At 49.7% G+C, this 115,343-nt stretch carries 101 protein-coding genes (2 of these 101 only partly in view); 55 read left to right on the top strand and 46 right to left on the bottom strand.

Going from position 1 to position 115,343, the window contains the following annotated elements; translation table 11 throughout:
• From D6M16_RS07280 to D6M16_RS07235, 10 genes are all read left to right on the top strand, one after another.
• Positions 1–499, top strand: the 3' portion of a protein-coding gene (locus D6M16_RS07280) for a LuxR C-terminal-related transcriptional regulator (protein ID WP_120511228.1). 164 nt of this gene lie to the left of the window's left edge; 499 of the gene's 663 nt are visible here — the last part of the coding sequence; its start codon lies off the left edge, out of view; it ends in the stop codon at positions 497–499.
• A complete protein-coding gene (locus tag D6M16_RS07275; RefSeq protein ID WP_240435541.1) occupies positions 496–987 on the top strand; it encodes a curli production assembly/transport protein CsgE in 492 nt (163 codons plus the stop codon). The genes D6M16_RS07280 and D6M16_RS07275 overlap by 4 nt, the downstream gene beginning before the upstream one ends.
• 11 nt (positions 988–998) lie before the next feature.
• Positions 999–1,403 (top strand): curli assembly protein CsgF, encoded by a 405-nt coding sequence (locus D6M16_RS07270; protein WP_120511227.1) that lies wholly within the window; start codon positions 999–1,001, stop codon positions 1,401–1,403.
• A 10-nt stretch (positions 1,404–1,413) separates the two neighbouring features.
• Complete coding sequence (locus D6M16_RS07265) at positions 1,414–2,250, top strand: CsgG/HfaB family protein (protein ID WP_120511226.1); 837 nt, start codon at positions 1,414–1,416, stop codon at positions 2,248–2,250.
• Positions 2,251–2,610: 360 nt separating this feature from the next.
• A complete protein-coding gene (locus D6M16_RS07260) occupies positions 2,611–3,174 on the top strand; it encodes a curlin subunit CsgB (protein WP_162940950.1) in 564 nt (187 codons plus the stop codon).
• A gap of 20 nt (positions 3,175–3,194) precedes the next feature.
• Complete coding sequence (locus D6M16_RS07255) at positions 3,195–4,049, top strand: hypothetical protein (protein ID WP_120511224.1); 855 nt, start codon at positions 3,195–3,197, stop codon at positions 4,047–4,049.
• A 22-nt stretch (positions 4,050–4,071) separates the two neighbouring features.
• Positions 4,072–4,401: a hypothetical protein gene (locus D6M16_RS07250; RefSeq protein WP_162940949.1), complete on the top strand. Its 330-nt coding sequence runs from the start codon at positions 4,072–4,074 to the stop codon at positions 4,399–4,401.
• Positions 4,402–4,851: 450 nt separating this feature from the next.
• On the top strand, positions 4,852–5,322 hold the full coding sequence (locus tag D6M16_RS07245; protein ID WP_120511222.1) for a GNAT family N-acetyltransferase: 471 nt from the start codon (positions 4,852–4,854) through the stop codon (positions 5,320–5,322).
• A 382-nt stretch (positions 5,323–5,704) separates the two neighbouring features.
• Positions 5,705–6,211: a GNAT family N-acetyltransferase gene (locus D6M16_RS07240; protein ID WP_120511221.1), complete on the top strand. Its 507-nt coding sequence runs from the start codon at positions 5,705–5,707 to the stop codon at positions 6,209–6,211.
• Between the two features lie 141 nt (positions 6,212–6,352).
• Positions 6,353–6,808: an SRPBCC domain-containing protein gene (locus tag D6M16_RS07235; protein ID WP_162940948.1), complete on the top strand. Its 456-nt coding sequence runs from the start codon at positions 6,353–6,355 to the stop codon at positions 6,806–6,808.
• A 7-nt stretch (positions 6,809–6,815) separates the two neighbouring features.
• On the opposite strand, the gene D6M16_RS07230 is transcribed toward D6M16_RS07235, so the two are convergent.
• The 3 genes from D6M16_RS07230 to cls all read right to left on the bottom strand — a co-directional run bounded on the left by D6M16_RS07230 (position 6,816) and on the right by cls (position 10,367).
• Positions 6,816–7,940 (bottom strand): GGDEF domain-containing protein, encoded by a 1,125-nt coding sequence (locus D6M16_RS07230; RefSeq protein WP_162940947.1) that lies wholly within the window; start codon positions 7,938–7,940, stop codon positions 6,816–6,818.
• Between the two features lie 52 nt (positions 7,941–7,992).
• Positions 7,993–8,508, bottom strand: coding sequence for a putative pterin-binding protein (locus D6M16_RS22170; protein ID WP_162940946.1), 516 nt, complete (start codon positions 8,506–8,508; stop codon positions 7,993–7,995).
• Positions 8,509–8,909: 401 nt separating this feature from the next.
• Positions 8,910–10,367 carry a cardiolipin synthase gene (cls, locus tag D6M16_RS07220; protein ID WP_120511217.1) on the bottom strand — a complete coding sequence of 486 codons (1,458 nt, stop codon included), beginning with the start codon at positions 10,365–10,367 and terminating at the stop codon, positions 8,910–8,912.
• A 183-nt stretch (positions 10,368–10,550) separates the two neighbouring features.
• On the opposite strand from cls, the gene D6M16_RS07215 reads away from it, so the two are divergent.
• The 3 genes from D6M16_RS07215 (at position 10,551) to D6M16_RS07205 (ending at position 13,653) form a co-directional block, all read left to right on the top strand.
• On the top strand, positions 10,551–11,882 hold the full coding sequence (locus D6M16_RS07215) for a sodium-dependent transporter (protein ID WP_120511216.1): 1,332 nt from the start codon (positions 10,551–10,553) through the stop codon (positions 11,880–11,882).
• Positions 11,883–11,960: 78 nt separating this feature from the next.
• The gene (locus D6M16_RS07210; RefSeq protein WP_120511906.1) at positions 11,961–12,665 is read left to right on the top strand and encodes a TIGR01621 family pseudouridine synthase; all 705 of its coding nucleotides are present in this window, start codon (positions 11,961–11,963) and stop codon (positions 12,663–12,665) included.
• 52 nt (positions 12,666–12,717) lie between these two features.
• Entirely contained in the window at positions 12,718–13,653 is a 936-nt protein-coding gene (locus D6M16_RS07205) for a class I SAM-dependent methyltransferase (RefSeq protein WP_120511215.1), read from the top strand.
• 60 nt (positions 13,654–13,713) lie between these two features.
• Here D6M16_RS07205 and gspS2 read toward each other — a convergent pair whose 3' ends face one another.
• From gspS2 to aroF, 11 genes are all read right to left on the bottom strand, one after another.
• On the bottom strand, positions 13,714–14,124 hold the full coding sequence (gspS2, locus tag D6M16_RS07200; RefSeq protein ID WP_120511905.1) for a type II secretion system pilot lipoprotein GspS-beta: 411 nt from the start codon (positions 14,122–14,124) through the stop codon (positions 13,714–13,716).
• A gap of 5 nt (positions 14,125–14,129) precedes the next feature.
• On the bottom strand, positions 14,130–14,432 hold the full coding sequence (locus tag D6M16_RS07195) for a YciI family protein (protein WP_027253406.1): 303 nt from the start codon (positions 14,430–14,432) through the stop codon (positions 14,130–14,132).
• 87 nt (positions 14,433–14,519) lie between these two features.
• The gene (gene yciA, locus D6M16_RS07190) at positions 14,520–14,918 is read right to left on the bottom strand and encodes an acyl-CoA thioester hydrolase YciA (RefSeq protein ID WP_120511214.1); all 399 of its coding nucleotides are present in this window, start codon (positions 14,916–14,918) and stop codon (positions 14,520–14,522) included.
• A gap of 180 nt (positions 14,919–15,098) precedes the next feature.
• The gene (locus tag D6M16_RS07185; RefSeq protein ID WP_276131387.1) at positions 15,099–16,367 is read right to left on the bottom strand and encodes a dicarboxylate/amino acid:cation symporter; all 1,269 of its coding nucleotides are present in this window, start codon (positions 16,365–16,367) and stop codon (positions 15,099–15,101) included.
• 287 nt (positions 16,368–16,654) lie between these two features.
• Positions 16,655–17,461: a tryptophan synthase subunit alpha gene (gene trpA / locus D6M16_RS07180; protein WP_120511212.1), complete on the bottom strand. Its 807-nt coding sequence runs from the start codon at positions 17,459–17,461 to the stop codon at positions 16,655–16,657.
• A complete protein-coding gene (gene trpB / locus D6M16_RS07175; RefSeq protein WP_120511211.1) occupies positions 17,461–18,651 on the bottom strand; it encodes a tryptophan synthase subunit beta in 1,191 nt (396 codons plus the stop codon). Before trpB ends, trpA begins: the two co-directional genes overlap by 1 nt.
• A gap of 66 nt (positions 18,652–18,717) precedes the next feature.
• Positions 18,718–20,088 (bottom strand): bifunctional indole-3-glycerol-phosphate synthase TrpC/phosphoribosylanthranilate isomerase TrpF, encoded by a 1,371-nt coding sequence (gene trpCF / locus D6M16_RS07170; protein WP_120511210.1) that lies wholly within the window; start codon positions 20,086–20,088, stop codon positions 18,718–18,720.
• A 2-nt stretch (positions 20,089–20,090) separates the two neighbouring features.
• Positions 20,091–21,101 (bottom strand): anthranilate phosphoribosyltransferase, encoded by a 1,011-nt coding sequence (gene trpD, locus D6M16_RS07165; protein WP_120511209.1) that lies wholly within the window; start codon positions 21,099–21,101, stop codon positions 20,091–20,093.
• 19 nt (positions 21,102–21,120) lie between these two features.
• A complete protein-coding gene (locus D6M16_RS07160; protein ID WP_120511208.1) occupies positions 21,121–21,732 on the bottom strand; it encodes an aminodeoxychorismate/anthranilate synthase component II in 612 nt (203 codons plus the stop codon).
• Positions 21,733–21,742: 10 nt separating this feature from the next.
• Positions 21,743–23,311 carry an anthranilate synthase component 1 gene (locus tag D6M16_RS07155; RefSeq protein WP_120511207.1) on the bottom strand — a complete coding sequence of 523 codons (1,569 nt, stop codon included), beginning with the start codon at positions 23,309–23,311 and terminating at the stop codon, positions 21,743–21,745.
• The gene (gene aroF, locus D6M16_RS07150; RefSeq protein WP_120511206.1) at positions 23,308–24,321 is read right to left on the bottom strand and encodes a 3-deoxy-7-phosphoheptulonate synthase; all 1,014 of its coding nucleotides are present in this window, start codon (positions 24,319–24,321) and stop codon (positions 23,308–23,310) included. Before aroF ends, D6M16_RS07155 begins: the two co-directional genes overlap by 4 nt.
• A 265-nt stretch (positions 24,322–24,586) precedes the next feature.
• On the opposite strand from aroF, the gene rnm reads away from it, so the two are divergent.
• The 3 genes from rnm (at position 24,587) to rluB (ending at position 27,338) form a co-directional block, all read left to right on the top strand.
• Entirely contained in the window at positions 24,587–25,423 is an 837-nt protein-coding gene (gene rnm / locus D6M16_RS07145) for an RNase RNM (RefSeq protein WP_120511205.1), read from the top strand.
• A gap of 46 nt (positions 25,424–25,469) precedes the next feature.
• Positions 25,470–26,090 carry an L-threonylcarbamoyladenylate synthase gene (locus D6M16_RS07140; RefSeq protein WP_120511204.1) on the top strand — a complete coding sequence of 207 codons (621 nt, stop codon included), beginning with the start codon at positions 25,470–25,472 and terminating at the stop codon, positions 26,088–26,090.
• 243 nt (positions 26,091–26,333) lie between these two features.
• Complete coding sequence (gene rluB / locus D6M16_RS07135; RefSeq protein ID WP_120511203.1) at positions 26,334–27,338, top strand: 23S rRNA pseudouridine(2605) synthase RluB; 1,005 nt, start codon at positions 26,334–26,336, stop codon at positions 27,336–27,338.
• 83 nt (positions 27,339–27,421) lie between these two features.
• Here the strand turns inward: rluB and D6M16_RS07130 are convergent, their stop codons facing one another.
• Positions 27,422–28,162: a YciK family oxidoreductase gene (locus D6M16_RS07130; protein ID WP_120511202.1), complete on the bottom strand. Its 741-nt coding sequence runs from the start codon at positions 28,160–28,162 to the stop codon at positions 27,422–27,424.
• Between the two features lie 273 nt (positions 28,163–28,435).
• Here D6M16_RS07130 and sohB point away from each other — a divergent pair, with 273 nt between their 5' ends.
• Together sohB and topA are read left to right on the top strand one after the other, a co-directional pair.
• On the top strand, positions 28,436–29,497 hold the full coding sequence (sohB, locus tag D6M16_RS07125) for a protease SohB (RefSeq protein WP_120511201.1): 1,062 nt from the start codon (positions 28,436–28,438) through the stop codon (positions 29,495–29,497).
• A gap of 512 nt (positions 29,498–30,009) precedes the next feature.
• Positions 30,010–32,646 carry a type I DNA topoisomerase gene (gene topA, locus D6M16_RS07120; protein WP_120511200.1) on the top strand — a complete coding sequence of 879 codons (2,637 nt, stop codon included), beginning with the start codon at positions 30,010–30,012 and terminating at the stop codon, positions 32,644–32,646.
• 26 nt (positions 32,647–32,672) lie between these two features.
• On the opposite strand, the gene D6M16_RS07115 is transcribed toward topA, so the two are convergent.
• Positions 32,673–33,677: a DMT family transporter gene (locus D6M16_RS07115; RefSeq protein WP_120511199.1), complete on the bottom strand. Its 1,005-nt coding sequence runs from the start codon at positions 33,675–33,677 to the stop codon at positions 32,673–32,675.
• Between the two features lie 340 nt (positions 33,678–34,017).
• Complete coding sequence (locus D6M16_RS07110; RefSeq protein WP_120511198.1) at positions 34,018–35,229, bottom strand: MFS transporter; 1,212 nt, start codon at positions 35,227–35,229, stop codon at positions 34,018–34,020.
• 92 nt (positions 35,230–35,321) lie between these two features.
• Here D6M16_RS07110 and D6M16_RS07105 point away from each other — a divergent pair, with 92 nt between their 5' ends.
• Positions 35,322–37,040 carry an SgrR family transcriptional regulator gene (locus D6M16_RS07105; protein WP_120511197.1) on the top strand — a complete coding sequence of 573 codons (1,719 nt, stop codon included), beginning with the start codon at positions 35,322–35,324 and terminating at the stop codon, positions 37,038–37,040.
• On the opposite strand, the gene miaE is transcribed toward D6M16_RS07105, so the two are convergent.
• A complete protein-coding gene (gene miaE, locus D6M16_RS07100) occupies positions 37,027–37,818 on the bottom strand; it encodes a tRNA isopentenyl-2-thiomethyl-A-37 hydroxylase MiaE (protein ID WP_120511196.1) in 792 nt (263 codons plus the stop codon). The two genes, D6M16_RS07105 and miaE, sit on opposite strands and share 14 nt — an antisense overlap.
• Positions 37,819–38,076: 258 nt before the next feature.
• On the opposite strand from miaE, the gene D6M16_RS07095 reads away from it, so the two are divergent.
• The 3 genes from D6M16_RS07095 to D6M16_RS07085 are packed head-to-tail and all read left to right on the top strand — an operon-like array spanning position 38,077 to position 41,280.
• Complete coding sequence (locus tag D6M16_RS07095; RefSeq protein ID WP_120511195.1) at positions 38,077–39,090, top strand: ABC transporter substrate-binding protein; 1,014 nt, start codon at positions 38,077–38,079, stop codon at positions 39,088–39,090.
• A 59-nt stretch (positions 39,091–39,149) separates the two neighbouring features.
• Entirely contained in the window at positions 39,150–40,049 is a 900-nt protein-coding gene (locus D6M16_RS07090; protein WP_120511904.1) for an ABC transporter permease, read from the top strand.
• A complete protein-coding gene (locus tag D6M16_RS07085; protein WP_120511194.1) occupies positions 40,042–41,280 on the top strand; it encodes a quaternary amine ABC transporter ATP-binding protein in 1,239 nt (412 codons plus the stop codon). Before D6M16_RS07090 ends, D6M16_RS07085 begins: the two co-directional genes overlap by 8 nt.
• A gap of 68 nt (positions 41,281–41,348) precedes the next feature.
• On the opposite strand, the gene D6M16_RS07080 is transcribed toward D6M16_RS07085, so the two are convergent.
• On the bottom strand, positions 41,349–42,110 hold the full coding sequence (locus tag D6M16_RS07080; RefSeq protein WP_120511193.1) for a DNA repair protein: 762 nt from the start codon (positions 42,108–42,110) through the stop codon (positions 41,349–41,351).
• Between the two features lie 325 nt (positions 42,111–42,435).
• Between D6M16_RS07080 and cysB the strand changes: the two genes are divergently transcribed.
• From cysB to D6M16_RS07065, 3 genes are all read left to right on the top strand, one after another.
• Positions 42,436–43,410: an HTH-type transcriptional regulator CysB gene (gene cysB, locus D6M16_RS07075; RefSeq protein ID WP_027253384.1), complete on the top strand. Its 975-nt coding sequence runs from the start codon at positions 42,436–42,438 to the stop codon at positions 43,408–43,410.
• Between the two features lie 134 nt (positions 43,411–43,544).
• On the top strand, positions 43,545–44,747 hold the full coding sequence (locus D6M16_RS07070; RefSeq protein ID WP_120511192.1) for a methyltransferase: 1,203 nt from the start codon (positions 43,545–43,547) through the stop codon (positions 44,745–44,747).
• Positions 44,747–45,475, top strand: a complete 729-nt coding sequence (locus D6M16_RS07065) for a sulfite exporter TauE/SafE family protein (protein WP_120511191.1) — start codon at positions 44,747–44,749, stop codon at positions 45,473–45,475. Before D6M16_RS07070 ends, D6M16_RS07065 begins: the two co-directional genes overlap by 1 nt.
• 44 nt (positions 45,476–45,519) lie before the next feature.
• On the opposite strand, the gene D6M16_RS07060 is transcribed toward D6M16_RS07065, so the two are convergent.
• Together D6M16_RS07060 and tyrP are read right to left on the bottom strand one after the other, a co-directional pair.
• Positions 45,520–47,484 carry a putative bifunctional diguanylate cyclase/phosphodiesterase gene (locus D6M16_RS07060; RefSeq protein WP_120511190.1) on the bottom strand — a complete coding sequence of 655 codons (1,965 nt, stop codon included), beginning with the start codon at positions 47,482–47,484 and terminating at the stop codon, positions 45,520–45,522.
• Positions 47,485–47,798: 314 nt separating this feature from the next.
• Entirely contained in the window at positions 47,799–49,004 is a 1,206-nt protein-coding gene (tyrP, locus tag D6M16_RS07055; RefSeq protein WP_120511189.1) for a tyrosine transporter TyrP, read from the bottom strand.
• A gap of 455 nt (positions 49,005–49,459) precedes the next feature.
• On the opposite strand from tyrP, the gene D6M16_RS07050 reads away from it, so the two are divergent.
• Positions 49,460–50,692 (top strand): CinA family nicotinamide mononucleotide deamidase-related protein, encoded by a 1,233-nt coding sequence (locus D6M16_RS07050; protein ID WP_120511188.1) that lies wholly within the window; start codon positions 49,460–49,462, stop codon positions 50,690–50,692.
• Positions 50,693–50,783: 91 nt separating this feature from the next.
• Here D6M16_RS07050 and D6M16_RS07045 read toward each other — a convergent pair whose 3' ends face one another.
• The 5 genes from D6M16_RS07045 to ubiG all read right to left on the bottom strand — a co-directional run bounded on the left by D6M16_RS07045 (position 50,784) and on the right by ubiG (position 56,472).
• The gene (locus D6M16_RS07045; protein WP_120511187.1) at positions 50,784–51,071 is read right to left on the bottom strand and encodes a 2Fe-2S iron-sulfur cluster-binding protein; all 288 of its coding nucleotides are present in this window, start codon (positions 51,069–51,071) and stop codon (positions 50,784–50,786) included.
• On the bottom strand, positions 51,068–52,201 hold the full coding sequence (nrdB, locus tag D6M16_RS07040; protein WP_120511186.1) for a class Ia ribonucleoside-diphosphate reductase subunit beta: 1,134 nt from the start codon (positions 52,199–52,201) through the stop codon (positions 51,068–51,070). The genes D6M16_RS07045 and nrdB overlap by 4 nt, the downstream gene beginning before the upstream one ends.
• A gap of 53 nt (positions 52,202–52,254) precedes the next feature.
• Positions 52,255–54,522, bottom strand: coding sequence for a class 1a ribonucleoside-diphosphate reductase subunit alpha (nrdA, locus tag D6M16_RS07035; RefSeq protein WP_120511185.1), 2,268 nt, complete (start codon positions 54,520–54,522; stop codon positions 52,255–52,257).
• A gap of 344 nt (positions 54,523–54,866) precedes the next feature.
• Positions 54,867–55,583 carry an HAD family hydrolase gene (locus tag D6M16_RS07030; RefSeq protein WP_120511184.1) on the bottom strand — a complete coding sequence of 239 codons (717 nt, stop codon included), beginning with the start codon at positions 55,581–55,583 and terminating at the stop codon, positions 54,867–54,869.
• Positions 55,584–55,761: 178 nt separating this feature from the next.
• Entirely contained in the window at positions 55,762–56,472 is a 711-nt protein-coding gene (gene ubiG, locus D6M16_RS07025; RefSeq protein WP_120511183.1) for a bifunctional 2-polyprenyl-6-hydroxyphenol methylase/3-demethylubiquinol 3-O-methyltransferase UbiG, read from the bottom strand.
• A 336-nt stretch (positions 56,473–56,808) separates the two neighbouring features.
• On the opposite strand from ubiG, the gene gyrA reads away from it, so the two are divergent.
• Complete coding sequence (gene gyrA / locus D6M16_RS07020) at positions 56,809–59,451, top strand: DNA topoisomerase (ATP-hydrolyzing) subunit A (protein ID WP_120511182.1); 2,643 nt, start codon at positions 56,809–56,811, stop codon at positions 59,449–59,451.
• A 239-nt stretch (positions 59,452–59,690) separates the two neighbouring features.
• Positions 59,691–60,773, top strand: a complete 1,083-nt coding sequence (gene serC / locus D6M16_RS07015; protein WP_120511903.1) for a 3-phosphoserine/phosphohydroxythreonine transaminase — start codon at positions 59,691–59,693, stop codon at positions 60,771–60,773.
• Positions 60,774–60,820: 47 nt separating this feature from the next.
• Here the strand turns inward: serC and D6M16_RS07010 are convergent, their stop codons facing one another.
• Positions 60,821–62,077 (bottom strand): sensor histidine kinase, encoded by a 1,257-nt coding sequence (locus D6M16_RS07010; RefSeq protein WP_120511181.1) that lies wholly within the window; start codon positions 62,075–62,077, stop codon positions 60,821–60,823.
• The gene (locus D6M16_RS07005; RefSeq protein WP_120511180.1) at positions 62,049–62,717 is read right to left on the bottom strand and encodes a response regulator transcription factor; all 669 of its coding nucleotides are present in this window, start codon (positions 62,715–62,717) and stop codon (positions 62,049–62,051) included. The genes D6M16_RS07010 and D6M16_RS07005 overlap by 29 nt, the downstream gene beginning before the upstream one ends.
• Before the next feature lie 94 nt (positions 62,718–62,811).
• Here D6M16_RS07005 and D6M16_RS07000 point away from each other — a divergent pair, with 94 nt between their 5' ends.
• From D6M16_RS07000 to D6M16_RS06960, 9 genes are all read left to right on the top strand, one after another.
• Positions 62,812–64,056: a DUF5666 domain-containing protein gene (locus D6M16_RS07000; RefSeq protein ID WP_120511179.1), complete on the top strand. Its 1,245-nt coding sequence runs from the start codon at positions 62,812–62,814 to the stop codon at positions 64,054–64,056.
• A 175-nt stretch (positions 64,057–64,231) separates the two neighbouring features.
• A complete protein-coding gene (gene aroA / locus D6M16_RS06995) occupies positions 64,232–65,515 on the top strand; it encodes a 3-phosphoshikimate 1-carboxyvinyltransferase (protein WP_120511178.1) in 1,284 nt (427 codons plus the stop codon).
• A gap of 150 nt (positions 65,516–65,665) precedes the next feature.
• Complete coding sequence (gene cmk, locus D6M16_RS06990) at positions 65,666–66,358, top strand: (d)CMP kinase (RefSeq protein ID WP_027253368.1); 693 nt, start codon at positions 65,666–65,668, stop codon at positions 66,356–66,358.
• 93 nt (positions 66,359–66,451) lie between these two features.
• A complete protein-coding gene (rpsA, locus tag D6M16_RS06985; RefSeq protein WP_046219695.1) occupies positions 66,452–68,122 on the top strand; it encodes a 30S ribosomal protein S1 in 1,671 nt (556 codons plus the stop codon).
• 74 nt (positions 68,123–68,196) lie between these two features.
• Positions 68,197–68,487, top strand: a complete 291-nt coding sequence (gene ihfB / locus D6M16_RS06980) for an integration host factor subunit beta (protein ID WP_120511177.1) — start codon at positions 68,197–68,199, stop codon at positions 68,485–68,487.
• A gap of 129 nt (positions 68,488–68,616) precedes the next feature.
• Complete coding sequence (locus D6M16_RS06975; RefSeq protein ID WP_046219696.1) at positions 68,617–68,904, top strand: LapA family protein; 288 nt, start codon at positions 68,617–68,619, stop codon at positions 68,902–68,904.
• Between the two features lie 7 nt (positions 68,905–68,911).
• A complete protein-coding gene (gene lapB / locus D6M16_RS06970) occupies positions 68,912–70,081 on the top strand; it encodes a lipopolysaccharide assembly protein LapB (protein ID WP_120511176.1) in 1,170 nt (389 codons plus the stop codon).
• Positions 70,082–70,180: 99 nt separating this feature from the next.
• Positions 70,181–70,879, top strand: coding sequence for an orotidine-5'-phosphate decarboxylase (gene pyrF, locus D6M16_RS06965; protein WP_120511175.1), 699 nt, complete (start codon positions 70,181–70,183; stop codon positions 70,877–70,879).
• 311 nt (positions 70,880–71,190) lie between these two features.
• Positions 71,191–72,456, top strand: a complete 1,266-nt coding sequence (locus tag D6M16_RS06960) for an MgtC/SapB family protein (RefSeq protein WP_120511174.1) — start codon at positions 71,191–71,193, stop codon at positions 72,454–72,456.
• Here D6M16_RS06960 and D6M16_RS06955 read toward each other — a convergent pair.
• From D6M16_RS06955 to pspF, 6 genes are all read right to left on the bottom strand, one after another.
• Complete coding sequence (locus D6M16_RS06955; RefSeq protein ID WP_120511173.1) at positions 72,453–73,277, bottom strand: peptide ABC transporter ATP-binding protein; 825 nt, start codon at positions 73,275–73,277, stop codon at positions 72,453–72,455. The genes D6M16_RS06960 and D6M16_RS06955 overlap by 4 nt on opposite strands.
• Positions 73,274–74,272: a peptide ABC transporter ATP-binding protein gene (locus tag D6M16_RS06950; RefSeq protein WP_120511172.1), complete on the bottom strand. Its 999-nt coding sequence runs from the start codon at positions 74,270–74,272 to the stop codon at positions 73,274–73,276. Before D6M16_RS06950 ends, D6M16_RS06955 begins: the two co-directional genes overlap by 4 nt.
• Positions 74,272–75,159 (bottom strand): putrescine export ABC transporter permease SapC, encoded by an 888-nt coding sequence (sapC, locus tag D6M16_RS06945; protein WP_027253359.1) that lies wholly within the window; start codon positions 75,157–75,159, stop codon positions 74,272–74,274. The genes D6M16_RS06950 and sapC overlap by 1 nt, the downstream gene beginning before the upstream one ends.
• Positions 75,146–76,108 carry an ABC transporter permease gene (locus D6M16_RS06940; protein ID WP_120511171.1) on the bottom strand — a complete coding sequence of 321 codons (963 nt, stop codon included), beginning with the start codon at positions 76,106–76,108 and terminating at the stop codon, positions 75,146–75,148. Before D6M16_RS06940 ends, sapC begins: the two co-directional genes overlap by 14 nt.
• Before the next feature lie 3 nt (positions 76,109–76,111).
• On the bottom strand, positions 76,112–77,731 hold the full coding sequence (sapA, locus tag D6M16_RS06935) for an ABC transporter substrate-binding protein SapA (RefSeq protein WP_120511170.1): 1,620 nt from the start codon (positions 77,729–77,731) through the stop codon (positions 76,112–76,114).
• Between the two features lie 122 nt (positions 77,732–77,853).
• Positions 77,854–78,882 (bottom strand): phage shock protein operon transcriptional activator, encoded by a 1,029-nt coding sequence (gene pspF, locus D6M16_RS06930; protein WP_120511169.1) that lies wholly within the window; start codon positions 78,880–78,882, stop codon positions 77,854–77,856.
• Positions 78,883–79,168: 286 nt separating this feature from the next.
• Here pspF and pspA point away from each other — a divergent pair, with 286 nt between their 5' ends.
• The 6 genes from pspA (at position 79,169) to tyrR (ending at position 84,734) form a co-directional block, all read left to right on the top strand.
• On the top strand, positions 79,169–79,834 hold the full coding sequence (gene pspA / locus D6M16_RS06925; RefSeq protein WP_120511168.1) for a phage shock protein PspA: 666 nt from the start codon (positions 79,169–79,171) through the stop codon (positions 79,832–79,834).
• Positions 79,835–79,855: 21 nt separating this feature from the next.
• Positions 79,856–80,086, top strand: a complete 231-nt coding sequence (gene pspB, locus D6M16_RS06920; protein ID WP_027253354.1) for an envelope stress response membrane protein PspB — start codon at positions 79,856–79,858, stop codon at positions 80,084–80,086.
• Positions 80,083–80,469 carry an envelope stress response membrane protein PspC gene (pspC, locus tag D6M16_RS06915; protein ID WP_027253353.1) on the top strand — a complete coding sequence of 129 codons (387 nt, stop codon included), beginning with the start codon at positions 80,083–80,085 and terminating at the stop codon, positions 80,467–80,469. The genes pspB and pspC overlap by 4 nt, the downstream gene beginning before the upstream one ends.
• Before the next feature lie 83 nt (positions 80,470–80,552).
• Positions 80,553–81,950: a YcjX family GTP-binding protein gene (locus D6M16_RS06910; protein WP_120511167.1), complete on the top strand. Its 1,398-nt coding sequence runs from the start codon at positions 80,553–80,555 to the stop codon at positions 81,948–81,950.
• A complete protein-coding gene (locus D6M16_RS06905; protein WP_120511166.1) occupies positions 81,947–82,984 on the top strand; it encodes a YcjF family protein in 1,038 nt (345 codons plus the stop codon). The genes D6M16_RS06910 and D6M16_RS06905 overlap by 4 nt, the downstream gene beginning before the upstream one ends.
• 214 nt (positions 82,985–83,198) lie before the next feature.
• Positions 83,199–84,734 (top strand): transcriptional regulator TyrR, encoded by a 1,536-nt coding sequence (tyrR, locus tag D6M16_RS06900; protein WP_120511165.1) that lies wholly within the window; start codon positions 83,199–83,201, stop codon positions 84,732–84,734.
• 40 nt (positions 84,735–84,774) lie between these two features.
• Here tyrR and D6M16_RS06895 read toward each other — a convergent pair whose 3' ends face one another.
• Complete coding sequence (locus D6M16_RS06895; protein WP_120511164.1) at positions 84,775–85,260, bottom strand: methylated-DNA--[protein]-cysteine S-methyltransferase; 486 nt, start codon at positions 85,258–85,260, stop codon at positions 84,775–84,777.
• Between the two features lie 109 nt (positions 85,261–85,369).
• Here D6M16_RS06895 and rimJ point away from each other — a divergent pair, with 109 nt between their 5' ends.
• Entirely contained in the window at positions 85,370–85,954 is a 585-nt protein-coding gene (rimJ, locus tag D6M16_RS06890; RefSeq protein ID WP_120511163.1) for a ribosomal protein S5-alanine N-acetyltransferase, read from the top strand.
• A gap of 150 nt (positions 85,955–86,104) precedes the next feature.
• On the opposite strand, the gene pyk is transcribed toward rimJ, so the two are convergent.
• Both pyk and D6M16_RS06880 read right to left on the bottom strand, forming a co-directional pair.
• Entirely contained in the window at positions 86,105–87,550 is a 1,446-nt protein-coding gene (pyk, locus tag D6M16_RS06885) for a pyruvate kinase (protein WP_120511162.1), read from the bottom strand.
• Between the two features lie 283 nt (positions 87,551–87,833).
• On the bottom strand, positions 87,834–88,688 hold the full coding sequence (locus D6M16_RS06880) for a MurR/RpiR family transcriptional regulator (RefSeq protein ID WP_046219713.1): 855 nt from the start codon (positions 88,686–88,688) through the stop codon (positions 87,834–87,836).
• Positions 88,689–89,001: 313 nt separating this feature from the next.
• On the opposite strand from D6M16_RS06880, the gene D6M16_RS06875 reads away from it, so the two are divergent.
• The 4 genes from D6M16_RS06875 (at position 89,002) to fabV (ending at position 94,920) form a co-directional block, all read left to right on the top strand.
• Positions 89,002–89,835 carry an NAD-dependent epimerase/dehydratase family protein gene (locus D6M16_RS06875; protein ID WP_120511161.1) on the top strand — a complete coding sequence of 278 codons (834 nt, stop codon included), beginning with the start codon at positions 89,002–89,004 and terminating at the stop codon, positions 89,833–89,835.
• Positions 89,836–90,414: 579 nt separating this feature from the next.
• Positions 90,415–91,086, top strand: a complete 672-nt coding sequence (psrA, locus tag D6M16_RS06870; protein ID WP_120511160.1) for a TetR family transcriptional repressor PsrA — start codon at positions 90,415–90,417, stop codon at positions 91,084–91,086.
• Positions 91,087–91,154: 68 nt separating this feature from the next.
• On the top strand, positions 91,155–93,428 hold the full coding sequence (locus D6M16_RS06865; RefSeq protein WP_120511159.1) for an acyl-CoA dehydrogenase: 2,274 nt from the start codon (positions 91,155–91,157) through the stop codon (positions 93,426–93,428).
• 289 nt (positions 93,429–93,717) lie between these two features.
• Complete coding sequence (gene fabV, locus D6M16_RS06860; RefSeq protein ID WP_120511158.1) at positions 93,718–94,920, top strand: enoyl-ACP reductase FabV; 1,203 nt, start codon at positions 93,718–93,720, stop codon at positions 94,918–94,920.
• 108 nt (positions 94,921–95,028) lie between these two features.
• On the opposite strand, the gene D6M16_RS06855 is transcribed toward fabV, so the two are convergent.
• From D6M16_RS06855 to D6M16_RS06835, 5 genes are all read right to left on the bottom strand, one after another.
• Positions 95,029–96,381 carry an ATP-binding protein gene (locus D6M16_RS06855; protein ID WP_120511157.1) on the bottom strand — a complete coding sequence of 451 codons (1,353 nt, stop codon included), beginning with the start codon at positions 96,379–96,381 and terminating at the stop codon, positions 95,029–95,031.
• Positions 96,378–97,052 carry a response regulator gene (locus D6M16_RS06850; protein ID WP_120511902.1) on the bottom strand — a complete coding sequence of 225 codons (675 nt, stop codon included), beginning with the start codon at positions 97,050–97,052 and terminating at the stop codon, positions 96,378–96,380. Before D6M16_RS06850 ends, D6M16_RS06855 begins: the two co-directional genes overlap by 4 nt.
• A gap of 177 nt (positions 97,053–97,229) precedes the next feature.
• On the bottom strand, positions 97,230–98,912 hold the full coding sequence (locus tag D6M16_RS06845; RefSeq protein ID WP_120511156.1) for an aspartate:alanine antiporter: 1,683 nt from the start codon (positions 98,910–98,912) through the stop codon (positions 97,230–97,232).
• 162 nt (positions 98,913–99,074) lie between these two features.
• On the bottom strand, positions 99,075–99,338 hold the full coding sequence (locus D6M16_RS06840) for a GrxA family glutaredoxin (RefSeq protein ID WP_027253338.1): 264 nt from the start codon (positions 99,336–99,338) through the stop codon (positions 99,075–99,077).
• Between the two features lie 199 nt (positions 99,339–99,537).
• Positions 99,538–100,518, bottom strand: a complete 981-nt coding sequence (locus D6M16_RS06835; RefSeq protein ID WP_162940944.1) for a porin — start codon at positions 100,516–100,518, stop codon at positions 99,538–99,540.
• A 285-nt stretch (positions 100,519–100,803) separates the two neighbouring features.
• Between D6M16_RS06835 and nfsA the strand changes: the two genes are divergently transcribed.
• The 3 genes from nfsA to D6M16_RS06820 all read left to right on the top strand — a co-directional run bounded on the left by nfsA (position 100,804) and on the right by D6M16_RS06820 (position 104,002).
• A complete protein-coding gene (nfsA, locus tag D6M16_RS06830; RefSeq protein WP_120511154.1) occupies positions 100,804–101,529 on the top strand; it encodes an oxygen-insensitive NADPH nitroreductase in 726 nt (241 codons plus the stop codon).
• 228 nt (positions 101,530–101,757) lie between these two features.
• Positions 101,758–102,975, top strand: coding sequence for a hypothetical protein (locus tag D6M16_RS06825; protein WP_120511153.1), 1,218 nt, complete (start codon positions 101,758–101,760; stop codon positions 102,973–102,975).
• A gap of 433 nt (positions 102,976–103,408) precedes the next feature.
• Positions 103,409–104,002: an acetate uptake transporter gene (locus tag D6M16_RS06820; protein ID WP_120511152.1), complete on the top strand. Its 594-nt coding sequence runs from the start codon at positions 103,409–103,411 to the stop codon at positions 104,000–104,002.
• A 271-nt stretch (positions 104,003–104,273) separates the two neighbouring features.
• Here the strand turns inward: D6M16_RS06820 and D6M16_RS06815 are convergent, their stop codons facing one another.
• The 4 genes from D6M16_RS06815 to pabB all read right to left on the bottom strand — a co-directional run bounded on the left by D6M16_RS06815 (position 104,274) and on the right by pabB (position 109,297).
• Complete coding sequence (locus D6M16_RS06815) at positions 104,274–105,635, bottom strand: L-serine ammonia-lyase (RefSeq protein WP_120511151.1); 1,362 nt, start codon at positions 105,633–105,635, stop codon at positions 104,274–104,276.
• 180 nt (positions 105,636–105,815) lie between these two features.
• Complete coding sequence (locus D6M16_RS06810; RefSeq protein ID WP_120511150.1) at positions 105,816–107,096, bottom strand: HAAAP family serine/threonine permease; 1,281 nt, start codon at positions 107,094–107,096, stop codon at positions 105,816–105,818.
• 168 nt (positions 107,097–107,264) lie between these two features.
• Complete coding sequence (locus D6M16_RS06805) at positions 107,265–107,873, bottom strand: CoA pyrophosphatase (RefSeq protein ID WP_120511149.1); 609 nt, start codon at positions 107,871–107,873, stop codon at positions 107,265–107,267.
• A 47-nt stretch (positions 107,874–107,920) separates the two neighbouring features.
• Complete coding sequence (gene pabB / locus D6M16_RS06800) at positions 107,921–109,297, bottom strand: aminodeoxychorismate synthase component 1 (protein ID WP_120511148.1); 1,377 nt, start codon at positions 109,295–109,297, stop codon at positions 107,921–107,923.
• A gap of 218 nt (positions 109,298–109,515) precedes the next feature.
• Here pabB and D6M16_RS06795 point away from each other — a divergent pair, with 218 nt between their 5' ends.
• From D6M16_RS06795 to D6M16_RS06780, 4 genes are all read left to right on the top strand, one after another.
• Entirely contained in the window at positions 109,516–111,030 is a 1,515-nt protein-coding gene (locus tag D6M16_RS06795; protein ID WP_120511147.1) for a fumarate hydratase, read from the top strand.
• A gap of 187 nt (positions 111,031–111,217) precedes the next feature.
• The gene (locus D6M16_RS06790) at positions 111,218–112,252 is read left to right on the top strand and encodes an efflux RND transporter periplasmic adaptor subunit (protein ID WP_120511146.1); all 1,035 of its coding nucleotides are present in this window, start codon (positions 111,218–111,220) and stop codon (positions 112,250–112,252) included.
• Between the two features lies 1 nt (position 112,253).
• The gene (locus D6M16_RS06785; RefSeq protein ID WP_120511145.1) at positions 112,254–113,342 is read left to right on the top strand and encodes an efflux RND transporter periplasmic adaptor subunit; all 1,089 of its coding nucleotides are present in this window, start codon (positions 112,254–112,256) and stop codon (positions 113,340–113,342) included.
• On the top strand, positions 113,342–115,343 hold the 5' portion of the coding sequence (locus D6M16_RS06780; RefSeq protein WP_120511144.1) for an efflux RND transporter permease subunit. Its footprint extends 1,100 nt past the window's final position; the window shows 2,002 of its 3,102 coding nt (coding positions 1–2,002); it begins with the start codon at positions 113,342–113,344; its stop codon lies beyond the right edge, outside the window. The genes D6M16_RS06785 and D6M16_RS06780 overlap by 1 nt, the downstream gene beginning before the upstream one ends.

Genomic DNA, 115,343 nt, shown 5'->3' with positions numbered 1-115,343 from the left:
CATTCTGGATTCTGCCAGCGTTACGCCAAAATCGAGTGAAAAGTATTTGAGTATCATGGCGGATAAAGAAGTTATCCCTTCTGAAATTCTGATTAATGTATGCACTGATATTAAGGTTGATGAGCTTAAGAGATGGCCTAATCTGGTAGGGGTCTTCTATACCAGTGATTCGCTTGAGCTGTTATCTGAAGGTTTGTTGAAGATACAAAATGGTGAGTTGTGGTTCAGCCGTAAACTATGCCAGGAACTGATATCTGAATATCGCAGTACGCAAGCCAATATACCTAAAATGAGCGTGGAGTTAACGACACGGGAAAAAGAAATTATGCAACTTTTGGTGTCAGGTGCATCAAATCATCAAATTGCCGAGTCCTTATTCGTGAGTGAAAATACAGTCAAAACACATCTTCATAATGTGTTTAAAAAAATTAAAGTCAAGAACCGTCTGCAGGCATTTATGTGGGCTAAGAATCATACATTTAATAGTTTGTTATCATGAAAAGGTTAAACCCTATTCTACTAATAGCCATTGTTTTATCTAATGCTTTTTTAGGGTTAGGAATGGCTTCTGATAAAGTTAAACCACTAGAAAATGGGCCTCCTCTTGAGAATAACGGTGCACTGGAGTTACAAGGCAGATTAGAGAGTCTTGATAAATTACGTGAAATAAATGGGGTCGTTGTAGACCAAACTATGACAAGGCTCGGTGAAGATTTCTATTCTTTATTTTCACAAAAATTAGAGGATGAAATTGAGGAGTTGAAAGAAAACCTGACAGTGAAAGAAAGACCCACTGCGCTTTCAGGAAGCATTATTACTATCTTTCATCGGCAAAATATAATTTTCCGAACGGCTTTGTCACCAGGCAGACAAAACGTGGAAGAAAAAACAGATCAGGCTGTCTCAGCGGTGAAAAATTATGTGTTGAGATGGCGAATTGAACGGTATTTAAAAGATACCTTTGATGTTGACTACGACGAAATTTAAGAGGTAAGCACATGAAAGGGAAAGTATGTTGTTTATTACTGCTCGGATTTTTCGGAATAAACAGCCAGGCGACAGAGCTGGTTTATACCCCAGTAAATCCGAATTTTGGTGGTAATCCGCTAAATGGTAGTTTTCTGCTGGGTGTGGCAAACGCGATCAATGATTATAAAGCGCCCAAAGAAGATTCATTGCTAGATGAGCAATCCGATCTGGAGCGGCTGGCGTCCAGTTTAGAATCCCGGTTGATTAGCCAGTTGCTTTCCGATGTAGGTAACGGGAACACCGGGCAATTAGTCACGGATGATTTTCTGCTGAATATTGTTGATAACAACGGTACCCTGATGATTCAAATTACAGATAAAGAAACAGGGGAATCATCAACTATTCAGGTTAATGGCTTAGTGCCTGATATGTAAGGAGATAGGCATGAAAGTCGTTATAATGCTGGTTTGTGCACTGGTACTGAGTGGCTGCAGTCAATCCATGAGAATTCCTGAGATAGACAGAGAGCCGACATTGATGCCCAGAGGTGCAACGTATCTGGATTTGACCTCTCTGCCTATGCCCAGAGGCCAAGTATTTGTGTCGGTCTACGATTTCAGGGATCAGACGGGTCAGTATAAACCGCAGCCAAACAGTAACTTTTCTACGGCCGTTCCTCAGGGTGGTGCTGCAATGTTGACTACCTCTTTATTAAACTCTAAATGGTTTATACCTCTTGAGCGTGAGGGCCTGCAGAATTTATTGACCGAAAGAAAAATAATTCGTGCTGCACAGAATAAGCAAGAGATCCCTAAGAACCATGGTGATCATCTTCCTTCGCTTATGGCTGCAAATATCATGATTGAGGGTGGAATCATTGCTTATGATACGAATATTCAGACAGGTGGGGCGGGCGCTCGGTATCTAGGTATAGGCATGTCTTCACAGTATCGCTCTGATCAGGTATCTGTGAATGTCAGGGCTATTGATGTACGTAGTGGTCGCGTATTGTTAAGTGTGACAACCAGTAAAACGATTTTATCGCAGGAACTGCAAACGGGTGTGTTTAAGTTCATAGACTACAAGGATTTATTGGAAGCGGAACTGGGTATTACAACAAATGAACCTGTGAATATTGCTGTAATGTCAGCGATAGATTCAGCAGTAATACAGCTCATTGTCGATGGTATCAAGACCAATATGTGGCAGTTAAACACCTCATCTGATATCAATAATCCAATTATTCAGAAATATCTGAATGTTACTCAGCCAATCATTTAACATTGAAATGAAATGAATAAACGCCCACCTGGGCGTTTTTTTTCGCTAGTAGAAAATGATCGAAAAGAGAGTATTGAAACCTGCAGCATAGGAAAACGCTACTCACAGAGTAAAGTGAAACGTATTTTTAGTTGGTAAAGATATTGTTTTTATGTGATAAATTTGCTTTAAGATGTTTTTTTATTATATGTGAAGACTGTTTTTCTATTATATTTCATGTGGTTATGTTTTGTGGGTGAAATATTTACTAATATAAAAGTGCTAGCAAAAAAAGTAATAGATTCATTAGTAAGTTTATAGAAATTGAATAAATAAATACCATAATAAATTTACAAGATGACATTGATTCAGGTTGCAGTAATGAAGTCACAAGAAATCAATAAAAGTGTTTTGTTAATCTGTGGCGCATTATTTTGTTCCAGTGTAAATGCCCTAGATTTAGCAAGAAATGAATTTGGTTATTATAACACGGAATTGGATGGCATTGATGGTAACTCATCATTAGTCGAGTTATCAAATGCAACGAACAGCACGGTTGTTATTCGTCAGAATAGTCCTCAGGGTTGGAAAGGAAATAAGGCGATAGTGCGACAGTCGGGTAATAATAACGTTGCAGTTGCTCATCAAAATGGTGTGAATAACCTGGCTTATTTAGAACAAAATGGAGATGATAATATTGCAGCTATTTATCAGAATGGTTGGAATAACAAAGGAATGATTATCCAAAACGGTAACGATAATTTTGCAGCGTTGGTACAAAAAGGTAACAACTCTCGCGAATACATCAACCAGCAGGGTGATGGCAATAAAGCTGTAGTGGTAGAAAGACCTGGAGTGAGTTACTCGGGATATAATATAAATCAGTCGGGTAACGAACAAATATTAATAGTAAACGGAATGAATAAAAATATTTCTGTCCATTAACACAATTAAAGGAAACAGTCATGAAAAAGTTAGCAGTATTAATCTCAACAATTTTAATGTCTTCTGGTGCAATGGCGGCTGATAACTACTCGTATACTGAAGCGTCTGGCGGCAGTGACAATAACATGGAAAATGTTACCCAAGTTTCAGATGGGTACTATGGTGAAAACTCCTCAGTTACAAAATTCCAGTATGACTCAGATCATAACAGTGTAAATATCTATCAAAAAGGTAAAAAATTAGAATCAACTGTTTATATTGGTGGTTCTGATTACAATGAGGTAGATGTCTCACAACATGGTTACAGAAATGATTCAGATGTCGTTATTACCTACGATTCAAATAACAATGACGTAGATGTCGCTCAATATGGTGGCCGTAACTATTCTGATGTGAATATTACTTGGGGCTCTGACCATAATGAAGCCGAAGTTAAGCAAGGCGGACATCATAATGACGCTGACATCAACATTTGGAGTTATGCTGATTACAATAAAGCAAAAATCAGTCAGCATGGCTCTTATAATGATGCTGAGATCAATATTGAATCCGGTGACTACAACAAAGTGAAAATCAGTCAACATGGCTCAGGTAATACAGGTGATGTTGATTTGATTGGTGGTGGTGTTGATTCTAACACTGTACGCATGAACCAGTATGGTGATGATAACACTGCATACGTGAACATGTGGGGCAGTGCGGAACATAACTTGGTCGATATCGATCAACTGGGCGATGATTCATTTGCTAAAGTGAACATCTCAGGTTATTCCGATTACAACACTGTTTATATTAACCAATCGACTAATGATGTTGCTATCAAAGAAATCAGTGGTAACTCTGATGGCAATACCTTTATCCTGAACCAGTTTTAATTAGCTTATGCACTCAGAAAAAATGATAAAAGCGGCGGCTTTCGCCGCTTTTACTTATCTCCCGATAACAGCCCTGGCGCAGAATGATTTACCGGTTGATTTGTCTTGTAACGTTCAGGCTCAGAACATTGCTTTACAGATTACAACGCACGCTAACCAGTCTGTTGCGATATTGCTGGAATCTGCTGGCGGCAATCGCATGAGAAGCACGGTCAGTGGCTCGAGCCGCTCTGCAATGATGTTGAGCAAGACACAATTTCCCGTCACTATCACGGTCGATGCTGCGGGCAACACCTCTGTCCTGACAGTGGCCGACGACTGCCAAGTCATACAACAGACACCTCATTCCTGAGGTGTTTCATCATCCAATAGCATCTTAGTTTTCCTTATAGTAAGGTGCGCTTCCCTGAAGTGTGCGCTGATACATGCCGGAGTTGTTTGGCATAATGTCTTCGGCATGGTGCAGGTTGAATTCGTTTATCGTTGCGCATGGCTATGTGCGAGAGTGCACAGAATGTTATCGCTTTACGCATTAAGCTCTCATTCCGATTTTAAAATTGCTATTATGTGAGGCTGATTCCGATTCTTGCCCTGCGAAGAGCGCCTTTATTGGCTAAAGAGCAGGGGAATTGGCCGTAATCTGTTTGTTGTCATACAGGCGGCAGAGGGATCGCGTCAGAAAGATCACGGGAACATAAACGCTCTGACGCTTTATGCGTCGCTGGGTTTTCGGCGCGATGAAAATTATGATCACTATTATTTGACTGTGTAGCAGTAACAACATTAATGCTTGGTTAATACTATGTATATTCAGAAAGTTATGCCTAATCGTGATGACGTCCGAGGGATCCTCAGCGCGTCCGATGCTTATATGTATAGTCTGTACCCACCTGAGACGAACAACCTGGAAAGTGAGGAATCCCTCATGAAGGACAATGTTCATCTGGTCGGCGCCTTCGTACGCGGCGCATTAGCCGGTATTGGCGCGGTGAAAATGATGGATGATGACGGGCAGTACGGCGAAATCAAGCGTATGTTTGTGCTGGATAATTACCGCGGTCTGGGGATATCCCGGCAAATTATGGAGGCATTGCATCAGTACCTTAAGCATAATGGTATCAGCATTGCCCGTCTGGAAACCGGTGTGAATCAGCCTGAATCCATTGGTTTGTATCAAACCATAGGTTATCGGGTTTGCGAGCCTTACGGTCAGTATCAGGCGCATCCGCTCAGTATTTTCATGGAGCTCGACCTGAATTCACTGGACGGTTAGTCGTTCTGATGTCGAATTATGGTCACAGCACCTGCCAATTGGGGCTGTGACCTTTTATTGCCATGTAATGATCCGGAAAAAGCCGGATACGTTTTACTCCAGCAAGCAAAAACATATTGATGCCGATGATAACCGCATTTAGTTTGCGGGTTGTGATGGGCATGAAATATCCCCAAAAGGGTACGAATCAGTCCCTCATCTGTATTTCTTCTGTGAAAAGTGAGAGTTAGTGCAATCAATCAGGCTTAGATCCTTGATCTGGTTCTCTACAACAGTAATGCTACAAAGCTGTGTGCAACTTGGCTCAGTGCATTGGTGTGTAATTGATCCTGCGAACTGTTGCACCTGTATAAACACAGTATAAATTTGTCCAAGGAAGATCATGCTTATCAAACGGCCAGGCTCCCGGTATCAGCTTAGTCCATTTACCGCACAGGACTATTCATTACTCATGGATTGGGTAACGGATGAGGAGTTTAATTTACTGTGGGGAGGGCCTGTGTATCAGTTTCCTCTGACCATAGAACAGATTGAGAAACATATTGCCCGTCCCGAAGTCCATCCCTATTTATTTCAGGTCGAAGGTCAGACAAAAGGCTATATCGAGTTATACCAGTCGGCACCCAAACATTGCCGGCTTTGTCGCGTATTAGTGGCGAATGAGTCGGACCGTGGCAAGGGCTATGGTCGGATGCTGCTGGATATGGCGGTGGAGAAAGCTGAGTTTGAGTTTGGTGCCGAGGTGATATCACTGGCAGTGTTTGAGCACAATTTTCGTGCAGTAAACTGTTATCGTGGTATGGGCTTTGAAACGTATCAGGCTGACCGGGCGACCCGCGTTTTCAATGGTGAGCCCTGGACTTTGCTGCAAATGAAGAAGTTATTGTAACTATCCGGTTCGGCTTGCAGAGACACTCAGTGCTACTCTCAATAAAGAATGACGAATACTCTTTTGGTTGCGGAGCCAAAGTGCCCAGATCGGGATATTGGCTCAGCAGCCCGCTTCGCTGCCCAACGATGAGGTATGCCCATGAGCTTGGAACAATTCAAATATGTCAGCTATATCGCGGCAAAAGATACTGACGTCTGGAATGCTTTGCTGGACCCGAAAATGACCCAGCAATACTGGGGGCATGTGAATGAGTCTGACTGGAAGGTGGGCAGCCGCTGGGCGCATATTCGGGCTGACGGATCTGAAATTGAGGATGTGACGGGAAAAGTGCTGCTTATTCATCCTCCTCACCATTTAGTGCTGAGCTGGCAGGAAACCGGAGGACACCATGGTGTGATGCATTCATCTCAGGTGAGTATTGCACTGGAAAATCTGGGTGAAGACACCCGGATAACGGTTATTCACAGTGATTTACAGTCGGGTTCGCTGAGTTATCAGGATGTCAGTGAAGGTTGGCCTGCGGTGATCAGTAATTTAAAAACCCTGCTGGAAACTGGCCATGTGATGGCCAGTGATATTTGGTCAGCCAATTAGTTTGCGGTTACTGGCGTTTGGTAAAGCCAGACGCGGCATCAGAAGCGGGGTGTTCCAGGCTGGTGATTGGGTATGGGTGCTCTGCTTTAAATTGCTGTTTCATTTCATACATTGCAAAATCAGCCTCCTGCAAAAGCTCTGACAGGCTCTTGCTGCCTGGAGTGTACACGCTCAGGCCGATACTGGCTGAAAGTGATAACTCACGATGGAGGAGCTGAATAGGGATTTTGAGTACATGATCCAGTGTATTCAACAAAAAGTTAGACACATACGCTTGATTGACCGACTGGGGAAAAACCTGGATCACAGCAAATTCATCCCCCCCCATCCGGGCCACATACATGCCATCATGTGTCAGGTTATCAAGTCGTCGCGCTATCGTTTTTAGCAACTGATCCCCGGCACCATGCCCCAGCGTATCATTCACTTCTTTGAACCCGTTCAGGTCAATCAGGAAAAACGCAAACTCTTTGCCGGATTTCTCCAGATCTTTTAATTTTCTGTTGAGCCAAAGTCGGTTATGTATGCCGGTTAAGGAGTCATACATCGCCAGTTGATGGTGTGTTTTCGACTCTTTCATCAGCAAATAGATCATCATGATGCCGATCAGCAGGGTGGAGAACAGGGAGGCGTGAATTAACCAGCGCAGAGAAATAAACCTGTCCAGTTTTGAGCGTAATACATTGTTGGTGAACAGAAATGTTTTCAACGCATAGCTCATCAATTGATCGTAATTATCTTTGAACGTCACGGTCAGTTCAGCCACATTCTGTTTGGAGAGCTGTTGCAGCGAAGCTTCGTAGCCTTTAACGATTTGATAATGATGGTTGAAAGACTGCAATGAACCAAAGGTGCTGTGAAGGCGGTTCACCTGGCTGTTCACCTGAATGGAATTAAACCGGCTTAACAGTATCTCATACTGAAGCAGCACATCCTGATTATCAGCCCGCCCGGCTTCATAACTCTGCAGCTGGTATATTAGCTCACTGTATTCATCGCTCAGTTGCATCATGAACCAGCTGGCCAGATTCTGGTCTTTACTGACAGACTCAGCATTGGACTCTAAAGAGCTGACCGACACGAAAGTAAACACAATAAGCAGGGGGGCCGCAAAAAAAAGCAGCTTTTTCATCAAGGGCATCCCGGCTAAGTGAAAAACTTTTAATGATTTCAAGGATATCACGTCATGGCACCACATTAATTTCGTTTATCTGCCAGACCATTTTTTCTAAAAAGCCCTTATCAATCAGGTTCGGGTACGTATCCAGTGAAAAAATAAGCCAGAAGGGGTCGTAATCACGTACTCTCATCCATTCATCATTGTGACGTACCGCCAGTACAGGTTGATATGTTTCCATATCTTGCCAGTTCAATTCGGCGGTAAATTTATTCAGGGCTGTTAAATGTATGGTGCCGGGTTTCAATTGATAATGGTTTAGCAGTGCTTGCAGGTTAACACCGGAAAATGTTGCCTTGCCATTAACCCAAGGCATGGAGGTGGTGATGGATTCCTGAGGAAGGCTGGCGATATCGTCTTGTGTCAGGAGGACTTCTATGGGTGCACTTTCCGCCGACAGTCCTTTGAGCGTTAATGGTGGCGGTGTAAGAGCAAAAACAGGAAAAACAACAACAAAACCAGCAAATAGCAGGCCTGCTCTTAGGGAATTGAATAGGGGTGAAATATACTTCCTTGGAATCACATATCCCTCATATTTATGTGTCATTAGGGTGTAAATACAAAGATAGCTATATAAAATCGCAAAGCAATACTTTTATCGCATGAATGAATGTCAGGGGGTTGTTTCACTTTTGAAATGAATTGGGCTGATATGTCTGAAATTATGACTAACTTGGTGTTATCTTTCGGATTGTTTGTCTTTATCAGTATAAACGTCTGACTGTATTGTGTGACCTTTGTTCCAAAGATGGTATTTGGGAGGCGATTGCATATGGGAAGTTACCACTTAAGTTTATTACCACGCAAAGAAATCAGATGTCAAAGTGTGTTTTTTAGACATCTGATGTTATTACCGGCGAACCCAAGTAAAGCGCTTCAGCTGATGTCACTGGCGTTGTTGATCTTGCCGGCAGGACAGGCAGATTAAAGTAACGGACTGAACATATAAAAGCATTGTTCAAGAAATTTATGGCCTAAAGAACGCTCACGCCATTTTGCCGGATCAATCCGAGTGGACTGTTTGATATATTGTTGCTGCAAACGTGCCAATTGCTCTGTGAAGACGGGATTATCTACCGCAAGCGTGACTTCAAAATTCAGCCACAGACTGCGCATGTCCAGATTGACTGTGCCAATCAGGCAATGGGTATCATCAACGACAACTGATTTAGTATGGAGCAGACCGCCCTTAAATCTGTGAATAAACACACCGGCATTCAACAGTTCGGCAAAAAACGATCGGCTGGCCCATTCAACCATGACAGAGTCGTTTTTGGCGGGAATGACAATGTGAACCTCTGTCCCTCTTTCTGCGGCACTGATCAGCGCATGTAACAAGTGCTCGCTGGGCACAAAATAGGGGGTAGTGATAACGACGCGTTCTCTGGCCTGGTAAATACTGATTAACAGAACCTGATGGATGATTTCATCTGGCATGCCGGGTCCGGATGGAATCACCTGAATCATATCAATGTTGCCATCAGACGGGTTTGCGTCGCATTCTGGAACAGGGGGCAAATAGCGTTGCCCGGTTTCGACTTCCCAGTCCCAGGCCTGAATGCAATTGAGCACTGAAACGGCTGGCCCTGTGACTCGCACCATCACATCAATCCATTGGCCCACACCGGCGTCTGTTTTGAAAAAAGCGGGATCGACCAGATTCATGGAACCTGTGTAGGCAATCTCAGCATCGATGACAACAATTTTACGGTGCTGCCGGATATCCAGTCTTCGCAGGAACATACGTAACGGGCTGACAGCCAGCGCTTCTGTTAATTCGATACCGGCATGCCTCATCAAACGCGGCCAGTGGGAGCGGAAGAAACGCATGCTGCCGGCGGAATCCAGCAGTAATCTGACCTTAACACCGCGTTTGGCTGCAAGAATTAATGCCGTCGCCACTTCGTCGGCCAGACCGCCCGGATGCCAGATGTAAAATTCCAAATGAATAGCGCGATGGGCCTGTTGTATGTCTGAAATCAGCGAGCGCAGAATGGATTGCGGGGTGTCCTGCAATGTCATGCTGTTACCCACCAACGCCGGAATGCCGAGGCGATTCTGACACAAGTCGTGAATAGGTTTGGTATGCAGGTTCATCAGTTGCGGCTGATGCCCGGGGCAGTTGTACAGTTGCTTAAACCAGTTGGCGAAAGGCTCAAACATTTCTTCGGCACGTAATGCCCGTTTTTTGCCAAGATTGAGCTCACCGAACATGAGATAGGCAATGATGCCACCAATAGGAATGATGTAGATAATCATCAGCCAAGCCAGTGACACACCCACCACGCGACGTTTGAATACCACCCGCATAGTGACAGCCGCAATGGCAACCCAATAGATAAACAGGCTGAGCCAGGCTAAGACTTGATAAACGTGATCCATAAAAGTGGTTTGTCTCTTTCTATATGCATACCTGCGCTCTATTTTGCACCCGAATCTCAGTAAAACATAGGGTTAAGCGAAAACTTGACACACTTTATATTGCAGCATGTATCAATAGTGAAGGCGTATTACGGCAAGAAATGGCTTATCTTGTAAGAGCCCCTTGTCATTTGAGTATCGAGTATGGCGAACAGAGCGCAATTCAGCTCCCGAATTGGATTTATTCTGGCTGCAGCCGGCTCCGCGGTCGGGTTGGGTAATATCTGGGGCTTTCCGACGCAAGCGGCCAGTAATGGCGGCGCGGTATTTCTGATGGTTTATTTGCTGATGGTCTTTGCACTGGCTTATCCCTTGTTGGTGGCTGAACTGACTATTGGACGCTACGGCAGTGCCGATCCCATTACTTCCCTGCGTAAAGTCTGGCCGCAGCAGAAAGCCCTAATGGGGCTTGTCGGGCTGGCGGGTATGATAGCTGTATCGCTGATACTGAGTTTCTACGCGATTGTTGCCGGTTGGCTGCTGGGGTATTTGCTGGCACCGATTTGTGAGGTGGTGGGACTGGTTTCACTGGCGCACTGGTTAGAAGCTTTTGGCAATGGCCGCAATCTGATACTCATGCTGGTTTTTATGTGGCTGACTGTAATGGTAGTAAAGAGCGGGGTCGCCGATGGGATCGAAAAATGGTCAACCCGCCTGATGCCTGTCCTGCTGCTGCTGTTCGTTGTCATGGTGATATATATACTGACGCAGGAGGGGGCTTGGGCCGGGCTGAGGTTGTATCTGGTGCCGGATTTCAGTCATTTGTCTCCCAAGCTGATTGTCAGTGCGATGGGACAGGCGTTCTTTTCTCTTTCTCTGGGGGTGTGCACTATGATGGTGTACGGCTCGTATCTGAGTAAGTCTGCGAATTTACCGAAAACAGCAGCGCAGGTCGCATTGCTCGATACCGCCGTTGCCTTTATCGCTGGGCTGTTGATCCTGCCTGCTATGTTTGTGGCGCAGCATAACGGCGTGGTGATTTACGACGAGAGCGGGGCATTACTGGCATCAGATACACTGGTATTCAGTGTGCTGCCGACCATGTTCGACACCATGGGGCCTGTGGGTATGATTGTCGGTATCCTGTTTTTCGTGCTGATGATCATTGCAGCGCTGACCTCTTCCATTTCTATGCTGGAGGTGCCTGTTTCTTGCGCTATTGAAGAGCTTAACCAGAGTCGCAGTACTGCTGTCTGGTGGATAGGTGGCTTAATCTGTGCCATCTCGGCTGTCATTGTCTTTAATTTTGACGCTTTGTTCGGCCGGGTAGTAACTATGACCACAGCCTATGCGCAGCCGATTATCGGTATGATTTTCGCGCTGCTGGTGGGGTGGGTCTGGTACAGAGACAAAGTGTTGCAAGAAATCCGTAAAGGCTATCCGACCGTTGAGTCGAGCCTGTTCTGGCGGATCTGGCCATGGTATGTGCGTATTGTCTGTCCGGTTCTCATGCTGCTGGTCTTTTTCCTTCAGTAATGGATGACATCACAAGACTGGCGTCATGCGGCAGAGCGGGTATACTGCCGCTTTCCTGAGTCAACTGAACTGCGAACCATGTTTACACTTCTGCATCAAAGCCCGGATTTCCTCGTTATTTGCAAACATGCTGGCGTGAGCGTGCATAAAGATGACAATGATCAGCCATTGCTCGCGGAAGTTGCTGCGGCAACCGGTGATAAACAGCTGTATCTGATCCACCGCCTGGATAAGATGACATCCGGCATTTTGCTGCTGGGTCGTAACGCGAAAGCAGCGTCTGAATTGTCGGGTAACTTTGCCCGTCGTGAAGTGCAGAAGTTTTATCTCGCAATCAGCAGCAAGAAACCCAAAAAGAAGCAGGGCACTGTGATTGGTGATATGAGCCGTTCACGTCGTCGCAGCTGGAAACTGGATTCGACACGAGAGAATCCGGCGATTACCCAGTTTATTTCAACGGCCGCCGGTGATGGCCGCAGGCTGTTCCTGTGCAAACCCTGCACAGGGAAAACCCATCAGATCCGGGTGGCGTTAAAAAGTGTGGGGGCCGGAATCACCGGTGACGACATTTATGGCCAGGAAGAGGCTGACCGGGGATATTTACACGCATTTGCCCTGCAGTTTACCTTTCAGGGACAAGTCTGCCGCTTTGTCTGTTTGCCTGAACACGGCTCGTTATGGCAAGTCGCGGAAGTGCAGGCAGCCCTGTCCGGGTGGTCAGCACCCTGGGATATTCCCTGGCCTCAGTTACCTTCAGGGCTGGTTAAACCGCGCGTTGACTAACGCCGTTACCGCTATCCGTTTAGATTTATCATTCATTTCATACTGGTGATCCATGGACGCTTCTGCTTTACCTCTGTTCTGTCAACATTTGCTGTCACAACTGGCTTCTCCTCCTCATGAAGTACGCCGGTTATTTCATGGCCGGGGCCGGCGCTGGGCCGGACTGGAACAACTGACGGCCGACTGGCTTGACGGTCAGGTACAGATATCACTGTTTAAAGAGCAGGATGCTGATTTCCTGGCAGCTTTGACAGCTTTGCTTCATGAACTGGTACAAACGGACACCTGGCAGCAATCGGGCGCAGTGTCGCTTTTGGTACAGCATCGTGACCGGGCGGGCTCGCCGATGGAAGTGATCTGGGGGGAGCTGCAAACCTGGCAGCAAGTGACGGAAAACGGCCTTAAGTTTCAACTCGATTTGGGTCAGAAGCAAAATAACGGTCTGTTTTTGGACATGCGTTATGGCCGCCAGTGGGTCAGGGACGCGGCGAAAGACAGCAAAGTACTCAATTTGTTTGCCTATACGTGCGGATTTTCTGTTGCCGCCATTGCGGGCGGTGCGGAGCATGTGGTTAACCTGGATATGGCCAAAGCGGCTCTGGGGCGCGGCCGGGATAATCACCGGCTTAACGGACACGATCTGAACAAGGTGAGTTTTTTAGGGCACGATATCTTTAAATCCTGGGGCAAACTGAAAAAGAACGGGCCTTATGATCTGATTATCATTGACCCGCCGTCATTTCAGAAAGGCAGTTTTGCACTCACGAAAGATTACGCCAAAATTCTGCGCCGTTTGCCGGATATGCTGACAGCCGAAGGTAAGGTGCTGGCCTGTGTCAACTCGCCAGCCGTGTCACCACAGTTTCTGATTGATGGTATGGCAGAGGAAGCACCAGGGCTGAGGTTTATAGAGCGTCTTGATAATCCGCCTGAGTTTGAAGATCTGGATCATGACAGCGCCCTGAAGGCCATGGTTTTTGCCCGATAAATAAAAATGCCGGATGATATCTCCGGCATTTTTATAGCTGGCTTTCTCTCTGGCATCCGATCAGGAGCCGGGAGCCACTATCTGGGCACAGAATTGTGCATTGATTGGCTGCTGCACTACGGGTCTTCCCCGCATATCGAGGATCTGAATCAGATAGCCCAGACCTTCGCTGACCATAGGTGTCAGCTCAGGGTTACTGCAGAAGTTTGCTGCTGCTGCCTGTGCGGCTTGTGTAGGGGCGACTTTACCGCCACCGCCGTAAAGGATCGTGATTTCAACGATATTCTGCTGCGCTTTGGCTTTCATGATCTGGTACTGATCAATCTTAGGGTAAGGCGCTTTGGAGTTAATGACCGCAGCCCGGCGTTCTGCTAGCTCATTGGTCAGATCTTCCTGCGATTTAGCACAGCCTGTGAGAATAACCGCAGCCATCATGGCGGCAAACAAGGCCTTTATGGATGCTCGATTCATAACCATCAGGCCGGAAGTACTTTTTTGAAGGGTTTCACTATGACCTTGTCATAGACACCGGCGTCAATGTAAGGATCTGCATCAGCCCAGGCTTTTGCTTCTTCCAGTGAGCCAAACTCAGCGATGACGGTAGAGCCGGTAAAACCCGCTTCACCCGGATTGTCACTGTCAATGGCGGGCATAGGTCCGGCAACCAGCAGACGACCTTCATCCTGCAGGGCTTTGAGGCGAGCCAGGTGATTTTCGCGAACGCTCAGACGGCGCTCCAGACTGTTTTCAACATCTTGAGAAAAAATGACGTACCACATGCGTTCTGTCTCCCTGTACTTGTGGTGGAATGCAGCCGTTATCATAGCGGAATGAAAAAGCCCCAACCAGCGGTCAGGGCAGATAAATCAGGCTTTATTAATCGGACGAGGTCGGCCATTGGCATCAATGGCGACATAATTGAAAGTCGCTTCACTGACTTTGTAACGTTCGCCAATACCGTCATTGCCAACCGGTTTTACCCATACTTCCATGGCGACCGAGAGCGACGTATTGCCAATGCGGTTACATTCGCCATAACAGCACACCACATCACCCACACCGACCGGTGCTTTAAACACTATGTTGTCGACAGAGACGGTAACCACTTTACCGCGAGATATTTCCTTAGCCAGAATGGCGCCGGCCAGATCGAGCTGTGACATTATCCAGCCACCAAAAATATCGCCATTTGCATTGGTGTCAGCAGGCATGGCTAAAGTGCGAAGTAATAACTGGCCTCGTGGGACATTATTTTCTGAATTCATCATAAATCATGTGTTGGGAAGATGTATTCATATGGTCATCAATATTGCGGTAGCTTGCAAGCAGAAAGCACCTGGTCTGACCCAGGTCTGATGGAACTTTGAACGAAAATCGGATCCAAAGCGGCAGAAAATAAAAAAGGCTGTCAACTGACAGCCTTTTGGGATTGCAGAAGCTGCAGTTTATGCTTCGTTCTGTGTTGCCATGCGCACGTCTTCTTTCTGCTCGTCAGAGATCAGACTGTCCACAATCACAGCACAGGCAGCATCACCTGTGATATTCAGTGCAGTACGGATCATGTCGAAGATACGATCCAGCGCAAACAGCAGAGGCAGACCTTCGATAGGAATACCTGCCGACAGCAAAACAGCCACGACCAGGAATGAAGGGCCAGGTACGCCTGCCTGACCTACGGCGCCCAGTGTGGACGTGACGATGATGGCGATATACGCGCTCATAGACAGGTCAACATTGAACAGCTGGGCAAAGAAAATAGCGACCAGACCATAATAAATAGCGTTACCGCTCATATTGATGGTTGCACCAAGCGGCAATACGAAAGCCGCTGTGCTGTTTTTCACTTTCAGCTCTTCTTCGCAAGTTTCCATAGTGACAGGCAACGTTGCCATAGAAGAAGCGGTAGACAGTGCAACCGCCTGAGGCTTTTTCATGGCAGCCAGGAACTTGATTGGCGATGTTTTACTGAAGCATTTGATCATCAGCGGGTAGAACACGAAGCCGTAAACCAGGATAGCAGCGATGTAGACCACGAACAGCTTGAACACCACCATCAGAGCGTCAAAGCCAAACGTACCCACGGCATCAGCCATCAGACCGAACACGCCGATAGGTGCGATCTTCATGACCACATTGATCATCCAGACCATAGCGTCAACGATGGAATTGACACCGTTGATCAGCGGATCGCGGCGTTCTTTTTCCAGTTTAGAGACGGCGATACCGAAGAACAGGCAGAACACCAGAATTTGCAGAATGTTTGCTTCATTCAGGGATTGGAAAATGTTGGTTGGGATCATACCCAGAATAGTTGCCCAGAATGAAGGCAGGTCACCTTTGTCAGCATAAGTGTTTGCGAACATGCCCTGAACGCCGCTCAGGTCGACACCCATGCCAGGCTGGAACACTTCACCCATAAACAGTGCCAGTGCAACGGCAACCGCTGACGTTAGGCCAAAGAAGCCCAGAGTAATCAGGCCGATCTTACCGGCTGACTGGCTGCTACCCAGCCCGGCTGCGCCAGAGATGATGGCCACGGCAACCAGAGGGATCACCAGCATTTTAATCAGGTGGATGAAAATACTGCCCAGCGGAGCAAACATACTCGCCGAGTGTCCCATCATTGCACCGACCAGTGCACCCAAGCACATGGCAATGACAACCTGTACTCCAATGTTGCCAAGTAGTCCTTGTTGTTTTAGCACCTTGAACACCTTTATTGTGGAAGTTGTTAATTGATGAAAGTTTTATGTTTCGCAAATGTTGCTTAATTTGAGTCAATATTTTGCGGGTTAAGGTTTTACAGCAGAATAATGCGATAATCAATGTTGAAGTTCGCTACTTTCTACTCACGTTACGATTTCGGGGTGATTTAGTTTAATCAGCAGGCTGGCTTATGCATTACGTTTTTTATGCCCGAGAAGAGGGGATGTAAAGGTATTGTTAATGAAATTACCCCGGCTCGTCATCAAGCCAGGGCTTTATTCAAGGAAGGGGCGAATCAGCGTCTAGTTGCTTGCTTCATGCTGTGGATGAATTGTCCTAATGCATGAAGCAAAGCGTCTGGGTTCTCTTTGTGCTGCTCGATAATTTTTACCACAGCAGAACCAGATATGGCACCGGCTGCACCAGCCTTAATCGCTTCAGAGACCTGCGCCGGCTCTGAGATACCAAAACCCAGCAGCGCCGGCGGAGCGTCATACTCGGCCAGAGAGGCCAGCAGGTGGTCAATGGGCATGCCTGCTTTGGTTTCGGCCCCAGTCACACCAGCGCGTGACAGCAGGTAGGTATAACCACCGCCACACTCAGCCACGGTTTTCAGTGTACTTGTGGTGGCATTTGGCGGAGCGATGAAAATCGGGTGAATGCCATATTTCTCAGCGGCCTGACGGAATTCGGCAGATTCATTCACAGGCACATCTGCGACCAGCACTGAGTCAACACCTGCTTCCTGGCAACGACGGTAAAAATGCTCAATGCCGCCAGCAAACACCAGGTTGGCATACATCAGCAGGCCAATAGGCAGTTCAGGATATTTAGCACGCACCTGTTTTAACATGTCAAAACAGGTGTCTGGCGTGGTGCCGGCATCCAGCGCACGGATAGTCGCTCCCTGAATGGTCGGGCCGTCGGCCAGCGGGTCTGAAAATGGTATACCCAGCTCAAGGGCGTCGGCGCCGGATTCCACCAGAGTATCAATGATCTGTAAAGAGAGGGCCGGACTCGGATCGCCCAGGGTGACAAAAGGAACAAAAGCGCCTTCCTGTTTGGCCGCTAAACGGCTGAATAATGCTTGATAACGGTCCATTACAGGGCTCCCTTTTCATCCAGAATCTTATGTACGGTAAAGATATCTTTGTCACCACGGCCAGACAGGTTAACTACCAGCAGCTGTTCCTTTTCCGGCTCCTCTTTGATCAGCTTGAGTGCATAAGCCAGGGCGTGTGCTGATTCCAGCGCAGGAATAATGCCTTCATGGCGGGCCAAGGCCTGGAACGCATCCAGAGCCTCATCGTCAGTCACTGAACCGTACTCTGCGCGGCCGGTGGCATTCAGATGAGCATGCTGAGGGCCGACAGACGGGAAATCCAAACCGGCAGAGATGGAATAAGATTCCTCCACCTGACCATGTTCATCCTGCATTAACGGGGCTTTCATTCCGAAGAAAATCCCCAGCTTGCCATGTTTCAGTGGTGCGCCGTGCATGTGGGTATCCAGGCCCAGACCGGCAGGCTCTACGCCAATCAGTTTCACACCAGTGTCTTCGATAAAATCAGCAAACATACCGATGGCATTTGAACCACCGCCGACACAGGCGATCACCGCATCCGGCAGTCGGCCTTCTTTGTCAAGAATCTGCGCCTTGGTTTCCTCCCCGATAATGCGCTGGAATTCACGGACTATGGTCGGGAAAGGGTGCGGACCTGCGGCTGTTCCCAGCAGATAGTGTGCCTTGTCATAGGTGGCAGACCAGTCACGCATGGCTTCGTTACAGGCATCTTTCAGAGTCGCTGAGCCAGAATGAACCGGGATAACTTCTGCGCCCATCAGCTTCATACGAAAAACGTTAGGGCTCTGGCGCTCAACATCTTTCGCACCCATATAAATACGACATTTCAGGCCAAGCAGGGCACAGGCCAAGGCGGTAGCAACGCCATGCTGGCCAGCACCGGTTTCGGCGATAATTTCATTTTTACCCATGCGCTTGGCCAGCAGGGCCTGACCCAGAACCTGATTGGTTTTGTGCGCGCCGCCATGAAGCAGGTCTTCGCGTTTAAGGTACAGTTTGGTTTTGGTGCCTTTGGTTAAATTCTGACACAAAGTCAGTGCCGTTGGGCGACCGGCATAGTCTTTCAATAAGTCGATAAATTCTTTTTCAAAAGCCGGGTCTTTTTGCGCATCGATAAAGGCATCTTCCAGCTGGTCCAGAGCCGGAACCAGAATCTGGGGCACAAACTGTCCGCCAAATTCACCAAAATACGGGTCAAGTTTACTCATGTGTCTGCTGTCCTATTCTTGTAATCTGTGTCAGTGCGGAAGCCCGCAAGCTGTTCGCTAACGTGATTAAGGCTTCACTGCCTTGAATACCGAGAGTAATTTCTGTCTGTCTTTTTTGCCGGGCTCGCTTTCTACGCCAGAGTTAAAATCAAGGCCAAGACAGCCTTTGCTGGCGGCATCTTTGGCATTGTCCGGATTTAAACCGCCAGCCAGCATAATGCGGCTTTTCTCTTCGCAATTATCCAGCAGTGACCAGTCAAATTGCTGACCTGTACCGCCGCTCTGGTTACCAACCTGGGTATCCAGCAGGTGCCTGTCTGCCGGCCAGTCCGTCAGGTTGGGCAGAGCATCACTGACACCATGGGCTTTCCAGACTTCACAGTCTGCGGGTAATAAGGCTTTCAGCGCTGAAATATAATCAGAGGATTCGTTGCCGTGCAACTGAACGGCTGCCAGTTTCAGAGCTTTAGCGTGTTTGGCTACCGCATTCACATCCGCATTGCGAAATACGCCGACGTATTTCAGCGGGGCACCGCTCATCACCAGGCGGGCAAGCTCACCGTCGACGGCTCGCGGTGATCCTTCGACGAAAATTAGCCCGCCATAGACTGCACCGCTCTGGTAAGCCGCACAGGCATCATCAGGGTGAGTCAGTCCGCAGACTTTATGTTCGCCCAGCAGCACAGTGCGCACAGCCATTTCCAGATTTTCTTCACTCATCAGTGAACTGCCGATCAGAAAGCCATTGGCGTAGTCTGATAAATCACGTATTTGCTGGTTGGTATAAATGCCGGACTCTGAAATCACCAGCGTACCTGCCGGAAGACGCGGAGCCAGTACTTTGGTCCGGTTCAGGTCAATGCTGAGATCGCGCAGGTTACGGTTGTTAATGCCTACCACTCTGGCTTGCAGTGCAATGGCACGTTCCAGTTCTTCTTCGTTACTGACTTCAGTCAGCACGCCAAGATTCAGTGTTTCGGCAAGAGCTGCCAGTTCACGGTATTGCTCATCGTTCAGGACAGACAACATCAGTAAAATGGCATCGGCCTGATAATAGCGGGCCAGATAGACCTGATACGGGTCTATCATAAAATCTTTGCACAATACGGGCTGGGTCACGTGCTGGCGGACTTGCGGCAAAAAGTCAAAGTTGCCCTGGAAATACTTTTCATCAGTCAGAACGGAAATCGCATTAGCGTAACGGCCGTAGATCTGAGCAATATGATCCAGATCGAAATCTTCCCTGATCAGCCCTTTAGACGGTGATGCCTTTTTGCATTCAAGAATGAATACCGCATTTTCGCTTTGCAGGGCCTGATAAAAGTCCCTGTCACTGGGGGTGACATCGGAAATGAAGCTGTCCAGCGGCTGGATTGCCTTACGGGCTTCAACCCAGATTTTCTTATCAGCGACGATTTTGGCGAGTACAGTTTCCATGATTAACCTCGTGCGGCCAGTTGCTCTACCAGCTGGTAGGCTTTGCCGGATTGCATGACTTCCATCGCTTGCTGAGCATTGGCTTTCAAATCTTCCTGACCAAACAGACGAAGCAGCAGAGCGACATTAACGGCCACAGCGCCTTGCTGTGCTTCCGTACCTTTGCCTGTCAGTATGTTGGTGATAATGGCACGGTTTTCTTCTGGTTCGCCTCCTTTAATCGCATCTAACGGGTGGGTTTGCAAGCCAAAATCTTCCGGTGTCACTGTATATTCGCGAATATCGCCATTGATGATCTCTGCAACCAGCGTCGGGCCGTGAATCGCCACTTCATCCAAACCGCTGCCGTGTACTACAGCGGCACGTTTCATCCCCAGCGCAATCATGGTTTCGGCAATCGGGCGAACCAGGGCGGCATCGTACACGCCCATCAGCTCAATACTGGGACGGGCAGGATTAATCAGCGGACCGAGCAGGTTAAAGATAGTGCGGGTTTTCATGGCCTGACGGGCAGGCATGGCATGGCGCACGCCGCTATGGTACTGAGGTGCAAACAGGAAACAGACACCTTGCTCATCAAGCGCGTCACGGGCGTCTTGGGCCGACATCGCCAGATTAATCCCAAATTTGTCCAGCAGGTCTGAAGAACCCGATTTGCTGGAGACGCCTCGGTTACCGTGTTTAGCGATTTTTACCCCGCAGGCGGCGGCAACAAAAGCCGAAGTGGTGGAAATATTGATGGTATCCGCACCGTCACCGCCTGTGCCGACAATATCGGCAAAGTCGTAGTCCGGACGAGGGAAGGGCGCTGCATTTTCCAGTAAGGCAGTCGCGGCGCCGGCAATCTCGTCGGGTGTTTCGCCTTTGATTTTCAGTGCAGTAAGAATAGCAGCCAGCAGAGCAGGCTCCACGTCACCTTTGATAATGGCATCGAATAATGTGCGGCTTTCGTCTTTAGTCAGCGTTTGCTGCTCGTATAACTTGTCGGTAATCGGATATATAGCGCTGTTCATCTGGGCGTCTCCCTTAGCTTTAAAATTCAGTCACAGTGGCGGATTGGCCCGAGACCCAGTCGAGGGTGTTTGCCAGCAGTTGCGCGCCTTGCGCAGTCAGAATGGATTCAGGATGGAACTGAAATCCGCAGACTTTGTCTTTCTCGTGGGTGACCGCCATTACCAAGCCCTCGACCTCTGCCACGACGCTGAGCGCGTCCGGCACCTGAGTGGCCACCAGAGAGTGGTAACGGGCTATGGTCAGCGGGCTGGATAACTGGCCAAAGACGGCATGCTGGTTATGGGTCATCTGCGCGGCCTTACCGTGGACTATGTCTCCTGCCCCTGCGACTTTGCCGCCATAGGCTTCAACAATGGCCTGATGACCAAGACAGATACCTATCATGGGTACTTTGCCGGCCACCCGCTTAATCAGTGCCGGCATACAGCCAGCCTCAGCAGGGGCGCCCGGACCCGGCGATAAAACCAGCACCGGATTTTGTTTTTCTGCCAGCGCCTGTTCTACCTGTTCCGCGCTCAGGCTGTTGCGAAAAATGGTGACCGGATAACCCATGGAGCGAAACTGGTCGACCAGGTTGTAGGTAAAGGAGTCGAAGTTATCCAGCAGAACGATGTCGATGTGTTTGTTCATGGTCGGCTCCTTACTGCACACTGTGTGCGTGACGAATAGCGGTGATGACAGCCTGCGCTTTGCTGCGGGTTTCATCTGCTTCGGCCTGGGGCACTGAGTCATACACCACTCCGGCACCGGCCTGTACGGTTGCGACCCCGTCTTCAACATAAGCTGAACGGATCACTATGCAGGTATCCATATCTCCCTGTCCGGTCAGGTAGCCGACGGCGCCGCCATAGCTACCACGGCGTTGTTGTTCGACATCGCGGATGAGCTGCATGGCGCGGATTTTCGGTGCCCCTGTCAGAGTGCCCATGTTCATGCAGGCCTGGTAGGCGTGTAGGGCATCAAGATCATCGCGCAACTGGCCAACCACTCGGGATACCAGATGCATCACATGGCTGTAACGGTCAACTTGCAGCAGATCGGCCACGTAACGGGTACCTGGCTGGCTGATTCGGGCCACATCGTTTCGGGCCAGATCGACCAGCATCATGTGCTCGGCGTTTTCTTTTTTATCGCAGCGCAGTTCAAGCTCGATCCGGCCATCCAGATCCAGATCGATACTGCCATCCGGCTTTTTGCCGCGAGGGCGGGTCCCGGCAATAGGGTAGATTTCGACCTGATTGCTGTCGGTACAATATTTCAGTGCGCTCTCAGGAGAGGCACCGAACAAAGTGAAATCGGCATCTTTCAGGTAGAACATGTAAGGGCTTGGGTTGCCAATCTTCAGGGCTTTATATGCGTTCAGCGGTGACGGACAGGGCAGAGTGAACTGTCGGGAAGGCACCACCTGAAAAACATCGCCCCGAACCACAAATTGCTTTAACTGTTCGACGGTTGCGCAGAAGTCGGCATCACTGATGCCGACGCTGGGTTCGCACTTGTCCAAGAATTCGGCCGGTGGCAGGGCAACCGGTTTCAGGCATATTTCTTTGATTTGTTGCAGCCGGCGGCTCAGCTCGAAATAGCTTGCCGTGTAGTTGTCGCCGCCGAACAAGGTTGCCTGAAGCTTGCCTTTACGGCGCTGGTGGTCGATAACCAGCAGGGTTTCAGCCACGTAAAACAGGTAGTCCGGACAGCGGTTACCCTGCTCTGTGTCAGGTAGCGGCTCGAAGCTGGCGACCAGATCGTAGGCAAACAGACCGCCCAGAAACAGCGCCTCACGTGACTGCGCTGGCTGGTGGAAAATGTGTTGAATCAGGCGTAGTGCATCAAAGGGTGATGACTGACGCAGCCGGCTGTCTTCATCCAGTGCACGGCCACTTTCCTTAAATGTCAGTATCAGGGTATCGTTGTCCACGGCCAGATCAACATCGGCCGGGATCTGGTTTGTCACTGCCTGCAGGACATTCTGGCCATTACTGGTCAAGGCTTCCAGGCGCACTTCGCGGCCGCGGCAGACAATGCGAACGGCGGCATCAATCAGCATCAGACTTTTCAGATCTTCTTTGGAGTCGATTTCTGCCGATTCCAGTAACAGGTTGTGGGGACGGTCACCGCAGATCGAATAATAGAGTTCTGTGGGTTCGGAGACATAAGGCACGTCCAGATTCAGAACGTCCAGTTCTCCGACAGCTAAAGGCGTTGTTTTCATAGTGTTTTACCTGCAGCTTCTACAAAAGGTTTCAGTTCCTGCATCAGTTGCTGAAACATGGGGCCGGTCAGTGCCTGATGGCCGTCAGACAGGGCTTCGCCCGGGTTGAGATGAGATTCAACAATGATACCGTCAGCCCCCACTGCGGCAGCCGCGCGGGATAAGGGAATCACCAGCTCACGGACACCCGTACCATGGCTTGGGTCAACAACGACTGGCAAGTGGGTTTTCTGCTTCAGGAAGGCAACGGCATTGAGATCCAGTGTATTGCGGGTCGCCGTTTCGAATGTACGAATACCGCGCTCGCACAGGATGATATTCGGGTTGCCGGCATCATAGATATACTCCGCTGCCAGCAGCAACTCTTCGATAGTGGCAGACAGGCCGCGCTTGAGCAGAACAGGCTTTTTGCTCTCACCCACTGCTTTAAGCAAAGCATAGTTTTGCATGTTTCGGGCGCCGATTTGCAGGCAGTCGATGTATTCACACATGGTCTCCATCTGGCTCACTTCCATGACTTCGGAGACCGTTGGCATGTTCAGCATCTCGCTGGCTTGCTTGAGCAGTTTCAGCCCTTCAACACCCATGCCCTGAAAATCATAAGGGCTGGTGCGCGGTTTGTAAGCGCCACCCCGCAGTGCAACTGCGCCATGCAGTTTGACCACTTCAGCCACAGACAGCAGTTGTTGCTCAGACTCAACAGAGCAGGGGCCGGCAATGACGGCAAATTTATTGCCACCCACCGATGCATTACCGAAACGAACGACAGTATCGTGTGCCTGCACTTCCCGGCTGACCATTTTGTATTTGGTCAGGATTGGCTTGATGTTTTCTACACAAGGATTGGCATCTAGGTTCAGTTTCTGCAGCACCCGTTCATCGCCCAATGCGCCCAGTACAATGCGTTCCACACCTGGCATATAAAGGGGTTTGAGGCCGGCATCTTCAATACGTTTCAGGATGTCTTTTGCTTGGCTCTCGGTGGCTGTTGGTTTGAGTACGATAATCATGTTGTTGTCCTTGCTAGCCAGATGTGGAATTGATTTTTGATTGTTCAGCTATAAAAAAACCCGCGAAGGGCGGGTTCTGGATTCTGTGCAGTTGGCACAGCAAATCTCACGACCCGCTAGAGGTTATGCAGCCACCAAGTGAAGAAAGCGCGAAGCGAATGATGTTTTTGCTGTAACATAAACAGAACCTGAGTAATTAAATGTTTATCGAGTAACTTCGTACTAGTAAACTAGTTCATGAATATTATGTCAAGACTTTATTTTTATGTTGTTTGATCTTCACAGTCATACCACGGCCTCGGACGGTCGACTCACGCCTGCCGAGCTGGTGAAGCGGGCGGCCGACTTCCGCGTGGATGTTCTCGCGATCACTGATCACGATACTGTCGCGGGCCTTGAATCTGCCCAGCAGGCGATAGATGCACAAAATCTGGCTTTAAAGCTGGTCAAAGGCATTGAAATATCGACAGTTTGGAATAATTTTGATATTCACATTGTTGGCCTGAACATCGATCCGTCGCATGCTGACATAGTGTCTCTGATAGCACAGCAGGCTGAACGCAGAACCGCCCGTGCGGTGTTGATGGGAGAGCGTCTGGCTAAAAGCCAGATAGTTGGTGCTTATGAAGGTGCGAGAGCCCTTGCCGGCGATGCCACCTTAACCCGGGCCCATTTTGCCCGCTGGCTGGTAGATCAAGGGCACGCCAAAACAATGCAGGCAGTGTTCAAGAAATTTCTGACCCGGGGAAATACCGGTTATGTTCCGCCTAACTGGTGCAGTATCGCCGAGGCTGTTCAGGCGATTCATGCCGCTGGCGGACAGGCTGTGCTGGCCCACCCGGGCAGGTATGACATGACCGCAAAATGGCTGAAGCGTTTGCTTACCGATTTTGTGGCTGCAACCGGCGATGCCATTGAAGTGGCTCAGCCGCAGCAGGCACAGAATGAGCGCCGCACTCTGGCGGAGTATGCTGAACAATTTGGCCTGTTGTCATCTCTGGGGTCGGATTTTCACTACCCGTCACCCTGGACGGAGTTGGGACGTAATCTTTGGTTACCCAAAGCGTCAGTGCCTGTCTGGCAGGACTGGGGCATGGAATAAAATGTTGTAAACCTGTGCTCTGAATAAGCGCAGGTCTGGAGGAGTGATGAGTCAAATTTTTTATGTTCACCCGGATAACCCGCAGGCAAGACTGATCAGTCAGGCCGTGGCTATTGTTCGCAACGGTGGCGTTATCGTTTATCCAACCGACTCAGGCTATGCGCTGGGCTGTCAGCTGGCCAATAAGCAGGCGCTGGAACGTATCTGTCGGATTCGTAAGCTTGACGAAAAGCATAATTTCACCCTTTTGTGCCGCGATTTGTCTGAATTGTCGTTATATGCCCGCGTCGAAAATGATGCATTCAGATTGTTGCGTAACAATACGCCGGGTGCCTACACCTTCATTTTCAAAGGGACAAAAGAGGTGCCACGGCGCCTGATGAATCCGAAGCGTAAAACGATTGGGATCCGGGTACCGAACAACGAGATTGCGCTGGCATTGCTGGATGCGCTGGGTGAACCTATGATGTCTACCAGCTTAATACTGCCCGGCAAAGACACCGCGGAATCGGATCCTGAGGACATTCATAATGCGCTGGACCACGCCGTTGATTTGATCATCCATGGCGGGGTCATAGGGGAAGAGCCAACGACTGTGGTGGATTTCAGTAACGACAGCATCGAGATTGTGCGTTACGGTGCCGGTGATACCAACCCGTTTGAATAAACACGGCTCAGTCAGAAGAGAAGGGATTCAGGCGATGAAAGAATCGTCTTTTCCCTTCTTTTTATATGGTATCAGGCAGCAGTATTTGGCATAATTCACGGCTGCTTTGAATAGGGTGGACGCCGTTTCAGCTTAACACTGCAAACGGTGGGTATCTTGTGTTGCTGATGCGCAAAACGTCAGTAACAGAACGATGATTTTTAGAATGTTTCGACGCCTGTGAAGGCGACAAAGGTTTGTCTGATGAGTGAAAAATTACAGAAGGTACTTGCGCGTTCCGGTCAGGGTTCACGACGTGAAGTGGAACTGATGATACAGGAAGGGCGTGTCAGTATTGATGGCAAAGTTGCCCACTTGGGTGATCGTCTGGATAATCTGGACGTACTTGTGCGTATTGATGGTCACAAAGTAGACCTGGTCAAGCCTTCTGAAGAAGTGTGCCGTGTGCTTGCTTATAACAAACCTGAAGGTGAGCTGTGTACCCGACACGATCCTGAAGGACGTAGAACGGTATTTGACCGCCTGCCACGACTGAGCGAAGGCCGTTGGGTCTCTGTGGGTCGTTTGGATGCCAATACATCCGGTCTGCTGCTGTTCACTACCGATGGTGAACTGGCTAATCGCCTGATGCACCCGAGCCGTAGCGTAGAGCGTGAGTACATGGTGCGCGTATTCGGTGAAGTCACAGAGCAGATGGTGAAAAATCTGGTTCACGGCGTACAGCTTGAAGACGGCATGGCCCGTTTTGAAGATGTCGTTTACGCCGGTGGCGAAGGGATGAACCATACTTTCTATGTGGTAATCACCGAAGGCCGTAACCGTGAAGTTCGTCGCCTGTGGGATTCGCAGGGTGTGACGGTGAGCCGACTTAAGCGTGTACGCTATGGCGACATCTTCCTGACCAAAGATTTACCGCGAGGTGGCTGGCTGGAGCTTGAGCTGCAGGAAGTGAACTATCTGCGTGAAATCGTTGAGCTGCCTGAAGAAACGCGCTCGCATCTGACCGTTGAAGGTCTGAAGCGTAAGAAAGGTGTGCGTAAGATTCGCCGTGCCGTTCGTCGTCATGAAGAACGTGTCAGCGATGACTCACGCGGTCGTCGTCGCGACAATCGTCGCCCGGCAACTCAACATCAGCCAGCCGAAGAGACAGCGCGTTCAGCCGGCAACAAGCGCAAGCCTGGCGGTAACGCTGCCAACCGCAGGAACCCGCTGAAGAACAAGCCTGCTAAGCCGCGTACCCGTAAGTAAGCTGTGACGCACACTAAAAAAGCCGACCCGTAAATGGTCGGCTTTTTTGTACCTGTCATTTCAGGGCAGAGATGCTCCAGCGCTTATTTAGGCTGAGCATCAATGCATTGTCCGTTGACGTCCTTGCTCTCAGGCCCCATCAGGTAAAGATACAGCGGCATAATGTCAGCCGGTGTTTTCAGGGTTTTAGGATCTTCGCCAGGATAAGCCTTTGCACGCATGCCTGTGCGTGTACCGCCTGGGTTAATCGCATTGACCCGAACATGGGTGCCGCTCAGCTCGTCCGCAACCACTTGCATCATGCCTTCAGTCGCAAATTTCGAAATCGCATACGCTCCCCAAAAAGCCCGGCCATCATGACCTACGGTGGAGGAGGTGAAAATGATACGGCCGTCTTGGGATTTTTTAATCAAAGGCATAATCGCCTGAGTGAGCAGGAACTGCGCTTTGACATTGACCTGCATCACCTCGTCAAATGTGTCTTCACCCAGTTGATCAAAGGGACTCAGCACACCTAGCAGGCTTGCGTTATGCAGTACACCATCAAGGCGACCGAACTGGTCATTAATAGTATCTGTCATATCCAGGTAGTTCTGTTTTGACGCGCCTTTCATGTCCAGCGGGATGATTGCAGGCTGCGGATAACCCAAGGCCTCTATTTCATCATAAACAGCTTCCAGCTTGGCAACAGTGCGGCCCAACAAAATGACTGTTGCACCGTGAGCTGCGTAGCTGATAGCGGCCTGGCGGCCGATACCGTCACCGGCACCTGTCACGAGAATGACACGGTCTTTGAGTGAGTCAGCGGCAGTTTGATAATTCACTTGCTTTCCTTCTTGGTAAGGCATCTCTTTGTGCCGCTATTGTAGGCGCTTCACGCTCAGAGTGACAAGCCAGCAAGATCAATCGGTGATGAAAAACAGCAGGTTGCTAAGACGGTTAACTGCCAGTATGGTGTGCTTGTCGAGTGCCAGGTGCCAGTCAGGCGATAAATCACACTGGAAAGCGCAAAATGTAAACCTGAATCGCCATCAAGCCTAGAGGCTTGATTGGATTGGTATTACAATCAGGTAAAACCAGAACATGAGGAAATACTCTTGGATTTTTTGTTTGATTACGGACTTTTTCTGGCCAAGATAATCACAATCGTGGTGGCTATCGTCAGTATGTTGGTGATTGTGAAAAGCGTAGGTGGTCGCCAGGGGACCCGGAAAGGGTCGTTGGAAATTACCGATTTGTCTGAACGCTATAAAGAAACCGTTCATCATTTAGAGTCTCACCTGTTCGATAAGCCGTTGCTTAAAGCAAGGGAAAAGGCGGAAAAGAAAGCCGAAAAAGAAAAAGGCAAAGCCCGCCAAAGTGAAATTAAAGCAGCGGCAAAATCGGGCGAGTTATTAGCGACCCGTGAACCACGTTTGTTTGTCCTGGACTTTCACGGCAGTATTGACGCCAAAGAAGTTGCCGGATTACGCGAAGAAATTTCAGCTATTCTGGCCGTAGCGGCGGATGGTGATGAAGTTCTCCTGCGTCTGGAAACCGGCGGCGGTATGGTTCATGGCTATGGCCTGGCATCTTCGCAGCTTGATCGCCTGAAACAGGCGGGTATCAAGCTGACTATTGCGGTAGATAAAGTGGCTGCCAGTGGCGGCTATATGATGGCCTGTGTTGCTGATCAGATCATTTCTGCGCCGTTTGCTGTAGTGGGTTCAATTGGTGTGATTGCCCAGCTGCCTAATTTCAGCAAGGTATTGAAAAAGAATGATATTGAGTTTGAACAAATCACTGCTGGCGAGTTTAAGCGCACCCTGACAATGTTTGGCGAAAACACGGATAAGGCGCGTGAAAAGTTTCAGAGTGAAATTGAAGCGACTCATGGTTTGTTTAAGGATTTTATTGCAGAACATCGTCCGTCTCTGGATCTGGAAACCGTTGCAACCGGAGAACATTGGTTTGGTAAGCAAGCGATTACGCTTGGCCTGGTAGACAGTATTGGAACCAGTGACGACTTTATTATGCAAGCCTGTAAAGACCGCGAAGTTTTGCAGGTTCATTATGTCCAGCGTAAGAAACTGGCAGAGCGACTGGCGGGCGCGGGCAGTGAAGCCGCCGACAGTTTGCTGCTGAAATGGATCAGTCGGGGACAGCGGCCGATTATGTAAATATTAAAGATATAACCCGCCGGTAGGCGGGTTATATCTTTCTGGCTGACGTAATAAAGACAGATTAATATTTTTATATTTTTGGCCAGGCGTCCGCTGTATTAAATAATGTGAGTGAATATTACGCCTTTAAATCGATTCATTGGTTGTAAAATAATCACAACTGGCCGTTTTGTGATAAGAAAATGGATATTTCTGTGAGCTGACACAAATAAACAGGGCTGAAAATAGTCAAAGTTCCGTCGAGGTGGTAATGATCTGCGCCCTGTCAGAATACTGACTCAGAGAGATGAAAAGTGGGAGCTGATTGGATAATACAGCGGCACTTAACACAGTGTTTACATATGCAGAAGGGACGAGCAATTAGCCTGAATTTCTTAAAAACAGGTTGACCTTCTTGTATAGTAGCCCAATATTGTAATAGCGTTGCCGTGCATACACTGTCACTTTTAGCGTGCAACTATATGTTTTTATTTGAAAATTTCGCGAGCACGAGGACGTAATAGAGTCATATGGGTAAATCTCTTGTTATTGTGGAGTCCCCGGCCAAGGCAAAAACGATTAATAAGTACCTTGGTAAGGATTTCATCGTAAAGTCCAGCGTTGGTCATGTTCGAGACCTGTCTACTGGTGGTAGCAGTACGGGTAAAAAAGCGACTGCATTGTCCACGAAAGGTCTGAGCGCTGAAGAGAAAGCACAGATCAAAAAAGAAAAAGAGCTTAATGCGCTGATCAATAAAATGGGTGTTAACCCATATAAAGATTGGGAAGCGCATTATGCTGTGCTGCCCGGTAAAGAGAAAGTCGTCCAGGAATTGCAAAAGCTGGCTGAAAATGCAGATTATGTTTATCTGGCAACCGATTTGGATCGCGAGGGAGAAGCTATTGCCTGGCACCTTCGTGAGCTCATAGGTGGTGATGAAGAACGCTATAAACGTGTTGTTTTTAATGAAATTACCAAAAATGCGATTCAGCAGGCTTTCGAACATCCGGGTGAACTGAATATTGATGGCGTGAATGCGCAGCAGGCGCGCCGTTTTCTTGATCGTGTTGTTGGCTTCATGGTTTCCCCTCTGTTGTGGAAAAAAGTCGCCCGGGGCTTGTCTGCCGGTCGTGTTCAGTCGGTAGCGGTAAAACTGATCGTTGAGCGTGAGCGTGAAATCAAAGCATTTGTTCCGGAAGAGTTCTGGGATGTGCACGCCAATACGGTAACCGGTGGCAAAGATGCATTGCGTCTAATGGTAGCCCAGCAGGCAGGCAAGGCATTTCGTCCGGTCAACAAAGCAGACACAGATGCGGCCGTTTCTTTGCTGGAAAAAGCGGCTTATAAAGTAGCTGAGCGTGAAGATAAACCGACCAGCAGTAAACCTTCTGCGCCTTACATCACATCAACACTGCAACAAGCGGCCAGTACCCGTCTGGGTTATGGCGTAAAACGTACTATGGGCCTGGCCCAGCGTCTGTACGAAGCGGGTTACATTACCTATATGCGTACTGATTCGACCAACTTGTCCAAAGAAGCGGTCGAGGCTGTGCGTGGCTATATTGCCTCTGAATATGGTGACAATTACCTGCCTGCTAATCCTGTGGTGTACGGCAGTAAGGGCAATGCACAAGAAGCGCACGAAGCGATTCGTCCATCAAGTGTTGACACCCAGCCAGCTGATCTGGAAGGCATGGATCAGGATGCCGTCAAGCTGTATGACCTTATCTGGCGCCAGTTTGTGGCTTGTCAGATGACTGCGGCCCAGTATGACTCCAGTACCATTACCGTACAGGCCGGTGACTTTACGCTGAAAGCAAAAGGCCGAACGTTACGTTTTGCCGGTTGGACCAAAGTACAGCGTCCGTCAGGCAAGAATGAAGATACCACTCTGCCAACAGTTCAGGTGGGTGATGTACTGACGCTAGACAGTTTAGATCCCAAGCAGCACTTCACTAAGCCGCCTGCGCGCTTCACAGAAGCGGCACTGGTGAAAGAGTTGGAAAAGCGCGGTATTGGCCGTCCATCGACTTATGCTTCGATCATTTCGACGATTCAGGATCGTGGTTATGTCAAAGTGGATCAGCGTCGATTCTATGCCGAAAAAATGGGTGAAATTGTCTCTGACCGTTTAGAAGACAGCTTTTCCGACCTGATGGATTATGATTTCACCGCCCGCATGGAAGGCAATCTGGATAAGATTGCAGAAGGACAGGCAAACTGGAAATCCGTTTTAGATAAGTTTTTCAGTGATTTCACTGAAGAGTTAGTAAAAGCTGAACAGGATGAAGATGAAGGCGGAATGAAGCCTAACAAAATCGTCCTGACCGATATTGAGTGTCCGACCTGCTCTCGTCCTATGGGTATCCGCACTGCTTCTACCGGGGTTTTCCTGGGCTGTTCGGGTTATGCCTTGCCGCCGAAGGAGCGCTGTAAGACCACCATTAACCTGGGTGATGAAGAAGGTGTGGTTAACGTCCTTGAAGAGGATGTGGAAACTGCCGCTTTACGGGCGAAGAAACGTTGTCCTAAGTGTGGGACAGCTATGGATGCTTATCTCATCGACCAGAGCCGTAAGCTGCATGTCTGTGGTAATAACCCCGAATGTGATGGCTTTGAGGTTGAAAAAGGTGAATTCAAACTGAAAGGCTATGAAGGTCCTGTGGTTGAGTGTGACAAATGCGGCTCAGACATGGAACTGAAAAATGGCCGTTTTGGTAAGTACATGGGCTGTACCAATGATGCCTGTAAGAACACACGGAAAATTCTGAAAAACGGTGAGGTCGCGCCACCAAAAGAAGATCCGGTGCATTTGCCTGAGCTGCCTTGTACTCAGGATCCGGATGCGTATTTTGTGTTGCGTGATGGTGCATCTGGACTGTTCCTGGCCGCCAGCACCTTCCCCAAATCCCGTGAGACTCGTGCGCCTCTGGTGGAAGAGTTGGTTCGTTTTAAAGACAGGTTGTCACCTAAGTTTCAGTACCTGACTGAGGCGCCAACGGAAGATCCGGATGGCCTGAAGACAGTGGTTCGCTTTAGCCGCAAGACTAAAGAGAACTATGTCCGTTCAGAGGAAGACGGGAAGCCAACCGGTTATACCGCACTGTATGATGGCGGAAAATGGCTCATCACGGATAAGCGCAAGAACGCCAAAAAAGAGAAATAATGAAAAACCGCCGCAAGGCGGTTTTTTTATGCATCCGTTCTGGGGCTGGCTGGTGAGTGGATTTTTTCCTGTCCGGTCTGGGTCTCACTGGCTGATGATATCAGCTGTGTTTTGCCAGCTCTGGGCTTGCGGTTGACCTGAATGACAGCAAACACGACAAGTGCTATCCCGATGAGGTGATAGATGGTAAATGACTCATCAAGCAGGGTGATTGCGAAGATGGCTGTCATAGCCGGGCCGATATTGCTGGTCAAACTGACTGCCGAAGGAGTCAGGCGCGCCATCGCGGCTGCAATTAAATAGGACGGCAAGACAGTGCAGAAAAATCCCAGTATCACGCCCAGCAAAGCCAAATCCAGTGAGATAGTGCTCAGTTGCACCCTTGACCACTGAAAATGCAGCAGAATGACAATACCGGCGCTGGTCATGCCAAGACTGGTAAATAACTGACTGCCAAGCTGACTGATCACCCGTTTGCTCAGCACCAGGTAAGTGGCAAAAATCATGGCTGACAGCAGGGCATACAGGCTGCCGAGCCAGATGTCATCGCCCAGATGCTGAATGTCATGCGCGACAATAAGCGCAATACCCAGGTAACCCAGCAGGATGGAAAGGAAAGTCCCAGTTTTAGGCGTTTCTTTTAAAACCAGCATACTGATCAGAACCACAAAGGACGGATACATAAATAACAGTAACCGCTCAAGCTGCGCAGAAATGCTCTCCAGCGCCAGAATGTCGAACAGCGAAGCAAAATAATAGCCTAAGATCCCAATCAGCATAGCCTGCCAGCCATAGCGCCGTGCCTTGTGTCGCTGTGCGGCATTGCGGAGCAGCCAGCAAAGTATCAACAGATAAAAAGGCAGAGAACTGGCTGCTCTCAGGCTCATGATGGTGACAGCATCACCGCCGAGCTGATAGGCAATTTTGATCAGCACAGGCTTTAATGAGAAAAAGACGGTTCCGATGAGGGCGTAGAGAATACCTTGTTTGTTAACCGACAGCGTCGAGCCTGGTGCCAGTTCTTTTTCCATTACTCACTTCCTTTTGTGTTTGAGAACAGGCTGTGAGAGATGGAGACCGGCTGCATGACTCACAGCCGGGCAGGGGAGATGCTACCGACTGAGGGGGATCCGGGTGAGAAGCCAGGGCTGCAGTAAAGTGACCTTCATGATGAGTACCTTGGTATCGGTGAGTTTTTAAGCTACCTAAATTTACACAGCCACACAAGGGAGTGGAAAAGATCAGATGAATATGCCAGCTGTTGATGTTAACGGCTGAGAATCTGTGGTGAAGTCGTGTTGAATCAGCAATACGGCTGCTCCGGGCTTGCCTCGGAGTCAGCCAGTATTTGAGTATTAATTAATGGAGTCTTTAAGGTGTGTGGCGGACACGGGTCAGGCCAAGCAGTATTGCAGTGGCGAACTGAATGATACAACACAGCAAAAACAACCTTTCTGTCCCCAGTATCATCATCAGATAACCGGATGCCGCCAGACCGAATGGCATGCCGAGTTTGAACAGTGAGCCGGTGATACCTGCAACGCGTCCGATCAGTTTGTCACTGAAGGCTTCCTGACGATAACTCCAGATACAGATAGAACTCATCAAACCTATACTGCTGATCAAAAAGAAAGACAGGGCTAACATGGGCGCACTGGGCAGCAGGGCCGGCAGAGCAAACCCAACGGATTCAAAAGTGATGGATAAAATCAGCAGCACGCCCAGACCGAGACGTTTTCTGATTTTATCGGCGACTAATCCGCCCAGAATACCGCCGATCCCTGATGCAGCAATCAGATAACTGACTTCCAGGTTGGTCATCATAAGTGTGGCTTTTGCAAAGTATATCGCCTGGACATGAAAGACAGCACCTGTGGTGTTAATGACCACAACGGCGGCGGTGATCAGGCACATGGTCTTGTCTGTACTCAGTGCCTGCCAGCCTTCTCTGAGCGCGGTGAGGACAGGCGGATGCGCAACAGGATCCGCTGGTGTAAATGATATGCGGTGCAATTGGACAAAGGCAATCAGGTAGAAAATGATAAGCAGCAGAAACACCTGATGGATCGCCGCCATCAGTAGCAGCATGCCGGACAGTACGGGCCCGACTGTCTCAAGTAAGCTGTACATGGTACTGAAACGTGCAGTGGCCGTATTTTGCAATGTTTGCGGCAGCGCTGTTTTCATCATGCCGAGACGGGCATTGTGGTAGCCGTAGTCGAACGCCATCATCATGAAAGCAGCCGGAAAGAGCACCCAGAGCGGTTCTGCCAGCCATTCAACGGCGGTATAAGCAACGAGCAGGCAAGCACACTGGCCAAGCAGCATGGCCTGTGACCAGCGCTTGCGGTTCACCCGGTCGACCCAGACCCCGATGAAAAATGCCAGTAACAGGTTCGGCAAATATTCTACAGCACGCATCCAGCCCATCCATTCCGAGGATGCTGTCAATTCATAAACGAGCAGTGGCAGCGCAAGACTGTAGATTTTGGCACCGAAGGCGGCAAAAAATGCACTGGATAGCAGAATGAGAAATTTGGGCTCTTGCCAAATGCCTGTCTGGTGTTGGGTGACGGTTGTCATCATAAATTCCTTTTTACATCATAGAGATTTGTGATTATCCGTGATAAAAGTGGAAGAAAAAGTGTAAGTGGCAATAAGGAATTTCGTCTTTTATGCGCTATTGGCGAGCATTAATTTACTTCAGGGATGCATTGACGGTTGGACAAGCCCAGTCGATATCACTTGATACTCTGGCAGAGAAGCTCGCCTGCACCCGGCGCAATGCTCAGCTTGTGATTAAAAAGCTGGTTGAAGAGGGGTGGATAAGCTGGCAGCCAGGTATTGGTCGCGGTAATTTGCCGACAATTTGTCTGAAAAAACCGGTTGATTTGATTCTCAAACAGCAGGCGTTGTCGCTGCTGTCACAACGTCAGGTGGAGCGTGCCACTGCCTTAGTACCCGAGTCGCAAAGGCAGGGGTTACTGGCCGAGTATCTGGATGGTTATCGTCGTTCTGGCCTGTGTTCAATGTCGAAGAAAGAGCCAAGCGATGTGTTGCGAATTCCGTTTTACCGGGGGATCCATGATCTGGATGCCGTGCAGCTTTCCCGGCGGACTGAAATGCATCTCGGCAGCTATCTTTATGCCGGTTTGCTGCAGCGGGATCGGGATTCTGGGCGGATTCACGGCGATCTAGCCGCACACTGGGAACGTCATGGTAATGACTGGTATGTCACACTCCGAAAAGGACTGACGTTTCATGATGGCTCGCCCCTGGATGCTTTAGCGGTGAAAGCTCATTTTGAACGTTTGCAAGCCTCTGACAGCAGTAACCACCGGCTGTTCGATTGTCTTGAAGCTGTAGAGGTGCTTGCGCCGCTTCGCCTGAAACTGGCCACGAATGCGACGGCTGGTTTCATACCCACCCTGTTAACACAAAAGGCGGCTGGTATATCGAAAGTCTCCCATGAAGGGCAGATCCTGGGCGCCGGTGCCTTTCGTCTTGATACGCACACTGAGTGGCTGACCCGACTAAGCGCATTTGAGCAATACCATGGCTACCGGCCCTGGCTCGATGCCGTGGAGATCTGGAACATTGGCGATCAGGCGATGGATTTTGAGGTCAGCAGTGATGTGGTTCACCCTTGGCTGGTGCCGGGACAGACAGCACCGTTTTCGCAACTGGAAGGCTGGGAAAAAGGGTGTGAATATGCGCTGCTGAATGCAAACCGTAAGGGCTGGATGACGGTGCCGGCGCACAGGCAGCGATTATCTGCTTTCATTCGTCAGCAGCCGCTGCCTGCCACCATGGTAGCGGCAGATTACCGTGTCGCAAAAGGGATGCTGCGATCCGAAGCGCTATGCCAGGATACAGTTAACACGCTGGATTTCTCTGACCTGCCTGCACCTGATCGCCCGCTGTCTGTGCTGACCTATCAGCTGCGGGATCATATTGCCCTGGCCGAGCAACTGGCCGCGGCCCTGAATGCCGCCGGACTACCCGCGACATCTTGTGTGGAGACATTTCCGGACTTCAACCGGACAGAGCGACTGGCCCAGGCGGATATCATTATTTCCGGTGAAGTGTTCGGCGAGGATGCGGAACTGAGCTGGATGGAATGGCTGAAGGCGAGTACGGCGTTAGCGGTATGTCTGCAGCCTCAGCAGCTGACACGATTGCTGCGCGAACTGGAAAACGTCTTTGTGTTTGAAAGCCTGGCTGAACGGCTGGAACATTTTCAGGCGATCGAACAATGGCTGGTGGATACAGGAGTCTATCGGCCTTTGTGGCAAAACCGCCAGCAGCTCAGTGTCCGAAGTCATCTCAATGGGGTATCGCTGCTGGCGAATGGCTGGATCGATTTCAGCCGTGTGGTGTTCAGTTCACCATAGCTGAGGCCGGAATGCCGCTGTGAAAACGGAAATCTTGATCCGGGGAGTTAATCAGCCCGGCTTCCCGCTGGCCTATGTGCAGGATTCGGTCACTGATATCCTGACCGGCAATGCGCTCAGCCAGTTTCAGGTAATCCTGATAATGACGAGCTTCAGAGCGCAGCAACGAGATATAAAACTTCCTGAGCTCATCATCAAGAAACGGCGCCAGTCTGGCGAAACGCTCACAGGAGCGAGCTTCAATGTAAGCGCCGACTATCAGTTTATCAATTAAAGTGGCGGGTTCATGAGTACGCACGGCTTTCATCAGCCCGCGGGCATAGTTACCGGCACTCAGATTGGAGTAAGCGATACCGCGCTTGTCCATGATTTCCAGCACCTGTTCAAAGTGGTGGAATTCTTCTTTGATCAGGCGAACCATCTTATCAATCAGATCCTGGCCATAAGGACAATCCGCCTTTGCTGTCAGTTCGGCACTCAAGCCATTTTTTCTGCCGTGGAAGGCGTCTTTCTGGCGTGATCTGCCGTAGACAAAATCTTCGTACGGCTTTGCCCAGTCTAACAGTGCCTGGCCACTTTTCTCATCAACGGCATATTTGCGGATCAGGAAAATGGCGGTCTGGCTGGCTTTCAGTTCGCAGTTACAGTGATCAACCAGCAAGGCATTGAGGTTTTCCGGTTTGCGTGCTTCTTCAAGCCAGCTTTCTGGGGTTTCGCAATGCAGAAATTGGCGGACGGGAAGAAGTAGCTCGTTGATCATGTTCTGAGTGTCTGTCATGGATGGGTCTTTTGCTGAATTGAACAGGAGAAAGAAAACCGGCGGATTATAACAAAGCTCTTTCTGAGCGACCAGAGAATGACGGATATTGGCTTATCACAAGAAACTAAGAACAAATGAACGACTTAGCTTGAAAAAAGAGGGCTATATCATCGTTATTCCATTTTGGTGTGCTTATACTGAAAACGTATGTGTCGATGGCTGGTGAAGGAGGTCTGCCGGTTATTGGCATCCAGACACATCAGAAAAGGACTTTATATGCACTTACCCCGGATTGCCCCCTGGTTACTGGCTGTTGTCACTTTCCCTTTGAGTGTGAATGCACAGGCTGCACAAGCGTGCGGGCATGTCACCATTGCCGACATGAACTGGAATTCCGCTACCTTTATCGCTCATCTGGATCAGTTCATTTTGCAGCAAGGATACGGTTGTGACGCCGAACTTGTTCCCGGTGACAGCATTCCAACCACAACGTCCATGATTGAAAAAAGTGAGCCGGATATTGCCCCTGAAATGTGGAGCAATACCATGCGCGAAGCGCTGGATAAAGGCGTGAAGGAAGGTCGGCTGCGCTATGCCGGCGTGACGCTAACTGACGGTGGAGAAGAAGGGTTCTGGGTGCCGGCCTACATGGTGGACAAAGCACCCAGCCTGAAAACCCTGGCCGGAGTGAAAGCCAATGCCAGTTTGTTTAAGCATCCTGAAGATCCTGATAAATCCGCCATGATGGGGTGCCCTGCTGGCTGGACCTGCCAGATCACCTCTGAGCATTTGTTTGACGCGCTCAAATTGGGTGATTCAGGCTTTGAACTGGTGGATCCCGGTTCAGGGGCCGGTTTGGCGGCATCCATTGCCAAAGCCTATGAGCGGCAAGAGCCCTGGTTTGGTTACTATTGGGCACCTACTGCGGTACTGGGTAAATACGAGATGGTGAAAGTGGATTTTGGCACAGGCGTGGATGCCGAACACTATAAAGCGTGTATTACCCAGGCTGACTGTCTGGACCCCAAGCCGACCATGTATCCGCCGTCACCGGTTGATACTGTCGTGACAGAGCGTTTTGCGGCACGAGCGCCAGACGCGCTGGCCTATTTATCGACACGTTCATTCACCAATCCGCAGATGAATCGCATGCTGGCCTGGATGGAGGAAAACCAGGCGGATGGTGAAATAGCAGCAGAGTACTTCCTTGCTGAGAACGAGTCGCTGTGGAGCCAATGGGTAACGCCGGAAGCGTTACAGCGTATCAGGCAAGCCCTGGCGGCTCGCTAATTCAGTCAGACCCGGTGGTTGCCGGGTCTGTGCATTTTACCGATTTACGGCACCCCGATATGTCTGAACTATCCTGGCTTAGCGATTTTCCTCAACTCGACCGCCATCAACTGCTTGCGATTCGTAAAACGCTTGATGGGGCATATCGCTCTTTTTCGCGTGAATATGGCGACAGCATTGAATCCTTCTTCGATCCGCTGCTCTCTATGTTGATTGGTTTTGAAAAACTGCTGCTGAACACTCCCTGGTGGCTGATGATTGCCATACTGGCCGGACTGGCTTTTTATGCCAGTCGCTCCTGGAAACTGGTGGGCGGTGTGGTGGTTGCTTTTGTGTTCATTGGTCTTTTCGGGATGTGGGAAGACACGATGCGCACTATGAGCATCATTATTGTGTCCACATTGCTGGCGATTGTGCTGGGTTTACCCATAGGCATTCTGATGGCCCGTTCAGACAGAGCACAAAGCGTGATTACCCCGTTGCTGGATGTGATGCAAACCATGCCGGCGTTTGTGTATCTGATCCCGGTGGTGATGCTGTTGGGGATAGGTAAAATTCCGGGCCTGATCGCTGTGGTGATTTATGCGATCCCCCCTGTGATCCGTCTGACCAATCTGGGTATTCGGCTGGTGGATAAAGAAGTGCTCGAAGCGGCAGAAGCGTATGGCGCGAGCAGCTGGCAACGTCTGACTGGTGTGCAGTTGCCGTTGGCGATGCCGACTATCATGGCAGGCATCAATCAGACCATTATGATGGCGCTGGCCATGGTAGTGATTGCGTCCATGATTGGTGTAAAAGGTTTGGGGCAGCCTGTCCTTAAATCGATTACTAACCAGTATTTTACGCTGGGCCTGCTTAACGGGCTGGCCATAGTGGCACTGGCTATCATTTTTGATCGTATCTCCCAGAGCTATGCCCGGCGCACCCAGCAACATCTTTCGGGGCGTAAACATGACTGATTCCATTCACATGCATGACACAAGCACACCGCTCATCCGCGTGCGCGATTTGTATAAAGTGTTTGGCCCTCAATCTGATCAGGTACTGAAACAGGTTCATGCCGGAAAATCGAAATCGGCCATTCTGGCTGAAACCGGGCATACGCTTGGCCTGAATAAGATTAACCTGTCGATATGTCAGGGTGAGATATTTGTCGTGATGGGCTTATCAGGCTCCGGTAAATCGACCTTGATCCGGCATTTCAATCGTCTTATCGAGCCGTCTGCCGGTCAGGTGGAAATTGACGGGGTGGATGTCACCGCGCTGAGTGCTTCAGCGTTGCAGACATTCCGGCGACAGCGGATGGCAATGGTTTTTCAACGTTTTGCGCTACTGCCTCACCGGACTGTGCTGCAGAACATTGGCTATGGTCTTCAGATACAAGGTGTTGATAACAGCGAGTGGCGGAAAAAAGCCAGCTACTGGCTCGAGACTGTGGGGCTGGCAGGCTATGGCGATCACTATCCATCGAGTTTGTCCGGCGGGCAGCAGCAGCGGGTTGGACTGGCAAGGGCGCTGTGCACCGATGCCGATATTTTGCTGATGGATGAGGCTTTTTCGGCGTTGGATCCGCTGATTCGCAGCGAAATGCAGGAACAGTTGATGGCCCTGCAGTCCAGACTCGGCAAGACCATCATCTTTATCACACACGATCTGGACGAAGCTTTGCGACTGGGCGACAGGATCGCGATATTGCGCGACGGTGAGCTGATCCAGCAGGGCCGGCCTGTGGATATTCTGCTGCACCCCGTTGATGATTATGTCGAAGCCTTTGTTAAAGATGTGAACCGGTCCAGGGTTCTGAAAGTCGAGGCCGTCATGTCACCAGACGTGCACTGCGTTGGATTATGTTCGGTCTCTGAGGCGAGCCGCCACATGGAGCAACATAGCCTGAACGAGGTCTGTGTGCTGGATGAGTTGGGGCGTTATCTGGGAGTTCTGACCCGTCACTATCTTGAAAAGGCCATGGCTGACGCCCCGGATCGGCGGTTAGAGGCATCGACCTTGCTACAGGTACCTGCGATTTCACGTTATCAGCTGCTTGAGCAAGTGCTGCCTGTCACACTGGAGTCTGATGTCGCCTTGCCAGTGCTGGGAGAGAAAGGGGAAGTGTGCGGGCGTCTTTCACGTTCCACACTGGCCAAAGTGCTCAGTGAACACAATGTCGCAAACCCAATGCCGGATCAGTGATGTATCGGTGCAGCCTAAATGAATCAGGCCGCTGGTAGCGGCCTGATTGGGTTATCAATATCCTGTCATTACCATTTCTTTTTCGGCTGGAACAGGATATCCAGTTCGTCCTGCTCTTTTTCGAGCATTTCCTGACGCTGTTTCGCGTTGCTCTGATTCTGCGAGCTGTCAATTTCATCCAGCATGGCCTGCAATTTTTCACGGGCCTGGTTGGCATAGTTGTGATTTTTGGTCGCCAGCGCATCCAACCCTTTTCTTAATAGCTGTTTGGCGGTACCAATCTGGCGTTTCATGCGGGCATCGTTGGCACGTTTAACAACGTTTTCAATGTTAATGCGCAGCTGTAACCCCTCCAGACGTGCATTCTCTGCGACGAATGCCTGGGTGCCGAGACGGCCTTTGCTGTGTTCGCTTTTAACTACCTGTTTCAGGCGTTTAACCAGCTGCAGCATGGCAATAGCCTGACGGTCTGTGGTAGGTACCTTAAAGCCAGACATTTCATTAGGGGTGTAATTTTGCTGCAGCTGATGAATCTGCTCGCGGACGTTGTTAATACGCTGCGGCATCGATCGATCTTTTTGATCAACCTCGAACATGCTTTCCAGCGCTGACAGAATACGTTGATTCAGACAGACCAGTAATTCTTTGCTGTAAGGCAAATGATGAGCATGACTTATCAGATCTTCACTGGAGTCGATGATGGCAATGTGCTTGGCCAATTCCTGCTGCTTCTGGCTCTCCAGCTGCTGCCGGTACTGAATGATAACGTTATAACCCACAACCAGGACTAACAACAGGCCGATAAGACCGACCACTAAAGGTATACTCATAAAACTCGATCAGATAATCCACAGACAAACGAAGCCATAAGATACACCATCTGATCATGAGGTCATAGCATAGGGTAGAATTTTGCTCATAGCCTCACATTCGCAGTGCGCACATTTTTACATAGGGGGGAGGTCACAGGCTATCTGTCACTAAGGCCGGGCTCGTATAGATTTCCACCTGTTGTCAAATTATGATGGTCAGAACGCATTCAGAACCTATGTGTTGCTGTACATGTGCATTTTAGACACTATGATACTGTATATAACATAGTGGAATAGATAGTCGCATTGCTAGAATGTAACGGACTATATTTGGGACGGTAAAATGAAACTACAACAATTACGCTATATCGTTGAGGTGGTGAACCATAATCTCAATGTGTCCTCGACGGCTGAAAATCTGTATACCTCTCAACCGGGTATCAGCAAACAGGTACGTTTACTAGAGGATGAGCTCGGCATTCAAATTTTCGAGCGTAGCGGTAAGCACCTGACCAAAGTGACACCGGCGGGTGAGAACATTGTCCGTATTGCTCGTGACATTCTTTCGCGAGTGGAAAGCATTAAATCGGTAGCCGGCGAATATACGCATCCGGAAATGGGCACGCTGCATATCGCGACCACACACACCCAGGCGCGTTACGCTTTACCGAAAGTCATTCAGGGCTTTATTGAACGTTACCCGAAAGTCTCTTTACACATGCATCAGGGAACACCTTCCCAGATTGCGGATGCGGTGTCTAAAGGTACGACTGTCTTTGCCATCGCCACAGAAGCACTGCATTTGTATCAGGATATGATTATGTTGCCGTGCTATCACTGGAATCGCTCCATTGTAGTGCGCTCCGATCATCCATTGGCCCAGAAAAAAGACATTACGATTCATGATCTGGCCGCTTACCCGTTAGTGACCTACGTGTTTGGTTTTACCGGGCGCTCTGAACTCGATAATGCGTTTAACCGCTCAGGGTTAACGCCCCGTATTGTGTTTACGGCCACAGATGCCGATGTCATCAAAACCTATGTACGACTGGGAATTGGCGTCGGTGTGATGGCGAGCATGGCGATTGACCCTGAGACAGATCATGACCTGGTTGCCATTGATGCCAGCCACATTTTCGAAGCCAGTACCACTACCATTGGCTTTAAAAAAGGCACCTTCCTGCGTACCTATATGTACGATTTCATGGAACGCTTTGCCCCGCATCTGACCCGGAACGTGGTTGATCAGGCGTTGGCACTCAAAAGCAATGACGAAATAGAAGCTATGTTTGCCAGTATTAAATTACCGGTACGCTGAGTTGTTAAAGTTCTACCGCAAACAATAAGCCGCATTCTGCGGCTTTTTTGTGCTCCTTTCACTATTCACTGCTTTTGCGACCTGATATGAGATAAAATACGGCCTTTCCGTTTATCAGCGTATCAGGGTTGCTAATGTCTGCTTATTCAGACAAATTTTGTCAGTTGGATGCCTTGCTCACCCGGGAAAGAGCATACTGGCAGTTTATGCCTTTTGCCTGCCACGAATATCCCTGGCAACACAGTACCCCGGCGCTGTCGGGCTGGCTGGACTCTCTGTCCGATCAGGATGTGGCCAACTTATTGCAAAACAATGCTGCGCTTATTGAAGCGTTGGCGGTTTTTCTCCCTGCGCTGCCTGAAGTGCATCAGCTTGCTGACATTCCTGCGCTCCCTTTAGTCTCAGAAGGTTCGCCGCGTCTGCCCCGTGGATTGGATGTCGGTATTCCGGGCCGGAAATGGCAGCAGGTGCTGGCATTCAATGCGGTACTGCCTGCGCATAAGCTTCCCTGGCTGGAATGGTGTGCCGGAAAAGGGTATTTAGGGCGAGTGCTTGCCGCATACCACAACACCCGGGTTACCAGCCTTGAATGGCAACAGAGTTTGACGCAGGACGGTCAGTCAGCCGCGAATCAGTTAGGGTTGCCTATGACTTTCGTTCAGGCAGACGCATTCGCACCGGAGAGCGCCAGTGTGATCCGACCGGATCAGCATGCAGTGGCTTTGCACGCCTGTGGCGATCTGCATGTCAGTCTGCTGGAGCGGGTGGCTGCAAAGCGCACTGCGGCGGTGAGTGTGTCACCTTGCTGCTATCACCTGATCCGTCATGATGTCTATCAGCCATTGTCGGCACCGGCAAAAGCGAGTGAGCTTAGATTATCAAAGCATGATCTCAGAATGCCGCTTCAGGAAACTGTCACAGCCGGACAACGGGTGAAACAGCAGCGGTTTGTCGAAGTCAGCTACCGTCTGGGCTTTGATGCACTGCAGAAACATCTGACCAGGAACGACGCCTATTTGCCTGTCCCCAATGTACAAAAAGCCATTTTGAAGAATGGCTTTGCTGATTTTTGTCGGTGGGCGGCTGAGCAAAAAGGATTGCAACTGCCGGAAGACGTTGATTATGTGCACTGGCAGCAACAGGGAGAAGCCTGTTTTAGGAAGGTTGAGCGTATGGAGCTGGTTCGTCAGGCTTTTCGCCGTCCGCTTGAAATGTGGCTGGTATTTGACAGGGCGCTGTTTATGGAAGATGCCGGATATCACGTGTCTGTTGGCACATTCTGCGATAAACCCATCACACCAAGAAATATTCTTATTCACGCACAATTGGAGAAATAATGGAGACAAGCACGCTGATTGTTTGTGCGCTGGCCTTATCGGCTGGTTGTTTTGTTCAAAGTACCGTTGGCTTTGGCATGGCCATTGTGGCGGCGCCGATTGTGTATTTCTATGAACCGCGTTTTGTTCCGGGCGTGGTGACATTTGTTGGTCTGGTACTGGCGCTGATCAATATGTGGCAGTACCGGCGAATGATTTCATTTACCGGAATGAGCGCGGCGTTTGTGGGGCGCGTGCCCGGCACTATAGTTGCCGGTTGGATTTTGGTGTACATCAGTGCAGAGCATCTGGCGCTGGTGCTGGGCGCGGGTGTGTTACTGGCGGTTCTGATCAGTTTGTCGAAGGTTCGCTTCAAGCCCACACCCAAAGCCTTATTTGTGGCCGGTTTTACGTCGGGCCTGATGGGGACGACAACCAGTATTGGTGGTCCGCCAATGGCCTTGGTTTTGCAGCACGCAGAAGCCGGAAAATTACGAGCAAATCTGGCTGTGTATTTTGTTTTCAGCTGTATTTTATCGCTGATTGCCCTTTCGGCAACGGGCCACTTCAGTGTGTGGCACCTTAAATACGCACTGATGGTTCTGCCCGCACCAATATTGACCACCTTGTTTGCTTACAAGGTGCAGCATTTAATCAAAACCGAATGGGTGAGATATGCCTTGCTGGTGCTGTGTACCTTTGCGGGCATGGCCGCCATGTGGCAGGGACTGAGCCCAATGTGGGCGTAAGATTACAGAGGCCGCTGTTGTAGCGGCCTCTGACGTTAAATGGGTTAGCTGGCTTTGGGGATGATGTTAAACAGATTAAATTGTCGCTGTTCCAGCTCATGTGCTGGCATGGGTTTACCCATATAATAGCCCTGGCAATAGTCAAACTCACACTGCTGGATATATTCCAGCTGTTCAAGCGTCTCGACCCCTTCGGCGACCAGCTTCAGGTTAAGCTTGTCACAGATGGCGCAGGTTGCTTCCACAATGGCCCGGCTGCTCGGGTTATTGGCCTGCACGAAGCTTTGATCAAGTTTCACCATAGTGATGGGCAGATTCTGTAACTGAGAAAGGGACGAATAGCCGGTACCAAAATCGTCAAGATGAAGTTCTATGCCCAGTTCAGCGAGATCAACAAGGCACTGTTTGGCGTCATCGTATTCCTGCAACATGGCAGACTCAGTTAACTCTAATGCCAGTTGTTTCGCATCAATGTCGTAGTTTTCGAGTAATGTCCCGATATAACTGGCGAGACTGGCATGCAGCTGCGCCCGGGATAAATTCACACTGACGGTAAAACGTTTCCCATAGGCTTTATTCCAGTGTGAAAGCTGCATACAAGCTTGTTTCAGTATCCATTTCCCGAGCGGTACAATCTGGCCGGTTTCTTCAGCAAGCGGAATGAATTCAGACGGTGCGACCTGGCCGAGGTCTTCATCGTACCAGCGAATTAAAGCTTCGAACCCACCTAACTGATTGTTTTTCAGATCGACGATGGGCTGGTAATACAGCTCAAAGGCTTCAGCGTCCATGGCCAGCGTCAGGTGATGGCGCAGTGTCATTTTACGGTATAAATCTTCAGCCATCTCAGGAGAGAAATGATGGCATCGATTACGGCCTCTCAGTTTGGCGCGATGCATTGCCATGTCGGCCTGAGTGATGAGGGTTTCAATTTTCTTTGCGTCATTGGGGAAACTGGCCATCCCAATACTGCAGCCGATGGACAATTCACCGACCTCTTTGAGGTGAAAAGGCTTATTGAGATTGGTAATGAGCTTTCGCGCAAATTGGGCCGGATCGTCAACCTGGCGGTGATCGATCTGGATAATGAATTCATCTCCGCCAAAACGGGCCAGTAAGCCGTTGAACTTGACAATTTCACTAAGGCGAATAGCGATAGCCCGCAACATTTTATCGCCAATGGCATGACCATAAGTGTCATTGATGAGCTTAAAGCCGTCTACGTCCAGAAACAGCAAAGTATAGGGTTGAGACGAATGCTGAGAAGCATGGATAGCATTGATCATACCCCTGCGGTTCAGCAACCCGGTCAGATAGTCGTGTTCTGACTGGTATTTCGCTTGTTTCAACTGCTCTTTTTCCTGGCTGATATTAACCAGGCTGAGCAAGAGTTGCTGTTTGTCTGCCAGCCACTTGCCATCAATGCTGAACCAGTCGTAGTTTCGGCCTGTCCAGCAGAGCTTCCTGTGGTTTACCACTTGTCCTTCACTGGCATCATGCAACCATTTTTCTGCCAATTTGATGTCGCCGACAAAAGTGGCGAGGCTGTCGAGTTGTTCACCAAAAGCATGAATGAAGGCGCGATTGGCACTCAGCAACTGGCCTTCAGAAGAAAAAAGCAGGGCAAGATTAGAGCCATCAGAAAAGGCCAGTTCACGTCTCAGGCTGGCTTCCTCAGAGATAACGTGAACCAGCATGGCTATTCTGCCATCTTCGCTCGGAATACCAGAGAAATGACACAATGCATTTTTCACTTTGCTCTTGGGGCTGTAGCTCCACCAAAGTTTTAGCGACTCTCCGCGTTTGAACATTTGCAAATAGTCATTCAGGGTCGCTTCTACGGCGTCGGACATATCCTGTCCCAGATCCCGTGATGTAAGCTCACTCAGGCTTTCGGCTTCCCAAAGGGGAAGCGCAGCAGAATTCGCCCAGATAATGGCTTTGTTTTCGATGTCGAAAACCCATACCGGGGATTGCAGATATTCAAAGGTCGTAAAGAATTGGCTCATACCAGATAAAGGAATGACTTTAAAGGGGCAATGCCTCAACGATAGCCTAAATTGCCTGAGGCATACATGCGAGAGGGTGTAAAGCGTGATCTTGATTCAGGAAGTGTGTGTTGCATAAATGTAAATTAATGATAAATAAGAACAAAAAGTGAGCTGGCAGGGGGGGGTTGGGCCCGGGAGTGCGCTGCGCAGGTGATGACTTAGTCTCTGAGAAAGGGCTTAGCTAAATCACTAAGCCCAGTGTTGCTCTATCCTTACAGGTAAATACACACTCACTTTTTATTATGAAACTCAGTGTGCATTATTCGGGCGTTTTACCCGATGGCAGGAATAACGCCAGCCATCTGGAGAAACTGTGCTGTGATGATCAGCACACCTGCGCTGGTTGCCATGATGAGAGCTGGTTTGCCACCGCTGACCTGGTATTCACCTATCGTCTGACGTTGTCCTCGCTGAACATGCACCATGGCTACTGGCAGGAAGATAGCCAGAATGACGAGTGCAATTGCCGCATAACCCAGCGCCATAATAAAGCCTTGAGGATAAAACAGGGCAAAGCACAGCGGTGGGATGAAGGTAAAGAGAGCCGTTTGTACTCTGCCTGACGTCGAGTTTTTCTGATTTAAGGTATCTGACAGGAAGTCAAACAAGCCCAGGCTTACACCAAGGAAAGAGGTCGCCAGCGCAAGGTCTGCAAAGATAGAAACGGAATTACTGACCATAGGGCTGTTGAGCATCGTGCTCAGTGCAGCAATAAAGTTGCCCAGGCTGGAATTGGCAATCAAATCAGACTGGCTGAGAATGCCCTGGCTGGCAATTTGCCACAGCAGATAAATCACTAACGGTACAGATGCACCCACTATCATCACTTTTCGAAGCGCTTTCATATCTATGCCCACATAGCGGACGATAGAGGGAATGCTGCCGTGGAAGCCAAATGAGGTAAACACGACAGGCAGTGCCGAGATAAGCAGGCCTTTTTCGACAGGCATATCAACCAGATGTTGCCCCTGGATATGCGGCAGTAACAGGCTTAGCATGACAGCCAGTGCAATAATTTTCAGCGCAAAAAGGATACGGTTTACCAAATCAACCGAGTGTGTCCCGACTGATACCACAGTTGCAATAAGTAAAGTGAACAGCACTGTGCCAGCCTGAGGCATGACATCAAGGCCAAACCAGCCGGACAACTTGTCATTTAACTGGGCACCACCACCGGCAATATAGGCTGCGCACAATGCGTAAAACAGAAACATCATCGCAATGTTGGCGACAATTTGTCCTTTTGTGCCCAATAGCTCTTTCGCCAGCGAGTGGAGCGTGGCTGAAGGATCTGCATGTTGATGGACTTCCAGCATCAGCAGCGCTGTGTACACCATCAGCGCCCAGATACCGACCATTGTCAGTGTGGCGGTGGTAAAGCCCAAACCGGCCGATGCCAGCGGCAATGCCAGCATCCCTGCGCCAATGGTTGTTCCGGCAATAATTAATGTACTGCCGAAGGTTTTGTTCATGCTCATCGAGTAAAAACTCCCTGTATTTTTATTGGTTTAGTTAGTGGGAGAGGGGGCGGTAAGGCTGATTCTCTCCGAAGAAAAAATATAGCCACAATGGTGCAAGGGGTTGGAAGGAATTGATGTGTTCAGATTTCTTTACAACGCGCTCGACCACTGTGGCCGACGATAATAGAATTTCATAGCGAACTTACTCATAACATTTGTACAACAATTGGTGTTTTTGTCTGTAAATCTAGCTTATTGGCAGGCGTAATTTACTGTCGACACTTTAAATGCAGAAAAATGACCTGTCAACTTTTGTTAATTTTTGTGTAAATATATATTTACATTTATAGTGGTTATCTAGTGTGTGTAATGCATTGCACCGAAGAGGGTTTTCAATTAACAGTGCTTAAGATTCTCTCGTGGTTGACTAAGTGTTACAGTGAAGTGCCAACTGAATAAATAAGAGGAACAACATGTTGCAAGTTGTCATGATAAGTACCGGTGAAGAAGTCCTGCATGGAGATATCGTTGATACCAATGCGGCATGGCTGTCCCGTTTGTTTTTTCAGAACGGCTTCGCGCTATCGCGACGCACTACAGTTGGTGATCAGCTTGAAAGTCTGGCATCAGAAATAGAGCAGTGCAGCCTGACGGCTGATATCGTGATTGTAAATGGGGGGCTGGGGCCGACCACGGATGATTTGACTGCTCAGGCTGCAGCCATTGCAGCAGGAGCCGGTTTAGAGCAATCGGAATTCTGGGTTGAGCAAATGATCGAGAAGTACCGGGATCTGGGGCGGGAAATGCCGCAGGCAAACCTGAAGCAGGCCATGTTGCCAGAGGGGGCTGACGTACTGGATAACCCTGTTGGCACGGCATGCGGCTTCATGATGAAGCTGAACCGTGCGCACTTGTTCTTCACTCCGGGAGTTCCCAGCGAATTTAAAGTCATGGTAGAAGACGAGATCCTGCCCAGGCTGAAATCGCTGCACCCGGATGTCGCAAGCCTTGATTGCCATCGGCTGTACAGTTTCGGATTATCAGAGTCAGGCATCAACGATACCCTGGCTTCTTTGTCATTACCGCCGTCATTCCAGCTGGGTTACCGCTCTTACTTGCCTTTTATCGAAGTTAAGCTGTTTGCACCTAAAAATGATACTCAGGCCGTTGACGTGTTAGCGCAAATTCAAGCGCGGCTGGGTGAAAACATTGTCGGTGCCGGTGAAACCTTGCTCGATACCATAGGCACACATTTCTCCAAAGCCCCTCTTACATTAACCGTTGCCGAGCAGTTTACCGGCGGTGATGTTCTCAACTGGCTACAGGATAATCCGGCGACCCAGACCGCATTAAGTCAGGGATGGCTGTTGACAACCCAGGTTGATCCCTCTTTGAGCGACGCTGAGCCTATGGGGGCCTCGTTAGCGATGGCCGCCGCCGCCCGGCAGCAGACTGGCTCCGATCTGGCGCTGGTTTGTGGCCCGCTGTATGACAACAGTATTGCGATTGCACTGTCTACGCCAAATGGTGACTGGGCACAGCATGTGCGTACCAGACGACAGTATGCCAATAAACCTCACCGAAAAATGGTCGCGACTTTGATGCTGGATATGCTGCGTCGATGGCAAACAGGTCAGACTGTGATTGGCCAGTATGAATCGTTCGAGAGACTGAGCGAGTTGTTCTTACCGGCAGAGCCGAACTGATCTAAATCAGAGCAAGATATAAAAAGCCAGTCTGGTAATCCAGGCTGGCTTTTTTGAAAGAGTCAGGAACTGTATTCAGCGTTGAGGAGGGTTACCCGTTAACCGCAGATTGAGAGAGTTGGACCTGGTAATCAAACTCCAGACTCAGATCTGAGGTTGGTACGGAGCGGCACGCAAGTATTTCTCCCGGCGCGACAAAGGCCATCGCCTCACGCTGAGCCACACTACCAGCTGTCAGTTTGCACCGACAGGCCCCACACATTCCATTGCGGCACTGGTACTCAGGTTGTAAACCTGCGCGCTCCAGTTGGACTAATAAAGGTTCATCGTTATTGCCAGAAACCTGTTGCCCGTTAACCGTAATGGTCACTCGGCTCATAGCTCGAAGTCACCCAGATCGTCAGCACTGACGTCGTTATCAATCTGACCAACCAGATAAGAACTGATTTCCGCTTCCTGTGGCGCAACCTGTACATTGTCAGAAGACAGCCAGGCGTTAATCCATGGAATAGGGTTTTGCGTGGCGCCCGGGTAAGCCGGTTTCAGGCCAACTGCTGTCATACGCAGATTGGTAATGTATTCAACGTACTGGCACAGGATATCTTTGTTCAGACCTATCATAGAACCATCTTTGAACAGATACTCCGCCCATTCTTTTTCCTGTTCTGCGGCATCTTTAAAAATGTCAAAGCTCAGCTGTTCACACTCACGGGCAATGTCCGCCATCTCAGGATCATCCTGACCGGTGCGCATCAGGTTAAGGATATGCTGAGTGCCTGTCAGGTGCAGCGCTTCATCACGTGCGATCAGCTTGATGATTTTGGCATTACCTTCCATCAGCTCACGCTCAGCGAAGGCAAAAGAGCAGGCAAAGCTGACGTAGAAACGGATCGCTTCCAGTGCATTAACCGACATCATGCACAGGTAGAGTTTTTTCTTTAACTCGTGCAGGCTGACCACAACAGTTTCACCGTTGACAATATGCTCGCCTTCACCCAGACGGTGATAATCGCTGGTGCCTTGGATCAGTTCGTCGTAATAACGGGAAATATCACCGGCGCGTTTAATAATGTGCTCATTAGTAACAATATCGTCAAATACCACACCCGGGTCGTTCACGATATTGCGGATAATGTGCGTGTAGGAACGCGAATGAATGGTTTCCGAGAATGACCAGGTTTCAATCCAGGTTTCCAGTTCAGGAATAGAAACCAGTGGCAGCAGGGCAACGTTCGGGCTGCGGCCCTGAATGGAATCCAGCAGCGTCTGGTACTTCAGGTTACTGATGAAAATATGGCGTTCGTGTTCGGGCAGGTTGTTGAAGTTAATACGATCGCTGGATACATCAACTTCTTCCGGGCGCCAGAAGAAAGATAATTGCTTTTCAATCAGTTTTTCGAAAATTTCGAATTTTTGCTGATCGTAACGCGCAACGTTAACCGGCTGCCCAAAGAACATAGGTTCATGCAGCGGGTTGTTGTTAGTTTTACAGAAAGTACTGTATGCCATTGTGTCCTCAGCATCAAAGGGGAGCCGAAGCTCCCATTTGTTTTTGTTAGTTATTAAATCTTGCAGCTGGTGCAGTCGTCTGCAGCGACATCGCCCTGAGCATCAGAAGCACCATCGCGGGTGTTGTGATAGTACAGAGTTTTAACGCCGAGTTTATACGCTGTCAGCAGGTCCTTGAGCAAGAGTTTCATTGGCACTTTGCCGCCTGGCTGAATGCTCGGGTCGTAGTTGGTATTGGCAGAAATCGCCTGATCGACGAACTTCTGCATGATACCGACCAGTTGCAGGTAGCCATCATTGCTGCCAATGTTCCAAAGCAACTCATAGTTGTCTTTGTATTTATTGTATTCAGGAACAACCTGCTTCAGGATGCCATCTTTAGACGCTTTGATGGAGACGAAACCACGAGGTGGCTCAATACCATTGGTGGCGTTCGAAATCTGAGAAGAGGTCTCAGATGGCATCAGTGCCGACAGGGTAGAGTTACGCAGACCGTGCGTGACGATCTCCTGGCGCAGGGCTTCCCAGTCATAACGCAGTTCCTGACCACAGATCTTGTCCAGATCTTTCTTATAGGTATCAATTGGCAGGATACCTTTTGAATAGGTCGTTTCATTAAATGCCGGGCAAGCACCACGCTCTTTCGCCAGACCAACGGAGGCTTTCAGCAGGTAGTACTGAATGGCTTCAAAGGCCTGGTGGGTCAGGTTGTTAGCACTGCCGTCGGAATAACGCACGCCGTGTTTTGCCAGATAGTAAGCAAAATTGATCACACCCACGCCCAGAGTACGACGATTCATGGTCGCACGGCGGGCAGCTGGCAGTGGATAATCCTGGTAGTCCAGCAGAGCGTCCAGAGCACGAACGGTCAGTTCAGCCATTTCTTCCAGTTCATCCAGGTTCTCAATCGCACCCAGGTTGAACGCAGACAGTGTACACAGCGCAATTTCACCGTTTTCATCTTCAACGTTGGTCAACGGTTTGGTCGGCAGCGCGATTTCCAGACACAGGTTCGACTGGCGAATTGGTGCCACCGCCGGGTCAAACGGGCTGTGGGTATTACAGTGGTCAACATTCTGGATATAAATACGGCCAGTAGACGCACGTTCTTGCATCAGCAGAGAGAACAGATCGATCGCTTTCACTGTCTGTTTTTTGATGCTTTGGTCCTGCTCGTACTTCACATACAGGCGTTCAAACTCTTCCTGATTGGCAAAGAATGCATCATATAGCCCAGGTACATCAGACGGTGAGAACAGAGAAATGGTCTCGCCTTTGATCAGACGGGTATACATCAGTTTGTTGATTTGGACACCGTAATCCATGTGGCGAACACGGTTTTCTTCAACACCGCGGTTGTTTTTAAGTACCAGCAGAGATTCAACTTCGCGGTGCCAGATTGGATAGAACAGTGTGGCAGCGCCACCACGAACGCCGCCCTGAGAACAGCATTTTACTGCGGTCTGGAAATACTTGTAGAACGGAATACAGCCGGTATGGAAAGCTTCGCCGCCACGGATTTCAGAACCCAGGGCACGAATACGGCCTGCGTTGATACCGATGCCCGCACGCTGGGAAACATAGCGAACAATCGCGCTGGCGGTTGCGTTGATAGAATCCAGGCTGTCATCACATTCAATCAGTACACATGAGCTGAACTGACGGGTTGGCGTGCGCACACCAGACATAATAGGCGTAGGCAGGGAAACCTTAAACAGGGACACAGCATCATAAAAGCGCTTGATGTAGTCCAGACGGGTATCTTTCGGATACTTGCTGAACAGGCACGCTGCAATCATGATGTATAGGAACTGGGCACTTTCGTAGATTTCACCGCTGACACGGTTCTGGACAAGGTACTTACCTTCTAACTGCTTCACTGCAGCATACGAGAAGTTCATGTCGCGCCAATGATCGATATAGTCATCCATCGCGGCCATTTCTTCGGCAGAGTAATCTTCAAGCAGGTGCTTGTCATACTTACCCTTGTCGACCATTTTTCTGACATGGTCAAGCAGTGTAGGTGGCTCGAACTGGCCATACGCTTTTTTGCGCAAATGGAAGATAGCAAGGCGGGCAGCCAGATACTGGTAATCTGGCGACTCTTCCGAAATCAAGTCAGCAGCTGCTTTAATGATGGTCTCATGAATATCTTCTGTCTTGATACCATCGTAGAACTGGATGTGAGATTTCAGCTCAACCTGCGACACTGACACATTTTCCAGGCCTTCAGCAGCCCAGGTAATGACACGGTGGATCTTGTCCAGATCGATGCGTTCTTTGCGTCCATCACGCTTGGTTACAGTTAGCTGTTGATTCATTTTTAATCGTTTTCCCAGTTTTCCCTGATCTATAGTGCTTTTTTGCAATTTTATTATAAAAGTGAAAGAAGATTGTGATCTTCGTTACACTTAAAATGATAGACCAAAACACTATATGTTGGGGTGTTAAGCCATGTGGCAAACAAGATAGTGGTGAGGATACGAATTTGCAAGCTGGTATTTTTTGACCGCTTGTGGATAACGTGGGGATGTAAAATGGATAGTTAGTGCGTACTCACCTATTTCATCAGACTTGCCAGTGTCATAGGAAAATGCAAACAAAAAGCGCCTGTTTTTTCCGGCGGAAAAAATTTTTTTTCCTTGATTTTTCCTGATTTTCCGCTCTATTTTTGCGTGCAGCATGATCGGTCAAAAAAGGGGCTTTCGTTACGATTATGTTGTTCCAGAATGGGGATGAGTGCGGCGGGTTCAGGCAGGATGGCCTGGGCTTGCCACTGGTCGGGGCGATGCTCATCGCCTATGTATCCCCAGCCCGCGACTGCACCTGGCATGCGTGCAGCTCGTGCGGCAATCATGTCCTTTTCAATGTCGCCGATATACAGGCAGCTTTCAGGTGGAATGCGTAGCAGCTGGCAGGCATGCCAGAGCGGATCAGGGTGTGGTTTTGCTTTGTCTAATGTGTCGCCACAAACAACGACTTCTGCTTCGGACAAAACAGGGAAGTAGGGAAGCAGGCGCTGCGTGAGAAACCCGGGTTTGTTTGTCATTATTCCCCACGGTACTTTATTTTCGTTTAAATAGTCTAAAAGTACATCAATTCCTTCATACATTGATGTTTTTAAACAGATTTGATCTTGGTAGTAATCAAGAAACTTCTGCCTGAGGTGTAGGGGATTTAAATGTGCAGGGATTGTGCCAAACCCTGCTTTTAGCAGACCATTTGCACCGTAGCTGGTATTGGCCTGGATCTGAGCGGCCGTCAGTGGCTGAATATCATAATCTGCAAGCACTCTGTTAGCCGCTCTTGCCATATCCGGAGCGGTATCGAGCAAGGTGCCATCCAGGTCAAAAAGTACAGCGTCAATCCGGTAACCCCACATAGGCCGTATCCTTATCTCAAGCGCTGATAAAGTAAGTACAATGAATGTGATTAAAGCATATCAGTAAAACGGCAAAACCGTATGATTATGAGTCTTATTCGGACATTGGATTAAACACGGAAGAAGGGGAGGTCAGCCAGGCCGGAATGACCAGCCTGGCGGTGGTGTAACAGGTGATTTATTCGGGTTTTACTGTATGCAGGATATAATTGACGTCCACGTTATGACCCAGCTTGTAGGTGTCGGTGAGTGGGTTGTAGTGCAAACCAGTAATGTGACGGTCTTCAAGCGCGGTCAGATCAACCATGGCCATCAGCTCTGACGGACGAATAAACTTTTTGTGATCGTGCGTACCTTTGGGCACCAGTTTCATGACCTGCTCGGCACCGACAATCGCAAATAAATAGGATTTCATGTTCCGGTTAAGGGTTGAAAAGAACACATGACCACCAGGTTTTACCAATCTGGCACAGGATGCAATCACAGAGGCCGGGTCCGGCACGTGCTCCAGCATTTCCATACAAGTGACGATGTCGTACTGTTCGGGATGCTGTTCGGCATGTTCTTCAACTGTTTGCTGAATATAGTCCAGCTTAGTACCGGTTTCCAAAGCATGCAGGCGAGCAACTGTTAATGGCTCTTTACCCATGTCCAAGCCCGTCACTTCCGCCCCTTCTCTGGCCATACTTTCAGCCAGGATGCCACCGCCGCAGCCCACATCGAGGATTTTTTTGCCAAACAGTCCGCCGGCATGGTCAATCACATAGTTCAAGCGCAGTGGGTTAATCTGATGCAAAGGTTTGAACTCGCCTTCCAGATCCCACCAGCGTGATGCCATTTCTTCAAATTTACTGATTTCTGCCGGATCGACATTTAACTGCTTGGTCATTATTGCTCGCCATTTCCATTGATGTCAGAGCGGGCATTATAGCGAAAGACGGCTGACATGAAATGCTTGTTTGCCTAACCCTGGTCTGTCGCAAGAAAATACAGTTAAGCTGGTGTATCTTTCACCAGTTGCTGTTTTTCTGTATTAAAAACCTTCACTTGATGGCGGGGAGAACCCCCTTGGAGTGCACAGAAGGACAAGAGTTTATTTTCAATTCGTAAAATTACTCACAAGAAAGGCACTGAAAGGTGTGCCTATTAAGTGGGAAATATGCTATATTCCCGCACCTTGCACGTATAAAAATACGACAGAATCTACCTGAGGGATAGTGGCTCCATGAGCGATCTTGCAAAAGAGATCACGCCGGTAAACATTGAAGAGGAGCTGAAAGGCTCATACCTCGACTACGCGATGTCAGTCATCGTGGGTCGTGCTCTTCCTGATGTGCGTGATGGCCTGAAGCCGGTACATCGCCGCGTACTATTCGCGATGAACGTACTCGGTAATGACTGGAATAAACCATACAAAAAATCTGCCCGTGTTGTGGGCGACGTGATCGGTAAATATCACCCTCATGGTGATAGTGCGGTATACGACACTATTGTTCGTATGGCACAACCTTTCTCCCTTCGTTATATGCTGGTTGACGGCCAGGGTAACTTCGGTTCCATTGATGGCGACTCTGCCGCGGCAATGCGTTATACCGAAGTGCGGATGAGCAAAATTGCTCACGAACTGCTGGCCGACCTGGATAAAGAAACTGTCGACTTTGTCGACAACTACGATGGCACAGAGCGCATTCCTGCTGTGTTGCCAACCAAAATTCCTAACCTGCTGGTTAACGGTGCATCCGGTATTGCCGTAGGTATGGCGACGAATATTCCACCGCATAATCTGGGTGAGGTGATTGACGGCTGTCTGGCCTTTATGGACAACGATCAAATTACCATCGACCAGCTGATGGAATATATACCTGGCCCCGATTTCCCGACAGCGGCGATGATCAGTGGGCGTAAAGGTATTGTTGACGCTTATAAAACGGGGCGCGGTAAAGTTTACATGCGCTCTAAAGCCGATATCGAATCAGACAAAAATGGTAAAGAAACCATCGTTGTCACCGAGATTCCCTATCAGGTCAACAAAGCCCGTCTGATTGAAAAAATCGCTGAACTGGTCAAAGAGAAGAAAGTCGAGGGTATCAGTGCACTGCGTGATGAGTCTGATAAAGACGGCATGCGCATTGTTATCGAGTGTCGCCGTGACGCTGTGGCTGAGGTGGTACTGAACAACCTGTATGCACAGACTCAGCTGCAAACCACGTTTGGTATTAACATGGTGGCGCTGGATAAAAACGGCCAACCTAAGCTTTTCAATCTGAAAGAGATGCTGGAAAGCTTTGTTAACCACCGTCGTGAAGTGGTAACACGTCGTACCATCTTTGAACTGCGTAAGGCGCGTGAGCGTGCGCATATTCTGGAAGGTCTGGCGATTGCACTGGTCAATATCGATGAAATCATCGATCTGATCCGTCAGGCGGCGACGCCTCAAATTGCCCGTGAAGGCCTGCTGGCCCGTCCTTGGCAGTTGGGTGACGTGGCGACAATGCTGGAACGTGCCGGTGTTGATGCGGCTCGCCCTGAGTGGCTGGCTGCTGAGCTGGGTGTTCGCGAGGGTATGTACTACCTGACGGAACAACAGGCACAGGCCATTCTGGACCTGCGTTTGCACAAGCTAACTGGTCTGGAACACGAGAAAATTCTCGACGAGTACAAAGGTCTGTTGACTCAGATCGAAGAGCTGATGCTGATCCTGAGCAGTGCTGAGCGCCTGATGGAAGTGATTCGTGGTGAACTTGAACTTGCCCGAGAGCAGTTCAATGATGTTCGCCGTACCGAAATCACAGCGGCCAGCCATGATATCGACCTGGAAGACCTGATTACACAAGAAGATGTGGTGGTGACTTTGTCTCACCATGGCTATGTGAAATATCAGCTGCTGGCAGATTACGAAGCACAGCGTCGCGGTGGTAAAGGCCGTGCAGCAACGCGTATGAAGGATGAAGACTTCATTGAACGCCTGCTGGTTGCCAATACCCACGATACCATCCTGTGCTTCTCAAGCCGCGGCCGTATGTACTGGCTGAAGGTTTACCAGTTACCGCAGGCTAGCCGGACTGCACGTGGCAAGCCAATTGTGAACATTCTGCCTCTGGAAGAGAATGAGCGTATTACCGCGATTCTGCCAGTGAAAGAATATGAAGAAGATAAATTCATCTTCATGGCAACGGCTGACGGTACAGTTAAGAAAACACCGCTGACTGATTTCAGCCGTCCTCGTAGCGCCGGTATTATTGCCGTGAACCTGCGTGAAGGTGATTCACTGATTGGTGTCAATATCACTGACAGCAGCAATGACATCATGTTGTTCTCTGCCGCCGGTAAAGTGGTGCGCTTCTCTGAAGAACAAGTGCGTGGCATGGGCCGTACAGCGGCGGGTGTCCGCGGTATCAAGCTGGCCAATGACGACAAAGTGGTATCGCTCATCGTACCTGGTAACGAAGGCGACGTGCTGACAGTGACTGAAAACGGTTACGGTAAACGTACCAGCCTGGAAGAGTACCCGGCGAAGAGCCGTGCGACTCAGGGTGTTGTTTCTATCAAGGTCTCCGAGCGTAATGGCTCTGTGGTTGGTGCGGTTCAGGTACAGGAGGGTGATGAATTCATGATGATCACCAATGCCGGTACTCTGGTGCGTACCCGTGTTGCAGAAGTCAGCCGCGTAGGTCGAAATACTCAGGGTGTTACCCTTATCCGTACTGCAGAAGATGAACAAGTTGTTGGCCTTCAGCGTATTGAGGAACCTGAGGATGACGAGTTGACGCAAGTTGACGGCGAAGAAGTTGTGGCGGAAGTGACAACGGATACCGATGCGGTATTGCCTGAAGAAGGTGATGAAGCCAAAGACAGCAGCGAAGACTGATTGTTAGCTTAACCATAAAAACGCAGCTTAACAGCTGCGTTTTTTTATAACATTTTTTTAGCAAAATCCCTCTTTTGTTTGTTTCGCTGACGCTTATCGGTATTTTTTATTGTTTACTCAACAAAAAAGGTTTTCAGCAACGAATGAAAAGTGTAAAAAAATAAAACACAGATCCAGTTATTCATGATGTTGATAACAGGGTCACCACATTTTCGCAAAGCAGGAGCATGTTTCTCATCATGGATAAGGTTTATAACTTTTGTGCAGGTCCAGCAATGATGCCAGCAGAAGTGTTGGTAAAAGCCCAACAGGAATTGGTGAACTGGAATGGTCTGGGAACCTCGGTCATGGAGATCAGCCATCGAAGTAAAGACTTTATCGCTGTAGCAGAACAGTCCGAGCGTGATTTACGTGACCTGCTGGCTATACCTGACAACTACCATGTTCTTTTCTGCCACGGTGGTGCACGGGCACAGTTTGCTGCCGTGCCGATGAACCTGCTGGGCGATGCCACAACAGCTGACTACATTGACGGCGGCTACTGGGCACACAGCGCCATCGACGAAGCCAAGAAATACTGTCAGCCGAATGTGATTGATATTACGTGCGAGCGAGAAGGCAAAAAAGCCGTCCTGCCGGCAAGTGACTGGGCGCTGACTGAACACGCGGCCTATGTGCATTTCTGTCCGAACGAGACAATCGATGGTATTGAGATCCGTGACCTGCCACAGACTGACAAGCCGATTGTCGCCGATATGTCTTCTACCATTTTGTCGCGCAAAATCGATGTCTCGCAGTACGGGGTGATCTACGCCGGGGCGCAGAAAAATATCGGCCCTGCCGGTCTGACAATCGTGATTGTACGTGATGATTTACTGGGTCTGGCCAAAGATATCCTGCCAAGCATACTTGATTACAAAGTGCTGGCAGAAAAAGAATCTATGTTTAATACACCACCAACCTTTGCCTGGTATCTGGCCGGTGAAGTGTTCAAGTGGCTGAAAGCCATCGGTGGCGTAGAGGTGATGCAAGCGCGCAATGAAGCAAAAGCGAAATTGCTTTATGACTTTATTGATCAGTCAGACTTTTATCGTAATGAAGTGCATCAGGCTAACCGTTCATTAATGAATGTCCCTTTCCAGCTGAAAAATGCGGAACTGGATAAAGCCTTTTTGCAACAGGCGGATGCCGCGGGTTTGAAAGCCTTGGCTGGTCACCGTGTAGTTGGCGGTATGCGGGCCTCTATTTATAATGCGATGCCAATTGAAGGTGTTCAGGCGCTGGTCGATTTCATGGCGGCATTCGAACGCGATAATGCCTGAGTAAAAGAGATCTGCAGTCAAGCCGCCTGTTAAGGCGGCTTGTTTGTTTATGTTAGGCGACTGTCTTTGAACGTCAGGTGGGTCGTAAACACTTCACCATTATCTTCTGCCTGGTAATCCCATCCCATTCTTTCGCATATCCGGCTGACGATCACCAGCCCGCAGCCATAACCGGCGTTTTCTGTATCGTGCCCGCCATGTCTGTTGGCTATGCTTAGCTGAATGCCGTTCAGGGCGATATCAATATTTCCAATGCTGTAGCTGAAGGCATTTTTGATCAGGTTGTTGATAATGATTGAGACAAAACTTTCCGGTGCCTGCACGGTAGCCGTGTGATTGAGTGTAAGCTCGTAGCTGGTATTCTGACGGGCAAATAAGGGGGAAAGCTCATCCAGTTGCTGCTGCAAAATCGTGGCGATATGACATGGCGAGAAGAAGCTTTCATCTATCTGCTCGCGGCCAAGGAGCAAGAAAGTTTCTGTTAATAAAGTCATCTCCTGACTTGCTTGCTGTAAGCGGCTTACGGCCTTTTGTGCAATGCGTGGTTGATCCGGGATCCTTTTGAGGATATCTGCAGACCCCTTAATCACCATGATAGGTGTTCTGAGCTCATGGGAAGCAAACCGGCTGAATTCCTGCTCTCGCTGAAAAAATTTTGCGATGTTGAGCTTACTGTCGCGCAGGCTTTGTTCAATGGCTCGGGTTTCGCTAAAGGCGGTATCCAGGTCAAAGACAGGCTCGCCAGGTGGCATCTGGGCAATTTTCTTCTGGATAGCGATCAGCGGCTGAGACAAAGTTCGGGCCAGGTAGACACCATAGGCCGCGATGGCCAGAGTCACGGCCATTCCCAGGATCAGTGTGATGTTATGGAGGTTATTCTCATACTCATCAAGATAGTCATCGGCATCGTCCTGAAAGACCAGATAGAAAAGCCCTTTGCCCGAGGGATGCTCAATCACGGTAAAATGTTTATCTTCGGTGCCGAGCAAGTGTTCGTAAAATCCGGGCTTGTTATAGGGAACCAGCCAGTAAGGCAGGGTTTCTTCGCTCCAGTAACTGGCAAATTCCTCTGGGTTTGGCAGCGGAGTGTTATTGCCTGTGGTCAGGTATTCCTGGGCATACTGATTGGCCTCAGTATCCAGCCAATGATGCAGGCTGATGATTTCGAGTTGTTCTTCTGCGATGAAAATAACCGAACCAAATAACCCGAACATCGCTAGGGTGAGCAGTAAAAAACTGATTCTCAGACGATGAAAAATGCTGGGATAGATGCGATCAGCTTTTGAGTCGGTAACCTTTGCCATGAATTGTCTCTAGTCTGCTGGTCTCAAATCCTTTATCGAGGGCATTTCGCAAGCTGTAAACATGGCTGCGCAACGCATCGCTGGGCGGCGCATCTTCCCCCCATACGGCATCGATCACTTCCTGCCGGCTGACAACAGCCGGTGCCTGACGTAACAACAACCGGAGAATCTTGAACTGAATGCGGCTGAGCTTGATGGGTTGACCCGCCCGACTCACTTCTTCAGTCTGAGGGTTGAGCGCGATATCGGCATAGGTCAGGATGCCAATGTCCTGTCTGGGCCCCCGGCTGGCAAGGGCTTTCAAACGCAGAGTCAGCTCTTCCATTGCGAAGGGTTTGAGCAGGTAATCATCACCACCGGCATTAAATGCCGCGACCTTGCTGTCCAGGCCGTCCTTGGCTGTGAGAAACAAAATAGGGGTGTTGCAGAACAGCTCCTGACGCAGTGTCTGTACCGTGGTAATACCATCCGCTCTTGGCATCATGATGTCCATAATAATGACGTCATAATGATTCTCTGCGACCAGAGCCACCGCCGCTTCGCCGTGAAAGGCAAAGTCAGTTTCCATGCCTTCCAGCTCCAGATAATCGGCAATGGTTTCCGATACTTTATGGTTATCTTCCACAATCAGAACCCGCATGCAGCCTCCTTTATGCGTCTTCACGAATACTTCACGTCTCATTGCATACCATATGCCGTATCAAGAATGAAAGCGAACATAAGGGTCAGAAATCATGAAAAAAATTCTTTCAGTTACCGTGTTGGGCGGCTTGCTGAGTGCGTGTGGTGGCAGCGATTCTGATACGCAACAGGCCTATTCAGGGACTTTGCTTGGTACCGTAGACAGTGTCCAGGCTGAACAAGCGACAATGTCGGTGAATGGTCGCAGTCTGGATGTCGCATCGGCCGGTGTGTCTTATCAGGACCAGCCTCTTTTACTGGCGGATGTGGCTTCAGGGATGCAGGTTGAAATCGACAGCGATGATGGCCGGGTGAGTGAGATAGAGCTCGAACCTATCATGAGCGGCGAAGTGACCACAGTCGATGGGCAGTCCATCACGGTCAATGGTCAGGCAGTGCTGCTGGGACAGGTGACGACGAGCGTGCAGGTGGGTGATTTTGCGCTGCTTTTCGCGCAGCCACAGGCCGATGGCAGCCTGACCCTGACTGCAGTAGAGGCGATCGATGCGACGGCGATCAGTGAAGTGGAAGGCCGTGTCAGTCAGCTGGATACTTCAGCGCAGACCTTCGTGATCAATGGCACTGTGGTGAATTTTGCCGGTGCGGCTCTGGATGATGAGCCGTTACAGAATGGGCAGTGGGTAGAAGTGACAGGCGTGTTCGCTGACGGTATCTTCCGGGCTGCCGAGGTTGACGCCGAAGATGCCGCGGAAATGGATGGTAAAGAGCTTGAAGGTGTGATCACTTTTGTTAACCGCGAAAAAACAGCCATTGAACTCAATAGCCGTACTGTCGTGACGCTGACAGCAGATACCCGCTACCAAGATGGCGTTCAGTCTGATCTGATCACCGGTCGCACGGTCGAGGTTGAACTGGTCAATCAGGCAGGTCAGCTGACCGCTCTTGAAGTGGACTTCGAACTGTCTTCTTCTCAGGTCACAACGGATCGGTTCAGCTTTGAAGGAACAGCGCAGTATAGGAATGACACCCTGTCTGTGAATGGCGTTGAATTGCTGATGAGCGCAACGGTTCGTCTTGAGGACGGCCTGACGAAAGCCACACTGGACGGGCAGTGGGTCGAGCTTGAAGGCAGCTTAGTTGATGGCCAGTATCTGGTGCGTGAAATCGAACCTGAATTGCAAGAAGCTGAAATCAGTCTGCAAGGCCCGGTGTCCGGGAATACGATCTGGGGCTATGCTGCCTCGGATACTTCACTGAGTGGCTTTGAGGGGCAGTGGGTCGACCTGGAATGTTATTTTGATGGCTCGGCCGTCAGCCAGTGCCGTCTGGATGACTAGGGGCATTCTGCCAGTGAAAAAGACCCTGTCACAAAGTTTCGTAAGCAGGGTTATCCCCTGTCAGGCTCAGTCTGGCGGGGGATAGCGCGTTTTGAACCCGGGGATGACTAGCATCACTTCGAAATATTGGTTACTCTGCGGAAACGCAAATACAACAGGATAGAAAAATCACCCAATGGAGAGTTTAACTTTACAGCCAATTCAGCGTATTGACGGGGAAGTGAACCTGCCGGGTTCCAAAAGTGTGTCTAACCGGGCCCTCTTGCTGGCGGCACTGGCGAACGGCACGACGCGTCTGACGAATCTGCTCGACAGTGACGATATCCGTCACATGCTCAATGCTCTCACCAAACTGGGCGTTTCGTATCAGCTTTCAGAGGACAAAACCGTCTGTGAAGTACAGGGGCTGGGGCAGGCATTTCATGCCAAACAGCCGCTTGAGCTGTTTCTGGGCAACGCGGGTACGGCGATGCGTCCGTTAGCTGCGGCCTTAAGCTTGGGCTCGGGTGAGTATGTGCTGACCGGAGAGCCGAGAATGAAAGAGCGCCCGATTGGCCATTTGGTCGATGCGCTGCGCAGTGCCGGTGCAGATATTACTTACCTCGAAAATGAGGGCTTTCCGCCGCTGAAAATTAAGGGAACCGACCTCAAAGGCGGTGAAGTAGAGATTGATGGTTCCATTTCCAGCCAGTTTCTGACCGCTTTTCTGATGACAGCACCTCTGGCGTCAGAAGAGACAGTAATCCGCATCAAAGGCGAGCTGGTTTCCAAACCCTACATTGATATTACCCTGCACATCATGGCGCAATTTGGGGTACAGGTAGAGAACGACAATTACCAGCGTTTTATTGTCAAAGGCGGTCAGCAATATCAGTCGCCGGGTGATTTTATGGTAGAAGGTGACGCTTCTTCAGCGTCTTATTTCCTCGCTGCCGCCGCCATTAAAGGCGGTGCTGTGAAAGTCACGGGGATTGGTAAGTCCAGCATTCAGGGCGATACCCAGTTTGCTGAAGCGCTGGCGGCTATGGGCGCTGAGATAGAGTGGGGTGATAATTATGTCATCGCCCGTCGTGGCACACTTCACGGTGTAGATATGGATTTTAACCATATCCCGGATGCTGCCATGACGATTGCCACAACGGCATTGTTTGCCGAAGGGACCACCGCTATCCGTAATGTTTATAACTGGCGGGTGAAAGAAACGGATCGTTTGTCTGCCATGGCAACAGAGCTGCGTAAAGTGGGCGCGACAGTCGAGGAAGGCGAAGATTACATTATCATCACGCCTCCGGCGCAGCTGCAACATGCAGCTATCGACACTTACGATGATCACCGCATGGCAATGTGTTTTTCCTTAGTTGCACTGAGCGAAGACACGCCGGTGACAATTAATGATCCCAAGTGTACCTCGAAAACATTCCCGGATTACTTCGAGAAGCTGGCCGCATTAAGCCATTGATTCATTACTTCAGATTTGTCCCTGTCACCCAGCTTAAGGCTGGGTGACTTTTTTCCCGACTGGAAGTGCCTCCAGGACAAATTTACCGTATAATACGGCCCGCGTTGAAACAGCAAGTTTGCTGAAGGTTTAACAAATTCGGAGAATTCTATGTCTACAAACGCACCAGTGATTACTGTTGATGGGCCAAGTGGAGCCGGTAAAGGAACACTTTGCATGCTGTTGGCAGATAAGCTGGGCTGGAATTTACTGGATTCCGGTGCTATTTACCGTGTACTGGCACTGGCAGCAATTCATCATGGTGTAGAACTGGATTCTGAAGCTGCATTGGTTCCGCTGGCGGCGCATCTGGATGTGCAGTTCATTGCCGAAGGCGAACTGGTGAAAGTGATTCTGGAAGGGGAAGATGTTTCTTCCACATTACGTACTGAAGACGTCGGCAATGCGGCATCAAAAGTCGCGGCGTTACCCCGGGTGCGTGAAGCATTGTTACGTCGTCAGCGTGCATTTAGTGGAGAGCCTGGCCTGGTTGCGGATGGCCGTGACATGGGCACAGTGGTTTTTCCTAACGCTGAAGTGAAAATTTTCCTGGATGCCAGCGCCGAAGAGCGCGCCAAGCGCCGCATGAACCAGTTGCAACAAAAAGGCTTAAGTGTTAACTTTGACAGTCTTTTAAGCGAAATTCAGGAACGTGATGATCGCGACCGCAACCGAGCTGTTGCGCCATTGCGTCCCGCAGCAGATGCTTTAGTGCTAGACTCTACGCATCTGTCGATTGAGCAAGTGACCGAACAGGCGCTGGCTCACATTGAAGAAAAATTGTCGGCTGAGAAATCAGCCTGATGGTATGTCGGTGTCAAGGAATGATAACTGACTTTGTTTTCAACCCCATGCGGTAGGATACCCATGGTTGTTCATATACTGAAGATTATTTAAATGACTGAATCTTTTGCTCAACTCTTTGAAGAGTCTCTAAAAGAAATCGAAACACGCCCTGGCGCGATCGTTAAAGGTACTGTAGTTGCCATTGAGAACGGTTTCGTTCTGGTTGACGCTGGCCTGAAATCTGAGTCAGCTATTCCTGCTGAGCAGTTCAAAAATGCTGCTGGTGAGCTGGAAATCGAAGTTGGCGTTGAAGTTGACGTAGCTCTGGACGCGATTGAAGACGGTTTCGGTGAAACTCAACTTTCTCGTGAGAAAGCGAAGCGTCACGAAGCTTGGATCCAGCTTGAGAAAGCTTACGAAGATGCTGAAACCGTTATTGGTATCATCAACGGTAAAGTTAAAGGTGGCTTCACTGTTGAGCTGAACGGCATTCGTGCGTTCCTGCCTGGTTCTCTGGTTGACGTTCGTCCAGTACGTGACACTGCTCACCTGGAAGGCAAAGAGCTAGAGTTCAAAGTTATCAAGCTGGACCAGAAGCGCAACAACGTTGTTGTTTCTCGTCGTGCTGTTATCGAATCTGAAAACAGCGTTGAGCGTGATGAGCTGCTGGCTTCTCTGCAAGAAGGCATGGAAGTTAAAGGTATCGTTAAGAACCTGACTGACTACGGTGCATTCGTAGATCTGGGCGGTGTTGACGGCCTGCTGCACATCACTGACATGGCTTGGAAACGCGTTAAGCATCCATCAGAAATCGTTAATGTTGGTGACGAAATCAACGTTAAAGTTCTGAAGTTCGACCGTGAGCGTACTCGCGTATCTCTGGGTCTGAAGCAACTGGGTGAAGATCCATGGGTTGCTATCGCTAAGCGTTACCCAGAAGGCACTAAGCTGTCTGGTCGCGTAACTAACCTGACTGACTACGGCTGCTTCGTTGAAATCGAAGAAGGCGTTGAAGGCCTGGTACACGTGTCTGAAATGGACTGGACCAACAAGAACATCCACCCATCTAAAGTGGTTAACGTGGGTGACGAAGTTGAAGTTATGGTTCTGGACATCGACGAAGAACGTCGTCGTATCAGCCTGGGTCTGAAGCAATGTAAAGCTAACCCTTGGCAGCAGTTCGCTGAAGCACAAGCTAAAGGCGACCGTGTAACTGGTAAGATCAAGTCTATCACTGACTTCGGTATCTTCATCGGTCTGGACGGTGGCATCGACGGTCTGGTTCACCTGTCTGACATTTCTTGGAATGTTGCAGGCGAAGACGCCGTTCGTGACTTCAAGAAAGGCGACGAGATTTCAGCAGTTGTTCTGGCTGTTGATGCTGAGCGTGAGCGCATCTCTCTGGGCGTTAAGCAAATCGAAGAAGACCCGTTCAACAGCTTCGTAGCTCTGAACAAGAAAGGTACTCTGGTTAACGGTAAAGTAATTGCCGTTGATGCTAAAGGCGCAACCATTGAGCTGGCTGAAGGCGTAGAAGGTTACCTGCGTGCATCTGAAGCTTCTCGTGACCGCGTAGAAGACGCAACTCTGGTTCTGTCTGAAGGCGATTCAGTTGAAGCGAAGTTCACCGGTGTTGACCGTAAGAACCGCGTTATCAACCTGTCTGTACGTGCGAAAGACGAAGACGAAGAGCAAGAAGCAATGGCTAGCCTGAACCAGCAGGACGAATCTGCATTCGGTAATGCTATGGCTGACGCGTTTAAAGCGGCTAAAGGCGAATAATTTGCCCCAAGGGGGGAAGCATTTTCCCCCTTAACGGTTATACTATTGAGAAACATACTAAAAACGGGGTGATTATGACAAAGTCTGAATTGATCGAAAGGCTGTGCAGCCAACAAACTCATCTTTCTGCCAAACAGGTAGAAGATGCGATCAAGGAAATCCTTGAGCATATGGCTACAACCCTTGCTGAAGGGGACCGCATTGAAATCCGTGGCTTTGGTAGTTTCTCTTTGCATTACCGTGCACCGCGCATAGGGCGTAACCCGAAAACCGGTGATAAAGTGGAATTGGACGGCAAGTACGTTCCTCACTTTAAACCTGGTAAAGAGTTACGTGACCGCGTGAATGCACCAAATGCAGGATAATCGTATTTAGCACGAAAAAACGGCATGCTGTAAGTATGCCGTTTTTTTATGTCTGATGATCATGGTCTGATGAGTCGTTTTACTGCATAATCTAATCATCAAGTTTTTGATCTAGTGAGAGGATTCACGATGAAAATAGTAGGCATTATTATCTTGATAGCGTGTTTTTTATTGACGCTGGCGCTGGGTGCGCAAAATCAGGTGATGGTTGACTTCGATTTTCTGATAGCCAAAGGACAATTTCAGCTATCTACGCTTTTAGGTGCAACCTTCGGTATCGGATTCGCAATTGGTTGGTTGATTTGTGGCTCTATGTACCTGAAAGCCCGCTTTACGAAAAATCGTTTAACGAAGAAAGTCGCCAAACAAGAAAAAGAACTAGAGCAGTTGCGTTCTGTAGAGACCGCCAAGGAATAATCACTTCATGCTAGAGCTGTTGTTTCTGTTACTTCCTATTGCCGCAGCATATGGCTGGTACATGGGTAACAGAAGCGCGAGTAATAAGCGGCAGGAAAAGTCTCATCACCTGTCACGCCAATATGTGACAGGCCTGAACCTGCTGCTCTCTGATCAGTCTGATAAAGCTGTTGACCTGTTTATTGAACTATTACAGGTTGACAGTGAAACGATAGATACTCACCTTGCCCTGGGGAACCTGTTCCGTAGCCGGGGTGAAGTTGATCGCGCCATTCGTATTCACCAAAACCTGATTGCCCGCCCAAACCTGACTATCGACCAACGTAACCTGGCATTGCAACAATTGGCTAAAGACTATATGGCTGCAGGGTTCTTCGATCGCGCAGAAAAAATCTTTGAACAGTTGCTCGATGAGCCTGATCACAGAGAAGGGGCGTTGCAGCAGTTACTGACGATTTATCAGCAAACCCGAGAATGGGATAACGCGATCGAAATGGCCAGCCAGCTGGTCAAGATGGGTAAAAATAAGCTCAGGCATGATATCGCGCATTATTGGTGTGAACTGGCCATGCTGGAGCTGAGCGCGCATAATTCAGAAAAAGCCAAGCAATTGCTGAAGAAAGCACTGTCTGCCGATAAACATTGTGTACGTGCTTCAATCAGTACTGCCCGAATTCTTATTGCTGAAAAAAACTACAAATCCGCAGCGCAGCATCTGGAAAAAGTCGCCGAGCAGGATGTGGACTACATCAGTGAAACCCTGCCTATGCTATTGGAGTGCTATGAAGCGACTCACAATCAGGAAGGCTGGATAAAATATCTTCACCACTGTGTAGACAATCATGCCGGAGCGACTGCTGAGCTGATGCTTGCCGATGAAATCGCTCGTCATGAGGGCGCTATCATGGCGCAGGCCTTCATGACTCGACAACTGTTGCAGAACCCGACGATGAAAGGCTTTTATCAGCTGATGGATTATCATTTGGATGAAGCAGAAGAAGGCCGCGCCAAGGATAGTTTGACCACTTTGCGAAGTCTGGTTGGTGAACAGTTGAAAATGAAACCACATTATCGTTGTGGTAAATGTGGTTTTGAAAGTCATTCACTATACTGGCAATGCCCGTCCTGCAAAGGGTGGGGGGCAGTGAAACCCATTCGAGGACTGGATGGGGAGTAATGACGACAAAGAGAATGTAAATTTGAAAGGGCTGATCACCGTGTGTGCTGGCCCTTTCTTTTGAATATAGCAATGCAGAACTGAAGTCTAGGAGAGAGAATGTTAGACCCAAAAGTGATAGTGGCACTGGATTACCCCACTCAGGATGCGGCACTGGCCTTTGTTGATCGCATTGAGCCAGGCAGTTGCCGACTGAAAGTAGGCAAAGAAATGTTTACTTTGTTTGGGCCGGACTTTGTGCGTAAGTTACACGACAAGGGCCATTCCGTCTTTTTGGATCTTAAATTTCACGATATCCCGAATACCTGTTCCCGCGCAGTGAAGGCGGCAGCCGAGCTCGGGGTGTGGATGGTGAATGTACACGCCAGTGGGGGAGAGCGCATGATGACCGCTTCTCGCGAGATCCTGGAACCTTATGGTAAAGACAGGCCTTTGTTGATTGCTGTTACTGTGCTGACCAGTATGGAAGCGCAGGATCTGGCCGGAGTGGGTATCTCTTGCTCACCAGAAGAACATGTCCTGAATCTTGCCACGCTGACCAAGAACAGTGGGCTCGATGGTGTGGTCTGTTCAGCGCAGGAAGCCAGCATGCTGAAGGCAAACCTGGGTGCAGAGTTCAAACTGGTGACGCCTGGGATCCGCCCTGCCGGCAGTGCCGCGGGTGATCAGCGCCGCGTTATGACGCCAGCAGAAGCAGTGAAAGCAGGGTCAGATTACCTGGTCATTGGCCGACCAATTACTCAGGCTGACGATCCAGCAGCAGTGCTGGCCGGGATCAACCGCTCTCTTCAGGCATAATTTCCCCTTCTGATAGGCTGCCTTTGTCTTCACCAGGCGGAGGTAGCTTCTGCTTCTTTGTGCCATCCCGCGTCAGCAGGCCTTGCAAACATAACGCAGAACCCATTTTATACGCTTAGCCTCTCACCGGTGACTCATGCCGCTTTGTGGGGCTGGCATATCGGCTTAGTTGATTGTCTCACCCCAAAAGAGCAGTTTATTGATCTTGCAGCGAGTTCAGAAACAGCCTGGAACGGGGATATTTTTTACAGCACTTTGCCAAGATGTTTCTTACACTTTTACTTGTAAGAACAACAAGATGATAAAACCGTATGGAGCATGTGCTGGATTGGCAATCTCCACTCTGGCGGTTAGGGATTGCCGTATTGTTAGGGGCGATCGTTGGCTTGCAGCGTGGCTGGGTAACCCGTAATCAACAAGAAGGCCAGCGTGTCGCTGGCATTCGGACCTACTCATTGGTCGGTTTGCTGGGAGGGCTGATTGGCCTTCTGGCGGGCATTTATTCGGGTGTTATTCTGGGGTTTGCCCTAGTGGCGTTAAGCGCGGTGATCACCATTGCTTATCTGTCCAGTCAGCGTTTAGCTGTCAATCTGAGCATTACTGGCTTAATCGGTATTTTACTGACGTTTTTGCTGGGGTGTCTGGCGGTAAGTGGTCAGCCTGTTGTCGCAGTATCGGCCGCTGTTGTTACAGCGATTATTCTGGATATGAAAGAAGAGCTCCACGCCGCCATTGCCAAGGTGCAGGAATATGAATTGGATGCAGCCCTCAGGTTGTTGCTGATATCAGTTGTCTTGTTGCCGTTGCTGCCTAATGAAGGCTTTGGCCCCTGGAAAGCGATTAATCCGTATGAAATATGGTGGTTGGTGGTGCTGATTGCGGCGATTTCATTCGTCGGCTATTTTGCCATCAGAATCGGCGGGCCGCGGAAAGGAATTTTATTTACCAGTTTATTTGCAGGCCTGAGCTCCTCAACGGCCCTTACGCTGCAATTCTCGAATCAATCTAAGCAGGACACTGTGCTGTCACCCCTGCTGGCAAGCGGGATCCTGATCAGTTGCGGCACCATGTTTCCGCGCATCATTTTTCTCTGCTCCGTGATTAACGCCAGGCTGGTGGCGATTGTTGCCGTCCCTATGCTGATCATGATGGCGTGTTTTTATCTTCCGGCGATTTGGCTCTGGTTGAGAAATCCCATGGAAGGGTATCAGGCACCTCAGGTCAAACGCAGTCCTCTCGCATTGCCTTCGGCCTTAGCTTTTGGTGCCGTGCTGCTGGTGATTGTTGTTCTGGCACAGGCGCTGCAGGAGTGGTTTGGCGATACGGGCACGTATGTGTTGTCGGCAGTGTCAGGGATTACGGATGTTGACGCCATCACGCTGGCCCTTGGGCGTCAAAGCCAGCTCAGTATCCAGACTGCGGGTTTCGCTATCGTCCTTGCCGCTTGTGTCAACAGTCTGGTAAAGATGCTGATGGCCTGTTTCGCCGGCAGCCGTGCATTGGCCAGCTACGTTGTACTGCCTGTACTGATATCGCTGTGTGCGGCAGCGCTATGGGCCTGGCTGGCGTTGAGTTAAACGTGAATTTTCGCCGAGCGACTGCTGGTACGGGTGCTGCGATCGTGCGACGGCGCCGTAAAGTGACTGTCCAGCAGTTTCTGAGTCAAAGGGTGCTGTGGTGCGTTGAACACATCTTGTGTTGCGCCTTGTTCCACCACTTCTCCTTTTTGCATCACCATCAGCTTATCGCTGAAATGTTTAATCACGCCCATATGCTGAGACACATAGATGTACGACAGTCCCATCTCCTGCTGGAGATCGAGCAGCAGGTTAATGATCTGAGAACGTACTGACATGTCCAGACCATTGAGTGCCTCATCTGCCACTATGATACAAGGCTGCAGAATCAGCGCACGAGCCAGAGAAACCCTTTGTTTCTGACCGGTTGCCAGCATTTGCGGGTAGAAGTAAGCATGTTCCGGCAGCAAACCGACGCGCAGTAAAGTGGCTTTGATACGATTCTCACGCTCCTGCGGCGTCATGCTGGTATTACGTTTTAGTGGCCCTTCCAGGATCTGACCAATTTGAATCCTGGGATTTAGCGAGGTATTCGGATCCTGAAATATCATGCGAATCAGCTTGCAGCGGGTCTTGTAATCCTCGAAAGCCAATGGCTCATCATTGACCCTGATTTCACCGCCCGATGGTGCGACAACACCAGCCAGCATCTTAGCCAGAGTTGACTTACCTGAACCGTTTTCACCGATCAGAGCCAGCGTCTCACCCACATCCAGGTTAAAAGACACGGGTTTGACGGCTTCAGTGCTGCGGCGGCGGAAAAAGCCGGAACGGTGGTGGTATTCTTTTCTCAGGTTGGTCACTTCCAACAGGGCAGTCATGATTTTGGCTCCGGCATATTCAGCGGGAAATGGCAGCTGTATTTATGGTTTTTGACTTTTTTACGCTTAGGGATTTCCACACACTTACGTTGTGCATAGGGGCAGCGTGGTCCCAACCGGCACCCGATGGGCAAATGCTGTAACGGCGGAATCGAACCAGGCAGCGTAGTGAGTTTGCTTTTATGCGGAATATCCTGGCTGAAATCCGGCATGGCTTGAAGCAAGGCGATCGTATAAGGGTGGTGTGGCGTGGTCAGTAGTTGTTTACGGCTGCCTGATTCAACCGCCTGTCCACAATACATCACTGTGATGCGGTCGGCCCACTGGGTAACAGTCGTCAGGTCGTGACTGACCAGCAGTATGGTGGTGTTATTGAGCTGGTTCATCCGGCTCAGCAGACGGAAAATCTGCGCCTGTGTGATGGGATCCAGATCGTTGGTGGGTTCATCGGCAATCAATAACCGTGGGCGGTTGGCAATGGCCATCGCTATCATGATCTTCTGGCACTCGCCGTCTGTCAGTTGATAGGGATAACTGTTCATCACACGTTTATGGTCTTTTATACCGACCTTGTGCAGCAGGGCAATCGCCTGTTTCTGGCGCCAGTGGAAGCGTTGCCAGAAGGTACCATTGAAAGAGCTGCGTGGAATGGCTTCTTCCAATTGCTGGCCCACATGCTCAGAGGGGTCAAGACAGGAAGAGGGCTCCTGAAAGATCATCGCAATTTCGCGGCCCACCACTTTACGGCGCTCGCGCGGTGACAGGGCCTGGAGATCAATATCGCCCAGACGTAAACGGTCGGCACTGACCCGCCAGTTGTCTTTAGTGACGCCGGCGATAGCCTTAGCGACCAGACTCTTACCTGAGCCCGATTCGCCAACCAGTCCGCGTATCTCACCTTCGTTCAGTGTCAGGCTCATGCGCTCAACGGCTTTGACCATGCCCTGAGGCGTTTCAATTTCAATGGTGAGGTTTCGTATATCGAGCAGCGGCATCAGTCGACTCCTGCATTAATTGCCTGACGGAGACCTTCTCCTACTAAGTTTACCACTAAGATGCTGAAGGTGATGGCCAGGCCGGGCAGGGTCACTGTCCAGGGCGCCAGATAGATTAACTCGATGGAATCACCCAGCATAGCACCCCATTCCGGTGACGGAGACTGCGCGCCCAGCCCCAGAAAGCCCAGCGCTGCAATATCTATCATGGCGATAGAAATCGCCCGGGTCAGCTCACTGATGATCACGGGCTGAATATTCGGCAAAATAGAGTAGTACAGCAGATAGAAACTGTTAGCACCATCTAACCGTGCAGCAATGATGTACTCTTTTTCCATCTCATCGTGGACAGCGGAGTAAATCGCGCGGATAAAACGTGGGATCAGCGCCAGCCAGATTGCCAGCAGAATACTGGTCATACCGGTACCCATGTAGGCAATGATGATAATGGCGAGCAGCAGTGATGGTATTGATAACACGGTATCAAGTACGTGGTTAAGGATACTGGATTTGAGTCCGCGGGTCATACCTGCCAGTACGCCGATGACTATGCCCAGTATCGCCGAAGCCAGCGCCACAAGCAGCGCGTAGCCAAAGGTCAACTGACTTCCCAACAGAATCCGGGTGAAGAGATCGCGGCCCAGATCATCGGTGCCGAAGAAAAATTCCACATGGCCGCTGGCGTCCCAGGAGGGGGGCATCAGAAACTCGCCCACTTGTTCTCCCGGTCCGTAGGCAACCATTAACGGGGCGAAGATCGTTATCAGCAGCAGGAATCCAAGGCACCATAACCCAAACACCGCCAGTGAATTAGCCTGATAATTTTGCCAGGCCCGTTCCCATTGCGTCGGAATCTTATGTTCCTGATAAATATTATTTGATGGCATACCATTCCTTACGGGTCAGTGGGTTCACCATGGCACCCGCCAGGTCAGAAAGAATGTTCGCGAACAGAATGAATCCGCCGACAGTAATCACACCAGCCTGAATCGCGACGTAATTTTGTGTGGCAATGGCGTCCAGTAACCAGCGGCCTATGCCGGGCCAGTTGAAAATAGACTCTGTTAACATGGCGAAAGTCATCATGGTTGAAAACTGCATCCCCAGTTTGGGGATGATTGGCGGAATGGCATTTTTCAGGGCATGGCGGATGATGATCTCCCACATTGATAGCCCTTTGGTTTGCGCAACCTTAATGAAGTTTTGCTGCATGACATCGGCAACAGAGGCACGTGTCAGACGTATCACTTCGGTTGTTGGTGCTATGGCCAGCACTAATGTCGGCAATACCAGATGACGGATGACATCGATCAGCGCGGCTGAACGATAGCTCACGTCTGACAGAAATACATCGATCAGGGCAAAACCTGTCACGGAATCAATCTGGTAGAGCAAGTTGTAGCGCCCGGCAACAGGCAGCCAGCCCAGCTTGAGCGAGAACAGCATAATAAACAGCATGGCCAGCCAGAATAGCGGCAGAGAATACCCCACCAGCGTCAGGGATGAAATGCAGGTATCAACCCAGCGGCCACGTTTAACGCCTGCCAGTGTGCCAAGCGGGATCCCAACAATCAGCGACAAAATAAAAGCGAAGAAACACAGCTCCAGTGTGGCCGGGAACACCTGGAGAATCTCTGACAGAATGGGTTGTCCTTCCTGATTCAGTCCGAGGTTACCCACCATCAGATTATCGAGATACAGCAGCCAGCCTGGCCAGAACTCGTGAAGATTCCAGTAGCTCGAAGGCTCAATACGTAAAATGCTGTAGCCGATCAAGGTGAGGATAAACAGGGTGATCAAAAACAGATTCAATCGGCGAATGGTATAGATAAACATCAGTTATTCGCTCCGGTACACATTAGAGAATGAGCGAGTACCGAACGGACTCAGATGCAGCCCGTGCAGAGACTTATGGTGGATCTGGTAATGGATACCGTGTGCCAGCGGAATAATCGGCACTTCATCGCGCAATATTCCCTGAGCATACTGATAGTAGTCCATGCGTTGATCCAGCTTTGTGGTGCGTGACGCCAGTTCAAGCAGGTTATCAAACTGAAGGTTGCACCAGTTTGCGACATTCAGGCCAGCCTGTTTGGCGCTGCAAGACAGCAACGGCCGCAGGAAATTATCCGGATCGCCATTATCCGCAACCCAGCCTGTCAGTGTCAGATCTATGCCTTTCTGGGCAACCGAACCTGGCCGAAGTGGTCTGTCCTGCAGCAGTAAGGTGATATCAATGCCAACTGCCCGTAAGTCAGCCTGGATTAACTCGGCCGTTTTGCGTGGGCTCGGATTATAAGGTCTGGGTTCCATGGGGACAGCGAGGATAAGATGCAGGTTATTGCTGTAGCCTGCTTCTTTCAGCAGTGCAATGGCGGTGTCAGGGTCGTAATTGACATCTGTCAGATGGTCATCATGTGCCCAGGACATGGGCGGCAGCAATGTTTTGGCCTTGGTGCCTGTACCGTAATAGACCGAATCGAGCAGATTTTCACGGTTAATGGCCAGATTAAGTGCCTGACGTACCCGAACATCCTGCAAAGCGGGGATATTATTATTGATGGCCAGAAAAGCAACGTTCATGGCGGTCTGGGCGATCAGTTCGAAGTCCGGGTTACTTTTTATCACAGGTAACTGGCTGGCAACCGGTGAGGAGAGAACATCGCATTCATGATTGAGCAGCTTGGCCAGTGATCCGGTACCGCGAGAAGAAATATCAAACACCACCTGATTCATAAAAGGTGCGCCGCGCCAGTAAAAAGCATGGCGTTTCAGCCGGATCAAATCATGCGGGTGGTATTCATCAAGATAGAAGGGGCCAGTGCCTACCGGTTTGGTATCAATGTAGTCAGGATGGCCTTCACGCAGCAGTTGATCAGCATATTCTGCTGAATGAATGGCCGCGTACGAGCTCGACAGGGTAGACAAAAAGGCATTGTCAGGCCGGGTGAGAGTGAATCTCACTGTGCTGGCATCCAGGATATCAATGCTGTCAATCAGCTGGCCGAATGACTGACTTTCGAACCAGGGATAATGACCGCCAGACACAGAATGATAAGGGTGCTTGGGATCGATGACCCGCTTAAAGCTGAATACTACGTCTTCGGCATTAAAGCGCCTGGTGGGTGTGAAATTCGCGGTCTGCTGAAAGCGTACATCTTTTCTGAGCGTGAAGATGTATTCAAGCCCGTCCTCGCTGACGCGCCAACTGCTGGCAAGCGCAGGTTGCGGCAGATGACTGATAGGATCAAGCTGGAGCAAACGGTCAAAAACCTGAGCAGCCAGACTGTCTGCAGTATGTCCGCCATCAGTTAGCTGCGGATTAAAAGTCCAGGGAGTATCCTGGCCACAATAAATAAACCCCCACTGACGTATGGTGCTATCGTGTTGTGGCTGTGAACAGGCCGTCAAACCCAGCAATCCGGCACAGGTGAGCAGCAATCGGAAACAGGCGTTCATAACAACGCTCTTATCTAAATGGTGTCGAGAAAAAACAAGTGGATAAATTTATCACTTTCCGCGCCAAGCACCAAGGTATCTCCTTCAATATCCAGTATGTTTTTATCCCAATGGCCTTTTTTCTATTCTTCCTGGTTACTGCCCACCATATTGTGTTTGCGCAGTAAGCCCCTGAGTTGATGGTAGCTTAATCCCAACAGTTGTGCGGCTTTTCGCTGGTTGTACTTAGCTTGCGTCAGAGCATGGTTGATTAACGCAATTTCCTGTTCGGTCTGATACTGGCGCAAATCCAGCGGTAATACAGGCTGGGCATTAACGGGCGGAGTGCTGTTTCCTGAGTCGCTGTTTTCTTTATCAGAATTAGACTCATTGTCTGACCAGGGGGGCTCAAACGGATCCAGCACAATATTTTGTATTGGAAGATCTTCATTTGACTGGCGGAACACGGAGCGCTCCACGGTATTTTTCAACTCTCTGACGTTGCCGGGCCATTGGTAACTCAGTAAAGTGCGCTGGGCCTGCTGACTGAATCCGGCAAAATAGCCGAATCCCATTTCCCGGCACATGCGTACGGCATAGTATTCAGCCAGTGGCAGGATGTCTTCCTGGCGTTCACGAAGCGGTGGCAGATGTATGATATCGAAGGCGAGTCTGTCCAACAGATCTGCTCTGAACTTACCTGCTGCGGCCATTGCCGGCAGATCGGCATTGGTGGCACAAATCAAACGGACATTGGCCTGGCAGGTTTTGCTTCCTCCCACCCGCTCGTATTCTCCGTATTCAATCACACGTAGCAGCTTTTCCTGAATGCCCATTGGCGAGGTAGCCAGCTCATCGAGAAACAGTGTGCCGCCTTCCGCTCGCTCGAACCTGCCCTGATGGCGGCCTTTAGAGCCGGTAAAAGAGCCGGCTTCATGGCCGAATAACTCAGAGTCTATGATGCCGTCACTCAGTGCGGCACAGTTTAATGACACCAGCGGCTGATCCCAGCGTTTTGACAGATAGTGTATACGCTGGGCTATCAGCTCTTTACCTGTCCCGCGTTCACCAAGAATCAGTAAAGGACGTTCAAGCGGAGCCAGACGGGAAGCATGATCCAAGGCAGCAAGAAAGGGTTCAGATTCGCCGATCAGATTATCTGTTTTTTGCATCAGGTTATCCGTACTGTGTAGAAAATGAATATACGCCCAACGGGTAGCGAAGCTGCCGGGAGGCACAATACTGGTGTGGTGAATTTCACCAACTCTTGGTGTGAACAATCATAAGATAGCAGCGGTAATCTGTATCTGCAAAGGTAAATAACTGAAATTACGGCTTTTTAAAAGTTGGCACGGCTCTTGTAATAAGAGTAACAGGCAGATTGCTATCTGGTGAAATGACATATCACAATGCTTGCAACCCGACATGTGTGGTTGCAGCAATGAAAGGAGAGACATAATGGGTATTTTTTCTCGCTTTGCGGACATTGTAAACGCCAACGTGAATTCGCTGTTGGACAAAGCCGAAGATCCGCAAAAAATGATCCGCCTGATCATTCAGGAAATGGAAGATACGCTGGTGGAAGTTCGTACTTCTTCAGCCAAAGCAATGGCAGATAAAAAAGAGCTGTATCGTCGGATAAACAGTCTGCAGTCACAGTCTGAAGACTGGCAGAACAAAGCCACACTGGCACTGCAAAAGAACCGTGAAGATCTGGCACGTGCAGCGCTGATTGAAAAACAAAAAATCAGCGATGTGGTGCTGACGCTGCAGGAAGAATATAAGCTGGTGGATGAGACCATCGAAAAACTGGCAACCGAAGTGGCTGAACTGGAGCGTAAGCTGCAGGAAACCCGCGCCCGCCAGCAAAGTCTGGTGGTGCGTCATCAGGCGGCCGATAACCGTCGTGAAGTCCGCCGTCAGCTCGATACCGGTAAAGTGGAAGAAGCTTTGTCCAAATTCGAGCAGTACGAACGCCGTATCGATGAAATGGAAGCGGAAGCCGACAGCTATAATATAGGCCGGGGCAAAAGCCTGGAGCAGGAATTTGCTGATCTGCAGGCGCAGGATGACATTGAAAAAGAGCTGGCACGCCTGAAAGCTGGTATGAAAGACAAAGAATAACGTCTCAGAAGGAGAGTGTGCATGTCCATGGGATTCATTGTAGGGCCGTTGATTGTCTTTCTGGTGTTTGTTGCGCCACTGTGGCTGATTTTGCACTACCGCAGTAAGCGTCAGACGGCGCAGGGGCTGTCAGGTGAAGACACTGACAAATTACAAGGGCTGGTGGTTCGCGCTGAGCAAATGCAGCAGCGTATTGTGACACTGGAAAAAATACTTGATGCTGAAGCACCGCACTGGAGGCAGAAGCCATGACGAAAACCTTATACCGTGATCCGAAGAACGGTAAGCTGGGCGGGGTTTGCGCCGGGATTGCCGAATACTTCGGTGTTGAGGCCTGGGTCGTGCGTATTCTGACTGTGTCTGCCTTTCTGCTGGGTATTGGGTTTTTTGTGACGCTGGCTTATATCGCAGCCTGTCTGTTTCTCGACAAGATGCCGGAAGAACGTCAGATTCAGCAGCATGCTTACAAAGAGCACACAGTGAAACAAAAACCCTGGCAGTCGGGACAGTCGCCTTCGCAGCTATTGGATAATATCGAACATGAATTTGATGAGATGGAAGGCAAGCTCCGCGACATGGAAGCCTATGTCACCTCATCGGCATTCAATGTAGAAAAAGCGTTCAAACAGCTTTAATTTATCCGTCAAGTGTTACGAAAAGCAGGCAGTGGCCTGCTTTTCTGTTACGTATCAGCCAATAACAACGAAAAGGGCAGGATATGATTCATTTGGGGCAAGAGCTCAACAAACTGGTAAACCGTGGCCTGGACAGGCATGTGCGTCTGGCGGTGACAGGATTGTCCCGAGCCGGTAAAACGGCATTTATTACCTCGCTGGTGAATCAGTTGCAGCATGTCAGTACTAACCCCAGGCTGCCGCTGTTCCCGGCCGTCAGTGACGGTTATCTGCTTGGGGCCCGCCGTGTCCCACAGGTTGATATGCACGTACCGGCGTTTGGTTACGAAGAAGGCATGCAGGCTTTGCTGCAATCCCCCCCGCACTGGCCGGAACCGACACGGGATGTCAGTCAGATACGCATGGCACTGCGTTTCAAACCCCAGAAAGGCCCGTTAAAACTGCTGCAGGATACTGCCACCCTGTATCTGGATATCATTGATTATCCCGGTGAGTGGTTGTTGGATTTGCCTTTGCTGGAAATGGATTATCTGGCCTGGTCAAAACAGCAGGTCCGCTTGATGACCGGCCGCCGTCAACAATTGGCCAGTGACTGGCTGGCCGCGGGTGAGGCGCTGGACCCCTTCGCGCCGGCTGATGAACAAGCACTGGCGCGCCTGGCGGCGATGTTCACCGATTATTTGTTCAAGTGTAAAGCGGAAGCCGGGTTGCACTGGGTTCAGCCGGGACGCTTTGTCTTACCCGGTGAACTGGCCGGGGCACCTGTGTTGCAGTTTTTCCCGTTTATGTGGCTGGACAAATACACCGAAGCACAGTTAAACGAAGCAGGTGACGACACCAATATCGGCATGCTGAAACGCCGTTACAAGTATTATCAGCAGCACGTAGTGAAAGGCTTTTATCGGGAGCACTTTTCCCGTTTCGACCGACAGATCATTCTGGTCGATTGCCTGCAGCCACTCAATGCCGGTCGTGAATCATTTAATGATATGCGCCATGCACTTAATCAACTGATGCAGAGCTTTCATTACGGCAGAAGCTCCTTGCTGCGCCGCTTGTTTTCACCCCGTATCGATAAAGTGCTGTTTGCTGCGACCAAGGCTGATCACATTACGCCGGAGCAACATCCGAATCTGGTCAGTCTGTTACAGCAAATGGTTAATGAAGCCTGGCAAACGGCTTCCTTTGAGGGCATTAACATGAGCTGTACCAGCCTGGCCGCCATTCAGGCCACCGAGCCGGGCTTTGTGGATCATCAGGGCAAACAGGTGCCGGCACTCCGGGGGCACACCTTGTCCGGACAGGCACAGACAATGTTTCCCGGCGAAGTCCCTCGCAGGTTGCCGGATGATGCTTTCTGGCAGGCGCAGGGCTTCGACTTTGTCAGCTTCCGTCCGCTGCCACAACAAAGCGATGAACCATTGCCGCACATTCGTATGGATAAAACATTGTCGTTTTTGCTGGGAGATAAACTGCGATGACTAAGCCGTATCAAAGCAAAATAGTGTTTGATGAGAAGGAAACCGAGCCGTCCGGCCCGGATCTGAAAAGCCGGCTGGAATTTGCCGGACAGGAAAGCTTTTTACCCGCAGCGACCGAAGAGGCATCTGACTCGCAAGCCGAAGCGCAGCTGGAGATAACGCTGGGGAAATCGTCTTCCCGGGGGCGCTGGCTGAAGACTTTGCTGCTGGGTGGCATCGGACTGACGGTGTGGCAGAGCGTCGACTATATTGTTACTGCCTATCAGAGCGGCGACTGGCTGTCGCTGGGCTGGAGTGTGCTGGTGGCCTCGGTGGCTGCAACCGGTATTGGTGTGATTGGCCGTGAATGGTTCAGGCTGCGCCGCCTCAAAGATCGTCAGACAGAACGCGAACAAGCCGAAATGCTACTGGCCGCCGAGGGTATCGGGCAAGGGAAAGCGTTTTGTATCCGGCTGGCTAAACAAGGTGAGATCTCGGCCGAGAACCCGGGTTACAGCCGCTGGCAGGCTTCTTTGGCGGCAACGCACAATGATGCGGAAGTGCTGGCAATGTATGACCAGCTGGTGCTCAGTCAGCAGGACAAGCAGGCCAAAAAGCTGGTGGTGAAATATGCGCGGGAAGCCGCCCTGATGGTCGCGGTCAGCCCGCTCGCGATTGCTGATGTATTACTGGTCGCCTGGCGGAATTTTCGTCTGATTGATCAGATAGCGGCAGTCTATGGTATCGAGCTGGGTTACTGGTCGCGTATTCAGTTGTTCAAGCTGGTATTGAAGAATATGGCCATAGCCGGTGCCAGCGAGCTGATTACCGACAGCAGCATGGATATCTTGTCTGTTCATCTTGCGGGTCGACTCTCTGCCAGGGCTGCGCAAGGCCTGGGTGTGGGTCTGTTGACGGGCCGTCTGGGCCTGAAAGCGATCAATCTGATGCGCCCTTTGCCTTGGCAGCCGGATCAAGCCCCGGCGCTGAGTGATATTCGTCGTGATTTGCTCAGTCGGCTGGGCGGGGATAAAGCGGAGAAATCCGCAGACTGATGCCCGAAAAGATAACGACCAGCCGCAAAATGCTGGTCGTTTTTTATCCGATAAACGGCACTCAGAAACAAAAAGTATTTTCTGCTGCCATTTCATCACGATATAGCTCTCACCTTCGTGCATTGCCGTCTTGACGGCACACCGACTTCCGCGCACACTTCTTTTCGTGTCACGAATTGTTGACAGTTTTGTCTGGAGCGAAAAGGCAGCCACTATGAGACTACAAGTCTTTTGTGTCGATCGGCTTGGGATGACCCGTGAATTGCTGGATATTCTGGCAAGCCGGGAACTGGATCTGCGGGGAATCGAAATCGACCGCAGCGGTATTATTTATCTCAATTGTCCGGAAATCGAATTTGAAGAGTTTCGTCAGTTAATGTTTCAAATCCGTCAGTTAGACGGCGTTACGGATGTCCGTAAAATACAGTTCATGCCGAGCGAGCGTGAACACAAAGAATTGAAAGCCTTGCTGGAAGCGCTGCCGGATCCTTTTTTCTCTGTCAATTTGCAGGGCAAAATCGATCTGGCTAATCAGCCGGCAGAGCAGTTGTTAGGCAAAACCCGAGAAGCCGTACTGGGAGAAACCGTCCACAGTGTGCTGGGGTTCAATTTCCATCGCTGGCTGGAGAAAGACGGCGCCAAGCATTACAGCGAAATGGTAGTGTTGTCCGGTCTGGATTATCTGATGGAAGTCATGCCGGTCTACGTGACCGATGAATCCGATAATGAAGTGCTGGCCAGTGCGGTGATTCTGCTGAAATCCCTGTCGGAGGCTAAAATGCCGCTGGCGATGCGCAAGATCAGCGGTGACAATGGTTTTGAGCATCTGGTCGGACAGTCTTCCCGCTTCCGGCATTTGATTGCGCAGGCGAAGAAACTGGCCCTGCTCGACGCACCTTTGCTGATTCAGGGTGAAACCGGCACAGGTAAAGAAATGCTGGCCAGAGCCTGTCACCAGCGCTCCCTGCGTCGGGAAAAGCCATTCCTGCTGGTCAATTGCGTATCCATGCCGGATAACGCCGCAGAAACCGAGTTGTTCGGGGTGGCCGGTACCGGTGGTGAGCCTGGCAAGAAAGGTATTTTCGAACAGGCCAGTGGCGGTACCGTGTTCCTGTATGAGATTGGCGAGATGTCCTCTCATTTGCAGGTGAAACTGTTACGCTTCCTGCAGGATGGCACCTTCCGCCGGGTCGGGGAAGAAAAAGAAGTGCGGGTCGATGTGCGGGTTATTTGCTCCACACAGAAGCGCTTGCCGGATCTGGTTGCCGCCGGACAATTCCGCGAGGATTTGTACTACCGCCTGAATGTATTATCTCTGGTGGTTCCGCCGTTGCGGGAACGGGCGGCAGATATTGTGCCACTGGCTGAGCTTTTTGTGTCTCAGTTTGCCCAGGAGCTGCAGCAGGCAAAACCTGTGATGTCAGATAAACTGTCCCAGATGCTGAGTCAGTATGCGTGGCCCGGCAACATCCGCCAGCTGCGTAATGTCCTGTTCCGTGCCATGACTCAGCTTGAAAGCGCCGAAATGACGGTCGATGATATCCAGTTGCCAGAAAATGAGTCGGCCAGTGTGATCAACGAAGAGACACTCGATGGTTCGCTGGATGACATCATGAAGCGCTATGAAACCGGTATTCTGACAAACCTGTACCGGAGTTACCCTTCTACGCGTAAATTGGCAAAACGATTAGGGGTGTCTCATACCGCAGTAGCGAATAAATTACGGGAATATGGCATCAGCAAGCCGTAATCTGCTTGCTGAGACGTGTCAATCAAGGCAGGCCAGTCAGCTAAAGTGGTCTGAGCTTGGGCTGGATGTGGCCTTTTTCAAGGGCCCGTAAAAGGTTGATTAAATCCAGCCCGAAACGGCAGCTGATTCTCGGGTTCTGGCAGATCACGCGATGGCAGGGTATGAGTATAGGGATGGGATTCACATTCTTTGCCAGAGCCACTGCCTGATGGGCGTGTTTATTGCCAAGTTGGACAGCCAGTTCCTGACTGGTGCGTGTTTCGCCATAGGGAATGGCCTGGATAGCCTGCCAGACCTGGTGCTGAAAAGCAGTGCCGTCGGGCGCTAAACGCAATGAGAATTGCTGACGCTGGCCTTCCAGGTATTGCTTGAGCTGACGGGTGTACTCTTGTAATTTTTTAGGGTGATGAATCCAGCAGGGGGGAGGCTGATAGCCGTCACTGGCAATGGTGATCAGTTTCAGTCCCTGGTCGTCGGCCTGCAGATAAATCAGACCAAGCTCAGTATTGATCAGGTCGTAGTACATAGTTGCCTTCACCGGTCAGAGAGTCTTAACGGCTACCTTCAGCCAGGCACAAGATAACGCCTTAAATGCCGGTAGCGTTAAAGTGAAAGTATAGTATGCAGAGGTCAGCTTGTTTCATTCAATCATGCAGCGTTCATCAACGTTAAAAGTTGATGGACTGACAGTGCGTCTGGTGACGAATAAAGATGCGCGTCAGATAGCGTCCTATTATCAGCGTAACAAACAGTTTCTCCAGCCCTGGGAGCCGCTTCGGGATCCGGCTTTCTTTACTGTGGAAGGCTGGGAACGCCGCCTGACACAGTTGGCTGAGCTCCATAAACACCAGCTGGCGTATTATTTTGTTATCTTCATTGAAGGCTCAGATGAAGTCTGCGGTGTGATTAATTTCAGTAACCTGGTGCGCCACCCGTTTTATGCCTGCCATGTGGGGTATTCGCTCGATGAAAAACATCAGGGCCAGGGCATCATGCGCCGGGCGCTCAATGCGGCCATACGCTGGATGTTTGACGTACAGCAATTTCATCGGGTGATGGCGGCTTATATACCGCGCAATAAACGCAGTGCGGCCGTACTGAAATCGGCGGGTTTCGAGCAGGAAGGTGTTGCCCGTGAATACTTGTTAATCAATGGGCGCTGGGAAGATCATATACTGACGGCCCGTATTAACCCGGATTGGTCTCAGCCTTCGCAGTGACGGTTTAGACCTCTGCTTGCCAAACAGACTGTGTTGCTTTCGGGTGCCAACGCTGGCGATGAGCCGGTAAAGCGAAAATAAAAAAGCTTGCGTTTACTGTATGCTCAGTTCCGCAAGCTTTTTCGTTTTAGTGTGTGTCGCTCTGACTTATCAGTCGACAGTCAGAATACGCATGTTATTGGTACTGCCGACAGTGTCCATGATGTCACCTTGAGTGATAATCACCAGATCGCCTGATTTCAACAGATTCAGCTCTTTCAGATCGTGAATTGCATGTTTGGCAACATCCAGACCTGCATCACCGGCACGGTCGAAATAGACAGGTGTGACACCACGATACAGGGCTGCGCGATTGAGTGTCTGCTCATTGCGCGACAATGCAAAGATTGGCAGGCCGGATGAAATACGCGACATCATCAGCGGTGTACGACCGGATTCAGTCAGTGTGATTATGGCAGTAACACCGACCATATGGTTGGCGGCATACATGGTTGACATCGCAATGGTTTCTTCCGGGGTATCAAAGGTGCGATCCATGCGGTGAGAAGACACGTTCACACTGTGTTCTTTCTCGGCTCCCAGACACACGCTGGCCATGGCTTTGACGGTTTCAACCGGATAATCACCGGCAGCGGTTTCAGCTGAAAGCATCACGGCATCTGTACCGTCGAGTACGGCGTTAGCCACGTCCATCACCTCGGCACGGGTTGGCATCGGGCTGGTGATCATGGATTCCATCATCTGTGTGGCAGTGATGACAGTGCGGTTCAGGCTGCGGGCACGACGGATCAGTTTCTTTTGCACGCCAATCAGTTCCGGGTCACCAATTTCCACACCCAGGTCACCACGGGCAACCATCACAGCGTCTGAGGCCATGATGATATCGTCCATGGCTTCTTCGCTGGCCACCGCTTCAGCACGCTCTACTTTCGCGACCAGACGGGCATTCAGGCCTGCGTCGGTTGCCAGGCGGCGTGCATAATGCATGTCTTCACCGTTACGGGGAAATGAAACCGCCAGATAATCCACATTCATGGCTGCTGCCGTGATGATATCGGCTTTGTCTTTTTCAGTCAGGGCTTCGGCGGACAGACCACCGCCTTTCTTGTTGATGCCTTTGTTATTGGATAACGGCCCACCAACAGTGACTTTTGTGTGTACTTTGTTGCCTTCAACATGCGTGACTTCAAGCTGTACGCGGCCATCATCAAGCAGCAGTAAGTCGCCGGGGCTGACATCTTTTGGCAGTTCTTTATAGTCAAGGCCAACAGCTTGCTGATTACCTTCGCCTTTAGGCAAGTCGCTGTCGAGAGTAAAAGTGTCACCGATAGCCAGCTTGATTTTGCTGTCTTTGAAGGTAGAAATTCGGATTTTCGGGCCTTGCAGATCGCCAAGTATAGCGACGTGACGGCCAAGCTTAGCAGCGATTTCACGCACTTGTTTGGTGCGTTGAATGTGATCGTCAGGGCTGCCGTGCGAAAAGTTCATGCGTACCACGTTGGCGCCGGCCGCAATAATGGCTTCGAGGTTGTTGTCGCGATCGGTAGCAGGGCCGAGTGTAGTTACGATTTTGGTACGTCTTAACCTTTGAGACATGAAGCTCTCCATATAGTCGAAAGGATACGATGAGATGGGTTATAACTTGGGTACATAGTGTTAGCATTATCTGTAATTATATTACAGGTGCTTGTAGTAAAAAGGCGACATAGGACAATGAATTGACGACTTTGCTGTCCGTGTTGGTCGTTTTCATTCTCTGCTGAGCGGGTATTATTGTCCGTTTTAAACGCGGAGGGAATACTGAGGGTATAAAAAAGCATGGCTAAATCACCATGCTTTGATGTTTGTCCAACCTGAGAGTCACTAACAGGCTGTTGAGTTAAAATAACCCTTCTTTTGCAATACGTGAATCTTTGATGGTCTCTTTTACGCGTTTCAGGTTCTCTCTGAACCCCGGGCCACGGCGCAGGGTAAAGCCGGTTGCGAGCACATCAATGACCGTCATCTGTACTACACGGCTGGCCATAGGCATGTAGATGTCGGTATCTTCCGGCACATCAAGGCAGATAGACAGCGAGCATTCGCGATCCAGCGGGGAGTCTTTGGCGGTAATACCAATAACCGTTGCCCCGTTTTCACGGGCCATCTCAGCAATCTCGACTAAGTTCTTGGTACGGCCAGTGTGAGAGATCAGTACCACAACATCATTGTCCGTACAGTTAATGACACTCATACGCTGCATCACAACGTCATCAAAGCAGACAATAGGGATATTGAAGCGGAAGAACTTATTCATGGCATCATGGGCCACCGAGGCTGATGCCCCCAGGCCAAAGAACGAAATGCGTTTAGCCTGAGTCAGCAAGTCTACCGCTCTGTTAACTTGCATTGGATCGAGGCTGCTCTTGGCAACATCCAGACATGCCATTGTGGACTCAAAGATTTTTGCTGTGTAAGCTTCTGCGCTGTCGTCTTCTTCAACGTTACGGTTTACATAAGGCGTACCGTTCGCCAGGCTTTGAGCAAGATGGAGTTTAAAATCCGGGAAACCTTTGGTATCAAGGCGACGGCAGAAACGGTTGACCGTCGGTTCGCTGACATCGGCCATTTTGGCCAGTGTCGCAATGCTTGAGTGAATGGCGGTTTGCGGGGAAGCGATGATAACTTCAGCAACCTTACGCTCAGACTTACTAAAGTTTTCTAAATTATTTTGGATTTTTTCAAGGGTATTCATACGATAACCGCGATTCGTTGCTGAATTTCAAAACAGGCGAGTTCGTTGGGACGCTGCCAAATATGATGAAACTATACTACTTTTCTTTTCAGGCCTCCTAGCAAATCTCTGAAAATCACTTTTCCTTTTTATTATAGTTTGATCACGATCTACTTTCCCTTTCAGTTTTGAAATGATTTTAAAGGGGAAAAACCAATGAATTACCGAGTATTAAGCTGCTTTGTGTTATTTATTTTCAGCACCCGGAATTAATTTACAGTTTGAATTAAATGTACAACAAAAATACAACGAATAAGTTTCAAAGGAAATAACGATGGAAAAAGTAAAGCGTGTCAGTGTCTGTGGCTGTGGCTGGTTAGGTTTGCCTATGGCCAGACGCCTGAATCAATCTGGTTATGAAACATTCGGTTCAAAGCAGACCCAAGAGGGCGCTGAAGTATTGAAGCAAGAGGGAATCCAGGGTGTAGTGGTGCGTTTGCCGTTACCACTCGAGGCGCATTCGCCGACGCTGAACGCATTTTTAGCGGCAGATGTCATGGTGCTGAATGTACCGCCCGGGAGACGAACAACTTCAGCGGATGAATACAGTGCAAAAATCCTGTCTTTATCTGAGGCAGCGAAAGCGGCCGGTTGCCACAGGTTGATCTTTATCAGTACCACTTCGGTGTATGGAGAGGCTGAAGGGGAAATTACAGAGCTAACTGTGCCTGAGCCGGCGACAGAGTCAGGCAGAGCGCATGTTGCTCTGGAGCAGCAACTTCGTCAGGTATGGGGTGATGATCTTGTGGTGTTACGTTTAGCTGGCCTGATTGGTCCTCAACGGCATCCGGTGAAGTTTCTGGCTGGACGGCAGGGCATTGCCAATGGCGGGGCACCAGTCAACCTGGTGCATCAGGATGATGTGATATCAGCCGTCATGGCAATGTTAGAACGTTGGCCGGCAATGAAGACTTTGCACTTATCTGCGCCTCAGCATCCCAGCAGGGAAATGTATTACCGGGAAATGGCCCGTTTGGCAGGGTTAGCCATGCCTGAGTTTCAGCCTGGTGGTGAGCAGGGAAAATGGATCAATGCGTCCGCAACCGTTGAGGCTCTGGGTCTGCAGTGGTGTCATGCGGATTTAATGGCTCAGGCCCCTGAGCTCTGAGGAAGCACAATCGCTTTGCCGTGTATGTTCGGTGTTGCGAGGGCCAGATAAAAAAATCCCGCTGAAAAGTCAGCGGGAGGAATTTATCCTTAACACAATTAGGAGTTTAGCAGCAGTGGCATTGTCGATTAAAGCTGTTCAGTGAACCATTCATTGGCGGCCGGTTATCAATCACTTCGTTAATCTTAATGTCACTAGTTATGACCGAGTGCTCATCGCTTAGTTCCGATTTTACACTGCTTTTTTTTCAATTTTTTCTAACCAATTGATATCTAAAAGACAAAAAGAACTGTTATTTTTAAACAACAACGCATTTGCTGAAACGGTCAGGCAAAGCTCGTCTGTCATGGGGCAAAATGAAAGAAAACCCGTTTCCAGATGAAAACGGGCTTTGAAGAAAATCTTCTAAGAAAAAGCAGTGGCACTATGTATGACTGCGTTATTTAGCCTTGGTTCCCACCGTACTTCGCATAATTTAAATTTTTTTCTTTTCTTCTAGGTTTCAATACTGTTCATCGCTTGTTAAATCTGTTAGCAAGGTGTAGAGTTTAAACATGTGTTTAATACGGGTGACTTAACATGGTAGTCAAAGCTGATACAAAAAGCCGCATTCTGGACGCCGCTGAACTGTTGTTTGCAGAGCATGGCTTCAAAGAAACGTCGCTGCGAACAATAACCAGCAAAGCGGGAGTCAACCTGGCCTCTGTTAACTATCACTACGGTGATAAGAAAACGCTTATCCGGGCAGTGCTGAGCCGCTACCTGGAAGAATTCATGCCAGCACTCAAGCAGGAGCTGGAAGTGCTGCTGACCCGCGATGATTTCAGCATGGAAGATGTCTTCCGTTGTACCAAGCAACCATTGCTGAAGCTTGGTAATTTTCGTTCTGGTGGCGCCACTATTTTTATGTCCCTGATTGGTCGCGGTTATACCGACGTTCAGGGCCACTTGCGCTGGTTTATCGTAACGCGTTACAGCCCGGTGCTGAACCTGTTCACGAAAGCGGTTTGCCGCGCCAATCCATCATTGGATCCGGAAACTCTGTTCTGGCGTTTGCATTTTACCTTAGGGGCGTCTGTTTTCACGATGGCATCCAGTACCGCCCTGCGCGAAATTGCTGAAAATGATTTCAAATGTACTGTGTCGACCGCCGATCTGATTGATCGCATGGTGCCGTATCTCGCTGCAGGTGTTGCAGCGCCGATAGAGATGCCAGCACCAGTATCAGCAGCGACAGAGAACTCTTACTGAACCCTGCAAAAAAACTATAACAGTTAACTCTCGCCAAGACGTGGCAGAAAGACAAAAGGACGTGACCCATGAGTAATAAAAGTCTGAGACAACGCTACATCAGTGATCCTGCTTTCAAGGTATTTAAGAAAGTGCTGCCGCCACTGTCTGATACCGAACGGGAAGCGATGGAAGCAGGCAGTGTCTGGTGGGACGGTCAGCTTTTCGCCGGTAAGCCAGACTGGAATACTCTGCTGAATTATCCAAAGCCTAAGCTGAGTGACGACGAACAGTCTTTTATTGACAACGAGCTTGAAACTCTGCTGAAAATGCTGGATGACAACCAGATTGTTCGTGAAGATCGCGATTTGCCTTCTGAGGTGTGGGAGTATCTGCGAAAAGAAAAATTCTTCTCATTGATCATTGGCAAAGAGTACGGCGGTCGCGAGTTCTCTGCGCATGCCAATTCGACCATTGTGACGCGTATTGCAACCCGAAGCCAAAGTGCCGCCGTGTCTGTTATGGTACCCAACTCTTTGGGCCCGGGTGAGCTGTTAAGTCATTATGGTACAGAAGAGCAGAAGAATTACTGGTTGCCACGCTTGGCTGACGGTACTGATATCCCGTGTTTTGCACTGACCGGCCCGGAGGCTGGTTCTGATGCAGGCGGTATTCCGGATATGGGTGAAGTCTGTTACGGCGAGCATGAAGGTAAAGAAGTTCTGGGTATCCGTGTTAGCTGGAACAAGCGATATATTACTCTGGCACCTGTTGCAACTGTGCTGGGGCTGGCATTTAAACTGCGCGACCCGCAAGGTCTGATTGGTGATCAGAAAGATATCGGTATTACCTGTGCCCTGATTCCAACCAGCCATGATGGCGTGGAAATTGGTGAGCGTCACGATCCACTGGGTGGTGCGTTCATGAATGGTCCCACCCGTGGTCAGGATGTGTTTATTCCTATGGACTGGGTGATCGGTGGCCAGGACTATGTCGGACGAGGCTGGCGTATGCTGGTGGAGTGTCTGTCAGCAGGCCGTGGTATCTCACTGCCGGCTCTGGGGACGGCGATTGGCCATCTGACATCACGCAGCACGGGGGCATATTCTTATGTCCGTAAGCAGTTTGGTATGTCAATTGGTCACTTTGAAGGTGTGGCTGAAGCGCTGGGACGTATTGGCGGCATGACCTATATGCTGGAAGCGGCCCGTACCCTGACAACCACTTCTCTGGATATGAAAGAAAAACCGGGTATTGTGACGGCTATTGCTAAGTACCACATGACCGAAATTGCCCGGACTATCCTGAACGACGCCATGGATATTCACGCCGGACGGGGTATTCAGGCCGGTCCAATGAATTATCTGGCCAATCAGTATATTGGCATGCCTGTGGCGATCACGGTTGAAGGTGCGAACATTCTTACCCGTAATCTGATGATCTTTGGTCAGGGCGCGACCCGTTGTCACCCTTATGTACTCAAAGAAATGGAAGCCGCGGCGAATCCGGATGCAGATCAGGCAGCGAAAGACTTTGATCAACTGCTGTTCAAACATATTGGTTTCGCGGTGGGCAATGTCAGCAAAGCCTTGCTTAATGCTTTCACAGGTTCCAAACTCAACCGGGCGCCGGTTTCGGGTGAAACGGCGTATTACTATCGTCATTTGTCCCGCATGAGTCGTGCTCTGGCGGTGGCGGCAGATTTCTCTATGCTGTCACTGGGTGGGGAGCTGAAACGCCGTGAAATGGTGTCTGCGCGTCTGGGTGATGTGTTAAGTCACCTGTATCTGGCATCAGCCGTGCTGAAGCGTTATGAGATGGAAGGTCGTCAGCAAGAAGATCTGCCTCTGGTTCATTACGCGTTACAGCACTGTCTGAATAAGTGCGGTGTTGCGTTTGATGAAGTCTTCAATAACTTCCCACGCAAAGGTGTAGGCCGGGTATTGCGTACACTGACCTTCCCGCTGGGAATTCACTACGAAGCGCCGAAAGATGAGCTGAAACTGGCAATTTCCAAACTGCTGATGACACCAGGGGTTGCGCGCGACCGTCTGACCACTAACTGCTATATCGGTGAGAAAGATAACGATCCAGTGGCTATCATGGAGCGTGCGTTCATTGCCATGTACGGTGTGCGCGATATTGAGCGTAAATTGGCGAAAGCGGTGAAAGCCGGCACTGTGCCTCGTAAGGCACCGTTAGCTGAAAAACTGAAGATTGCCCTGGATGCGGGGGTAATCACAGAAGCTGAGGTTGAGAAAGTGCATAATGCTGACCAGTTGAGATCGCGTGCGATACAAGTGGACAGTTTTGCACCCGAAGCGTTTAAAAAGGGCGCCTTACAGCCAGGGAAAGCCGCCTGATAAGCAATGATATTGCTTAATGAAGAATAAACCTGGTGGTCGAATATGCCGCGCATTTGCGCGGCATTTTTTTCATCGGCCCGGTTATCCTGTCGTGGTTCAGGTTTTAAGCCTTAATCCTTGCTGCCATTGGCTGCTGTTTTCTTCAGCAACTCATGGCTCAATATCAAAGAATCTGCCTTAACACCTCCAACCACTGGTCGATTTTAGCGATTTCGAACATAAAACTGATGCGAATTAGTGACTAACCTTTTATCCTACGGGCAACAGAACAAAGGAAGAAAACGAAATGATCATCAAACCAAAAATTCGTGGATTCATTTGTACAACAACTCACCCTGTGGGTTGTGAAGCAAACGTCAAAGAGCAAATCGAATACACCAAGTCTCAGCCAAAACTGGAAAATGGCCCTAAGCGTGTATTGGTGGTTGGCTCTTCCACTGGCTACGGTCTGGCTTCTCGTATCGCGGCAGCATTTGGCTCCGGCGCTGCGACTATCGGCGTGTTCCTGGAAAAGCAAGGTACAGAGAAAAAGCCGGGTTCAGCGGGCTGGTATAACTCTGCGGCGTTTGACAAATTCGCTAAAGCAGAAGGTCTGTACTCCAAGAGCCTTAACGGTGATGCTTTCTCGCATGAAATGAAGCAGAAAGTGATTGAGCTGATCAAAGAAGATCTGGGTCAGATTGATATGGTGGTTTACTCACTGGCCTCCCCAGTGCGTAAAATGCCGGATTCAGGCGAACTGATTCGCTCCAGCCTCAAGCCTATGGGCGAGACCTACACAGCGACAGCGGTTGATACCAACAAAGATGTCCTGATTGAAGCGAGCATTGAGCCTGCCAGCGAGCAGGAAATTGAAGATACAGTCAAAGTCATGGGTGGCCAGGACTGGGAACTGTGGATCAATGCTCTGGCCGATGCCGGCGTGCTGGCGGAAGGCTGTAAGACGGTGGCATACAGCTACATTGGTACCGAAATTACCTGGCCAATCTACTGGCATGGTGCACTGGGTAAAGCGAAAATGGACCTGGACCGCGCTGCCAGCGAGCTGAGCAATAAACTGGCTCCGATCCAAGGGACAGCAAATGTGGCTGTGCTGAAGAGTGTGGTGACTCAGGCCAGTGCAGCGATTCCTGTGATGCCGCTGTATATTGCAATGGTCTTCAAGAAAATGCGCGAAGAAGGTGTCCACGAGGGTTGTATGGAGCAAATCTTCCGTATGTTCTCTCAGCGCCTGTATAAAGCCGATGGTTCAGCCACTGAGCTTGACAGCGACAATCGCCTGCGTCTGGATGACTGGGAGCTGCGTGACGATATCCAGGAGCATTGCACAACGCTCTGGCCACAGGTAACAAATGATAATCTGTTCGAGGTGACAGATTATCAGATGTATAAAGACGAGTTCATGAAACTGTTTGGCTTTGGGCTGAATGGTGTGGACTATGAGGCAGATGTTAACCCTGTGGTCGAATTTGACGTTCAGGATGTCTGATCCTTTTGCTGTGATAAAAAAACCGCCCATGAAGGCGGTTTTTTTATGGCTGGCTTTTTCGCGGCAGTATGAGCAGTGAATAAGCGGCGCAGGAAGTTCTAATGCGCGTTAACTGTTCTTGTCATCCGGCAGCTCAATAACAAAGGCTGCACCTTCAATGCTGGCTTTTTCCACGTAAATACGGCCGCCGTAGCAGCTGACGATATCGTGACAGACTGACAGGCCAATCCCTTGTCCCGGATTGCGCTGATCAGCCCGGATCCCCCGCTGGAAAATGGCCTCTCGCATATCATCGCTGACACCGGGACCGTCGTCCTCAATGCGGATAATCAATTTTCCCTGTTGTTTAGCGGCACTGAGCCGAATTTCACTGATGCAGAACCTGAACGCGTTTTCCAGCAGATTTCCCAGCAGTTCCATCAAATCGGTACGGTTTAGCGGGAGACATAAGCCCGTACTGTACTGGCGCTTCAGTGTGACCTGTTTGGTGCTGTAAATCTTCTTCAGCATCCGCTCAAAGCTTTCCACGACAGGGTTGAGCAGGGTTTTATCTTTCTGCAGACCTTGCTGTCCCATCAAAGCGCGTTTTAACTGGTACTGAACCAGATCGTCCATCTGACTGATTTGTTCCAGCATGCGGTGATTGAGATCGCAGCGGGGCAGGGAATGATCATCCAGCAAGGCATTGGCGGCAGCCAGACGGGTTTTCAGGCTATGCGCCAGATCGTCCATCGCGTGACGATAGCGGGCAGTCTTGTCGTTACTGATCCGGATCAGACGATTAAGTGACTGTGTCACGTCCTGCAACTCGGTAGGATAATCACTGTCCAGCTGTTCGCGCTTTGCATCGGTTACCTGATTGAGCTGAGTGGCCAGTTTACGTAACGGCTGGAAGCTCCAGTGAAAGGCAGCGATGAGAAAGGCAACGGCGATCAGGACAAACAAGCCGAGATAGAGGGCGGTCCGGTTGTGAAGCCGGCTCAGAGACTGTTCATAGGCCGTACCTGAGCGCAGAACAACCAGTTGGTAAGCATTGCCATTCTCGCGGTCACGGCTGATATCGTAAGCGATATAGCTTTTAGTATTATCAGCCTTAACCAGGGTGGGGGTTTGCATGGCATCCGGCAGGCTGCTGCAAATACTGATCAGTCCCGCAGCTTTTGCCTCATCGGACAACCAGATCGTATTATCATTGCGATCACAAAGTACCGACATGTAATCCGTTGCGGAAGGATCCAGAGAGTCAATCCACTTATCAACGTCTTTGATTAATCCTGCCCGGTTCAGCTGAGCAACGACTAACGGCATTTGTGCAACAAGATCGGTTGAATAGGCCGCCATGTAACTCTGGCTGTAGAGCTCATTGATCACCCAGGCCAAAGCCGACGTAATCAGGGCAATGATCGCAATGGATGTGATCATTACCCGATGGCGCAAACGCGGGAGAATAGCCAGATTCATTGCGCGGAAAGCTCAAAGATGTATCCCTGACCGCGAATAGTCGAAATAGGGTTGTCCTGGCCAGTCTGGCTGATTTTTTTACGCAGGCGGCTGATCATGACTTCAATGGTATTAGGATCACCTTCCTGATCTTCATACAACACGTCCAGCAGTCGCTGCTTTGAAACCACCTGGCGGCTGTGGCGCATCAGGTATTCCAGCAGCTCGTACTCAAAAGCGGTGAGGTCGAGCAGGCTTTCACTGACGAAAACCTGTTTTGCCAGCAGATCGACACGGATTTCTCCGGCGGTCATCTCTGGCTTGATAAATCCTGCACTGCGGCGAACCAGCGCACTTAGCCGGGCGACCAACTCTTCTCTCTGAAAGGGTTTAACCAGATAATCATCTGCACCAGCTTCCAATCCTGTTACTTTATCCTGCCAGTTAGAGCGTGCTGTCAGAATCAGAATAGGCAGTCGTAAGCCTTTATCACGGATTTCACGAATCAGACTGATACCGTCACGGTCGGGAAGACCGATATCGACGATAGCGACATCATTGGGGTAGTTATCAGCATAAAACAGGCCTTCTTCGGCCGTATTAGCACACTGAACTTGATTGCCCAGTTCACTGAGCTGAGTTTTCAGATGGTGGCACAGAATCGGATCGTCTTCGACTATCAGGATGCGCATCATAATAAAGTTACCTGAAGCTGTGGAATAGTGTTGCAAATACCAGAAAGCACGCTTTATAGCAAAGGGGTCTGGCGGGTACAATTTTCACCGGTTAATTGTGAGAGATTATACCATCTATCATCTGAATAACGGCTGACTCTGCCAAATGTCAGTGTCAGCCGTATGGGGGTGTTTTTAGCTGAGAATAATAATGAGCGTACCTGCTATTGTGAGCAGAACGTTAGCGATGGCGTAAGTGCCTGCATAGCCCAGAGCTGGAATAGTACTGCGGGCATGCTCATTAATCATATCCATTGCCGGGGCACAGGTACGGGCGCCGATAATGGCACCAAACAGCAGTGCGCGGTTCATATCCAGTACGTACGCGCCGAAAAGGTAGGCCAGCATCACGGGAATCACGCTCACCATCATGCTGACTAAAAAAACACTCGGACCAATTTGCGTAATAGATTCAAACAGGTTAGAACCGGCACTCAGGCCAATACCTACCATAAACACCATTAAACCGAGATCCTTCGCCATATTCAGTGCCCCCTGGGGGACATAGCCGAACGTCGGGTGATTGGCGCGCAGGAAACCCAGGGAGATCCCGGCAAGCAACAGACCAGCCGCATTACCCAGGCCAAAGGTAATCTGACCGAAGGTCATGGTAATGGAGCCGAAAAGCAGCCCCATAATAAAGAAGCAGCAAAAGGCGAGGAGATCAGCAATCTGGCTATGGATAGAGATAAAACCAATGCGCTCAGCCAGTCCCAGAACCCGGCTTTTCTCACCGCTGACCTGAAGTATGTCACCTTTATTGAGCAGGGTACTGTGGTCCATCGGCATTTCAATTTGCGCACGTACCACACGGTTGAGGAAGCAGCCATACTCCGCCAGATTCAGCTCTGATAAGCGCTTACCGGCAATGTTGTCGTTCTTGACCACGATCTCTTCTTCTACAATGCGCAGATCGAGTAAATCACGGTCAAAGACCTCTTTTCCGTTGCGAAAGCTGGGATCAAGACGTGCGTGGCTGTCGGGATAACCCACTAAGGCAATTTCATCGCCTTCCTGCAGGATGGCGTCACCATCCGGGTTGGCAAGAATACCATGGCGCCGAATGCGCTCAATGTAACAGCCTGTCTGGCGATAGATACCCAGTTCACGCAAGTTGCGGCCATCGATCCAGTCAATCAGTTCCGGTCCGACACGGTAAGCCCGGATGATAGGTAAGTAGACTTTTCGTTGCGAGACACTCCCTATGCCACGCTCTTTCGCAATTTGCTGAGAAGATTCCGCCAGATCTTGTTTTTGCAGTTTAGGCATCAGCTTGGCCAGCAGTATCAGACTGATCAGACCGATAAGGTAAGACATGGCATATCCCACACTCAGGCTGTCAATCAGATCCTGAACTATCATGGGGTCAGAGAGGTTTGATAAGCCGCCACTCAAGGCGTCTTTGGCACCGACCAGAACCGGGGTAGCGGTAAGGGAGCCAGCCATGAGGCCAGTTGCCAGACCGAGGTCAAGATTCAGATAATGCGACATGGTCAGTGTGATAGTGATGGCCGATAACAGCACCACTAAAGCCAGCAGCAAATAATGCTTACCGTCCCGGAAAAATATACCGAAGAAGTTAGGCCCGGCCTGAATACCCACACAGAAAATGAAAAGCATGAAACCAATATTGAGGGCTTCAGCATCAAAGGTAAAACCGGCGTTACCGAAGAGCAGTGCAGTCAGGAGTACGCCAATGGAATTACCAATCTGCAACTTGGCGATACGAAGTTTTCCGACCGTAAGACCCACAGCAAGAACTACAAAGAGGAGCAGAATATCATTCTGGCGAAGCAGGTCAGCAACGTCGATGTTCACAACAAATTTTTCCGAAGTCAGCGCAATATACTAAAGGTATGGGGCGGAATTTTATCTTAATCTACTTCTATGTGATACCGATATTCGTGGCGCGCGACACAAAAAAAGGCTGATTAAACAGCCTTTTTGTCAACGAGTCACATTTACGCAATTGAACTGTGATTATTGAAACAGTCCTAGGTTGTCTTTTGCGTACGCTTCGAAGTCTGTGCAGCCACCGATATGCTGTTGATCAACGAAGATTTGTGGAACCGTTTCAACGGGCTTGCCCACGGTTTTTTCCAGATCCGCCTTGGAAATGCCTTCTGCGTGAATATCTACGTAACGATAGTTGAAATCATCACGTTCTTCTTTCAGCTTGTCAGCCAAGTCTTTTGCACGAACACAGAAAGGGCAGCCAGGGCGACCAAAAATTACTACGAACATAGAGCTTCTCCTTTGTCTTGTGGGGCTACTATAACGTGAGTCTGTCGGCGGTGAAAGTCGGAATTATCAGTAGCATCAATAGAAAATTTCGATGGTTAGCGCTATTTACATCAGCGGCAAACCTGTTATGTCTGAGGTGACTGCAATCAAAAAAGCCAGGCTGGACAGGCCTGGCTTTGGTTGGCAGTGGAGTAAGAATTTAGAAGTCGTAGCGGATAGCGATCGCCAGAACGTCTTCGTTGCCGTCGATTTGATCGGCTTTGTACTCTGCGTAGGTACGCAGGTTTTTGTTGAACTTGTAGTAGGCGCCAAGAACAAAATAGTCTTCAACATCTGACGTGGTACCTGTATCGGCTTCCAGATAGTTGTAGACAGCCTGAGCAGAGAAGCCATTACCAAAGTTATAGCCCACTACGGCTTCGTAACCGTCATAATCCGTACCGGTTTCTGCACCTGATTTGTCTTTCCAGTTTTCACCCATGCTGTACAGCAAAGCGGCATAAATGTTGTTGGCATCGTACGCAACAGACAGTGCTGTGACTTCTGCATCATCAGTGCCATCCAGACCTTCACCTGAGTTATAACCGGCACCAAACTTCACGCCGACCGGCAGGGCGTAAGAGGCGGCAACACCGTAAGAGGTTGATGTGTCGCCATCTACCTGCTCAACGGCGTTGTTGTCCAGCTGGTAGCTTGCTTCAACAGTCAGGCCGCTGAATTCGCCAGCATATTTCAGCACTGAGCTGGTTTTACCGGTGCCGAAACGGTCGGTACCTGTACCACTTGCATCTGCACCGAATTCTTCCAGGGTATCGGTGTAATCAGAAATCAGAGTAAATGAACCTTCCTGACGACCGTAGGTGGCTTCACCGAAGTTACCGCCCAGACCTGCATAGGCTTTACGTGTTTCAAGACCTTCGTCTTTGGCAGAGGCGTTCACTTCGGTTTCATATACGCCGAGACCGTAAAGGTTGCTGTTAATCTCAGACTTTGCTTTGGCACCAAAGCGGAAGTAGCTTTGATCGCCTTTTTCGCTGTTGTCGTCCGAGCTGTAGTACATACCTACTGCGCGGCCATACAAATCAACGGTTGCCCCATCCTTGTCATAAACGTTTGCAGCAGCAGCCGAGCCAGAAACAAAAGCAGTAATCAATGCCGATGCTAAAACAGTTTTTTTCATTTCTTTTTCCCCTAAGTAGGTATCAAGTGCTTCATTGCTGTTTTGATGGGCTGCAGGATAGAAGGTGAATATGACAAAAAAATGTTGTTCAAAAGTCACTTTGATGAAAGCGAAACATTATTTATCAATGAATTAATCCATTTTGCACGCTGTTCGGCCAACCATATTGTGCAATCTGGATCATCTGGTTGTTTATGATAGAGTGCATAATTGCACCCAGATAATCTTTGTTATTGGCAAGCGAAGAATGGTGTTTTCAAGCTCAACAACAGGATGAAGCGAATAATGAATCAGACAATTGATACGATACTGGCACACCGTTCTATACGACGTTTTACCTCGGAACCTATTCAGGCTGATGTCCTCTCGACCTTGTTTGATTGTGCAATTGCGGCGTCGTCTTCCAGCTTTATCCAATGCGTGAGCGTGATACGGGTGACTGATACAGACAAACGTACTCAGATGGCCCATCTGGCCGGTGATCAACCTTATGTGGCTTCTGCCGCCGAGTTTTTGGTGTTCTGTATTGATTTCCATCGCCATGTGCAAATTCATCCTGAAGCACAGCTTGGTTTTACTGAGCAGACGCTGATTGGGGCCGTCGATGCCGCGCTTATGGCACAAAATTGTTTGTTAGCGGCTGAATCTTTGGGTTTGGGTGGGGTCTATATCGGCGGGATTAGAAATAATCCGGCAGAGGTGGCTGCATTGCTTGATATGCCTAAGCATGTCATGCCTGTTTTTGGCTTATGCCTGGGCTATCCGGATCAAAATCCTGAACCTAAGCCGCGTCTGCCGCAGCCGTTGGTGATTCACCAAAACAGCTATCAGCAGGATCTGGATCGTCAGCAGTTGGCACAATACGATGAAAAAGTGCGCCAATATTACCATTCGCGAACTGGCGGCAATAAAGACATGAGCTGGTCAGAACAGATTACCGCGACGTTAACCAAAGAAGCCCGGCCCTTCATGAAGGATTTCCTTGTCAGTAAAGGCTTTAGTACGAAGTAGGCATCAGTTAAACTATTTGAGTATTCACTCATTTTTGTCTTACCGATTTGTATAATTGGTCACTTTCTGCTTGTAATTTAAGAAGAAAGTGATCAACCGAGCGCTTAGTATGCTGATGCTGGAAAAGATTGTTATTTCATACTGGTACGACTTCTGCCGCTTTACAGACATAGCTTTCCATAACTTTGAGTGGATTGGCTTTAAAATCAAATTATTACGGAATTTTTTATGAAAAGAACGGGCCTTTCAGCCCTGATGGTATTTTTTGTCGTGTTATTGGGTGCTTGCTCAAGCACACCTGAAATGAGTGAGTCGGATACTGCTATCTCTGAACAGGGCGAATTTCAGCGGGTATTATCTGCTTACCGGCACTGGCAGCAGTCAATGCAACATACCAGCGAACTGGCCATTTATTCACCGGATGTTTATCAACTCATGATAACCAGCTGGGAAAATGCAGAAAAAATTTATCAAGAGATCACTGCAACACCGTCGACGGCTTATAAAAGTTACTCTTTGTTTTCTTCTACCACGTATTTACAGCAGATACAGTTAGAACTGAATCAGGTTGAAGTTTCTTTTAATCAATTGAAGCAGTTACAGAAAGTTGCTGATGATGTTCTGTCACCTGCCATCACTCAGATGCAGTATCTTGACTCTCTGGATGCCAAGCAGTATTACCGGAGTGAGTACACACGCTTGCATCGCCTGTATGCCAGCTTGTTTACCTTGGTAGAAGATGATGAGCTGAGTGATGCGAGAGAGGAGCAGGATGAATTTCTCTTGCGCAGCCACAGCTTGGAAGTTAAGACAATCAAGAAAATCTACATTGCGCCGCTGGAAGCCATGATGATTGAACTGCGCCGCCAGGATGTTAATGATTATGCGCCAAACAGCTATGCGCAAATTGAGCAGCGTATCGAAGCTGGCAAGGCATTAATCGAACGTACCCCGCGCGACTTTGATGCCATTCAGCAGGCGGCGAGTGCGGTACAGTTCGAGCTGGCTCACGCGCAGCATATTTCGTTGGAAGTTCAGCGCTTACGTGATTTAAGCAAAGATGATTACGAGTCTTATATTCTGGATTTCGAAAATAAGCTGCTGAGAATTTCCAAGGCTTTAAAAGAAGAAGACTTGCGTGATCAGCCTATTCAGGAGCAGGCCAGATTAATCATTGATGGTGCAATCAATGCCAGGGAGGCAAGGGTCAGCAGGCCGCCGGCAGATGAAGTGCTAAAGGATAAAGACAAGTACATCCGCGACCTCAATGCATTGGTAATGAGCCAGCAGCGTCAGATCAGCTTGTTGCAGTCTGAATTGTCTGTTAACAAGGAAACACTGCCTTCAGTGCCTTTACCGGCGTCGAGTGGCACACCCGCCGCCAACGCTACTTTGACTGAGCCACAGAACGAGACTGGTGAAGCCGGATCTGCCGTTATGCAGTAGAGTGTTTGTTATACGACACATAAAAGTGAAAAACCGCTACCGGGGTAGCGGTTTTTTTTTGTACACAATTTCCTCGCTGATTGTTTGATATCACCATGACTCTCTTTTGTTGGCTATTTGTCTCAGGCCATAAAAGCAGTGATTTATGCTGCATCATTACGGCTTAATTATAATAGATTCGCTGTTTTTATGGCCATCAACCATTCGGTTTAGATGGTTTTTGATGCATTCTGTTACATCTTTTGCTGATTTTGATATATTTTTTATATTTACTTTTTCTCGGTTAATCATGCTTTTTTATCCGATGGTTGGTTTTTGTACGGCTGAGACATTGTTTTCCCTCAGGACATAGATTAGAATTCGCGCCGCGCCAGATTGCGCAATTATTTTAATTAATGTCACTTTTATTTAAATTTTCCTGTAGGGGAATAAAATGTCTACGAATTTTGCAAATCCAGCACCTTTAGGATTGATGGGCTTTGGTATGACCACCATTTTGCTGAACATCCACAATGCAGGCTTTTTCCCATTGAACTCAATGATTCTGGCTATGGGGATTTTTTATGGCGGTCTGGCTCAAATCCTTGTCGGTATGATGTGTTTTAAGCGTGGTGATACATTCGGTACGACGTCTTTCACTTCTTACGGTCTGTTCTGGCTGACACTGGTTGGTCTGATTGTGATGCCGTACATGGGGCTGCCTGCCGCACCTGCAGAGTTCATGGCATGGTATCTGCTGCTGTGGGGCGTATTTACCGCGTTTATGTTTGTCGGTTCACTGAATTACCCACGTGCCAAGCAATTTGTGTTTGCCTCGTTAACAGTGTTGTTCTTCCTGCTGGCAGCACGCGATTTCACTGGCAGTGCCCTGATTGGCACCATTGCGGGTTTTGAAGGCATCATCTGTGGCGCGAGTGCGATTTATTTTGCAATGGCTCAGGTACTGAACCATGAGTTCGGCCGCACTATCCTGCCAATCGGCGAGCGCAAAGTGGCGGCAGTGGAGCCTCTCAAAGCAGCAGCATAACTTTTTTAAATCTTATATTTACTGCTTACCCCGTGCTGTCAGGTGCGGGGTTTTTTTATGCCGTTTTCCGGCTGGCGTTATATCGCATTGCGATGAAGAAAGCAGGATTCCATCCCCTGGCTGCGGCAAAACAATGGTGGGGTGATCGCGTTATAAGCAAGCAGGGCAGTGGGTTGGCGGAGACCGATACGACAGGACACAGAATACCGAGAATAAAAAAGGAGGCTTAAGGCCTCCTTTAACGTATTAGTCTGATAGCCCTTTATTAGGGTTAGCAGATCACTTTAATCGCCAGGCCACCCTGAGAGGTCTCACGGTACTTGGCATTCATGTCTTTACCGGTTTCCAGCATGGTCTCGATCACTTTGTCCAGCGATACGCGTGGCTCGGAAGCACGACGTAGTGCCATCCGGGATGCGTTGATCGATTTCACTGCCGCAATACCGTTTCGCTCGATACAAGGAACCTGCACCTGACCGGCAACCGGGTCACAAGTCAGACCCAGGTTGTGCTCCATCGCGATTTCCGCCGCCATACAGACCTGCTCCGGGCTAGCGCCCATCAGCTCGGCCAAGCCAGCTGCTGCCATAGAACAGGCAACGCCCACTTCACCCTGACAACCAACTTCTGCGCCAGAGATAGAAGCATTACGCTTATACAGACCACCGATTGCACCGGAAGCGGCGAAGTAACGGATATATTCTTTCTCGCTGACCGGCTGAATGAACTTATCATAGTAAGCCAGTACCGCAGGGATAATACCGCAAGCACCGTTAGTTGGTGCGGTAACTACCCGGCCACCTGCTGCGTTTTCTTCATTCACAGCAAAGGCGTACATGTTAACCCAGTCAACGACTGTCATCGGGTCGGTGTTGGTACGCTCTGAAGTAATCAGTTGCTGGCGCAGAGCCGCTGCACGACGAGGCACACGCAGTGGGCCAGGCAGAATGCCTTCTTCGTTCATGCCACGATCCATACAATCCTGCATGGTTTTCCAGATTTTAGCGAAGTAATCTTTAATTTCGTCTTCTGTGTTCATGGCACGTTGGTTGGCCATGACGATAGAACTCATGGAGCGACCGCTTTCTTTGCAGTGCTGAACCAGTTCCTGTGCCGAGGTAAACGGATACGGAACTTTGATTTCGGACTCTTCTTCTTTACCGAAGTTTTCTTCATCAACAATGAAGCCGCCACCGATAGAGTAGTAAGTCTTGCTGTAAATTTTGTCTTCACCAGCCCATGCATGAATACTCATGCCATTTTCGTGCAGGGAAAGATTGGTGTTATGAAAATTCATCCCGCCATCACGTGGGAAATCAACGGTGTGAATGTTACCAGCAATAGGAAGACGCTCGGTTTCGCCAACGCTGGCGATAAACCCAGGGATGCTGTCGATATCAACAGTTTCAGGACTGTTGCCAGCCAGGCCCATGATAATGGCAATGTCTGTGTGGTGGCCTTTACCTGTCAGAGACAGAGAGCCATACACATCAACGGTGACTTTTGTCACATCATTGATCTTGCCCATTTCACGCAGGTTATCGACAAACTCTTTACCTGCTTTCATCGGACCTACAGTGTGCGAACTGGAAGGACCCACACCAATTTTGAAGATATCAAAAATACTGATCATGCGTAGTACCTCAGTCGGGGAAGCGATCTTGCCTCGGCCCGGGACTGTTATCTTTTTATGAACTCCCGCCCCTTCCTTGGCGAGTATAGTCAAAACAAAAGAGCAGGTGCTGAAAGCTCCCCTGCTCTTAAGTATCGGTTCTTTTACGTATTTTGTCAGTAATGCTGTACAGGCGAGAGGTTAGAAAAACAGCCCGTACATAATGGCTGAAATCGCAATCAGGCCCATGAGTGTGACAAATACGTTGCTTACCGCGCCCTTGTACTTCTGCATTGCCGGTACTTTATGTACGGCATACATAGGCATCAGGAACAAGATTGTCGCAATAATCGGGCCGCCTAATGTTTCAATCATCCCAAGAATACTAGGATTAACTGTTGCGACCAACCAGATAGTAGCAATCATGAAGACAACGGTAAATTTGTCAATATTCTTTTCGTTAACTTGCTTACCAGCCGACTTTAATTGTTTAGAAACTAGACCATTCAGACCTTCACGTGCCCCCAGGTAGTGGCCGAAGAAAGATGAAACGATAGCCACAAATGCTACAACCGGACCCAGGTATGAAATAAATGGACTGTCGTGTTTGTTGGCCAGGTAAGACAGGATTGCCAGGTTTTCCGCTTTCGCTTGTGCCAGATCCTGAGGGGTCAGGCTCAGTACGCAGGAGAACACGAAGAACATGACAAAGCCCAGCAACATGAAGGCAGCGCGTGCCAGAATGCGGGACGCCTTTTCTTCCGCCTGCTCACCGTGTTCGCGAGCTTGTGCCTGCGAGAAAGCTGAGATAATAGGGCTGTGGTTAAACGAAAAGACCAGTACAGGAATAGTAATCCACAAAGTGACGGCAAAATCACCCATGGAAGGCAGGGTATCCAGGCTGACAGAAGCCAAGTTCCACTCAGGGATCAGATATACCGACATAAACAGCAGTATGCCCACCAGCGGGTAAACCAGAAACTGAGTGACTTTCAGCATCAGTTTTTCACCGGCAATCATCACGGACATCATGCCCAGAATCAAAATGATAGACAGTAAAGCCCGCGGCATGGATGCCATGCCAAGCTGGTTGACCATGAAGGAATCGACAGTATTGGTGATACCGACACCATAAATCAGCACAATCGGGTAAATGGCAAAGAAGTAGAGCAGGGTGATTAATTTACCGGCACTGGCGCCAAAGTGTTCTTCCACCACTTCAGTAATGTCACTGCCGGGTTTCGCGGAAGACAGTACAAAACGCGCCAGACCGCGGTGCGCGAAGTAAGTCATCGGGCCGATCAGCAGTGTCATCGCCAGCAGTGGCCAGAAGCCGCTCATACCCGCATTGATTGGCAGAAACAGGATACCGGCACCAACTGCCGTACCAAAAAGGGAAAGCACCCAGGTTGTATCTTGTGCAGTCCAGCGGCTTTTGGGCGCAGTGGAGGCAGCAGATACAGATGCAGTTTTTGTTTGCATAAGTTAGTCCAACATTTAATAGGGAACAGGAACCGGGGTATTTTCGCTTATTTAAGGCGTGAAAAAATGATCTGTGAAAAAACTCGCTCACTATTTAACATTTGTTGCAAGGAAATGAGAGTTTGATCACCTAAAGAGTCGCTATTTATGTCGCAGATGGCGAAAGGTTCAGCGATTGTCTACCCAGATTTGATGTGACAGGGCTTTGACTATCTGAGCCGTCGCGCCCCAGATGGAATATTTCTGATAAGGAATGGCATAAATGGTGTGTTCCTTACCTTTGAAGGTAAAACGCTGGGTGCGCATATTGCGGGGATTGAGCAAGAAGGTAACCGGAACTTCAAATATGCTGTCGACTTCGTTGGGATCGAGCACGGGTTGGTAGCTGGCCGGCACAGTAGATAAAAACGGCGTCACCATATAACCACTGAGGGTCGGAAGGGCGGGTAATTTACCCAGAATGTCTTTTTTATCACACAGTATGCCGATTTCTTCCTGTGTTTCCCGGATGGCGGTATTCATCAGTTCGCCGTCTTGTGTTTCAAAGCGGCCGCCCGGAAATGCTACCTGTCCCGGGTGGTGTTTCAGATGGTTTGCCCGTCGGGTCAGTATCACATGATAGCCGTCATGTCTTGCCACCAGAGGGATCATCACAGCTGCCGGCTTCAGACGGCTGCTGTTTGGCAACAATTGCTGGATACGTCTCTGATGGCTTCGGTCATACTGACCCGGCTGCGCAAGCAGGAAGCGGCTTAGCATGTGATGCTGAACTAACATGTGGTATCTCTGATGGCGCCCCCTCCCGGCAGTTTGTTGAGGGTCTGTTATAAGATTGGCAGAATTTTGCTCAGCTTGTCCAGCGTTTCCTGGTATTCGCTCTGAGCCTCACTGTCGGCTACCACGCCGCCACCGGCCCAGGCATAAATCTGCTTCTCTGCCGCAATCAGCGTCCGGATCGTGATGCTGGTATCCATCTGGCCGCAGCGGCTGATGTAACCAATACTGCCGCAGTACACGCTGCGTCTGTGCGGCTCCAGTTCTTCGATAATTTCCATGGCGCGGACTTTCGGCGCCCCCGTGATAGAACCGCCTGGAAAGCAAGCTCTGAGCAGATCTGTTGCACAATGCTGAGTGGGATCCATATCAGCCGTGACCGTGCTGACTAAGTGATGGACGGCCGGAAAGCTTTCAATAGCAAACAGGCTCGGAACACGAACCGTTCCCGGTGATGCTACCCGACCGATATCATTGCGCAGCAAATCGACTATCATCAAATTCTCCGCCCTGTCTTTATTTGCGTGTTTCAGATCATCGGCATTGGCCTGATCGGTGACAGGATCGGCTGAACGTGGGCGAGTGCCCTTAATGGGCTTGGTTTCAATCCTGTTGTCTTTGAGTTTCAGAAAACGCTCCGGTGACACAGACAATACGGCGGCCTGCTCAAGACGGATAAAGGCTGAAAAGGGGGTGCCATTATGGCTTTCCAGTTTCAGGTAAGCCTGCCATTCATCCCCCTGATAACCCGCACTGAAGCGTTGGGCAAGGTTAATCTGATAACAGTCACCCGCAGTCAGGTAATCCTGTACCTGATTGAATTTCCGGGTATAGCTGTCGAGCGTCATATTGGCCTGCCAGTCAGTAGTTAGCCGAAAGGTATCCCGCTGGTCAGACTGAGAGGAGCGCTGTGCCTGCAGCCACTGCAATCGCGCTGAGGTATCCGGCGCCACCAGCGAGAGTTGCCGGGTATGGTGGTCAGCAATTAACGCCCAGTCATACAAGCCCACAGCCATATCCGGCGCCTTGATATCCTGAATGGCCAGGGTTGGGATTTTCTCGACCTGCCGGCCCAGATCGTAAGCAAAGTACCCCACAGCACCACCGGTAAAAGGGAGATCGTCGATGGCAGTACAGGCTGGCAACAATTCGGACTGCAGCGCGTGCAGTAATGAAAACGGGTCCTGATCTGAACTGTGTTGCTTGCCGGTTGCATGAGTGATCACACTGATACCGTCGCGGGTTTCAATGGTCGCCAGCGGGCTGGCAACCAGAATGTCATAACGATTGTCAGGGTGGCCTTGCGCTGCTGAACGCAGCAGCATAGCCCAAGGGGAGGTAGAAAGTGGTTCGAACCAGTCCAGAATAGCATTCTGGCTATAGTCCAGATGTATCACCTGGAGTTGAGAGACAGCAGAATATTTCATTTTCTTTTTTGTGACAGGTGTTCGATTGGCGCATAGCGCGAGATTGCGGGCAAGAGTATCATAGAAACAAATACGACGTCTGCATCGCGGCTTTATCCGGTGCATTGATGATTCAGCCCAAGATTCCGGTCTGCCTCTGACACCCTACCATAGATACAGTCCGGGTCAGACCCGTCAATTTGCAGGCGCGTATACGACAATAAGCAACGAGGGCAACTATGACCGTCATCCGTAAAGAAGATGTTATCAGCAGTGTGGCAGATGCGCTGCAATACATTTCCTACTACCATCCGCTGGATTTTGTACAGGCTCTTGAAAAGGCTTACCACAAAGAGCAGAGCCAGGCCGCGAAAGATGCCATGGCACAGATTCTGATTAACTCTCGTATGTCCGCCGAAGGCCATCGTCCGATTTGCCAGGACACAGGTATTGTCACCTGTTTCGTGAAAATTGGTATGAACGTGCAGTGGGAGAGCGATCTGACCGTTCAGGAAATGATTGATGAAGGCGTGCGTCAGGCATACAACAACCCGATCAATCCTTTGCGGGCATCGGTTGTCGCGGATCCTGCCGGAGCGCGTATCAACACCAAAGATAATGCCCCTGCCGTTGTCCATATCGATATGGTGCCGGGTAACGAAGTGGAAATTCAGCTGGCAGCCAAAGGTGGCGGTTCAGAGAACAAAACGAAAATGGTGATGCTGAACCCGTCGGATGATATTGCTGAGTGGGTTGAAAAGACGGTGCCACTAATGGGCGCGGGCTGGTGTCCGCCAGGTATGCTTGGCATCGGTATCGGCGGCACGGCTGAAAAAGCCGCGGTATTGGCGAAAGAGTCGCTGATGGAAGCAGTTGATATTCATGAGCTGATAGAGCGCGGACCGCAAAATGCCGAAGAGAAACTGCGTCTGGATATCTACGATCGCGTAAACAAGCTGGGTATCGGCGCCCAGGGCCTTGGCGGCATGACCACCGTACTGGATATCAAAATCAAGACAGCGCCAACACATGCGGCCTCTAAACCTGTGTGTATGATTCCTAACTGTGCGGCAACCCGCCACGTGCACTTCACGTTGGACGGCAGCGGCCCGGCAGAACTGACGCCTCCTAAGCTGGAAGACTGGCCGGAAGTGACCTGGGAAGTGGGTCAGAATGTGCGACGTGTCAATGTCGACAACATCACCAAAGAGGAAATCCAGCAGTGGAAGTCGGGTGAGACCGTGCTGCTGTCCGGTAAAATCCTGACTGGTCGTGATGCTGCCCACAAGCGTATTCAGGAAATGCTGAACAGTGGACAGGGCCTGCCAGAGGGTGTGGACTTCAACAATCGTTTCATTTATTACGTGGGTCCTGTGGATGCCGTTGGCGACGAAGCCGTCGGGCCTGCCGGTCCGACAACGTCCACGCGCATGGATAAATTTACCGACATGATGCTGGCTGAAACCGGCCTGATCGGCATGATAGGTAAAGCAGAGCGCGGCCCTGTAGCTATCGAGTCGATTAAAAATCACAAGGCAGTGTATTTAATGGCAGTCGGTGGTGCGGCCTATCTGGTGGCGAAAGCTATCAAGAAATCGCGCGTTGTGGCGTTTGAAGATCTGGGGATGGAAGCTATCTATGAATTTGAAGTGCAGGATATGCCTGTCACAGTAGCCGTCGACTCAGACGGTGTGAATGCGCATCAGACCGGCCCTGACATCTGGAAAGTCAAAATTGCTGAAATGGATGCGTAACACGCCTGAAGTGCTATCTGTTGAAATAATTTGAAATAAAAAGGAGCTGTATGGCTCCTTTTTTTTGCACTGGTTTAACCTTTGATTAAGGAAGTAGGCAATAAAATGGCATTTTTTTGCTATGTTAATGCGTAGCTGAATACAAAATGTTGAAAATATTATACCTATTGAATTGGAGAGGCATTGAATGAGGTTCACTTTGCTGGCCCTGACGCTGTCGGTGAGTATGCTCACCGGTTGCAGTGAGGAAACAAAATCTGTGCCCGAACCCGTATCCCGGCCGGTTAAGTTGATAACTGTTGATGTCGGTGGCAGTCAGAGCTATCGGACATTTCCCGCCCAGGTGGAAGCCGGCGATAAAGCGGTGCTGGCATTCCGGGTCTCGGGGGTGCTGGAAAGTGTGGATGTGCGCGATGGCGAAGATGTGAAAAAAGGCCAGCGTCTGGCGAAGCTGAAAACGGACGAACTGGAGTTGCTGGTTGAACAAGCCAAAGCTAACTACAACCTTGCTCAGGTTCAGTACAAACGAAATGCTGAATTGTTGAAAACCAATGTGGTGTCCGAACTGGATTTTGACCAGTCAACGGCAGCCAGAAATCAGGCCAGAGCGGAATTGGACAAACAGGAAGCCAACCTGAAATACGCCACCCTGATTGCGCCTTACGATGGAGTCGTCTCTATTTCAATGGCCAACAATTATGAATATGTTTCGGCGAAACAGCCTGTAATGCATATTCAGAGTGAAGGGTTGCTGAATGTCAGTTTCCAGTTACCCCAGCAACTGCTTAACCGTATGCGAGGCGGTACTGAGCGGTCTGCTCAGGTGATTTTCGATACCATCCCGGATCAGGTGTTCCAGGCCAATCTGAAGGAAATTGATACCGAAGCCGATACCAAAACCTCCAGTTACCAGGTCACACTCACCATGGAAAAACCCGTTGATCAAAACCTGCTTCCCGGCATGGCAGGGCAAGTGAAAATTGCGTTACCGCAAACAGGTACGGGTTCTTTACCAGCGCGGGCGATTGTGAAGGAAAACGGCAGCACTTATGTATGGCGGGTGGCTGACGATGGCAAAGTCAGCAAAGTTGAAGTGGTGCTGGATGAACAATCCCGTGTGGTCAGCGGGTTAGAAGACGGTGCAGTTATTGCCGCGTCTGGCGTGACTGAGCTGGAAGAAGGTCAGATCGTGCGTGAATGGGTGAAGGAGCGGGGTCTCTGAGATGAAAAGTACCATATTACGTTCGGCTTTCTGGGTATTACCGTGGTTGCTCATTGGGTGTGGTCAGGAACCGCAGTCCGAGCCAAAGGCTTCACAATCTGTGAGCGTCTATCAGGTGGGACTGGAGCAAAGCTCACCGATTTTATCTTTTCCGGCCGTCGCGGCGGCGGCAGATAAATCTGTGCTGTCTTTTCGTCTTGCCGGTGAAGTGATCAAGGTCAACGTCAAGCCGGGCGAGTTTGTGAAAAAAGGCCAGTTGCTGGCGCAACTTGATCCGACTGATTATCAGCTGACGGTCAATGATGCGCAGGCGAAATTCAGTCTGGCGGACAGCCAGTATCGCCGCTCGGCAACACTGGTTAAGCAAGGTTATCTGGCTCAGTCGCAGTTCGATGAATTGGCTGCACAACGGCAAATTGCGCTGGCGAGGCTTAACCTTGCCAAGTTACGTCTGACATTCACTGCATTGCACGCCCCTTTCAGCGGGGTGATCTCTCGTGTACCTGTTGAACAGTTTGAAAACGTGCAGGTGGGCGAGGCTGTGATGAATATCCATAGCGCGACTGATGTGGATATCCTGATCCAGGCCCCGGACATGATTTACTCAAAAAGCACCGCCAGCCAAGTACAAAATAAGCGGCCGGGAACAAAAGTGATACTGGATGACGGGACAGAATATACCGCGTATCTGAAAGAGTTTACGACAGAGCCGGATCCTGAGCTCGGCTCATTCAAAGTCACACTTACCATGCCAATGCCCAAAGAGCAGTTCATTCTTGATGGCACTTCGGTCGAGGTAAAAGTGGACGGACAAAAAATACAGGTTTATCGCTCTGATGAAGCGGTGATTCCTCTGAGTGCCGTGTTTAATGAAGATGGCGATGCTATCAACCCTGCCAATAAATTCGTGTGGGTAGTCAATGACGATAATACAGTGACCAAGCGCCAGATTGTGACAGATAAAGTCGTCCCGGATGGTGTGCGTATTATGTCAGGATTGCAGGAAGGCGACGTGATTGTGACTGAAGGTGTCAACCGCCTCCGTGATGGTCAGCATGTGACTGTTGTGGATCAGGAGGCTGCGAAATAATGAAACAAGATATAGCCACATACTTTATTAAAAACAAAGTCATCAGTTGGATGCTGACTCTGATCTTTCTGATCGGCGGGACAATGGCATTTCTGGAATTAGGCCGGCTGGAAGATCCTGAGTTTACGATCAAAGACGCCATGGTGGTGACCTCTTACCCTGGTGCGACAGCGCAGCAGGTTGAAGAAGAGGTAACCTATCCGATCGAGAAGGCTATCGGTCAGCTTCCTTATGTCGATGAAGTTAACTCTATTTCAAGCCGCGATTTGTCTCAGATCACAGTGACCATGAAAAACAATTATGGACCGGACGATCTGCCGCAGATCTGGGATGAACTGCGCCGTAAGGTGAATGACCTGAAACCCAGCCTGCCACCCGGTGTCGGGGTGCCCAAAGTAGTGGATGACTTTGGTGATGTATACGGCATTTTACTGGCTGTGACCGGCGATGGTTATACCTATCGTGAACTCAACGATTATGTTGATTATCTTCGCCGGGAGCTCGAACTGGTTAATGGTGTGGGCAAAGTACAGGTCACGGGTACGCAGCAAGAGCAGGTATTTATTGAAATATCTATGCAGCGGCTGAGTAACCTGGGTATCTCACCGGATACAATTTACGGCACCTTGCAGCAGCAAAATCTGGTGACCAGTTCTGGCGCTATTCGCGTCGGGGATGAGTATATTCGAGTTCAGACCACAGGTGAATTTCAGAATGCGGATGCGCTGGGCGATCTGATCATTAAAGATTCCGGCTCTCAGGGGCTGATTTACCTCAGAGATGTCGCCACGATCGAGCGCGGGTTTAAGGAAGTTCCGGATAATCTGGTCAGTTATAACGGCAAGCAAGCCCTGAATCTGGGTATCTCTTTTGTTTCCGGTATCAATGTGGTTGAAGGCGGTAAGCGCGTGATGAAGCGTCTTGCTGAACTGAAAGGGCAGCAGCCGGTGGGCATAGATATCGGCGTAGTATACAGCCAGCCGACAGAAGTGGATAAATCGGTCAGCGGCTTTGTAGTGAGCCTGGGCCAGGCCGTTGCGATTGTAATTGTTGTCCTGCTGTTCTTCATGGGATTGCGTTCCGGTCTTCTTATTGGACTGATTCTGCTGTTAACCGTACTTGCCACTTTTGTGTTTATGAAATGGATGGCTATCGACCTGCAGCGCATTTCATTGGGGGCACTGGTAATTGCTTTGGGGATGCTGGTTGATAATGCCATAGTGGTGGTTGAAGGCATACTGATTGGTTTGCAGAAAGGGCGTACACGGCTGCAGGCGGCGTCTGACATAGTCACACAAACCAAATGGCCGCTCCTGGGCGCGACTGTGATTGCTGTCATGGCGTTTGCGCCTATTGGCTTATCGCAGGACTCGACCGGGGAATACACCCGTACTTTGTTTACCGTGCTGCTGATTTCTTTAATGCTGAGCTGGTTTACCGCCATTTCCCTGACGCCTTTCTTCGCCGATTTGTTCTTTAAATCGCAAAAAGTGGCTGAAAGTGCAGAAGAGAATGACGACCCTTACAAAGGCAAGTTTTTTGTGCTGTACCGGCAGTTCCTTGAGCTTTGTATGCGACGCGCCTGGCTGACTGTGATATCGCTGGTGGTCATGCTGGGTGTGAGCCTGTACGGTTTTACACTTATTAAGCAATCTTTCTTCCCTGCCTCCACCTCGCCTATGTTCATGGTGGATATCTGGTTGCCTGAAGGCACCGATATCCGGGCAACCAATGATGTGCTGAAACAGATGCAGCAGCAAATTGAACAAACTGACAGCATTGATTATGTGAGCACCAGTGCGGGTAAAGGCTCACAACGCTTTATGCTGACTTATTCACCCGAAAAAAGTTATGCCGCTTATGGCGAGCTGATTATTCGGGTGAAGCAGTTTGATGATGTGCTGCCGGCTATGTCTCAGGTGCAGGCGATCATTGTTCAGGGCTTCCCGAATGTGGAATATAAGCTCAAGCAAATCATGCTTGGTCCGTCTTCGGGCGCGA

The organism is Photobacterium salinisoli (assembly GCF_003614885.1).
GTDB classification, from domain to species: domain Bacteria; phylum Pseudomonadota; class Gammaproteobacteria; order Enterobacterales; family Vibrionaceae; genus Photobacterium; species Photobacterium salinisoli.
The sequence above is the reverse complement of the archived record's forward strand: the minus strand, read 5'-3'. Positions and strand labels throughout refer to the sequence as shown.

Coding starts and splice junctions, on each gene's coding strand:
- D6M16_RS07275 (WP_240435541.1), top strand. CDS start 496: ATGAAAAGGTTAAACCCTATTCTACTAATAGCCATTGTTTTATCTAAT.
- D6M16_RS07270 (WP_120511227.1), top strand. CDS start 999: ATGAAAGGGAAAGTATGTTGTTTATTACTGCTCGGATTTTTCGGAATA.
- D6M16_RS07265 (WP_120511226.1), top strand. CDS start 1,414: ATGAAAGTCGTTATAATGCTGGTTTGTGCACTGGTACTGAGTGGCTGC.
- D6M16_RS07260 (WP_162940950.1), top strand. CDS start 2,611: ATGAAGTCACAAGAAATCAATAAAAGTGTTTTGTTAATCTGTGGCGCA.
- D6M16_RS07255 (WP_120511224.1), top strand. CDS start 3,195: ATGAAAAAGTTAGCAGTATTAATCTCAACAATTTTAATGTCTTCTGGT.
- D6M16_RS07250 (WP_162940949.1), top strand. CDS start 4,072: ATGATAAAAGCGGCGGCTTTCGCCGCTTTTACTTATCTCCCGATAACA.
- D6M16_RS07245 (WP_120511222.1), top strand. CDS start 4,852: ATGTATATTCAGAAAGTTATGCCTAATCGTGATGACGTCCGAGGGATC.
- D6M16_RS07240 (WP_120511221.1), top strand. CDS start 5,705: ATGCTTATCAAACGGCCAGGCTCCCGGTATCAGCTTAGTCCATTTACC.
- D6M16_RS07235 (WP_162940948.1), top strand. CDS start 6,353: ATGAGCTTGGAACAATTCAAATATGTCAGCTATATCGCGGCAAAAGAT.
- D6M16_RS07230 (WP_162940947.1), bottom strand. CDS start 7,940: ATGAAAAAGCTGCTTTTTTTTGCGGCCCCCCTGCTTATTGTGTTTACT.
- cls (WP_120511217.1), bottom strand. CDS start 10,367: ATGGATCACGTTTATCAAGTCTTAGCCTGGCTCAGCCTGTTTATCTAT.
- D6M16_RS07215 (WP_120511216.1), top strand. CDS start 10,551: ATGGCGAACAGAGCGCAATTCAGCTCCCGAATTGGATTTATTCTGGCT.
- D6M16_RS07210 (WP_120511906.1), top strand. CDS start 11,961: ATGTTTACACTTCTGCATCAAAGCCCGGATTTCCTCGTTATTTGCAAA.
- D6M16_RS07205 (WP_120511215.1), top strand. CDS start 12,718: ATGGACGCTTCTGCTTTACCTCTGTTCTGTCAACATTTGCTGTCACAA.
- gspS2 (WP_120511905.1), bottom strand. CDS start 14,124: ATGAATCGAGCATCCATAAAGGCCTTGTTTGCCGCCATGATGGCTGCG.
- D6M16_RS07195 (WP_027253406.1), bottom strand. CDS start 14,432: ATGTGGTACGTCATTTTTTCTCAAGATGTTGAAAACAGTCTGGAGCGC.
- yciA (WP_120511214.1), bottom strand. CDS start 14,918: ATGAATTCAGAAAATAATGTCCCACGAGGCCAGTTATTACTTCGCACT.
- trpA (WP_120511212.1), bottom strand. CDS start 17,461: ATGGACCGTTATCAAGCATTATTCAGCCGTTTAGCGGCCAAACAGGAA.
- trpB (WP_120511211.1), bottom strand. CDS start 18,651: ATGAGTAAACTTGACCCGTATTTTGGTGAATTTGGCGGACAGTTTGTG.
- trpCF (WP_120511210.1), bottom strand. CDS start 20,088: ATGGAAACTGTACTCGCCAAAATCGTCGCTGATAAGAAAATCTGGGTT.
- trpD (WP_120511209.1), bottom strand. CDS start 21,101: ATGAACAGCGCTATATATCCGATTACCGACAAGTTATACGAGCAGCAA.
- D6M16_RS07160 (WP_120511208.1), bottom strand. CDS start 21,732: ATGAACAAACACATCGACATCGTTCTGCTGGATAACTTCGACTCCTTT.
- D6M16_RS07155 (WP_120511207.1), bottom strand. CDS start 23,311: ATGAAAACAACGCCTTTAGCTGTCGGAGAACTGGACGTTCTGAATCTG.
- aroF (WP_120511206.1), bottom strand. CDS start 24,321: ATGATTATCGTACTCAAACCAACAGCCACCGAGAGCCAAGCAAAAGAC.
- rnm (WP_120511205.1), top strand. CDS start 24,587: ATGTTGTTTGATCTTCACAGTCATACCACGGCCTCGGACGGTCGACTC.
- D6M16_RS07140 (WP_120511204.1), top strand. CDS start 25,470: ATGAGTCAAATTTTTTATGTTCACCCGGATAACCCGCAGGCAAGACTG.
- rluB (WP_120511203.1), top strand. CDS start 26,334: ATGAGTGAAAAATTACAGAAGGTACTTGCGCGTTCCGGTCAGGGTTCA.
- topA (WP_120511200.1), top strand. CDS start 30,010: ATGGGTAAATCTCTTGTTATTGTGGAGTCCCCGGCCAAGGCAAAAACG.
- D6M16_RS07115 (WP_120511199.1), bottom strand. CDS start 33,677: ATGGAAAAAGAACTGGCACCAGGCTCGACGCTGTCGGTTAACAAACAA.
- D6M16_RS07110 (WP_120511198.1), bottom strand. CDS start 35,229: ATGACAACCGTCACCCAACACCAGACAGGCATTTGGCAAGAGCCCAAA.
- D6M16_RS07105 (WP_120511197.1), top strand. CDS start 35,322: ATGCGCTATTGGCGAGCATTAATTTACTTCAGGGATGCATTGACGGTT.
- miaE (WP_120511196.1), bottom strand. CDS start 37,818: ATGACAGACACTCAGAACATGATCAACGAGCTACTTCTTCCCGTCCGC.
- D6M16_RS07095 (WP_120511195.1), top strand. CDS start 38,077: ATGCACTTACCCCGGATTGCCCCCTGGTTACTGGCTGTTGTCACTTTC.
- D6M16_RS07090 (WP_120511904.1), top strand. CDS start 39,150: ATGTCTGAACTATCCTGGCTTAGCGATTTTCCTCAACTCGACCGCCAT.
- D6M16_RS07085 (WP_120511194.1), top strand. CDS start 40,042: ATGACTGATTCCATTCACATGCATGACACAAGCACACCGCTCATCCGC.
- D6M16_RS07080 (WP_120511193.1), bottom strand. CDS start 42,110: ATGAGTATACCTTTAGTGGTCGGTCTTATCGGCCTGTTGTTAGTCCTG.
- cysB (WP_027253384.1), top strand. CDS start 42,436: ATGAAACTACAACAATTACGCTATATCGTTGAGGTGGTGAACCATAAT.
- D6M16_RS07070 (WP_120511192.1), top strand. CDS start 43,545: ATGTCTGCTTATTCAGACAAATTTTGTCAGTTGGATGCCTTGCTCACC.
- D6M16_RS07065 (WP_120511191.1), top strand. CDS start 44,747: ATGGAGACAAGCACGCTGATTGTTTGTGCGCTGGCCTTATCGGCTGGT.
- D6M16_RS07060 (WP_120511190.1), bottom strand. CDS start 47,484: ATGAGCCAATTCTTTACGACCTTTGAATATCTGCAATCCCCGGTATGG.
- tyrP (WP_120511189.1), bottom strand. CDS start 49,004: ATGAGCATGAACAAAACCTTCGGCAGTACATTAATTATTGCCGGAACA.
- D6M16_RS07050 (WP_120511188.1), top strand. CDS start 49,460: ATGTTGCAAGTTGTCATGATAAGTACCGGTGAAGAAGTCCTGCATGGA.
- D6M16_RS07045 (WP_120511187.1), bottom strand. CDS start 51,071: ATGAGCCGAGTGACCATTACGGTTAACGGGCAACAGGTTTCTGGCAAT.
- nrdB (WP_120511186.1), bottom strand. CDS start 52,201: ATGGCATACAGTACTTTCTGTAAAACTAACAACAACCCGCTGCATGAA.
- nrdA (WP_120511185.1), bottom strand. CDS start 54,522: ATGAATCAACAGCTAACTGTAACCAAGCGTGATGGACGCAAAGAACGC.
- D6M16_RS07030 (WP_120511184.1), bottom strand. CDS start 55,583: ATGTGGGGTTACCGGATTGACGCTGTACTTTTTGACCTGGATGGCACC.
- ubiG (WP_120511183.1), bottom strand. CDS start 56,472: ATGACCAAGCAGTTAAATGTCGATCCGGCAGAAATCAGTAAATTTGAA.
- gyrA (WP_120511182.1), top strand. CDS start 56,809: ATGAGCGATCTTGCAAAAGAGATCACGCCGGTAAACATTGAAGAGGAG.
- serC (WP_120511903.1), top strand. CDS start 59,691: ATGGATAAGGTTTATAACTTTTGTGCAGGTCCAGCAATGATGCCAGCA.
- D6M16_RS07010 (WP_120511181.1), bottom strand. CDS start 62,077: ATGGCAAAGGTTACCGACTCAAAAGCTGATCGCATCTATCCCAGCATT.
- D6M16_RS07005 (WP_120511180.1), bottom strand. CDS start 62,717: ATGCGGGTTCTGATTGTGGAAGATAACCATAAAGTATCGGAAACCATT.
- D6M16_RS07000 (WP_120511179.1), top strand. CDS start 62,812: ATGAAAAAAATTCTTTCAGTTACCGTGTTGGGCGGCTTGCTGAGTGCG.
- aroA (WP_120511178.1), top strand. CDS start 64,232: ATGGAGAGTTTAACTTTACAGCCAATTCAGCGTATTGACGGGGAAGTG.
- cmk (WP_027253368.1), top strand. CDS start 65,666: ATGTCTACAAACGCACCAGTGATTACTGTTGATGGGCCAAGTGGAGCC.
- rpsA (WP_046219695.1), top strand. CDS start 66,452: ATGACTGAATCTTTTGCTCAACTCTTTGAAGAGTCTCTAAAAGAAATC.
- ihfB (WP_120511177.1), top strand. CDS start 68,197: ATGACAAAGTCTGAATTGATCGAAAGGCTGTGCAGCCAACAAACTCAT.
- D6M16_RS06975 (WP_046219696.1), top strand. CDS start 68,617: ATGAAAATAGTAGGCATTATTATCTTGATAGCGTGTTTTTTATTGACG.
- lapB (WP_120511176.1), top strand. CDS start 68,912: ATGCTAGAGCTGTTGTTTCTGTTACTTCCTATTGCCGCAGCATATGGC.
- pyrF (WP_120511175.1), top strand. CDS start 70,181: ATGTTAGACCCAAAAGTGATAGTGGCACTGGATTACCCCACTCAGGAT.
- D6M16_RS06960 (WP_120511174.1), top strand. CDS start 71,191: ATGGAGCATGTGCTGGATTGGCAATCTCCACTCTGGCGGTTAGGGATT.
- D6M16_RS06955 (WP_120511173.1), bottom strand. CDS start 73,277: ATGACTGCCCTGTTGGAAGTGACCAACCTGAGAAAAGAATACCACCAC.
- D6M16_RS06950 (WP_120511172.1), bottom strand. CDS start 74,272: ATGCCGCTGCTCGATATACGAAACCTCACCATTGAAATTGAAACGCCT.
- sapC (WP_027253359.1), bottom strand. CDS start 75,159: ATGCCATCAAATAATATTTATCAGGAACATAAGATTCCGACGCAATGG.
- D6M16_RS06940 (WP_120511171.1), bottom strand. CDS start 76,108: ATGTTTATCTATACCATTCGCCGATTGAATCTGTTTTTGATCACCCTG.
- sapA (WP_120511170.1), bottom strand. CDS start 77,731: ATGAACGCCTGTTTCCGATTGCTGCTCACCTGTGCCGGATTGCTGGGT.
- pspF (WP_120511169.1), bottom strand. CDS start 78,882: ATGCAAAAAACAGATAATCTGATCGGCGAATCTGAACCCTTTCTTGCT.
- pspA (WP_120511168.1), top strand. CDS start 79,169: ATGGGTATTTTTTCTCGCTTTGCGGACATTGTAAACGCCAACGTGAAT.
- pspB (WP_027253354.1), top strand. CDS start 79,856: ATGTCCATGGGATTCATTGTAGGGCCGTTGATTGTCTTTCTGGTGTTT.
- pspC (WP_027253353.1), top strand. CDS start 80,083: ATGACGAAAACCTTATACCGTGATCCGAAGAACGGTAAGCTGGGCGGG.
- D6M16_RS06910 (WP_120511167.1), top strand. CDS start 80,553: ATGATTCATTTGGGGCAAGAGCTCAACAAACTGGTAAACCGTGGCCTG.
- D6M16_RS06905 (WP_120511166.1), top strand. CDS start 81,947: ATGACTAAGCCGTATCAAAGCAAAATAGTGTTTGATGAGAAGGAAACC.
- tyrR (WP_120511165.1), top strand. CDS start 83,199: ATGAGACTACAAGTCTTTTGTGTCGATCGGCTTGGGATGACCCGTGAA.
- D6M16_RS06895 (WP_120511164.1), bottom strand. CDS start 85,260: ATGTACTACGACCTGATCAATACTGAGCTTGGTCTGATTTATCTGCAG.
- pyk (WP_120511162.1), bottom strand. CDS start 87,550: ATGTCTCAAAGGTTAAGACGTACCAAAATCGTAACTACACTCGGCCCT.
- D6M16_RS06880 (WP_046219713.1), bottom strand. CDS start 88,688: ATGAATACCCTTGAAAAAATCCAAAATAATTTAGAAAACTTTAGTAAG.
- D6M16_RS06875 (WP_120511161.1), top strand. CDS start 89,002: ATGGAAAAAGTAAAGCGTGTCAGTGTCTGTGGCTGTGGCTGGTTAGGT.
- psrA (WP_120511160.1), top strand. CDS start 90,415: ATGGTAGTCAAAGCTGATACAAAAAGCCGCATTCTGGACGCCGCTGAA.
- D6M16_RS06865 (WP_120511159.1), top strand. CDS start 91,155: ATGAGTAATAAAAGTCTGAGACAACGCTACATCAGTGATCCTGCTTTC.
- fabV (WP_120511158.1), top strand. CDS start 93,718: ATGATCATCAAACCAAAAATTCGTGGATTCATTTGTACAACAACTCAC.
- D6M16_RS06855 (WP_120511157.1), bottom strand. CDS start 96,381: ATGAATCTGGCTATTCTCCCGCGTTTGCGCCATCGGGTAATGATCACA.
- D6M16_RS06850 (WP_120511902.1), bottom strand. CDS start 97,052: ATGCGCATCCTGATAGTCGAAGACGATCCGATTCTGTGCCACCATCTG.
- D6M16_RS06840 (WP_027253338.1), bottom strand. CDS start 99,338: ATGTTCGTAGTAATTTTTGGTCGCCCTGGCTGCCCTTTCTGTGTTCGT.
- D6M16_RS06835 (WP_162940944.1), bottom strand. CDS start 100,518: ATGAAAAAAACTGTTTTAGCATCGGCATTGATTACTGCTTTTGTTTCT.
- nfsA (WP_120511154.1), top strand. CDS start 100,804: ATGAATCAGACAATTGATACGATACTGGCACACCGTTCTATACGACGT.
- D6M16_RS06825 (WP_120511153.1), top strand. CDS start 101,758: ATGAAAAGAACGGGCCTTTCAGCCCTGATGGTATTTTTTGTCGTGTTA.
- D6M16_RS06820 (WP_120511152.1), top strand. CDS start 103,409: ATGTCTACGAATTTTGCAAATCCAGCACCTTTAGGATTGATGGGCTTT.
- D6M16_RS06815 (WP_120511151.1), bottom strand. CDS start 105,635: ATGATCAGTATTTTTGATATCTTCAAAATTGGTGTGGGTCCTTCCAGT.
- D6M16_RS06810 (WP_120511150.1), bottom strand. CDS start 107,096: ATGCAAACAAAAACTGCATCTGTATCTGCTGCCTCCACTGCGCCCAAA.
- D6M16_RS06805 (WP_120511149.1), bottom strand. CDS start 107,873: ATGTTAGTTCAGCATCACATGCTAAGCCGCTTCCTGCTTGCGCAGCCG.
- pabB (WP_120511148.1), bottom strand. CDS start 109,297: ATGAAATATTCTGCTGTCTCTCAACTCCAGGTGATACATCTGGACTAT.
- D6M16_RS06795 (WP_120511147.1), top strand. CDS start 109,516: ATGACCGTCATCCGTAAAGAAGATGTTATCAGCAGTGTGGCAGATGCG.
- D6M16_RS06790 (WP_120511146.1), top strand. CDS start 111,218: ATGAGGTTCACTTTGCTGGCCCTGACGCTGTCGGTGAGTATGCTCACC.
- D6M16_RS06785 (WP_120511145.1), top strand. CDS start 112,254: ATGAAAAGTACCATATTACGTTCGGCTTTCTGGGTATTACCGTGGTTG.